General features: G+C 60.2%; 97 protein-coding genes and 7 pseudogenes (1 of these 104 running past the window's edge). 45 read left to right on the forward strand and 59 right to left on the reverse strand.

The annotated features are described in order from the left end of the window. The first annotated feature begins 201 nt into the window (after nucleotides 1-201). From KHY18_RS02025 to KHY18_RS02040, 4 genes are read left to right on the forward strand one after another with little or no spacing between them, the layout of a single operon-like run. The gene (locus KHY18_RS02025; RefSeq protein ID WP_213293750.1) at nucleotides 202-1,830 is read left to right on the forward strand and encodes an ABC transporter substrate-binding protein; all 1,629 of its coding nucleotides are present in this window, start codon (nucleotides 202-204) and stop codon (nucleotides 1,828-1,830) included. Between the two features lie 21 nt (nucleotides 1,831-1,851). Continuing rightward, the gene (locus KHY18_RS02030; protein ID WP_213293753.1) at nucleotides 1,852-2,802 is read left to right on the forward strand and encodes an ABC transporter permease; all 951 of its coding nucleotides are present in this window, start codon (nucleotides 1,852-1,854) and stop codon (nucleotides 2,800-2,802) included. After that, nucleotides 2,799-3,674, forward strand: a complete 876-nt coding sequence (locus tag KHY18_RS02035) for an ABC transporter permease (RefSeq protein WP_213293756.1) — start codon at nucleotides 2,799-2,801, stop codon at nucleotides 3,672-3,674. Before KHY18_RS02030 ends, KHY18_RS02035 begins: the two co-directional genes overlap by 4 nt. Continuing rightward, complete coding sequence (locus KHY18_RS02040; RefSeq protein WP_213293758.1) at nucleotides 3,671-5,278, forward strand: dipeptide ABC transporter ATP-binding protein; 1,608 nt, start codon at nucleotides 3,671-3,673, stop codon at nucleotides 5,276-5,278. Before KHY18_RS02035 ends, KHY18_RS02040 begins: the two co-directional genes overlap by 4 nt. On the opposite strand, the gene KHY18_RS02045 is transcribed toward KHY18_RS02040, so the two are convergent. Beyond that, nucleotides 5,268-6,293: a LacI family DNA-binding transcriptional regulator gene (locus KHY18_RS02045; protein WP_213293760.1), complete on the reverse strand. Its 1,026-nt coding sequence runs from the start codon at nucleotides 6,291-6,293 to the stop codon at nucleotides 5,268-5,270. The two genes, KHY18_RS02040 and KHY18_RS02045, sit on opposite strands and share 11 nt — an antisense overlap. Nucleotides 6,294-6,529: 236 nt before the next feature. Between KHY18_RS02045 and KHY18_RS02050 the strand changes: the two genes are divergently transcribed. Then, nucleotides 6,530-7,483, forward strand: a complete 954-nt coding sequence (locus KHY18_RS02050) for a TauD/TfdA dioxygenase family protein (RefSeq protein WP_213293762.1) — start codon at nucleotides 6,530-6,532, stop codon at nucleotides 7,481-7,483. A 72-nt stretch (nucleotides 7,484-7,555) separates the two neighbouring features. Further along, nucleotides 7,556-8,779 (forward strand): acyl-CoA dehydrogenase family protein, encoded by a 1,224-nt coding sequence (locus KHY18_RS02055; protein ID WP_213293764.1) that lies wholly within the window; start codon nucleotides 7,556-7,558, stop codon nucleotides 8,777-8,779. Nucleotides 8,780-8,792: 13 nt separating this feature from the next. On the opposite strand, the gene KHY18_RS02060 is transcribed toward KHY18_RS02055, so the two are convergent. Next, complete coding sequence (locus KHY18_RS02060; protein WP_502768098.1) at nucleotides 8,793-8,927, reverse strand: zinc ribbon domain-containing protein; 135 nt, start codon at nucleotides 8,925-8,927, stop codon at nucleotides 8,793-8,795. A 207-nt stretch (nucleotides 8,928-9,134) separates the two neighbouring features. After that, nucleotides 9,135-9,311 (reverse strand): hypothetical protein, encoded by a 177-nt coding sequence (locus KHY18_RS02065; RefSeq protein ID WP_213293766.1) that lies wholly within the window; start codon nucleotides 9,309-9,311, stop codon nucleotides 9,135-9,137. Between the two features lie 573 nt (nucleotides 9,312-9,884). Between KHY18_RS02065 and KHY18_RS02070 the strand changes: the two genes are divergently transcribed. Further along, nucleotides 9,885-10,910, forward strand: coding sequence for a LysR family transcriptional regulator (locus KHY18_RS02070; protein WP_213293768.1), 1,026 nt, complete (start codon nucleotides 9,885-9,887; stop codon nucleotides 10,908-10,910). Here KHY18_RS02070 and KHY18_RS02075 read toward each other — a convergent pair. The 6 genes from KHY18_RS02075 to KHY18_RS02100 all read right to left on the reverse strand — a co-directional run bounded on the left by KHY18_RS02075 (nucleotide 10,801) and on the right by KHY18_RS02100 (nucleotide 17,165). Beyond that, nucleotides 10,801-11,319, reverse strand: a complete 519-nt coding sequence (locus KHY18_RS02075) for a GAF domain-containing protein (RefSeq protein ID WP_213293771.1) — start codon at nucleotides 11,317-11,319, stop codon at nucleotides 10,801-10,803. The genes KHY18_RS02070 and KHY18_RS02075 overlap by 110 nt on opposite strands. Nucleotides 11,320-11,326: 7 nt before the next feature. Beyond that, nucleotides 11,327-12,313 carry a Bug family tripartite tricarboxylate transporter substrate binding protein gene (locus tag KHY18_RS02080; protein ID WP_213293774.1) on the reverse strand — a complete coding sequence of 329 codons (987 nt, stop codon included), beginning with the start codon at nucleotides 12,311-12,313 and terminating at the stop codon, nucleotides 11,327-11,329. Between the two features lie 6 nt (nucleotides 12,314-12,319). Continuing rightward, the gene (locus KHY18_RS02085) at nucleotides 12,320-13,309 is read right to left on the reverse strand and encodes a Bug family tripartite tricarboxylate transporter substrate binding protein (RefSeq protein WP_213293777.1); all 990 of its coding nucleotides are present in this window, start codon (nucleotides 13,307-13,309) and stop codon (nucleotides 12,320-12,322) included. Nucleotides 13,310-13,358: 49 nt separating this feature from the next. Then, nucleotides 13,359-15,194, reverse strand: coding sequence for a CocE/NonD family hydrolase (locus KHY18_RS02090; protein ID WP_213293780.1), 1,836 nt, complete (start codon nucleotides 15,192-15,194; stop codon nucleotides 13,359-13,361). A 418-nt stretch (nucleotides 15,195-15,612) separates the two neighbouring features. Further along, complete coding sequence (locus KHY18_RS02095; RefSeq protein ID WP_213293783.1) at nucleotides 15,613-16,491, reverse strand: NAD(P)-dependent oxidoreductase; 879 nt, start codon at nucleotides 16,489-16,491, stop codon at nucleotides 15,613-15,615. A 56-nt stretch (nucleotides 16,492-16,547) separates the two neighbouring features. Further along, nucleotides 16,548-17,165 carry a TetR/AcrR family transcriptional regulator gene (locus KHY18_RS02100; RefSeq protein ID WP_213293785.1) on the reverse strand — a complete coding sequence of 206 codons (618 nt, stop codon included), beginning with the start codon at nucleotides 17,163-17,165 and terminating at the stop codon, nucleotides 16,548-16,550. A gap of 1,390 nt (nucleotides 17,166-18,555) precedes the next feature. On the opposite strand from KHY18_RS02100, the gene KHY18_RS02105 reads away from it, so the two are divergent. The 4 genes from KHY18_RS02105 to KHY18_RS02120 all read left to right on the forward strand — a co-directional run bounded on the left by KHY18_RS02105 (nucleotide 18,556) and on the right by KHY18_RS02120 (nucleotide 21,997). Beyond that, complete coding sequence (locus KHY18_RS02105) at nucleotides 18,556-18,993, forward strand: lysozyme inhibitor LprI family protein (RefSeq protein WP_213293788.1); 438 nt, start codon at nucleotides 18,556-18,558, stop codon at nucleotides 18,991-18,993. 197 nt (nucleotides 18,994-19,190) lie between these two features. Continuing rightward, nucleotides 19,191-20,117, forward strand: coding sequence for a zinc dependent phospholipase C family protein (locus tag KHY18_RS02110; protein ID WP_213293791.1), 927 nt, complete (start codon nucleotides 19,191-19,193; stop codon nucleotides 20,115-20,117). Beyond that, nucleotides 20,114-20,527, forward strand: a complete 414-nt coding sequence (locus tag KHY18_RS02115) for a hypothetical protein (RefSeq protein WP_213293793.1) — start codon at nucleotides 20,114-20,116, stop codon at nucleotides 20,525-20,527. The genes KHY18_RS02110 and KHY18_RS02115 overlap by 4 nt, the downstream gene beginning before the upstream one ends. A 21-nt stretch (nucleotides 20,528-20,548) precedes the next feature. Next, complete coding sequence (locus KHY18_RS02120) at nucleotides 20,549-21,997, forward strand: T6SS phospholipase effector Tle1-like catalytic domain-containing protein (RefSeq protein ID WP_213293796.1); 1,449 nt, start codon at nucleotides 20,549-20,551, stop codon at nucleotides 21,995-21,997. A 225-nt stretch (nucleotides 21,998-22,222) separates the two neighbouring features. Here the strand turns inward: KHY18_RS02120 and KHY18_RS26930 are convergent, their stop codons facing one another. From KHY18_RS26930 to KHY18_RS02130, 3 genes are all read right to left on the reverse strand, one after another. Then, complete coding sequence (locus tag KHY18_RS26930) at nucleotides 22,223-22,528, reverse strand: integrase core domain-containing protein (protein WP_349630232.1); 306 nt, start codon at nucleotides 22,526-22,528, stop codon at nucleotides 22,223-22,225. Between the two features lie 33 nt (nucleotides 22,529-22,561). Next, nucleotides 22,562-22,951, reverse strand: coding sequence for a DDE-type integrase/transposase/recombinase (locus KHY18_RS27335; RefSeq protein ID WP_349630233.1), 390 nt, complete (start codon nucleotides 22,949-22,951; stop codon nucleotides 22,562-22,564). 90 nt (nucleotides 22,952-23,041) lie between these two features. Continuing rightward, nucleotides 23,042-23,350, reverse strand: a complete 309-nt coding sequence (locus KHY18_RS02130; RefSeq protein WP_213293798.1) for a DUF1153 domain-containing protein — start codon at nucleotides 23,348-23,350, stop codon at nucleotides 23,042-23,044. 714 nt (nucleotides 23,351-24,064) lie between these two features. Between KHY18_RS02130 and KHY18_RS02135 the strand changes: the two genes are divergently transcribed. The 4 genes and pseudogenes from KHY18_RS02135 to KHY18_RS02150 form a co-directional block, all read left to right on the forward strand. Continuing rightward, nucleotides 24,065-25,102: an AAA family ATPase gene (locus KHY18_RS02135; protein ID WP_249728848.1), complete on the forward strand. Its 1,038-nt coding sequence runs from the start codon at nucleotides 24,065-24,067 to the stop codon at nucleotides 25,100-25,102. Beyond that, nucleotides 25,017-27,641 carry a S8 family peptidase gene (locus tag KHY18_RS02140; RefSeq protein ID WP_213293800.1) on the forward strand — a complete coding sequence of 875 codons (2,625 nt, stop codon included), beginning with the start codon at nucleotides 25,017-25,019 and terminating at the stop codon, nucleotides 27,639-27,641. The genes KHY18_RS02135 and KHY18_RS02140 overlap by 86 nt, the downstream gene beginning before the upstream one ends. A 1-nt stretch (nucleotide 27,642) precedes the next feature. Next, nucleotides 27,643-28,527, forward strand: a complete 885-nt coding sequence (locus tag KHY18_RS02145) for a hypothetical protein (RefSeq protein ID WP_213293802.1) — start codon at nucleotides 27,643-27,645, stop codon at nucleotides 28,525-28,527. Between the two features lie 325 nt (nucleotides 28,528-28,852). Next, nucleotides 28,853-29,077: pseudogene (locus KHY18_RS02150) on the forward strand (transposase); the annotation flags it as partial. Between the two features lie 167 nt (nucleotides 29,078-29,244). Here KHY18_RS02150 and KHY18_RS02155 read toward each other — a convergent pair. Both KHY18_RS02155 and KHY18_RS02160 read right to left on the reverse strand, forming a co-directional pair. After that, the gene (locus KHY18_RS02155) at nucleotides 29,245-30,690 is read right to left on the reverse strand and encodes a hypothetical protein (RefSeq protein ID WP_213293804.1); all 1,446 of its coding nucleotides are present in this window, start codon (nucleotides 30,688-30,690) and stop codon (nucleotides 29,245-29,247) included. Nucleotides 30,691-31,065: 375 nt separating this feature from the next. After that, on the reverse strand, nucleotides 31,066-31,968 hold the full coding sequence (locus KHY18_RS02160) for a LysR substrate-binding domain-containing protein (RefSeq protein ID WP_213293806.1): 903 nt from the start codon (nucleotides 31,966-31,968) through the stop codon (nucleotides 31,066-31,068). Between the two features lie 276 nt (nucleotides 31,969-32,244). Here KHY18_RS02160 and KHY18_RS02165 point away from each other — a divergent pair, with 276 nt between their 5' ends. From KHY18_RS02165 to KHY18_RS02180, 4 genes and pseudogenes are all read left to right on the forward strand, one after another. Further along, entirely contained in the window at nucleotides 32,245-33,114 is an 870-nt protein-coding gene (locus tag KHY18_RS02165; protein ID WP_349630234.1) for a tripartite tricarboxylate transporter substrate-binding protein, read from the forward strand. 19 nt (nucleotides 33,115-33,133) lie between these two features. Continuing rightward, entirely contained in the window at nucleotides 33,134-34,297 is a 1,164-nt protein-coding gene (locus KHY18_RS02170) for a trans-sulfuration enzyme family protein (RefSeq protein WP_249728849.1), read from the forward strand. Nucleotides 34,298-34,324: 27 nt separating this feature from the next. Continuing rightward, nucleotides 34,325-34,717, forward strand: a complete 393-nt coding sequence (locus KHY18_RS27395; RefSeq protein ID WP_213293808.1) for a helix-turn-helix domain-containing protein — start codon at nucleotides 34,325-34,327, stop codon at nucleotides 34,715-34,717. 225 nt (nucleotides 34,718-34,942) lie between these two features. Then, nucleotides 34,943-35,630, forward strand: a pseudogene (locus KHY18_RS02180) (dihydrodipicolinate reductase C-terminal domain-containing protein). A gap of 251 nt (nucleotides 35,631-35,881) precedes the next feature. Here the strand turns inward: KHY18_RS02180 and KHY18_RS02185 are convergent. From KHY18_RS02185 to KHY18_RS02240, 12 genes are all read right to left on the reverse strand, one after another. Next, the gene (locus tag KHY18_RS02185; protein WP_213293811.1) at nucleotides 35,882-36,607 is read right to left on the reverse strand and encodes a substrate-binding domain-containing protein; all 726 of its coding nucleotides are present in this window, start codon (nucleotides 36,605-36,607) and stop codon (nucleotides 35,882-35,884) included. A gap of 33 nt (nucleotides 36,608-36,640) precedes the next feature. After that, nucleotides 36,641-38,266 carry a sigma-54 interaction domain-containing protein gene (locus KHY18_RS02190; protein WP_249728850.1) on the reverse strand — a complete coding sequence of 542 codons (1,626 nt, stop codon included), beginning with the start codon at nucleotides 38,264-38,266 and terminating at the stop codon, nucleotides 36,641-36,643. 75 nt (nucleotides 38,267-38,341) lie between these two features. Next, nucleotides 38,342-39,232, reverse strand: coding sequence for an MBL fold metallo-hydrolase (locus KHY18_RS02195; protein ID WP_213293813.1), 891 nt, complete (start codon nucleotides 39,230-39,232; stop codon nucleotides 38,342-38,344). A 60-nt stretch (nucleotides 39,233-39,292) separates the two neighbouring features. Then, entirely contained in the window at nucleotides 39,293-39,952 is a 660-nt protein-coding gene (locus tag KHY18_RS02200; RefSeq protein ID WP_213293815.1) for a type IV pili methyl-accepting chemotaxis transducer N-terminal domain-containing protein, read from the reverse strand. Between the two features lie 17 nt (nucleotides 39,953-39,969). Beyond that, a complete protein-coding gene (cynS, locus tag KHY18_RS02205; protein ID WP_213293817.1) occupies nucleotides 39,970-40,413 on the reverse strand; it encodes a cyanase in 444 nt (147 codons plus the stop codon). A gap of 37 nt (nucleotides 40,414-40,450) precedes the next feature. Next, complete coding sequence (locus KHY18_RS02210; RefSeq protein ID WP_213293819.1) at nucleotides 40,451-41,380, reverse strand: ABC transporter ATP-binding protein; 930 nt, start codon at nucleotides 41,378-41,380, stop codon at nucleotides 40,451-40,453. Beyond that, a complete protein-coding gene (ntrB, locus tag KHY18_RS02215; RefSeq protein WP_213293821.1) occupies nucleotides 41,370-42,242 on the reverse strand; it encodes a nitrate ABC transporter permease in 873 nt (290 codons plus the stop codon). Before ntrB ends, KHY18_RS02210 begins: the two co-directional genes overlap by 11 nt. Before the next feature lie 3 nt (nucleotides 42,243-42,245). Beyond that, the gene (locus tag KHY18_RS02220; protein WP_213293823.1) at nucleotides 42,246-43,643 is read right to left on the reverse strand and encodes a CmpA/NrtA family ABC transporter substrate-binding protein; all 1,398 of its coding nucleotides are present in this window, start codon (nucleotides 43,641-43,643) and stop codon (nucleotides 42,246-42,248) included. Nucleotides 43,644-43,688: 45 nt separating this feature from the next. After that, entirely contained in the window at nucleotides 43,689-44,936 is a 1,248-nt protein-coding gene (locus KHY18_RS02225; protein WP_213293825.1) for an FAD-dependent oxidoreductase, read from the reverse strand. After that, entirely contained in the window at nucleotides 44,933-46,081 is a 1,149-nt protein-coding gene (locus tag KHY18_RS02230) for an acyl-CoA dehydrogenase family protein (protein WP_249728851.1), read from the reverse strand. The genes KHY18_RS02225 and KHY18_RS02230 overlap by 4 nt, the downstream gene beginning before the upstream one ends. 22 nt (nucleotides 46,082-46,103) lie before the next feature. Then, a complete protein-coding gene (locus KHY18_RS02235; protein WP_213293828.1) occupies nucleotides 46,104-46,673 on the reverse strand; it encodes an OsmC family protein in 570 nt (189 codons plus the stop codon). Between the two features lie 380 nt (nucleotides 46,674-47,053). Continuing rightward, nucleotides 47,054-47,470 (reverse strand): winged helix-turn-helix transcriptional regulator, encoded by a 417-nt coding sequence (locus KHY18_RS02240; RefSeq protein ID WP_213293830.1) that lies wholly within the window; start codon nucleotides 47,468-47,470, stop codon nucleotides 47,054-47,056. A 94-nt stretch (nucleotides 47,471-47,564) separates the two neighbouring features. Here KHY18_RS02240 and KHY18_RS02245 point away from each other — a divergent pair, with 94 nt between their 5' ends. Continuing rightward, nucleotides 47,565-48,425: an SDR family oxidoreductase gene (locus KHY18_RS02245; RefSeq protein ID WP_213293832.1), complete on the forward strand. Its 861-nt coding sequence runs from the start codon at nucleotides 47,565-47,567 to the stop codon at nucleotides 48,423-48,425. Nucleotides 48,426-48,553: 128 nt separating this feature from the next. Continuing rightward, nucleotides 48,554-48,825, forward strand: a pseudogene (locus KHY18_RS26940) (IS3-like element ISBvi3 family transposase); the annotation flags it as partial. 184 nt (nucleotides 48,826-49,009) lie between these two features. Here the strand turns inward: KHY18_RS26940 and KHY18_RS27340 are convergent. Further along, a complete protein-coding gene (locus tag KHY18_RS27340; protein WP_213293833.1) occupies nucleotides 49,010-49,972 on the reverse strand; it encodes a GlxA family transcriptional regulator in 963 nt (320 codons plus the stop codon). Between the two features lie 117 nt (nucleotides 49,973-50,089). On the opposite strand from KHY18_RS27340, the gene KHY18_RS02255 reads away from it, so the two are divergent. The 10 genes from KHY18_RS02255 to KHY18_RS02300 all read left to right on the forward strand — a co-directional run bounded on the left by KHY18_RS02255 (nucleotide 50,090) and on the right by KHY18_RS02300 (nucleotide 61,065). Further along, the gene (locus KHY18_RS02255) at nucleotides 50,090-50,977 is read left to right on the forward strand and encodes an MBL fold metallo-hydrolase (RefSeq protein WP_213293835.1); all 888 of its coding nucleotides are present in this window, start codon (nucleotides 50,090-50,092) and stop codon (nucleotides 50,975-50,977) included. A gap of 174 nt (nucleotides 50,978-51,151) precedes the next feature. Then, complete coding sequence (locus tag KHY18_RS02260; RefSeq protein WP_213294014.1) at nucleotides 51,152-51,511, forward strand: DUF2946 domain-containing protein; 360 nt, start codon at nucleotides 51,152-51,154, stop codon at nucleotides 51,509-51,511. A 259-nt stretch (nucleotides 51,512-51,770) separates the two neighbouring features. Then, complete coding sequence (locus KHY18_RS02265) at nucleotides 51,771-53,960, forward strand: TonB-dependent siderophore receptor (protein WP_213293837.1); 2,190 nt, start codon at nucleotides 51,771-51,773, stop codon at nucleotides 53,958-53,960. 9 nt (nucleotides 53,961-53,969) lie between these two features. After that, on the forward strand, nucleotides 53,970-54,809 hold the full coding sequence (locus tag KHY18_RS02270; protein WP_249728852.1) for a DJ-1/PfpI family protein: 840 nt from the start codon (nucleotides 53,970-53,972) through the stop codon (nucleotides 54,807-54,809). A gap of 151 nt (nucleotides 54,810-54,960) precedes the next feature. Beyond that, nucleotides 54,961-57,030: a TonB-dependent receptor family protein gene (locus KHY18_RS02275; protein WP_213293839.1), complete on the forward strand. Its 2,070-nt coding sequence runs from the start codon at nucleotides 54,961-54,963 to the stop codon at nucleotides 57,028-57,030. 17 nt (nucleotides 57,031-57,047) lie between these two features. Then, nucleotides 57,048-57,653 carry an SCO family protein gene (locus KHY18_RS02280; protein WP_213293841.1) on the forward strand — a complete coding sequence of 202 codons (606 nt, stop codon included), beginning with the start codon at nucleotides 57,048-57,050 and terminating at the stop codon, nucleotides 57,651-57,653. Between the two features lie 21 nt (nucleotides 57,654-57,674). Then, entirely contained in the window at nucleotides 57,675-58,136 is a 462-nt protein-coding gene (locus KHY18_RS02285; RefSeq protein WP_213293844.1) for a copper chaperone PCu(A)C, read from the forward strand. An 11-nt stretch (nucleotides 58,137-58,147) separates the two neighbouring features. After that, nucleotides 58,148-60,211 (forward strand): TonB-dependent receptor, encoded by a 2,064-nt coding sequence (locus tag KHY18_RS02290; protein ID WP_213293846.1) that lies wholly within the window; start codon nucleotides 58,148-58,150, stop codon nucleotides 60,209-60,211. 140 nt (nucleotides 60,212-60,351) lie between these two features. After that, nucleotides 60,352-60,666, forward strand: a complete 315-nt coding sequence (locus tag KHY18_RS02295; RefSeq protein ID WP_213293849.1) for a c-type cytochrome — start codon at nucleotides 60,352-60,354, stop codon at nucleotides 60,664-60,666. Nucleotides 60,667-60,906: 240 nt separating this feature from the next. Continuing rightward, the gene (locus KHY18_RS02300; RefSeq protein WP_213293851.1) at nucleotides 60,907-61,065 is read left to right on the forward strand and encodes a hypothetical protein; all 159 of its coding nucleotides are present in this window, start codon (nucleotides 60,907-60,909) and stop codon (nucleotides 61,063-61,065) included. A 126-nt stretch (nucleotides 61,066-61,191) separates the two neighbouring features. Here KHY18_RS02300 and KHY18_RS02305 read toward each other — a convergent pair whose 3' ends face one another. The 4 genes from KHY18_RS02305 to KHY18_RS02320 all read right to left on the reverse strand — a co-directional run bounded on the left by KHY18_RS02305 (nucleotide 61,192) and on the right by KHY18_RS02320 (nucleotide 63,083). Beyond that, the gene (locus KHY18_RS02305; protein WP_213293853.1) at nucleotides 61,192-61,569 is read right to left on the reverse strand and encodes a hypothetical protein; all 378 of its coding nucleotides are present in this window, start codon (nucleotides 61,567-61,569) and stop codon (nucleotides 61,192-61,194) included. Between the two features lie 14 nt (nucleotides 61,570-61,583). Then, nucleotides 61,584-62,237, reverse strand: a complete 654-nt coding sequence (locus KHY18_RS02310) for a DJ-1/PfpI family protein (protein WP_213293855.1) — start codon at nucleotides 62,235-62,237, stop codon at nucleotides 61,584-61,586. A gap of 82 nt (nucleotides 62,238-62,319) precedes the next feature. Then, on the reverse strand, nucleotides 62,320-62,754 hold the full coding sequence (locus KHY18_RS02315; RefSeq protein WP_213293857.1) for a CopD family protein: 435 nt from the start codon (nucleotides 62,752-62,754) through the stop codon (nucleotides 62,320-62,322). Beyond that, nucleotides 62,751-63,083 carry a DUF3817 domain-containing protein gene (locus KHY18_RS02320; protein ID WP_213293859.1) on the reverse strand — a complete coding sequence of 111 codons (333 nt, stop codon included), beginning with the start codon at nucleotides 63,081-63,083 and terminating at the stop codon, nucleotides 62,751-62,753. The genes KHY18_RS02315 and KHY18_RS02320 overlap by 4 nt, the downstream gene beginning before the upstream one ends. Before the next feature lie 122 nt (nucleotides 63,084-63,205). Here KHY18_RS02320 and KHY18_RS02325 point away from each other — a divergent pair, with 122 nt between their 5' ends. After that, on the forward strand, nucleotides 63,206-64,168 hold the full coding sequence (locus KHY18_RS02325; RefSeq protein ID WP_213293861.1) for a GlxA family transcriptional regulator: 963 nt from the start codon (nucleotides 63,206-63,208) through the stop codon (nucleotides 64,166-64,168). Between the two features lie 74 nt (nucleotides 64,169-64,242). On the opposite strand, the gene KHY18_RS02330 is transcribed toward KHY18_RS02325, so the two are convergent. The 8 genes from KHY18_RS02330 to KHY18_RS02360 all read right to left on the reverse strand — a co-directional run bounded on the left by KHY18_RS02330 (nucleotide 64,243) and on the right by KHY18_RS02360 (nucleotide 69,389). Next, nucleotides 64,243-65,214 carry a sensor histidine kinase gene (locus tag KHY18_RS02330; protein WP_249728853.1) on the reverse strand — a complete coding sequence of 324 codons (972 nt, stop codon included), beginning with the start codon at nucleotides 65,212-65,214 and terminating at the stop codon, nucleotides 64,243-64,245. After that, nucleotides 65,166-65,522, reverse strand: coding sequence for a hypothetical protein (locus KHY18_RS26945; RefSeq protein ID WP_249728854.1), 357 nt, complete (start codon nucleotides 65,520-65,522; stop codon nucleotides 65,166-65,168). Before KHY18_RS26945 ends, KHY18_RS02330 begins: the two co-directional genes overlap by 49 nt. A gap of 74 nt (nucleotides 65,523-65,596) precedes the next feature. Beyond that, nucleotides 65,597-66,289: a response regulator transcription factor gene (locus tag KHY18_RS02335; protein WP_213293863.1), complete on the reverse strand. Its 693-nt coding sequence runs from the start codon at nucleotides 66,287-66,289 to the stop codon at nucleotides 65,597-65,599. Between the two features lie 10 nt (nucleotides 66,290-66,299). After that, complete coding sequence (locus tag KHY18_RS02340) at nucleotides 66,300-66,620, reverse strand: hypothetical protein (RefSeq protein WP_349630235.1); 321 nt, start codon at nucleotides 66,618-66,620, stop codon at nucleotides 66,300-66,302. Beyond that, the gene (locus KHY18_RS02345; RefSeq protein WP_213293865.1) at nucleotides 66,613-67,083 is read right to left on the reverse strand and encodes a Spy/CpxP family protein refolding chaperone; all 471 of its coding nucleotides are present in this window, start codon (nucleotides 67,081-67,083) and stop codon (nucleotides 66,613-66,615) included. Before KHY18_RS02345 ends, KHY18_RS02340 begins: the two co-directional genes overlap by 8 nt. Nucleotides 67,084-67,474: 391 nt before the next feature. Continuing rightward, nucleotides 67,475-67,801, reverse strand: a complete 327-nt coding sequence (locus KHY18_RS02350) for a DUF4148 domain-containing protein (RefSeq protein ID WP_213293868.1) — start codon at nucleotides 67,799-67,801, stop codon at nucleotides 67,475-67,477. Nucleotide 67,802: 1 nt separating this feature from the next. Beyond that, nucleotides 67,803-68,408: a cytochrome b gene (locus tag KHY18_RS02355; protein WP_213293871.1), complete on the reverse strand. Its 606-nt coding sequence runs from the start codon at nucleotides 68,406-68,408 to the stop codon at nucleotides 67,803-67,805. Between the two features lie 171 nt (nucleotides 68,409-68,579). After that, on the reverse strand, nucleotides 68,580-69,389 hold the full coding sequence (locus tag KHY18_RS02360; RefSeq protein WP_213293873.1) for a DJ-1/PfpI family protein: 810 nt from the start codon (nucleotides 69,387-69,389) through the stop codon (nucleotides 68,580-68,582). 11 nt (nucleotides 69,390-69,400) lie between these two features. Between KHY18_RS02360 and KHY18_RS02365 the strand changes: the two genes are divergently transcribed. Continuing rightward, a complete protein-coding gene (locus KHY18_RS02365; RefSeq protein WP_283771269.1) occupies nucleotides 69,401-70,357 on the forward strand; it encodes a GlxA family transcriptional regulator in 957 nt (318 codons plus the stop codon). Nucleotides 70,358-70,777: 420 nt separating this feature from the next. Here the strand turns inward: KHY18_RS02365 and KHY18_RS02370 are convergent. Both KHY18_RS02370 and KHY18_RS02375 read right to left on the reverse strand, forming a co-directional pair. After that, nucleotides 70,778-71,005 (reverse strand): annotated as a pseudogene (locus KHY18_RS02370) (Y-family DNA polymerase); the annotation flags it as partial. A gap of 2 nt (nucleotides 71,006-71,007) precedes the next feature. Continuing rightward, nucleotides 71,008-71,397, reverse strand: coding sequence for a LexA family protein (locus KHY18_RS02375; RefSeq protein ID WP_249728855.1), 390 nt, complete (start codon nucleotides 71,395-71,397; stop codon nucleotides 71,008-71,010). A 95-nt stretch (nucleotides 71,398-71,492) separates the two neighbouring features. Between KHY18_RS02375 and KHY18_RS02380 the strand changes: the two genes are divergently transcribed. The 3 genes from KHY18_RS02380 (at nucleotide 71,493) to KHY18_RS02390 (ending at nucleotide 74,593) form a co-directional block, all read left to right on the forward strand. Then, nucleotides 71,493-72,146 (forward strand): SOS response-associated peptidase, encoded by a 654-nt coding sequence (locus KHY18_RS02380; protein ID WP_213293879.1) that lies wholly within the window; start codon nucleotides 71,493-71,495, stop codon nucleotides 72,144-72,146. Nucleotides 72,147-72,749: 603 nt separating this feature from the next. After that, on the forward strand, nucleotides 72,750-73,577 hold the full coding sequence (locus KHY18_RS02385) for a DUF932 domain-containing protein (protein WP_213293881.1): 828 nt from the start codon (nucleotides 72,750-72,752) through the stop codon (nucleotides 73,575-73,577). 269 nt (nucleotides 73,578-73,846) lie between these two features. Then, nucleotides 73,847-74,593, forward strand: a complete 747-nt coding sequence (locus tag KHY18_RS02390) for a helix-turn-helix transcriptional regulator (RefSeq protein WP_213293884.1) — start codon at nucleotides 73,847-73,849, stop codon at nucleotides 74,591-74,593. Here KHY18_RS02390 and KHY18_RS02395 read toward each other — a convergent pair. From KHY18_RS02395 to KHY18_RS02410, 4 genes are all read right to left on the reverse strand, one after another. Next, complete coding sequence (locus tag KHY18_RS02395) at nucleotides 74,582-75,172, reverse strand: thiamine phosphate synthase (RefSeq protein ID WP_213293887.1); 591 nt, start codon at nucleotides 75,170-75,172, stop codon at nucleotides 74,582-74,584. The genes KHY18_RS02390 and KHY18_RS02395 overlap by 12 nt on opposite strands. 78 nt (nucleotides 75,173-75,250) lie before the next feature. Further along, nucleotides 75,251-75,643: a hypothetical protein gene (locus tag KHY18_RS02400; protein WP_213293890.1), complete on the reverse strand. Its 393-nt coding sequence runs from the start codon at nucleotides 75,641-75,643 to the stop codon at nucleotides 75,251-75,253. Beyond that, complete coding sequence (stbB, locus tag KHY18_RS02405; protein WP_213293893.1) at nucleotides 75,633-76,361, reverse strand: StbB family protein; 729 nt, start codon at nucleotides 76,359-76,361, stop codon at nucleotides 75,633-75,635. Before stbB ends, KHY18_RS02400 begins: the two co-directional genes overlap by 11 nt. Next, nucleotides 76,358-76,798, reverse strand: coding sequence for a conjugal transfer protein TraD (locus KHY18_RS02410; protein WP_213293896.1), 441 nt, complete (start codon nucleotides 76,796-76,798; stop codon nucleotides 76,358-76,360). The genes stbB and KHY18_RS02410 overlap by 4 nt, the downstream gene beginning before the upstream one ends. A gap of 369 nt (nucleotides 76,799-77,167) precedes the next feature. On the opposite strand from KHY18_RS02410, the gene KHY18_RS02415 reads away from it, so the two are divergent. From KHY18_RS02415 to mobF, 3 genes are read left to right on the forward strand one after another with little or no spacing between them, the layout of a single operon-like run. Beyond that, entirely contained in the window at nucleotides 77,168-77,566 is a 399-nt protein-coding gene (locus tag KHY18_RS02415) for a conjugal transfer protein TraA (protein WP_213293899.1), read from the forward strand. Nucleotides 77,567-77,612: 46 nt separating this feature from the next. Beyond that, nucleotides 77,613-79,172 carry a type IV secretion system DNA-binding domain-containing protein gene (locus KHY18_RS02420; protein WP_213293902.1) on the forward strand — a complete coding sequence of 520 codons (1,560 nt, stop codon included), beginning with the start codon at nucleotides 77,613-77,615 and terminating at the stop codon, nucleotides 79,170-79,172. Between the two features lie 12 nt (nucleotides 79,173-79,184). Further along, nucleotides 79,185-82,064 (forward strand): MobF family relaxase, encoded by a 2,880-nt coding sequence (gene mobF, locus KHY18_RS02425; protein WP_213293905.1) that lies wholly within the window; start codon nucleotides 79,185-79,187, stop codon nucleotides 82,062-82,064. Between the two features lie 740 nt (nucleotides 82,065-82,804). Here mobF and KHY18_RS02430 read toward each other — a convergent pair. From KHY18_RS02430 to KHY18_RS02485, 12 genes are all read right to left on the reverse strand, one after another. Further along, nucleotides 82,805-83,392, reverse strand: coding sequence for a hypothetical protein (locus KHY18_RS02430; protein WP_213293908.1), 588 nt, complete (start codon nucleotides 83,390-83,392; stop codon nucleotides 82,805-82,807). Nucleotides 83,393-83,424: 32 nt separating this feature from the next. Then, complete coding sequence (locus KHY18_RS02435) at nucleotides 83,425-84,297, reverse strand: lytic transglycosylase domain-containing protein (protein ID WP_213293911.1); 873 nt, start codon at nucleotides 84,295-84,297, stop codon at nucleotides 83,425-83,427. Continuing rightward, entirely contained in the window at nucleotides 84,284-85,306 is a 1,023-nt protein-coding gene (gene virB11 / locus KHY18_RS02440) for a P-type DNA transfer ATPase VirB11 (RefSeq protein WP_213293913.1), read from the reverse strand. Before virB11 ends, KHY18_RS02435 begins: the two co-directional genes overlap by 14 nt. 10 nt (nucleotides 85,307-85,316) lie before the next feature. Then, nucleotides 85,317-86,504, reverse strand: a complete 1,188-nt coding sequence (locus KHY18_RS02445) for a TraB/TrbI/VirB10 family type IV secretion system protein (protein ID WP_213293915.1) — start codon at nucleotides 86,502-86,504, stop codon at nucleotides 85,317-85,319. A gap of 1 nt (nucleotide 86,505) precedes the next feature. Then, a complete protein-coding gene (gene virB9, locus KHY18_RS02450) occupies nucleotides 86,506-87,282 on the reverse strand; it encodes a P-type conjugative transfer protein VirB9 (protein ID WP_213293917.1) in 777 nt (258 codons plus the stop codon). A gap of 24 nt (nucleotides 87,283-87,306) precedes the next feature. Further along, nucleotides 87,307-87,975 (reverse strand): VirB8 family type IV secretion system protein, encoded by a 669-nt coding sequence (locus tag KHY18_RS02455; RefSeq protein ID WP_213293919.1) that lies wholly within the window; start codon nucleotides 87,973-87,975, stop codon nucleotides 87,307-87,309. Beyond that, nucleotides 87,972-88,832 carry a TrbL/VirB6 family protein gene (locus KHY18_RS02460; RefSeq protein ID WP_213293920.1) on the reverse strand — a complete coding sequence of 287 codons (861 nt, stop codon included), beginning with the start codon at nucleotides 88,830-88,832 and terminating at the stop codon, nucleotides 87,972-87,974. Before KHY18_RS02460 ends, KHY18_RS02455 begins: the two co-directional genes overlap by 4 nt. Nucleotides 88,833-88,834: 2 nt before the next feature. Next, entirely contained in the window at nucleotides 88,835-89,218 is a 384-nt protein-coding gene (locus tag KHY18_RS02465; protein ID WP_213293922.1) for a hypothetical protein, read from the reverse strand. A 245-nt stretch (nucleotides 89,219-89,463) separates the two neighbouring features. Next, a complete protein-coding gene (locus KHY18_RS02470) occupies nucleotides 89,464-90,126 on the reverse strand; it encodes a TrbJ/VirB5 family protein (protein ID WP_349630236.1) in 663 nt (220 codons plus the stop codon). A 53-nt stretch (nucleotides 90,127-90,179) separates the two neighbouring features. Next, nucleotides 90,180-92,837: a VirB4 family type IV secretion/conjugal transfer ATPase gene (locus tag KHY18_RS02475; protein WP_213293925.1), complete on the reverse strand. Its 2,658-nt coding sequence runs from the start codon at nucleotides 92,835-92,837 to the stop codon at nucleotides 90,180-90,182. Further along, the gene (locus KHY18_RS02480) at nucleotides 92,824-93,123 is read right to left on the reverse strand and encodes a VirB3 family type IV secretion system protein (RefSeq protein ID WP_213293927.1); all 300 of its coding nucleotides are present in this window, start codon (nucleotides 93,121-93,123) and stop codon (nucleotides 92,824-92,826) included. Before KHY18_RS02480 ends, KHY18_RS02475 begins: the two co-directional genes overlap by 14 nt. Further along, nucleotides 93,120-93,494, reverse strand: a complete 375-nt coding sequence (locus KHY18_RS02485) for a TrbC/VirB2 family protein (protein ID WP_249728856.1) — start codon at nucleotides 93,492-93,494, stop codon at nucleotides 93,120-93,122. Before KHY18_RS02485 ends, KHY18_RS02480 begins: the two co-directional genes overlap by 4 nt. A gap of 603 nt (nucleotides 93,495-94,097) precedes the next feature. Here KHY18_RS02485 and KHY18_RS02490 point away from each other — a divergent pair. The 4 genes and pseudogenes from KHY18_RS02490 to KHY18_RS02505 all read left to right on the forward strand — a co-directional run. Further along, complete coding sequence (locus KHY18_RS02490) at nucleotides 94,098-95,171, forward strand: PDDEXK nuclease domain-containing protein (RefSeq protein ID WP_213293929.1); 1,074 nt, start codon at nucleotides 94,098-94,100, stop codon at nucleotides 95,169-95,171. A gap of 372 nt (nucleotides 95,172-95,543) precedes the next feature. Continuing rightward, nucleotides 95,544-102,176, forward strand: a complete 6,633-nt coding sequence (locus KHY18_RS02495) for a DUF3320 domain-containing protein (protein ID WP_213293931.1) — start codon at nucleotides 95,544-95,546, stop codon at nucleotides 102,174-102,176. 139 nt (nucleotides 102,177-102,315) lie between these two features. Beyond that, entirely contained in the window at nucleotides 102,316-103,344 is a 1,029-nt protein-coding gene (locus KHY18_RS02500) for a hypothetical protein (RefSeq protein WP_213293933.1), read from the forward strand. A 414-nt stretch (nucleotides 103,345-103,758) separates the two neighbouring features. After that, nucleotides 103,759-103,902, forward strand: a pseudogene (locus KHY18_RS02505) (transposase); the annotation flags it as partial. Between the two features lie 238 nt (nucleotides 103,903-104,140). Here KHY18_RS02505 and KHY18_RS02510 read toward each other — a convergent pair. Then, a pseudogene (locus KHY18_RS02510) lies at nucleotides 104,141-105,224 on the reverse strand (IS3 family transposase). A gap of 614 nt (nucleotides 105,225-105,838) precedes the next feature. On the opposite strand from KHY18_RS02510, the gene KHY18_RS02515 reads away from it, so the two are divergent. Both KHY18_RS02515 and KHY18_RS02520 read left to right on the forward strand, forming a co-directional pair. Next, nucleotides 105,839-113,566 (forward strand): ExeM/NucH family extracellular endonuclease, encoded by a 7,728-nt coding sequence (locus KHY18_RS02515; protein ID WP_213293935.1) that lies wholly within the window; start codon nucleotides 105,839-105,841, stop codon nucleotides 113,564-113,566. A 393-nt stretch (nucleotides 113,567-113,959) separates the two neighbouring features. Next, a pseudogene (locus tag KHY18_RS02520) lies at nucleotides 113,960-114,133 on the forward strand (phosphoenolpyruvate carboxylase); the annotation flags it as partial. A 106-nt stretch (nucleotides 114,134-114,239) separates the two neighbouring features. Here the strand turns inward: KHY18_RS02520 and KHY18_RS02525 are convergent. Continuing rightward, a protein-coding gene (locus KHY18_RS02525) for a type II toxin-antitoxin system HipA family toxin (protein ID WP_213293937.1) crosses the window boundary here: on the reverse strand, nucleotides 114,240-115,343 show its 3' portion. 207 nt of this gene lie beyond the right edge of the window; 1,104 of the gene's 1,311 nt are visible here — the last part of the coding sequence; its start codon lies beyond the right edge, outside the window; it ends in the stop codon at nucleotides 114,240-114,242.

The raw sequence follows: 115,343 nt of genomic DNA on the forward strand, positions 1-115,343 counted from the left end.
TGCAGCCATTCGTCTATCGCCGCACTGGCCTGCCCAAAGCCCAGGGACGCGGCTTGCAGTTCGTCAAAAAAATTCATATTCATATGCGAAAAGGTAGTAACAGGTGCTTTCTATATAAATAATACTGTGATTTTTTGAAATTGATACGAATAAATTTCTCAGATGACGACCGCTCACCACCCATCACCCCTGGCCTTCCCCATGACCAAAAGGTCCATGCTGACGCTCGGCGCCACCCTGCTGACGCTGGCATTGACCGCCTGCTCGGAGAAGCCTTCCACGCCTGCCGCGACCGCAGCGCCGGCCGCGGCTTCGAACGAACCCGTGCGCGGCGGCCAGCTGGTGGTGGCGATCCGGGCCGAGCCCGCGCAGCTCAACCCGCTGGTCGACCAGGGCTCGGGCGCGCACTCGGTGCGCCCGGCGCTCGACTCGCTGGTCTGGGACAACGGCGACGGCACCTATGAGCCCTGGCTGGCAGCGCGCTGGGAAATCTCCGACGACGCTTCGTCCTATGTGTTCCATCTGCGCAAGGACGTGAAATTCCACGACGGCACGCCGCTGAACGCCGCGGCCGTCAAGGCCAACTTCGACTACGTGCTCGACCCGGCCAACAAGTCGACCGGCTCCACCGCCAAGCTCAAGCCCGTGGCCACCGTGGTCGACGAGTACACGCTCTCGGTCAAGCTGGGCACGCCCGAATCGAGCTTTCTGACGCTGATCGCCGCGCCCTACTTCGGCATCCTGTCCAAGGACCAGTTGGAAAAGGACCCCAAGTCGCTGGCCACCAAGCTCATAGGCACGGGCCCGTTCAAGTTCGACAACTGGGTCAAGGGCCAGAGCCTGACCTATGTGCGCAACGACGACTACCACTGGGCGCCGGCCAAGTTCCACCAGGGCACGGCCTACCTCGACAGCGTCAAGTACGTGTTCCTGGCCGAAGACCAGACGCGCTACAACGCGCTGGCCACCAAGGAAGCGCATGTCGTCGACTACATTCCGCCCGAGTACGCCAAGCAGACCAAGGCCAATGCCGATTACCAGACCCAGGAGTTCCTGCTGCCCGGCGTGGGCTACAGCCTGCACCTGAACACGCGCAAGGCGCCGTTCGACCAGCTCGAAGTGCGCCAGGCGCTGCTGCACGGCCTCAACCGCGCGGAGATCGTCGCCAGCGCCACGTTCGGCGCCTATCCGGTGCAGGAATACCTGGCCAGCACCACGCCCGACTTCGCCAAGGACCTGAAGAACAAGATCGCCTACGAGCCCGAGCGCGCCGCCGGCCTGCTCGACAAGGCCGGCTGGACCGAGCGCGATGCCGAAGGCTTTCGCGTCAAGGGCGGCCAGCGCCTGAGCTCCTTCATTCCCTACGCCGACAACGACCAGCTCGCCCAGCGCACGCTGGAGCAGGTGCAGATCGACGCACGCAAGCTGGGCTTCGAGATCAAGCTGCAGCCGGTGACGGACCTGGCCGAGCGGCTGTACAACGGCAACTACGGCCTGCTGGGCTCGTTCCAGTCGGAAGCCACGGGCATGCAGCTGTGGCGCCTGTACGGCAGCGACAACATCAGCGACGGCGGCACCGTGGGTTCGAACGCTTCGTACCTGCGCATTCCCGAACTCGATGCGGTGCTGGCCAAGGCGCGCGCATCGGGCCAGGCCGCGGACCGCGCCAAGTTCTATGCCGAAGCGCAAGAAATCCTGCCCAACTATGCGCCTTCGGTGCCGCTGTACTCTCGCGCCCGCCTGGTCGCCATCCAGAAGAACGTGCACGGCGTGGCCTGGGACAATGCCTGGCCCCAGCCCTACCTGTTCGACACCTGGATTGGCAAGTAATTGGCGCGCGCAACGCTCTCCATGGACGCGCGCGTTCTTCGCATCGCACGGCGCGTGGCGCTCAGCGCCCTCACCGTGCTGGGCGCCATCACCGCCGCGTTCTTCGCGCTGCGGCTGGTGCCCATAGATCCGGCCTTCGTGATCGCGGGCGCGGGCAGCGACGCGGTGGCGATCACGCCCGAAGTGCTGCAGGCCATTCGCACGGAGTACCACCTCGACCAGCCCTTGCCGCTGCAGTACCTGCTGTACCTGTCGCGCCTGGTGCAGGGCGATCTGGGCATGTCCTATATCCAGGAGCAGCCCGTGCTGCAGCTGATTGCCGAACAGGCGCGGCCCACGCTGGCCCTGGCCGCGCTGGCCAGCACGCTGGCCGTGCTGCTGTCGCTGGCCGCGGGCCTGCTCACCGCGGGCCGCAGGCGCGCCGGCGCGCTGGCCGGCATGGTCGAGCTGGTGCTGGCCTCGACGCCCGTGTTCTGGATTGGCTTTCTGCTGATGCTGCTGTTCTCGGTCTGGTGGCAGGTCTTTCCGCTGCTCGACAAGGGCGATCTGCGCAGCCTCATCCTGCCCGCCTTGACGCTCGCCCTGCCCATGGCCGCGCCGCTGGCCCAGGTGCTGCGCCGGTCATTGGAAGACGTGCTCGAGCAGCCGTTCATCATGACCGCCCGGGCCCGTGGCCTGTCGGTGCTGGCCGTGAAGCTGCGCCACGCGCTGCGCCATGCGCTCGTGCCCTATCTCACCATGCTGGGCTTTTCGTTCGGCGCGCTGCTGGGCGGCGCGGCGATCACCGAAACCCTGTTCGGCCGCCCGGGTCTGGGCCGGCTGCTGGTCAACGCCGTGACGCGCCAGGACATGCCGCTGGTGCTGGGCCTGGTCACCGTGAGCACGCTGGCCTTTGTCATCGTCAACCTGCTGATTGACTTCGCCTACCTCCTTGTCGACCACCGGCTCAAGTCGGTCCTGCCTCCCGCATGAACTCCTCCCTTTCCCTGAGCGCCGAGGCGCTCGCCCAAGCGCCTGCGCCGCGAAAATGGCGCCGACCGCGCGCGGCGTCGGTGCTTGCCGCGCTGAGCCTGGTCATCTTCGCCCTGCTCTTCATCGCCGCGCTGTGGCCGTCCCTGCTCGCTCCCGGCGACCCGCTGGCCGCCGACCGTTCGCAGATCCTGCAGGCGCCGTCGTGGCAGCACCCGCTGGGCACGGACCAGATCGGGCGCGATGTCTACACGCGCATCGTGCACGGCGCGCGCCCCTCGATCTTTCTGGGCATAGGTGCCGTGGCCATCTCGCTGGTGGTCGGCACCGTGCTGGGACTGCTGGCCGGGCTGACGAAACGCATCGTGCCCACGCTGGTGATGCGCGTCACTGACATAGGCGCGGCCTTTCCCGAACTGCTGCTCGCGGTGTTCATCGTCTCGCTGTTCGGCAGCGGCGTGTTCAACGCCACCATCGCCATCGGCATCGCGGGCATTCCTTACTACACGCGCATCGTGCGCGCCGAGACGCTGCGCGTGCGCGGCTCGGTCTATGTCGAGGCCGCGCGTTCGCTGGGCCTTGAAGGCCTGCCGCTGATACTGCGCCATATCGTGCCGAACGCGCTGCGCCCGCTGGTGGTGATCGCCACCATAGGCCTGGGCAGCGCGACGCTGGCCGGCGCGGCGCTGAGCTTTCTGGGCCTGGGCAATCCGCCGCCTTCGCCCGAATGGGGTGCGATGCTGACCAATGCACGCAACTTCCTGCTCATGGGCTGGTGGGCCGCGGTGTTCCCCGGCTTTGCAATCACCTTGTTCGTGATGAGCACCAGCATTTTGGGCCGCTGGCTGCAGCAGCGCTCGGAGGGCCGCCTATGAGCGCGCCGCTGATACGCGTGCGCGACCTGCAGGTCGCGTTCGACGATGGCGTCACGCGCCACTGCGCGGTCTCGGGCGTGAGCTTCGATCTGGAGCCGGGCCAGTGCGTGGCGCTGGTGGGCGAATCGGGCTCGGGCAAGAGCGTGACCGCGCGCAGCCTGCTGGGCCTGAATGCGCCCACGGCCCAGATCACGGCCCAGGCCTTGCAGCTCGAAGGCCGCGACCTGCTGCGCCTGGGCGAGCGCCAGTGGCGCGCGATACGCGGCCGCTCCATAGGCTATATCCTGCAGGACGCGCTGGTCTCGCTGGACCCGCTGCGCACCATAGGCCAGGAACTGGAAGAAGCGATACGCGCCACGGGCTCGGCCCACCGCGGCGCCGCCTTGCGCGCCCATGGCGTCGATCTGCTGGGCCAGGCGCAGATGCCCGAGGCCGCATCGCGCTACGACGACTACCCCGCCCAGCTGTCGGGCGGTCTGCGCCAGCGCGCCTTGATCGCCACGGCCATCGCCGGCCACCCGCCGGTGCTGATCGCCGACGAGCCCACGACCGCGCTCGATGTGTCGGTGCAAAAGGAGATTCTGGCGCTGTTCGCCAGCCTCAAGCGCCGCGGCATCGCGCTGATACTGATCAGCCACGACCTGGGCGTGGTGTCGCGCCTGGCCGACCAGGTGCTGGTGCTGCAACGCGGCCAGGTCGTTGAAAGCGGCAGCACGGCCCAGGTGCTGGGCCGTCCGGCCCATGCCTATACGCGCAGCCTGCTCGATGCGATTCCGCACTTCGACCGCGGCAGCGCGCCGGCTGCGGCCGTCGCACAGCAAGATGCGCCCGTGATCCTGCGCGCCATAGGCCTGTCCAAGCGCTTTGCGGCGCAGTCGGCCAGCGGCACCGACCGTGATGCGCTCAAGCAGGTGAGCATAGAGCTGCAGCGCGGCCGCACGCTGGGCCTGGTCGGTGAATCGGGTTCGGGCAAGACCACGCTGGCGCGCATCATCGCCGGGCTTGAGACCGCCACGCAAGGCCGCGTGGACGCCAGCGCACTGCCGCCCGCGCCCGCGCCCAGCCGCGCCCGGCCCATACAGTTCGTGCACCAGGATCCGCTGAGCGCTTTCGACCCGCGCTACACCGTGGGCAAGACCCTGGGCGAAGCGCTGTGGATGCGCTTTGGCCGCGAAGACGCGCAGCGCCAGCGCCAGCGCATCGACGACTGGCTGCGGCGCGTGGGGCTGGACCCGGCGCTGGCCGCGCGCCGGCCCCTGTCGCTGTCCGGCGGCCAGCGCCAGCGCGTGGCCATTGCGCGCGCGCTCGCGGTGCAGCCGCAGATCGTGGTGCTCGATGAACCGGTGTCGGCGCTCGATGTCTCGGTGCAAAAGCAGATTCTGGCGCTGATCGCCTCGCTGCAGCGCGAAACCGGCGTGGCATTCCTGTTCATCTCGCACGACCTGGGCGTGATCCAGCAGGTGAGCCACCAAGTGGCCGTGCTCAGGCATGGCGAGCTGCGCGAATACGGCCCGGCAGATGCGGTGCTCACCCAGCCGCAGGACGCCTATACCCGCCAGTTGATCGACGCCGTGCCCACGCTGAGCGCGCAGGCTACGGCGTAGTCGGCAGCGTGCGCGTGGAGCCGCGCACTATCAGTTCGGGCTGCGGCAGCGTCTCGGGCGCTCCCTCATCGCGGGTCATGAGCAAGGCCGCAGCTCGCCCTATGGCGGCGGCGCTCTGGCCCACCGTGGTCAGCCCGGGCGACAGCAGTTCGGAAAACATGGCGTTGTCATAACCCACGACCGACATGTCGCCCGGCACGCCGATGCCGCGCTGCGCCAGGCCTTTCATCACGCCCAGCGCGAGCATGTCGTTGGCACAGAACACCGCCGTCGGCGCGCAATCGAGCACCAGCAACTGCGCCACGCTGGCCAGCCCTTCTTCGACTGTCATGGACTGCATGTTGATTTCGCGCACCTGCGTTTGCGCGACGCTTGCACAGGCCGCGCGAAAGCCGCTGGAGCGGCTGGCGCACCAGGACAGCTGCAGCGAGCCGTTGACGATGGCCACGTTGCGGTGCCCTCTTTCGAGCAGATGGCGCGCCGCGATGGCCGCGCCCGCCGCATGGTCCAGGCTCATCGACGGAAACTCGCCCTGCGGGTCGTCGCGGTCCAGCAGCACCACCTTGATGCCCCGGTCCTGCAGCCGCCGCAGTGTGGGCAGGTTGGCGTGCGTGGGCGCGATCAGGATGCCGCGCACCCCTTGCGAAGCGAACGACTCGAGAATCTGGCGCTCGGTCGCCGCGTCTTCGTTGGAGCTGCCTATGATCAGCGGAATCAGCCCCGGCGCGGTCACGGCCTCCACGCCCTTGATCACCGCGCCCCAGAACGGGTTGGCCACGTCGAGCACGACCATGCCGATTGCATGCCCTATGCCCGACTTCAGGGCGCGCGCCGAACTGTTCACGCTATAGCCCGAGGCCATCATGATGCGCTCGATCTTGGCGCGCGTCTTCGCGGCCACGAGGTGCGGGCGATTGAGGGCATTGGACACCGTGGCCTGCGACACGCCGACCAGCCGCGCGATGTCCTTGGATGTCAGAGGCTTGAGCCCGCCGGGCTCGGGTGCGTCGATCAAAAGGCAGGTTCTCCGTGGTTGAACGTCCAAGTCTAATCGCGCCATGCCGTCCCGCACCGGCGGGCCGCTTGCGCTGCGAAAAACATAGCATCCAATGCAAAGCACTGCGCGGCGCGCTCAGAAGACTTTCGCATGAGCAAACATGGTTTCATTCGTTGACCGGGGCCGGGGGCGATTCAAGAATCAGGGGGCTGCGGCCTTGCCGCCTTGAACGTCCAACGCCACTCAAAGGTCCCATGAGCAACCACTCCTCATCCATAGACACCCGCTTCGGCAACCTCCAGATCCGTCGCGTTGCCGGCAACATCGGCGGCGAAGTGCAGAACATCCAGTTGTCGGCGCAGTTGCCGCAGACCACCATCGACGATCTGAACGCCGCGCTGGTCGCGCACAAGGTGTTGTTCTTCCGCGGCCAGTCGCACCTGGACGACGCCGAGCACCAGGCCTTCGGCGCGCGCTTCGGCCGCACCGTGGCCCACCCCACGGTGCCCGCGCCCAACGGCACCAAGCTGTTCGAACTCGACGCCTCCAAGGGCGGCGGGCGCGCGGACTCCTGGCACACCGACGTGACCTTTGTCGACGCGTTTCCCAAGATTTCCATTCTGCGCGGCGTGACCATTCCGGCCTATGGCGGCGACACCGTCTGGGCCAATACCGCGCTGGCCTACGAGCGCCTGCCGCAGCAAATCAAGAACCTGGCCGACCAGCTGTGGGCCGTGCACAGCAACGACTACGACTACGGCGCCGACCGCGTGGACATTGCGGCCGACCGCCTGAGCCACCACCGCGAAGTCTTTGTCTCGGCGGTGTTCGAAGCCGAGCATCCCGTGGTGCATGTGCACCCGGTCTCGGGCGAGCGCTCGCTGCTGCTGGGGCATTTCGTCAAGAAGCTGATCGGCCTGTCGACCACCGAGTCCACGCGCCTTTTCGAGCTGCTGCAAAACCGCGTCACGCGCCTGGAGAACACCGTGCGCTGGAACTGGCAGCAGGACGACGTGGTCATCTGGGACAACCGCGCCACCCAGCACTTCGCCGTCAACGACTACGGCGACCAGGCCCGCCTGGTGCGCCGTGTGACCGTGCACGGCGAAGTCGCGGTGGCCGTCGATGGCCAGCGCAGCCGCACGCGCCGCCGCCCCGACGCGACCAATGACGCGCAGATCGACCAGATCATTTCCAGCACGGCCTGATGCCTGCGCCCGGCCAGTCGGCATGCCGCCGCTGGCTGCATGTTCGAGATAATTTCTGCAGGTAAGCCACGCGTGAATCAGCCAGCATTTCCACAACAGTCAGACGTATACGCTTGCGCTTTCAAGACGGATGAAACCAACCCCTTTGTCGCGCGCGCCATCGCCCTCAAGCCGCTGCTGGCCAAGGACGCGGTGGAACGCGACAAGGCCGGCGGCACACCCGCAGACCAGCTCCAACTGCTCAAGGACCACGACCTGCTGACGCTGCTGGTTCCTGAAGAGCACGGCGGCAAGGGCCAGAACTGGGCCACGGTGCTGCGCGTGGTGCGCGAAATCGCCCAGGCCGATGCCTCCCTGGCCCATCTGCTGGGCTATCACACCGGCGCGCAAAGCACGGCGCGCATCCGCGGTTCGGCCGAGCAGGCCGCGGCGCTCTACCAGGCTTCGGTCCAAGGCAACTGGTTCTGGGCCAACAACGACAATGCGCGCGCCGGCAGCCTGACGGCCGTACAGCACGGCGACCACTGGATACTCAACGGCAGCAAGCCCTTCACCTCGGGCAGCCACCTCGCGGACTACCTGAGCCTGACCTGGACCGACCCGGCGACGCAGCAGACCGTGATCGCCACCATCCCGGCCACGCGCCAAGGCTGGCGCCCGCTGCACGACTGGGACGCGTTCGGCCAGCGGCAGACCGGCAGCGGCACCTGCGTCTACGAGAACGTGCGCGTGGAAGCCAGCGAAGTGCTGCAGCCCGGGGGCGATCCCAGGCAGCCGTTTCGCACCGTCACGCCCTTCATCCAGCAAAGCGTTCTGCTCAATGTCTTTCTGGGCAGCGCCCAAGGCGCGCTGCTGGCCGCGCGCGACTACACGCTGCACGAAAGCCGGCCCAGCACGCATTCGGGCGTGGCCCGGCATATCGACGATCCCTGGGTCAAACGCGTCTACGGCGACCTCTACACCAAGACGCTGGCCGCCACGGCGATGGCCGATGTGGCCTTGCTCGCCATGGACCGCGCCTGGGAGCGCGGCCCGGCCCTCACGCGCGCCGAGCGCGACGCCGCGGCGATTCCCCTGGCCGCCGCGAATGCCTTTGTCGGCAATGTCGCGCTCGAAGTCACCAGCCGCATCCTCGAAGTGATGGGCGCGCGCGCCACCGCCAGCCACTACGGCTTCGATCGCTACTGGCGCAATGTGCGCACCCACACCTTGCACAACCCCGAGGAATACAAGACGCGCAATGTGGGCCACTGGTTTCTGACGGGCGATGCACCGGAGCCCAGCGGGATTCATTGACATCCTCCCTGTCCTAAAGGACGGGGATTCCTACTGCTAGACGGCAATGTCCTGCCGCGAGAATGTTCTTGGCTGCATTTGTGTCCCGGTCGTGTACCGCCCCGCACTCGTTGCACGTCCATTCTCTTATTCCGAGTCCTGCTCTCAATCCAGCGCGATCAGCGATAGCGACACCGCGGTCTCGGCCGTGTAGCGGCCATATGGCACAAACGCTGCTCGCAGCGCTCCATGCCTGGAATCGTCTGAGCGCCGTCGTCGATCAGTGGCGCCGCACGCGAGCGCTGACGGGCGCATGTTCGCGGCAAGGCATGCCCGTCGCGATGAATGACGCCGTCTTTTCCGGCCGGTGAAGACGTTATTTTTCCGGGTTTTCTTTCACCCACTTGCCCACAGCCTCCTTCAAGGCCTGGCGGTACGCAGTCGGACGCGATGGATCATTCATCTGCTCACGATAGAAACCGACGTCCTTGGGGCTCTTCACGAGGGCCCTGAGAACGGCTTCTTTGATCAACGCCAATGCCGCCCGATTCATACAGCAGCCTTCCTCAAATCAAGAGCAGCCATGCGCAATGGAGCCCTGGCCACGCGATAGTTTCGCTCTGTCCACGGTCGCGAAGCCTTGGCTTGGAGACGGTGCTCTGGGCCCATCATCACGATGGATGCAGTTTCGCTCATGAACGCATTGATGCAAACGAAGGCTATCGGTTTCTCGGACCGATTTGTCTTTTTTTGCAATTGGCTGGCTCAGCCGTATCCGCCTTGTGACTGGCCGTCTCAAAGCGCTGACTTGCCAGGTACGCCACATAGACGATGCAAATCTGGGAGCTTTGCGCCGGCGAATGCGTTGACCACCGAAGAAGCCACGCCCAACCGCATGCGCCGTATCGCAGGCGAGTGGGTGCAGACCCAGACCATGTTCTTTGATAAAGACCGTCAAAAAGGGCGGCCTGCGACCCACTGCCCGCAAGCGAGCAGGCTTCAAGGGTGATTTGACACAGCAAAATGGAGCCAGCGTCTCAGACATGACGCATCCGCTGCATCTGCGCCCGAAGTGGGCACCTTTACAATGGCGCTCAGCTCGCGTGACGTCAAGGCGCAAAGAATCATGGATATCCGGCATCTCAAGTACTTCGTGAAGGTCGTCGAACTCAAGACCATCACGGCGGCGGCCGAGGCCTTGTTCATCGCCCAGCCCTCGCTGAGCCAGCACATGGCCAACCTCGAGGCCGAGCTGGGCGTGAAGTTGCTCGAACGCAGCGTCCACGGCACACGCGCGACGAACACCGGCGAGTTGCTGTACCGCCATGCCAAGATGATCCTGCGCCAATTCGACGATGCCCAATCGGCGATACGCAGCGAAAGCGAGGCCCCATCGGGCCGGGTCGCCATAGGCCTGCCCACCAGCACCTCGCGCATCGTCGCAGCGCCCCTGCTGGAGCGCATTCGAGAGCGCTATCCACTGATTGAACTCGAATTGATCGAAGCCTCGAGCGGCGATCTCGTGGCCCAGGTTGCCTCGGATCGGCTGGCACTCGCCGTGACCATGAATGCGCGCGCCGATTCGCGCCTGCGCATAGAGCCCGTTCTGGAAGAAGAGCTGTTCGTTGTTGTGGCGGCCACAGATCAGACAGCGGACGTCTTGAGTGTCGATGCGCTGGCAGCGTTGCCCCTGTTGTTGCCCACCCATCCCAACTCCGTGCGGGTGGCGATGGAGCGGCTGTTCAATGAGCGTCATCTGCGCTTCCAGTTGGTGGCGGAGACCAGCGCCGTTGAAATCCTGATCCTTGCGGTCGAGCGCGGCCTGGGCGCGACGATACTGCCCACGTCGGCCTTTGCGCTCGCACAGCAGCACGGCCGCGTGCGGGGCGTGCCCCTTGTGGACCGGCCGCTACTGCGCGAACTGTCGCTGAGCCTGTCGGTCTCCGCCGCGCGCAGCCCCGCAGTGCAATGCGTGCGCGAGACCTTGCTGCGCGTGATCCAGGACGAAATCGCCCAGGGCCGGTGGCTGGGCGTGCGCCTGCTCAGCGACGCAGAACAGCGGCCAGAAAGGCCGGCAAAGCCAGGTGTGCCCAGGCCTCGATCAGCGGCAGGTCGTGCTGCGCGTAATGCCTCTCGGCGTGCAGAAGATTGACGGTACCCAGCACCTGCGCACCCCAGCGCACCGGCATGTTGACGATGCTTTCACAGCCCATGGCCAGCAATTTCTCGTGGTCGGGGAAGTTCTCGACAATGTCCTGACGCGTATGGCCCAGGAACGGTTCGCCGCTGGCCAGCACCTGGCGCATGCGCGGCGCCTGGCCCAAGGTCTTGCGCCCACCTATCGGGTATTGGTCGGGCCGGCTGCTATAGGCCCGCTGCGACTCGCCCTGGTCGTGAAAATAGACCAGCACCGTCATCAGCCGGTGTCCGGGCGCGCGCGCCAGGCCCTGCTCCACCGCCTGGAACAATGCCAGCGCGGGATCGCTGCTGCGCAGCGCCGCGGCGAGCAGCGGCAGGGCCTGGGCGCCGGCGCTCTGTACCCTGTCATGAGTGGAGTCCATCACCACCTCAGTCCGGCTTGATGCCCGATTGCTCGACCACCTTCTTCCAGCGCGTGATCTCGCTGCGGATCAATGCGGTGAACTCCGCGGGCGTGCTGGCGATGGCCGGCCCGCCTTGCGACTCTAGCGTGGCGCGCATCTTGTCGCTGCGCAGCACGGCGCGGAAGTCCTGGCTCAGGCGCTCGAGCACGGCGGGCGGCGTGCCGGCAGGCGCGAACAGCCCGTACCAACCCAGCACTTCAAAGCCCGGGTAACCCTGCTCGGCCACGGTAGGCACATCGGGCAGCAGCGGCGAGCGCTTGAGACTGGTGATGCCCAGCGCCTTGAGGCGCCCGCCCTTGATCTGCGGCAGCGACGACAGCACCACATCGAGCATCAGATCGGTATGCCCGCCCGAGACGTCGTTGAGCGCCGGCCCCGAACCCTTGTACGGAATATGGTTCATGGTGATGCCCGCGGCCGTCATCAGCTGCTCGGTGGCGAGGTGGTTGGAGCTGCCCGAGCCGCTGGAGCCGTAGGTCAGTGAACCCGGCTTCTCCTTCGCCAGCTTGACCAGATCGGCCACGTTCCTGACGCCCGCCAGCCGCGCGTTGGTCGGACTGGCGACGATCAGATTGGGAATGGCGGTGATCTCGGTGATCGCCGCGAAGTCCTTGAGCGGGTCATAAGGCAGCTTGGGGTACAGCCCCACGGCCGTGGCATGCGAACTGATCGTGCCCAGCAGCAGCGTATAGCCGTCGGCCGGCGCCTTGGCGACGAAGTCCGCGCCTATGGTGCTGCCCGCGCCGGGCTTGTTCTCCACGACGAAGGGCTGGCCGGTGCGTACCGTCATCTCCTGCGCGATCTGGCGCGCGACGAGATCGGTCGAGCCGCCCGCGGAGAACGGCACGATGAGCTTGACGGTTTTTGCCGGATACGGGACTTGCGCCTGCACGACCGATGCCAGGCCAGCAAGGGCGAGCGCAAGCGCTGAAACAAAGAAACGCTTGTTCATGATGGTTTACTCGACGCGGATGTTGTTCTTGCGAATGAAGTCGCTCCAGTACGCGAGATCGGCACTGGCCCGCTGGCGGATTTCCGCGTCGCCGCCCTGCAGCGCGGGCAGCGAAAGCTCGGCCAGGCGCGTCTTGACCGCGGGGTCGGTCATGACCTGCTGCAAGGCCTTGTTGAAGATGGCGACGATCTTAGTGTCCATTCCCGCGGGGCCGACGATCGCATACCAGCCCGGCATCGCCGGCACGTTCAGCCCGGCTTCCTTGATCGTGGGCACCTGGGGCCACTGCGGCACACGCGTCTCGCCCAAAACGGCCAGCGCGTTCACTTTGCCGGCCTGGACCTGGGGCAGTGCCGGGCCGACCACACTCACCATGGCGTCGACTTCGCCCGACAGCACGGCCGTCAGCGCCGCCGCCGAGCCGCGGTAAGGCACATGCATGAGCTTCACGCCGGCGATCGAAGCAATCAGCTCCATGGCAATGTGCGTGGAGTTGCCGATGCCGGCACTGCCGAACGTCAGCGTGCCGCCATTCTTGCGCGCCTGTTCGATGAACTGCGCCAGGGTCTTGATGCCGCTCTTGTTGCTGGTGACCAGCGCGAACGGCGTATCGGCCACGGGCGCGATGTAGGTGAAGTCCTTGGCGGGGTTGTACGGCAGGTCCTTGTAGAGCGCCGGGTTGAACGCCATCTGCGACACGCCTGCCAGCCCGAGGGTGTAGCCGTCGGGCGCCGCCTTGGCCACGCCGCTGAGCGCCACCAGGCCATTGGCGGCGGGATTGTTTTCCACCACAACGGGATGGCCCAGACCGCGCGCCAGACGGTCGCTGAGCAGGCGCGCCAGCACATCGGAGCCCGAGCCCGGGCCTTGCGGCACGACGAGCTTGACGGCGCGGGTGGGCCAGGCGTCCTGGGCCATGGCCTGCGAGAAGGGAGCGAGGCCTGCGCCAGCCAGCGCAAGGGTGGCCAGCAGACCACGGCGAGAAAGTGTCAACATGGGAATACCTTTGAAGCGTAGCAATCGTTGTACGGTGTCGGGCCGTGGTTCAAGCCAGGGCCTTGCGCAGCGGAAACTCGAACCAGCTCGTCTGCGGGCCGCGCAGAATGTTCAGCATTGGCGGGCGGCCGTGCGGCACCTGCGGCGCGTGACCGGCATCGCTGCCCGTCATGGAGATGCGTATGCGGCTGCCCGGTGCGAAAGTCCACGAAACCGGGAGCAACGCAAAAGTCATGCCGGCCGGCTCGCCCGGGGTCAGCAGGCGGGCCGAGGCGCGGTCATAGGCATTGACCGGCCAGCTGGCCACATAGTCTGGCGAGTGCTTCAGGCCTTCGCGGTGCAGGGCACGCAGCGCGCCTTCCGTGACATAGCGGCACTGGCCGTCTGCCAGCACTTCCGTCACATAGGCGTAGACCGCGGCGTCCGTCTCCGACGAGGTGAACTGCAGATTCGCCACCACGTGGCCGGTCAGCTCGGCGGCCGCGTCCAGCGGTGCGCTGTCGTAGTGCAGCATGGCCGCCTGGCGCTGGGTCCAATCCGGGTAATAGCTTTCAACGGCCATCGCGCCCAGACGTTCGAGCCGCGTCTGGCTGCCCGAAGAAACCGTGAAGTCGACCTGGTAGGCGTCACTGCCGGCGCTTTCCTCTGCCTGTTTCAGCAGCCGACCGTTCGCCGCGAGATAGAAACGCTGGGTCTGCTCCACGGGCGGCCAGCTCGGCGCCGCCTGCCATTTCTCGTCGTGGATGGTGAAATAGTGCACCGGCGCCTCGTTCTGCAAGCCAGTGTCGACGCCGCGCAGGTGGTGGTCGAAAAAGCGCAGCACTTCGGCGAGCAGCGGAAAATCGGAGCCGGTACGTTCGCGCCAGGGCGACACATTGCTGCGCGCGCCATGGTCCCAGGGACCGAGCAGCAGGCGGTGCTGGTGCTTGGGCAGCGTGAGGAAGCGCGTGATCGCCGAGTTGCTGTAGCCCGCGCCGTCGTACCAGCCCGAGATGGAATACACGGCCACGCTTTCCGGGATGTCGCGCGCATAGTAGCCGGGGCTGCAGATGTCGAGCGTGAGCTCTGGGTCGTGCAGCGCCGCATCGTGCTGGAACGGCACTTCGCGCGCCAGGTCGTTGAGCCGGCAGTTGCTGCGGTGCTGGTGCAGCGCCTGGGCCAGCAGTGCGCCGCCGGCGTCGTCATCGACCGGTTGCGGGCCCGCGAACTTGGGGTTGCCGTAGTAGGCGAACTTGGCGAGCGCGGGGCGATCGTCCTGGTCCAGCGCCACCATCAGCTCGTCGTAGCGCCCGGTCCAGATCGTCGACAGCATGCCGCCCACGTAGAGCTGATCGGTATAGATGTCCGTCACGGCGAACAGCGGCGCGATCGCCTTGACCGCGGGATGCCGGGTGCTGGCCAGAAACACGGCGGCCGCGCCAAGATAGGAAATACCTGTGGCACCGATGCTGCCGTTGCTCCAGTCCTGCTGAACAATCCACTCGGCAATCTCGTAATAGTCGTCGCGCTCCTTGGGCGAGCGCAGCGCGTCGCGCGTGCCGAAGCTCGCGCCTGTGCCGCGCACGTCGACCACGACCACCGCATAGCCGTGCGGCACGAAGAAGTCGCGGTAGCGGCCGCAGTTGGGGCTGTCTTCCTCGGCCGCGTCGGTGGTCACAAAGCGGCGGTAGTACGGCGTGAAGATCGCGATCGCCGGCACGCGTGCGGGCGCGGCGCCATTGCGCGGCACGGGCAGGTACACATCGACGGCAATGCGGCAACCGTCGCGCATGGTGACGTAGACCGAGAAAGGCCGCGCGGGAAGATCATAGGCCGGCGTACTCTTTGCGAGGTATTCCGTCGGGCTGACGGCCCAGGCGCCAGGCGTATTGTCGAGATCGGACATGTTGGGTGCGGTCTTCCGTGTAGGTTTGATGACAGCACCGATTCTTGGTTTTTACCTTCCGCTGGAAAAATACGAAATATGCATCACTCCATAGGTTGATCCTATGTAAGGGGGTGCAGGTATGGCAGACTTTGTGCGCAGGGCGATCCGAAGGGCTTGCGGGGCTTGCAGCAGGCTGCTGCGCTGCCGTCGCCTGCTGCCAACGCGGTGGGCAGCGCACGATCAAAAGCTGATCCCGGTTAAGAGCAGTCCGCTCTCCGCCGACCAAGGGGCAAGAGCCTCTGACCGGCACCTGACAATGAACAGCGATCGCTGGAGCGTGGTCAGCTTCACGCCCGTTTGCTGGGCCTGCCTTGGCAATGCATCGGAAATGCCGGCATCATCTCCGTCGGTGCGGCTTGCGCATGGACGTGCTTCGTCATGCCTGCCCGGCACGCCGTGCGGACGCGCGCGACAGCGCGGCCCAGTCCAGATGCCCCTCGCCATGTGCGAGGCTTTCGATGTGGGCATCGCGCAGCGCACTGACCAGCGACAGCGGCACGTGGGCCTGCTCGGCCGCTTCCAGCGCCAGGCGCACGTCCTTGAGACCGAGCGCCAGCTTGAAACCGGCCGGCTCGAAGCATTCGTCGGCAATGGCCTGGCCGTAGCCCTTGTAAACGGGCGCGGCAAACACGGTGGACGTGACCAGTTCGAGGAAGCCGGCCTTGTCCATGCCATGCCCCTGTACCAGCGCGGCGGCTTCGCCCATCGTACCGATGGCGCTGGCGATCATGAAGTTCACTGCCAGCTTGGCGGCATTGGCCTGCTCGGGACGTTCGCCCAGGTGCCAGGTCTTCTGGCCGAGCACGTCCAGCAGCGGCTGCACGACAGCCAGTGCCTTGGGATCGCCTGCGGCCAGAATGTTGAGCTGTCCCGCTTCGGCCACATTCACCCGGCCCAGCACCGGCGCGGCGACGTAACCCACGCCCCGCGCCTCGTGCAGCAGCGTCAGTTCGGCCGCCAAGGCCACCGACACCGTGGCCATGTTGACGTGGATCGCACCCGGCTTGAGTACGTGCAATGCCTGGGAATCCAGCACCGCGGCGCGTGTGGCGGCATCGTCGGCGAGCATTGAGATCAGCACGTCCACATCGGCGGCGGCCTCGTTGGGCGTCGCCGCCACCTGAGCGCCCAGCGCCGACAGCCGTGCAGCCGGTGCGGGCGAGCGGTTCCAGCCGCACACCGCGTGGCCGGCCTTGAGCAGATTGGCGGCCATCGGCAGGCCCATTGTGCCGAGGCCAAGAAAAGCGATCTTCATGAGTTTTTTCCTTGATTTAAACGGAATCAATCGTTTCCTAAATTGGCAAAAAAATATCAGGCCAGCGTCTTGAGTGCGGTCTCCACCACGGCCTGCATCTGCTCGCGGCTGCGCCCGGTCTTGCCGACCACGCGCATGCCTTGCGTCAGGCACAACAGCATCCGCGCCGTGGCTTCGGCATCGACATGCGCCATGATCGAGCCATCTGCCTGCCCCTGACGGATCAAGTCGGCCAGCATGGCCTCGTTGCAGGCCAGTGCGTCGGCGACGTGATCGGCCACGAGTTTGGCGAACGTCGAAAGTTCCACCGCACTGGCAACGACCAGACAGCCTTGCCGTCCTATCGCACCGTGGGCCGATTCGGCATAGAAGGCCAGCGCTGCATGCAGGCGCTCCAGGCCCGTGTTGCCGTCGTCGATGGCACGGCGTAGCTTCTGTGTCCGTTGTGCACGGTAACGATCGAACGCTGCCAGAAAAAGCGATTGCTTGTCCTTGAACGCCTTGTAGATGCTGCCCTGGGCCAGTCGCATGGCACGGGTCAGATCGGTGATCGACGCGCCGACATAGCCGCGCTCGCTGAACACGCGCACCGCTTGGTCGAGCGCCTTGTCGGCGTCGAACTCACGAGGGCGGCCCCGGCTGCGCGGAAGCGATGAGGAAGATTGGGTAACCATGTTGGTTATTATATGGAATCGCTCGTTTCCTAATATAGCAGTTGTTCAGGGGTTTGGGCGAGGGGAAAACGCTGCGCAAGAGGGATGCAGCTCTGAAACGCCCGGCACCGCGGCTGCAATCTGCTGTCCTACTCGCTGCGTGATAACCGGCCGCAGCGGCACCACGCTGAATCCCTTGCCATCATCCAGCGTCACTTAGAGCCCGCCGGCAACGGCCGAACGAGCGCAAGTCGACGGACCTGTGCTGCATCTGGGCTAGGCAAGACGGTTGGGCATCGCTGGCTTGATCATCGACTGCCATTTGCGTGAGTTGTTGGCCTGGCCCCTGTAGCGCACAAGCCGGACCATCATGACCGCCAGCCCGCTGAAGCAGGCCCTCATCGCCCGATTCGGAACGCTTGAGAACTGTGCCCGAGCCGCTCCTGCTGCGGTCGGACGATGGCCTGGTGTTCACCTGCCGCCATTACAAGGCCTTGGTCAGGATCTACGGATTGCGCCAAGAGTTCATCACCCCAGCACTGCTCGCAGCAAAACGGCATGGCTGAACCCGTGATCCGAGCGCTGAAGGAGCAATGCATGCATTGACACAACTTCGAGAGTCTGCAGAACGCCAGCCGGGTCGTCGGTGACTGGATTGGCTTTTACGGCCACCCGCGCCCACGCCAGACGCTCACTCTCTCAGCGCGCGGAGCCCTCTCCTTTTCAGTCACTCTTTCAAAACCCACGAATTAAATGGAACGCACCACAATGAGAGATATGATGCGTCAATAAATGAAAATTAAATAGAATGAAGCAGAAAGAGGCGGGGAAAGTGGCTGCCCGGGCCAAGGGCAAAGCGGACTCATTAGCTGCTGGTAGAGGATAACCGGCGTCGCTGTCAGCCGATGCCCAGCTCAGGCACAGCTTAATCCAGGGAGTACAAGTGCTTATACGACAGTAAGCGCAAGCATACAACAACACTTGCGCCATCGCCGTGCGCATCCAGGCGCTAGGCAGTGCGAACAATGCGCTCGAGGGGAGGTTTTGTGGGAAAGACACAGCCAGCCACATGGCTACCAAACGCTGCTTATCGTGAGTTATATCGCGGCCCTACCCGCGTGGACGGTTTCGAGCCCCGACACCGCGGTAGGCAAACCGTCGGCCAGCCGCGCCGTCCATTGACTGGCTGCTGACGCGTAAATTCAGTTTGGGCGCCTCCGCCAGCCAGGCAATGGCTTTTAGTGAAGCCACATGCAACTCGATCCTGCGGGCGCGGGGATCAAGTAACGGATGCACATGGGACCACTGTGCTCACGCCGATCAGATCCGCACCTGTTAAAAAACTGTGTTTTCATCCATACTCTTACCATACACGAGGATCGTCCCGTGTTCGCCTGAGAGGACAAATATCATGATTGCCGCGAAACAGAAAAATGGAATGGCTAAACGAGCCGTGGTAACCGCGTTCATTGCGGCATGCTGTGCTGGAAGCGCGATGGCGGCTGCCGCTTCCCAGACTGACCAATTTTCCGATATTGACTGCGCCAAAGACCAAGAGTCCACGTTGGGTATGAAAGTCTGTGCCGGACGTGAACTCGAAAAAACTGAAAAAGAACTGAAGGCTCAAAAGCAAAAAATGCTGCAAACTGCCGACAAGGACATGCGCAAGTCAATGACGAAGTGGTTCAAGGCCGGTGATGCTTATGCGCAGGCAACCTGTGAAGTGGAAGGACAGCGCTATGCAGGAGGCAGCATGCAAGGGCTGGTGATCGGCGTCTGCCTGAATAACGAATATGGTCGTCAGCTCAAGCAACTGAAAGACCTGGAGAATCGACCCGAGGGAGGTTAATCCGCGCGCGCGAGTCCGCCCAATGGGGCGGTTTTCATTTGTCGGGCTTTGTTTTGCATGTGGCAGAGCGTCGGTGGCGCCTGCAATTTCCAAACAGCCGCTGCCATCAGCTTTTGGAACGCCAGGCGCGTGCAGTCTGATTCAGCCAAAACCCGTCTCTCTACCCTCAATTCGTCTACATTTCACAGGAATTTTGTATGCCTGGTGCCTATTCCCATCTCTGTGTGGTGAACGACGCGCAAAAACGTGCGTCATCTGCCGGCCTCAGGGATGAAACCCTTGCGAGCCTTGGGCTGTATCTGCGTTTCGTCGAGCTCGGAGCGGTAAGCCCCGACTATCCCTACCTCGTACTGGACAAGGGCCAGAAGGCCTGGGCCGATGCGATGCACTACACGCGCAATGCAACGCTGCTTCGCGCAGGCGTCAAGGCAGTCAAGGAGCTCGCGCCGGAGCACCAGGAGCGCGCCACGGCGTGGTTGCTGGGGTTTGCTGCGCACATGACTGCGGATATGACGATTCATCCGACGGTAGAACTCAGAGTCGGCCCCTATATTGGCAATGAATCCGAACACCGGCGCTGCGAAATGCACCAGGACGCACTCATCTTCCCCAGGGTAATGAACGTGGGTGAAACGGGACTGTCAGATCATCTGAAGTCAGGTATCGCCAGATGCCATGCGCCGGAATCTGAAGATGCCATCGACACCGTCGTTGAAGAGGTGTGGCTGAAGATGTTCGAGACAGCGTATGCCGATTCGGCTCTGGATGCGCCTCAGCCCAGCTCATGGCACAAAGGATTTCGCACGGTTCTGTCCGTGATGGCGAAAACAAACCATCTCTTCCCCGTCTCGAGACATGTCAGCACCAAGCTCAATCTTGCGTACCCCAGAGAAGAAGACATTGATCCGAGCTACGTCCTTCAGCTGCCAACCCCAGAAGGGGCGATGGACTACCTCGATATTTACGAAAAAGCTGTTTTGAACGTGCTGGCCGTGTGGAAAGGCCTTGATGACGCATTAATTGACGGACGCTCGGATGCGCTTGATCGTCTGGAAGACTGGAACCTGGACACGGGTCGCAGCGTCCAGACCGGCCGCCTCGTTTTCTGGAAGGAAACGGCATGAAGCTCTCGATGACCTGTCTCTCCTTGGTGGCCGCGGTGCTTGCCAGCGGCTGTGCCCTGCCACCCAACGAGCGGGAGATGAACAGCCTGGGCTCCGCCTTGACCAAACTCTCTGCCGCCGTCGACGCGACGGCGCGGTACAAGCGCTCGGCGGACACGCTGGACGAAGACCAGTTGCTGCGCACATCCACGGCGCACGACCCAGGGCTGCTCAAGCCGTTCGAGCAACAAAAGATTCAAATCCTTCGGGCTGAACGCGACACGGCCGTACTGGTGTGCGATGCAAAGACGGCGCAGCCTTTGCTGGAGGACGCGGGTTGTACGCCGCAACTGGATGCACATCGCTGGCGTGACTCAGCACAAGGAAGCTGCGAGTTTTCGCTGGATTTGAAAAAAATCTGTTCCCGTTGATTGCATTCGCAGGAGAGTGAGATGGCCAAGAACATCGTGATTTTTTCCGACGGAACCGGTCAGGCGGGCGGCCTGAAGCCAGACCAGAACCTGAGCAACATCTATAAGCTGTTCCGCGCCTGCCGGACAGGCTGCGAAAGCCCGATCAATCCCGATGTGCAAATTTCTGCATACGATGCCGGTCTCGGCACAGAGAATGATGAAGGCAAGATTCCGTTCAGGCCCATTCAGAAGTTCAAGAAACTGTGGAGCGGAGCCACCGGAACAGGACTGAGCCATAACATCGTTGACTGCTACGAGTCCATTCTCAAACATTACGAACCAGGCGATCGGATCTTTCTCTTCGGATTCAGCCGTGGGGCCTACACCGCAAGATGCGTGGGCGGTGTGTTGTCCTTGTGCGGTGTACCAACCCAAAATAGAGATGGAGCCCCCCTGCCCCGCTTCGGCAACGCCTTGAGAAAAATCGCCGAAGAGGCCGTACAACAGGTGTACGAACATGGCTCAGGAAGCGACAAGGTCGAACGGAAGGAGGAGCGACTCGAGAAAGCCCGCCGGTTCAGGGCCAAGTATGCGAGCAACAATGAAGAAAATCAGGCCAACGTGGTGCCTTACTTCATTGGAGTTTTCGATACCGTGGCAGCGTTGGGAGCCCCTGGCCCCAGGCGCATTTTAATGATGGGCGGGCTCATCACGTTTGTTGCCTTCATGGTCGCTCTAGCAGCGGGGATCCTGGCTTTGACTCCTTGGTTTGCGTTTTGGCAGACGTTTGCAATCCTCGCAGCCCTGGTGGCCATTGTACAAGCCGTCAGCGGCTTCAAAGCCCATTTCAAATCTATACGTGACTACCCGAGAACGGGAAATTGGAGATTTCATTTCACTGCGTGGCGCTTTCGTTTCTATGATCTTTCGCTCAATCCAAGAGTCAGATATGCACGGCACGCTCTGGCAATTGATGAGACTCGCTCCGACTTCAAACGCGTCCCGTGGGCGAATGTGGGCGAGTGGCCAGACCGCGCCGGTGAACCAGAGTGGCTGCAGCAGGTCTGGTTTGCCGGTAACCATTCCGATATCGGCGGAAGTTATGCTGAAGACGAGTCGCGCCTATCAGATATCGCCTTGGACTGGATGGTGGAGCAGGCCAGAAGCCTGCCTCATCCACTGATCGTTGATTCGGACCGACTGCATCTTTTTCCAGACGGTCGCGGCATGCAACACTGTGAGATTGAGAGCATGCGTGACGCGTACCCGGCGTGGTGGCCGGCCTCAATGCGCTGGACCTGGACGCAGGAGGTTCGCAAAATCCATGAGGATGCAGTTTTGCACCATAGCGTCAGGCACCGCTTTGAAACGCTGGATGGCATCTCGGTGTATGGAAATAAAACACCGTACCGCCCGACCAATTTGTGCACGCATGTGCAGATGAAAAACTTCTATCCGGCCAAAATATCCATCAATGAAAGGCTGTAAATCACGCTCTTTAAGAAATGTGCGTCGCAAACAAGCGTGAGAAGAAAGATGCAAAAATAGCAGCAGCATTGATAACGACCAGGTCCGCCCATGGCGAGCTTTGAACTAGTACATCTCACCATCGCCGACATACTCTGTCCGTACGAGCGGTGATGTATGCGGGTCAAAGTTGCTGCCTGCAGCAGGGCAAGGTGGTCTGTATTGACCCAGCAGTTTCTGCACAGGTCAGGCCGCTAATGCAAACGCCTCAGCGGGTGTCTTCATCTTTAGCGACTGGTGCAGGCGCTGGTGGTTATAAAAGCCAATCCAGTCACCAATGAGCCGACTGGCGTGCTGCAGGCTCTCGAAGCGGTGCCGGTGCACGCATTGCTGCTTGAGCGTTCGGATCACGCGTTCAACCATGCCATTTTGTTGCGGGCAATGCGGCATGATGAATTCTTGGAGCAGCCCGTAGCTTCTGACCAGGGCCTTGTAATGGCGGCTGGTGAACACCAGTCCATCGTCGGAGCGCAGCAGGAATGGCTCGGGCACAGCGCCCAGCGTTCCGAACCGGGCAATGAGGGCCTACTCCAAAGCGCTGGCGGCCGTGGTGGCTCGCCCTGTGTGAGACAGGTGCCAACCCAACAGTTCACGTGTATGACAGTCAATGACCAAGGCCAACGATGCCCAGCCATCTCGCCCTGCCCAGATGCGACACAGATCCGTCGACCAGCGCTCGTTGGGTTCCCTGGCCACCGATGGCAAGGCCTGGATGCGAGGTCGCATGCCAATCGCCCGCTTACGCACCCGCCAGCCCCGGATCTGGAAGATACGCTGCACGGTGTTCTTGTTGAACCCCAGCAGATGCGCCACCGTCCGGTAGCCGAACGAGGGGTTCTCTTCGATCATTGCCTTGATAGGCTGGGCAAACTGCGCCGCCACCTTGGGCTTGGATTTCACCGCTTGGTAGTACACGGTGCGCCGGGGTACTTCAAAACCAGCGACACAGTTGGCTCAGGCTGGCCGCCACTTCATCACTGAGCAAGCCTTGCTGCACGCGAAGGATCATTTCCCTTCCTCGTCCAGCAAGGCTTGCAGCTTTTTTTGAGCCCGCAGCTCCAGCATGGCTTCACCATAGGCCTGCTGCAGTTCCCGCAACTGTCGCTCGTACTGCTCGCGCACATCCTCGGGCTTGGCCCGTAAGGCGTTCTCCATGCCTCGCTTGCCCTCTTCCGTCCAGCCTTCGACGTCGAAGGGCGATAGGTCATATGCACGGCTGGCTTCGGCCACAGTCGTCTTACCTTGAATGATCTCCAGCACCAGCGCGCTCTTACGCTTTGCCGTCCACCGTTTGATCTCGTCTTCTGCCTTCATCTTTCAGGTACTTTTTCCAAGTTTGGACCTGTGCAGGTTTTCACTGGGTCAATACAAATGAACGCAGACAGCATGCGAGTCCATGAGTCTAGGGTTAAGTAGCCACATTGCCAGATAGGAGACGTACTTGATCGTTATCAAGCAGATGTTGCGTTTTGCTTTACGCAACACCAAATGACGAAAATGATGCGTTTCTGTTGCGCTATTTTTGCCTAGCGCTACATAGAACTTTACTCACTTCCATAAAGCAACAGTAATGTTGCGGTTTAAGAGCTTTACATCTATGATCGACAGGCTAACTGCCTTACGTCTGCTCTATGCCCAAGACTGCTTCCCTACCCGATCTGCAAGAACTGGTACGCATCCATTTGCGTGCGACAAGTGCGTGTGAATTAGGTCGGGTGGCTAACCTGCATCGCTCGACTATCTTGCGTTTTTGTGAGACTGGCCGCGCCACTTCCAGAACAGCCAGCAAGCTAAGCACAGTTCTAGCAAGACAGACAGCGGCTCACCTAGAAGGAGTCGGGGTACCCGCTAAGATGTTCGCGCATGAGAAGCCGCAAACTACACATGACTTGCAGACACTCCGGTCTATGCTGCAAGCGCTCATCGCCTTAATTGATGGACAAGGAAGTGCGGTCACTAACATGACATCCAGCACAGATGCTCCCGCGCGTGAGACATCAGGCCATCAAACATACGGAAGGTAAGGCCATGGGAGCAACAAATCTTCGCCCAGATCAGCGCAAATCACTCCAACGAACCCTGGACGTGCTGATGGAAAGCCGACGCAGCAGTCGACCTGCTATAGAGTCGGTCGAGCAAAGATCGCTTTTAGACCAGCTCGAACCAGCTCAGGCTAATTTTTCTCTGCCACCTCAAATCGCCGACTTAGTGTTTCAAATGCCTGTTCGAAGGCGGTTATCTGACTTGGTTCTCGCTACTGAAACCCTAGATGAAATTCAAGAGTTACTCTATGAGTACTCCCAGGTAGGTAAGCTACGGAATCATTCTCTAGATCCAAGGCATACAGTTCTTCTCGTCGGGCCGCCAGGTAACGGAAAAACAAGCCTCGTAGAGGTTCTTGCAAGTGAGCTCTCGCTACCACTGCTTGCAGTTCGTTATGACGCGATCGTTGACAGCTACCTGGGAGAGACATCTACCCGGATTAGGATGCTCATAGATTTCGCCACACGCACGCCTTGTGTTCTCTTTTTCGACGAGTTTGATGCGATTGGAAAAGAGCGAAGCGACAATCAGGAGACAGGGGAGATCAAGCGCGTTGTAAGTTCATTGCTCATGCAAATGGACCGTCTTCCGAGTCATGCGATCATTGCTTGTGCAACCAACCATCCGGAGATGCTGGATCGAGCGGTGTGGCGCCGGTTTCAGGTACGGCTGGAAGTTTTTGCGCCTGGAAGGCAAGAGCTGAAAACGTGGTACGAAAAGTTCATGGACTCATTGGGAAACAGGTCCGCTTTATCGTTTGAGAAATTTGCAAGAGCAATGTCCGGTAGGAGCATGGCTGAAATTGAGCAATTTATGCTTGATGTGAAAAGAAAGCTGGTGCTTTTTGGAGATAGACTGGATGCTTTACAGGCAGTTGAGCAAGTCTTAAAAAGGATGCGGAACCAGCCTGGCATAACTGTGCCCGATGAGGAGACAAATGCGCGACTATCCAGTGGTTCGAGTCAGCCGCGAGCCCGCAAAACTAGAAAGATTGCCGGCAAAGCGCCGCCCGATCTTCCCTAAAAAACTACCATATTCGGTACAGTTAGAACGTCTTGGAAGAACTTTTGAAGCGGCGACGCAGTCGTTAGTCGACTTCACTCAAAATGCAAAAATTGCGGCTGACCCGCGTGCAGTCATCCCTGAGCGTGCCTTAGTTTTAGAAATCATCGGTCCTGTTGACAAGTTTGACCAAGCGGTGCAAGCGCTTGGTCTAGAGTGGCTCGGTAGCATGTATCCCAACTCATCCGAAACTGTAAATGAGCAGGATGAAGATGACGAATCTGATTCGGAAGACGAGTCAGTTCCTAGCGCAAAACTTTTTTATTTGACAATGCCTAGTGAGAAAGGTTTGCGCACCCTTCTCGCTGCATGGAATCGTTTTACCTCCAACAAAGCCGCCTCTACATCAGAAGAAACACGCTTGTGGAATATTTTCGGATATTTGTCAGATTTTCGAACGTGGTCTGTTAAAGATAGGATAGACCCCTCGCTGGCAAAGTACGTAGTTTCACTCCTTCAATCTAGGCCAGATGAAATGGTGACGGTCGAAGTTGATCTTTGGTACCGAAGCGAGCGGGAACGTCGAGATCAGGCGCTAGGTAAGCTTCGCGCTCTGGCAAATGAGTTCGATGGAGATTTCGCAGACTTTATCGAAATCCCGGAAATTCACTATCAGGGTGTTCTATTGAGAATCCCCGGCAGTGTTGCACTGCAAATGATTAATGGGGAAGGTGGATTAGCTAGGCTGGATGACATCATGAGAGTCCGGCCGCAAAGCGCATTTGACGGTGCTGAAATGGGAGCACTTTTGAATGCTCCTAGTCTTACTAAAACCTCCTTACCGAATACCAATACACAATGTTTTGCTGCGATTCTTGACGGATATCCTGTTACACAACATGAAGCGTTAAAGGATCGCATAGTTGTTCATGAAGTCGATGTAACCGCAGCTCAGGTACCAGTTGCTGAGCGTAGACATGGTACGGCAATGGCATCGCTCATTGTGCATGGAGATCTCTCGACCTCCTCAGAACCTTTGGATTCGCGGGTTGCTATTATCCCAGTGCTAACAGGGGGAGCACAAAATGAAGGCATGCCACGGGGTTTACTGGCCATAGGTGTTATTTACCGAGCGCTGAAATCATTAGTCAACGAGCGAGGTCAGAACACATCTCCTTTGTCGAGAGTGGTTATAGTTAACCATTCAATATGTGATACATATGCGCCCTTCGTTCGCATGAGCTCACCCTGGGCCAGTTTAATAGACTATTACAGCCATCACCACCAAATGTTATTTGTGGTCAGTGCTGGAAATATCAAAGCGCCGATACCGGTGATCGGCGTCGGAAATCCGCAAGAATTGCTGGACATGAGCCCTCAGGATCGAGATGCTTTACTTATCAATAGTTTTCGCGAATCTAGTGGTACTCGTGGACTTCTATGTCCTGCAGAAACCATAAACAGCTTGAGTGTTGGAGCACTTCATAATGATGGAGGTGGGTTAGGGCCCATCACCGAAATTGATCCATTTCAAGGTCTAGAGATGATCTCTTTAGGGTCAGCATTAGGTTTGGGGCTTAATCGTAGCGTTAAGCCGGAACTTACCGCTAATGGAGGAAGAGCAGCTTTGGGAGTCTCCGTTGATTCATTGGGAAAAGTGCAGGTGCATTCTAGTCCTTCGAAGAGCATGGGACACCGAGTTGCCCGTCCCGGGTTAGCTGGTGAGTCTGATCGCTACGGATTGTCAATGGGTACTAGCGATGCAGCTGCGCTTACAACTCGTTCGGCCGTTCAGATTGCATCAATTTTAGAGAACGTTTTTCAGAAAGATAATGAACGCTGGAGCGAGCGTCCCACGAGAGCAGCAATTCTTAAGGCAATGCTGGTTCATAGCGCTCGGTGGGGTCGTGTGGGAAAAATGTTTTTTGATCTTATTAAAGATCCAAATGATCATCATCGTCGTGCATCGGAGAAAAACCAAACCACGCGCTTTGTTGGTTTTGGAAAACCCGACCCTGATTTTGTTATGAATGGCGATCAAAATCGTATTACATTAATTGCAGATGATCTTATCAAAGGCAATGAACGCCATATATATAAGTTACCGATTCCTAAACATATGCTCCGCACAAGGGATCTTCGGTCAATAACTTTTACGCTTGCATGGACGACCCCAATTCTTGTGTCGTCAGTAGACTATCGTGCAATAACACTCAAACTTGTTGATGCACGTGGCGAACAAAAATTCTGGAAGGGCGTCAAACGTGGTTTTGTCCAAGATCAACCCGTACAAACCACAATGGAACGAGGTACAGTCGCGCACCTTCAATTAACCGGGAAGACTCTGTGGCAATATGGTAGAGCATCAGATGCTCAATTGGAAATTGCTGTTCAAGCCATATGCAAGCACGAATCAAATAAAAATGTTTCGGCGCCTTATGCACTAGCGATAACTATGGAAGTAGCGCAATCAATCAACACATCCGTATATGCAGAGATCCGTGATCACGTTCAAGCTCGACAACAACAGCGAACGAGAAACTCAGCCAGGAGAAACTGAAATGTTTGAATTTACCAAGGCAAAGTCTTTGGGAGCATTACCTACTCAAGCCGTAGGAGATTACTTGCTCTCAATTGACGACATCAATGGATCCAGGCAGTTTATGGATGGAGATGTTTCTGCCCAGGGAATTTTTGGATATAATCAGGCATATTTGCCTTGCGGCATGCTTGTTGGATTTATAGAACCAGTTACCAGCCCGCAGAAAACGCTTGAAATTGTTTCCGCATCAGAAATCAGTGCAGATCTTAGGCTACAAGGAAGTAGAATAAAGCTCACGCTAGACCGGTTTTATGTTGAATCGTACCCAGGAACTGGAGAGCACACAATTTTATGTGAATTCAACGGGAAAAATCAGGTACTTCCGGAGAATGAAGAGCTAAAATTTGCAACGAAATTTTCAGCAAATGATAAATCTGCAGCGGCAGTGATGAATGCACCCATTTTCTTAGGATTGACTGTTGCCAATGATGGGATTTCTTTTGAAGGCCGCACGATAAACATCGAAAGCAAAGGTAGCGAAGCCATACTTGCAGCACTTGAAACTCCAGTTTTCAAAGCAGGCCTTTCCTTAATAAGTACTGCGCAGCCCGCCTTAAAGCAACTTGTTAGCTTGGCTGCCGCCTCAATTAAAAATATTGAAAGCTCCAAGAAAAATAAGCAAGTGCATCATTTCAATCTAGGACTTGATTTTAGCGATCGAGTAACTTCAGCCAGACTGCGCTTGGGAACTTATATTATTATTCAAACTGATTCAGCTTCGTGGGATTGGACTCAATTTGAATGGCAGCGTGATGCCATGCTTCTCCGCGATGTAAGGAAAACTCATGCTGAATCCATAGGGTTCAACTACCTAGCCATCGGTGTAAGTAATTTCGAGAGCTAAATTTAGTACGAAGCCTTAGAAGAATCCAAGGTAGACCCATGGCTGGCGCACGTCCACTACCCGCCCGACCACCATCAGACGGCGTTCTGTACGCATGACCACCCCCTCGGCGTGGACAAGCTGGGCCTGATCTTGATGGATGGCCAGCGGCCCCAGCGCAATGTGAACAACGACGAACGTGATGGGATTTCGGACGCAACCTTCCCTGCCTCCAAGCAGCCGCCAAGCTGCTGGCGCATACGCCGCAGAGGCTGCACAGTCACTGACCTGCCCGCTTCTGGCCCTATCAACGTAAAGTTAGCGAAGTCCATCAACCAGGAGAATGATGGATAGGCAAAAGAGCAGATTCACTGAAGAGCAGAGCATTGGCTTCCTCAAGCAAGCGGAGGCCGGGATGCCCATCAAGGAGCTGTGCTGCCAAGGCGGTTTCAGCGATGCAACGTTCTACAAGTGGCGGGCCAAGTTCGGCGGCATGCAGGCCACGGATGCCAAGAGGCTGCGGGAGCTTGAATCCGAGAACTCCAAGCTCAAACGCTTGCTGGCCGAGGCCCAGACCGCTGCTGTTGAGACTGAACTCACACTATTGAACCAGAGCGGAAGTTCGAAAGGCTGGGTGTTGTTGACGTAATGCGGCCGTTGAAAAGCCATATTGGCAAAGCCATAACTGGCTAGCGTATGCTTACTTCAGCTACTCACTTTCCACCAGTGATTGCGGTACTAACTCTGATGGTGCACTCGTCGCATCCAATCGCCCTGCGGCGCCGCCGAGTAGCTCTCGCTCTTCTTGCGGCGCGCATAGTGAACAAGTGCCCCGTTTGCCGTAACCGAGAAGACGTCGCGATTGAATCCGTCGTCGTCAGCTTGACCATCATCAATCGACTTGCTCAGGAGGCCGAGCTTGACTAAATCGCGGATCCACTTGGAGAAGGTCGTTTGCTCGAAGGCAACGGTGCTGTTGCTGTTGAAAGAGTTGTAATCACCGACACCGAAGGTGCCGTTGAATTGACGGCTCATAGCGATGTCCAAAACCGCCCACGCCTTTTCTGAAATGCGGCTTTGGAGTGCTTGATATTTATCGTACGTAGCTTTGTGAAGCCACTTCTCGAACCTAGCACGCTTCTCCCTGGAACTCAGAGGCTGGCGCGTGTTGCCACAGTATTCGCAGAACGCGTCAGCAAGACTCAGCAAGTCACGCAAGTTCGAGTTGACGAGTAAGTACAAGTCCTTGAGATCGTCAATCTCGATCGGGAGGTCAGTCTCCGCCTTTTCAGGATTCGTTGAAAACTCTGTAAGACGAGCTTTGATGAGTTCTGTCAGCGAAGAAGAGTGAATGTTCGAAACTTCGAGCGGCGCACTGAGGAAGGCCGTCAACCGGGGCGACGATGCGAGGCTGTGAATCACCCCATTAGCGCCGCAGAATACCCAGCGCAAGCCGTTGACATTGAATAATTTGTCGCGAAGCGCCTCAAGCATGCGACGTGCGGCCGCTCCCGTTTCGAGCAGCTCGACGTTGTCGATGATGCAGACGACACCGCCATTGCCTTGAACGGCAAAGATTTCGTCGAGCCACCGGCGTACGAGCGTTTCGAAACCGCTCTGAGAAAATCCAGCCGACTGATTGACTTGGGACGATTCCGACAAGCCGCCAGACGCCGACACACTCGCCAAACCGGCAAGTCCAACAGAGAGTCCTCCGCCGGCCTGCCCGTTCAAATGCTGAACGACGGGCGAGTTGAGCCAAGCGTCCAACTGCGGCAGGGACAGTCCTTCGGGAAGGTCGAAGTGGGACAGGTTCGATGCGAACTTAAGCAACGTCTGCGCCACGCCCTGAAAGACTTCCTGGCAGAACTGATCAACGTTTCCATCCTTCTTGAGCTGGTAAGAGGTCAGTGAGGGAATGAGGAGCTGGGGCGTCTCGCCAGCAAGATAGGCCGTGAAGCACTTGTACGCGGCGACGTTCACCAGGCTTGTCTTGCCGACGCCAACATGGCCGTCCAAGCAGGTAATTTTTCCGTGCTTATGAAGTCGCTGCGCAACGGTCTGAATGTCTTCGTCTCGCCCTACCATCAATCGCTCGCCCTGAGCGTCTGGGCGAAGTGCAAAGACGCCAAACGGGTTCTCGACAAACCCGATAGCGGCATAGATATCTAGAAACTTCACCATTCCCTCTCCCCTTAGACGTGATTCGCCGCTGAAACACACTTGAAAGCTTACTCACGGGTTGCGCAGGGGAAGTTGTCAAAACCCGACCATACGGCATAGCGTCACTTTAGCGGCGATGGGTCACCCGAAAGCGACTTCTGGTCACATAGGTCCGCTCCTTGCCGATTGTGCCTCATGGGCGCAGCTGCTACTGGCTGATTGCAGCCGCTGAAGGCATTTTGCCAGATGATTCCCCGGAAAAATGCGTAGCTCAGCGACTTGAGCTGCGCTCAAATAAGTAACGATAAGGTCCCCTCATCGTCACTTTAAGATTTCCCACCTCATAGGAACAATGACAAAAAATGTCATTTCATTACAAAACCTGATAGATAGAAATCAGTTCACCAGGCGCTCGGCGCGCGCATTGCGCGCTTCAAACAGGCACGACGACAGATCACGCACGATACGTGACTTAGGCAGGTCGGGCCGAAAGATCAGCAGGGTACGGAAATGCACGGCGGCCGAGAACGGCCGGAAAACCACGCCGCGCGCGGCGTAGCCGTCAGCCGCATACGGGTTCACCAAGCCCACGCCCAGCCCTTCCATCGCCAGCGCGCAGACCGTGGACGAGTTGGGCGTCTCGGCGATCACCCGGGGCCGCACATTGCTGGCCTGAAAGACTTTCTCCAGCTTGTGGCGCACCGTGTCTTCGGGCGACAGGGCAATGAACGGTTCGTCGGCCAGGTCTTCGGGCGTGATCACCTGACGCTCGCAAAGCCTGTGGCCCACGGGCATGGCGCACACGGCCTTGGGCGTGGCGAACAGCTGGTGCTCCAGGCCCGACACATCGATCTCGTCCGCCGCCAGCCCCACGTCGAAGCGGCTGCCCATCACCAGCTCGCGCACCGTCGACGACGCCCCGACCTGCAGGGTCACGGCGATCGATGGATGCTGGGCGCGAAACAGCCGCAGCGCATGCGGCACCAGCGTCGAGCCCATGGCCGCGAGGCTGGCCATGCGGATGTCTCCCGTGCCGAAGTCGCGGATGCGCGCGGCGCTCACGCGCAGCCGGTCCAAACCCTGGAAGGTGTGCTCGACATCGCGAAAGAACAACTGCCCTTCGGCCGTGGGCACGAGGCGGCCACGGATGCGATCGAAAAGCTGAAAGCCCGTGGTTTTCTCCAGCTCCAGGATGCTGCGACTGATCGCCGGCTGGGTGATCTGCAGCAAGTCCGCAGCGCGTGAGGCCGAGCCCGTGATCATCACCGCCCGGAAAGACTCGACTTGGCGAAAATTCATAACCAGCCTATAAGTTTTGAACATGGATGACCGCAGTTCGGTCATTGATTGTAATTGGTGGCCATTTTAGAGTCTCTACTTGGCTTCCAGATAAACGCCTGCCGTTGATCTGGCTTCGTATGGCACAGCAATAGGCATTGGTGCAATCAAATGAACTACTCTCTCAATCGTCGAAATGCGTTGGTTGGTATGGGCGGCGCGGCCATGGGCGCACTCGCGCCTTTTGGTAAATCATGGGCAGATTCCATTTACCCTGGCCGGCCCATCAAGTTGATCGTGCCCTGGTCGGCAGGCGGCAGCACCGACGTGCTGGCCCGGGCGGTGGGCCAGAACCTGACCGATGTGCTGGGCAAGCCCGTGGTGGTCGACAACCGCCCCGGGGCATCGGGCCGATTGGGAATTGACGCCATGGCCAAGTCGCCGGCGGATGGCTACACCGCGGCCGTGATCGAGCTGGCCCACGCCATCGCACCGTCGGTGTTCCAGCGCGTGTCGTACGACATCATGAACGACACCGCCGCGATTTCGCTGCTGGGCGACTCCCCGCTGGTGCTGTTTGTGGGCGCGCAGAAATACAAGTCGGGGCAGTTCTCCAGCTTCCTGGCCGATGCGCGTAGGGCCGCGGACCCGTTCACCATCGCCACCAGCGGCAACGGCAGCATCAGCCACCTCGCGGCCGGTCTGATCGCCAAGGAAACCAGGGTTCCTCTGGACCTGATTCCGTACAAGGGTTCGGCACCCGCCCTCACCGATGTGGCGGCCGGCATCGTGCTGGGCCACTTCTGCACGCTGGCCAGTGCCAGCAGCCTGCTGGCCGCGGGCAAGATCGTGCCGCTGATGGTCACAGGCAGCCGCCGCATTCCCCAACTGCCCAATACGCCTTGTGCCAACGAGCTGCGCCTGGCCAGCATGGACTTCGGCCAGTGGTGGGCGCTGGTTGTGCCCGCGAGAACGCCTGCGCCCATCGTCGATACGCTGTACAAGGCCACGGCCGCATCGCTGGCCGACAAGCGCGTGCAAGCCCGTATCTCCAGCCTGGCGATCAACCTGCAAAGCAAGGCACCCGACGACACCATGGCCTTTGTGCGCGCCGAAGCCACGAAGTGGGCCAAGGTGGTCGCCGACCTTGGCATCAAGCCTGAATAAAGCCCCGACAGGAATCCAGATGACAGAGAAAGCGCCCATCGTGGGCCCCCGAATGAACGATTTTCGCAGCCTCTCGCCCGCCGTCTGGCGGGCCTCCACCGTGCTTTTCGACAACATTGCCGACTTCACATCGCGCAAGGAGCGCGTGTACGACGGCTACACCTATGGCGTGACCGGAACCCCGACGACGCGCGCGCTGGAAGAGCGCATCGCCCAGCTGGAAGGCGCGCGCTTTTGCGTGACCGCGCCGTCCGGCCAGGCCGCGCTGTGCCAGGTCGGTCTGGCGCTGTTGAGCGCTGGCGACCATGTGTTGATCGCCGATTCCGCCTATGGACCGCTGCGCACTTTCGCGCAGGATTATTTGCAGCGCTTCGGCGTGCAGTGCGAGACCTACGACCCGTGCGCGGGCGCGGAGATTGCGCAGTTGATCCAGCCCCACACCAAACTCATCTTCATGGAGTCGCCTGGCTCGCTGACGATGGAGATGCAGGACATTCCAGCCATCGTGCAGGCCGCCAAGGCCGCCGGCGTGCTGACCGTGCTCGACAACAGCTGGGCATCGCCGCTGGGTTTCCAAGGCGTGGTGGCCGGCGTCGACATCGTGGTCGAAGCCGCGTCGAAATGGTTCGGCGGACACTCCGACTTGCTGCTGGGCAGCATTGCAACCGATAGCCGTGCGCTCTATGAGAAGTTCCGCACGGCGCAAAGCGTACTAGGCCAGGCTGTGAGCCCGGATGATTGCTTTCTCGCGCTGCGCGGTTTGGATACCTTTGCGCTGCGCTACACCCACCAGTGCGCCTCGGCCTTGGCCGTCGCCGAGCTGCTCGCCTGCCATGCATCGGTGACCAGCGTACTGTTCCCGCCGCACCCCGGCGACCACGGCCACGCGCGCTGGGCGGCCTCGTTCCAGGGCGGGGGCAGCGTGCTGTCCTTCGTGCCGGCGTTCCAGTCTGGCGCGCAGATGCATCGCTTCTTCGAAGCGCTGCAGGTGTTCCAGATTGGCGCCAGCTGGGGCGGCGTGCATAGCCTTGCAGCTTACTACCCGGGCACCGAGCAGGCGAAGAGAAAGCATTGCCAGGTCATTGGCGGCATTGTGCGCCTGGCTATCGGCTTGGAGCCAGTGGAGAAACTCGCACTGGATCTTAAGCAGGCGTTGCAAAACGCCATCCTGCGGACAGACTAGTCCGGTGGGCCTGCAGCGCGCCAACTCTTGCTGCGCGATGCCGGTCAGCTCGGTGAGCCTCAGCGCGTCCACCGGCGTGAAGTCGATGGGCCAACACGCGTTTCTGGGAAATGCCTGCTCGGCACTGTCCTTTCGGGCCATCATGAGACCGGCAGCTTTCAGCGCGCCGGTCAGCGTGCGCGACTGACGCCGTCAGCGGTGACCAAGGTCATCCGCAAGCGGGAGGACGAGTTCGGCGCTCAGTGGCCGGGGGTGCAAGAAGCTTGCAGAGCAACAGGCCTTCGCCTCAGGCACGCCACGGGCAGCGTCCTTAGCACTTGTAATTGCTTGGATGCGCAACTGCTGGCGTTCCACACGGGTCCCTTGGGACTGACCCACCCACTTCCGGCTGATCCGAGCCTTTCACGGTCCAAGGCTTGAACAGCAGCAGCCAGCCCAAAAGCTTCAACGCTGCCTGTCCTGAAACGCCGTTTCACCAGGACCGGCGGTTTGATTGTGCGGTTCTCTTAGTGCCGGCTCAAAGACCCCAAGGTCCGTTTCTGCATGCCAAGACCGGCTCATAGCGACCCCAATGAGAAGTTCACTCTATGGCTTTCACGATACGATGGAGGGCAAAAATCGTAGTCGAACGGGTAAATTTAATCAATGCAAGTCTTTGTCGCCGGTACCGGAAAACTTAGTTCAGAGTTGTTGAAATCACTCAGTTCCACCCAAGGACAAACAATTTCACCTTGGCAAGGTGAGCCCGCCTCGAGTGAACGAAGCATAGTTGTTCATGCAGGCTCGGGCCGAGAACTCCAGACAATATCCAATTTTTGTGCCCGCACATCCTCGGTACTCATTGAACTATCCACATGAACTATCCACAGGTTCGGCGATTGAATCCCTTGGTGTCTGCTTTCCCATTGTGCTCTGCCCGAACACCAATATCCTGATGCTGAAATTTATGCATATGTTGGAATCCTCAGGCAGCTTGTTCAGTGGCTATGATTTGCAGCTAACCGAATCCCACCAAGCATCTAAAAAGTCTGTCCCAGGCACCGCTGTCGCTATTGCCAACGCATTGCGCATTCCCATAGACGAGATTGCATCAGTTCGTGATCCAGCAATTCAAAAAGGCGAGCTCAAAATTCGCGAAGAGCATCTGGCTCGACATGCCTTCCATCGAATCAGAATTAATGACAGTTCTTGCCAAATAGAGATGGAATCGAGAGTCGTTGGCGACTCGCCTTATGCTAGCGGCGTACAGCAGATCATAGCTGCCGTGACTGAGCGAAAGCTACTAAATCGGGCCTACTCGATTACCGAGTTCATCGAGAAGCGTTGGCTCTGAACACCGTCAAGCATAAACTTCTGACGACCGCTTACGGCCGTGGATTCGACCGGACAATGCAGCCCATTTCTTTTTGCTCTCTCCTAAAGTATCGACACAAATCAGATGGAAAGATTGAGGCCTTCCCGCGGTTTGCTGGACGGCTTGCCTAGCCCTTTAGCGCTGATGTAACGTCTCACCCATAGCACCGAACGGTGCATCTCGCCTTCAGATGCTGACCCAAATCGGCTGGTTGCAAGGTGCAGGTATTCTCAGCGTACGGGCTTTTGTGCGTAGCGCTGTTCCACTGACTGAATGGTCGAAGTCGCGGCGAAGTTGCAGTGTTCCTTGGCTATATTGGCGACCGCGCCTGCCAGTGCGTGGCCAATCGCACGGCGATAGATGGCGAAGTACTCGACGTCGGGCAACTCGGGCTCCACCTTGAGCCGTACCAGTTGCTTGCGTTTGAGCTCGGGCGTGTAGTAACCGACGGGCAGCTGTGCGACCGCAATGCCGGTGCGCGCCATCTCGCCCAGCACCGCGAAGCCATCGGCCTGCACCAGGTTGCGCAGCGGAAAGCCGGCGCGCGTGAACCACGCACTTTGCAGCTGGGCGTGGATGTTGTCCGGAAATTGGCTGGCGATCGGGTATTCCGACAGCTCTTCCACCGAAAGCACATGCCGCGGTATTCCCATCTTGGGGCTGGCCATCCATGCGCGCTCCAGCGTGCGCAGGGGGACGGCGTCAACAATCCGGCCCCACAAAGACCCGAGAAGCAAGGCGACGTCGTATTTGCCCCGATTCATCTCATCGAGGATCACACAGCGGTTGCGCACTTCCACTTCGAGACGCAATCGGGGATAGGCGCAGCGTAGCGCTTGGCTCAGATCGGCCAGCCAGGTCATCGCAATCAGCTCCGTGACGCCCAGTCGAAACGTACTTTCGAACTCCTGGGGTTCACCCAGGTCTTCGAGCAGCCGTCTGGCCTGGTCAAGCATCTGTTCTGCGCCTGCGGCCTGATCCGGCATTTGTCATCGCTGATTGAGCCGCTTCCAACGGTACGCGAACTGCCTGAGCGTCAGACCCAGTGACTGGGCCGCACGCGTCTGGTTGCCGCCGTGGAGGTCCATGGCCTTGCGCAGCTCGGTTTCGTCGTGCGAATTGCGTGGCTGGTAATCTCTGATCAGCGGCACGCGCGCCATTGCTGGCCTGTGGAGCATGTCCTGTTTTCCACGCTGGGCTGCCGGTTTGGCATCGGGCAGCCAGGCGGCCAATTCCTTGCGCGAAACCGTTGACTGATCCGTCAAAAGCACGGTCCGCTCAATGACATTAGCCAGCTCCCGAATGTTGCCCGGCCAGGCCTGCTCCTCCAAAGCCTCCAGCGCCTGCGCCGTGAAATGCACGTTGCGCTGGTTCTGCTGATTGGTCTTGTTGAGGAAATGCATGGCCAGCGGCCGAATATCCTCGCGCCGCTCTGACAGCGACGGCAGCCGGATCGGGATCACATTCAGGCGATAGAACAAATCCTGGCGAAAGCGCCCTTGCTCCACTTCGACGGCCAGGTCTCTGTTTGTCGCCGCGACCACGCGAACACTGATGGCCATTTCCTTTTTTGCACCCAGCCGAACGATGACTCCCTCCTGGAGCGTGCGCAGCAGCTTGGCTTGCATCGCCAGCGGCATTTCTCCGATCTCATCGAGGAAGATGCTTCCTTGATGGGCCTGCTCGAACCAGCCGGCGCGGGAGGTCGAGGCACCACTGAATGCCCCCTTCTCGTAGCCAAAAAGTTCAGACTCGAACAGCGTATCGGGTATGGCCGCGCAGTTCACCTTGATGAACGGACCATCATGCCGGTCACTGCCCAGGTGCAGCGCCCGGGCGAACAATTCCTTTCCCGTACCGGATTCGCCCAACAGCAGCACGCTGGCCGAGGCCCTGGATACCCGCTCTAGCTCTTGCAGCGCCCGCAGCAAGCTGGGCGAGCGTCCGATGATCCCGTAGCGCGCCGTCGCCGATTCGAGCGCCTTGCTCAACATTTCGTTCTTGCTCTGCAGCGCCTGCGTTTGCGCCGCCACCAGTTGGCGCAGTTGGAGTATCTGCCCGGCGAGTGTCGCCAGAAGCCGCAGCACGGCGACATCCTCGCTGATCGCACGATTGCGCCTACGTATCCGGTGCGCCGCCAACACGCCTACCGTTTTGCGCGCGAGCTCGATAGGCACGGCAATGAAGGCCACCGTCTCGGGGGGCAACTGGGAGCGCTGCACCGACCGCGAAAGAAAGCGCGGGTCGGCGTCGATGTCCTGCACGATGATCGCTTGGCCTGTCGCCAGCACCGCACCGGTGATGCCTTCGCCGACGGCATACCTGCCGCAAGCGATCTCGGCCTTTGTCAGACCATAGGCGTAGCGGATGGATGCCCCTTCATCGAAAGCAAGCGGCCGGCCCATGCCGTCGTCCAACGCGTCCAGCAGCACGATACGGCCTCGATTGAGCCCCAGCAGCTCCGACATCAAATGCAGCATTTCCCGGAAGACCATGTCCGGTGCAAGACTCTTGCCGACGAGGCGCATGACCTCGCCCAGCAGCAGCTGCTCCTGCTCCCGCCAGGTCGGCTCATCGCGGCTGGTTGCGCCGGTGTATTCGGGTCCTTGCGCCATCACTGGCTCCCTGCTCAAAGGTCGGCCGCGATGCGGCGGGAGTGCAAAAAACCATGCACCAGGATGGTGGGCAAGCTACCAGACATTGAGGGGAATCTTCAGGTAGCGCACGCCGTTCGCCTCGGGAGGCGGCAGCTCGCCCGCCTGCATGTTCACCTGGATGGCAGCAAGGATCAACGCCGGCATGTCCAGCGAGGCATCGCGGCGTTCTCGCAGCGCAACAAATTGCGCTTCGGAAATCGAATCTCGCAAATGGATGTTCGAGCGCCGCTGTTCGGCGACCGTGCTTTGAAAGCATGGCGAGCGCCCGGCGGGTGGGTAGTCGTGGCACAGCAGCAAGACGGTTTCGGGCGGCAATTGCAGCAGACGCTGGACCGATCGGTAAAGGGTTTGTGCATTGCCGCCCGGGAAGTCGCAGCGCGCGCTGCCGACATCGGGCATGAAGAGTGTGTCGCCGACGAATGCGATCGGGAACTTGCCATCGCCGCTGTCAACGACATAGGCCATGTCGGCTGGTGTGTGGCCCGGTACAGGCAGTGCCTGCAAGCGCAGCGGACCGACAAAAAATGACTCGTCCGCCTCGAAAAGATGGCCGAACTGAGAACCGTCGAGCCGGACTTCGGGCGCAAGATGGAAGATCTTCTGAAATGCGCCCTGGACCTGCCGAATGCCAACCCCCATGGCAATGGTGCCGCCCAGCAGGCGCTGTATGTACGCTGCCGCGGACAGATGGTCCGCATGGGCATGGGTTTCCAGCAGCCACTGCAGCCGCAGTCCATGCGCCCGCACAAAAGCCACGACGGCATCGGCCGATCGGGTATGGGTCCTACCCGCCCGCGGCTCGAAGTCAAGCACCGAGTCGATGATCGCGCACTCGCTGCCCTCTGCTGAATACAGCACATAGGTGAAGGTCGAGGTGGCGGCATCGAAGAAGGCCTCGACGAGGGGCTTGACGCAGAGCTTCATACAGCGACGGCTGCGTCGGCGCAAACAAGGTAGATATTGCCGTGCTGCATACAGGTGCGCTCAGTGCAATTCACGCACGATACCCATGGCTTGCACCGAAAGCTCGTCGACCTGCTGCGTGATGCGGATCAGCACCTGCGCCACCACGTTGAATTCCCGCCCATGGTCACCGGCCCGCGCGGCCATCACCCGGGCATTGAAGCTGACAACCTGGGCTTCGCGCGCGACCCGCTGGATGGAGCTGACGACATCGGCAAGATGCTTTCTCACGTCGGCCGTGCGCGACGCGGCGACGGCGTCGAACACGGCGGTGGCTTGATTCAAGGCCGCAAGAACGGCATCGTTGCGCTCGACCACGGCCGCGATGTGCTCGGCTGCAGCATCGGCGCGCGTGAGTATGGCGGCCAGGGTGGCCTTCATGGCCAGCTGAAAATCCCGGATGGTACCCGCCACGCCGTTCGCACCATGGTAGATGTCACGAATCGCCTTGGCCCGGACATCGTCCTTGGCTCCCTGGACTTGCACATTCTCCAGCTGCTTCTGACTGCTGGAGAAAAGCGCCAGAGACTCCTTGGCCGCCTGGTGCTGGGCCTTGTCGCCATTCGCGGCCAGCAGTGCCTGCAATAGCAGGCGCTGCGACAGCATGCGCTGGCGCGCGGCCAGATTCACCAGCGACATGCTGGCCTGTACATGCGCACCTTCGGCTGCATTGAGCACCATCGAGTCCACTCCTGAATTCAGTATTGCTTGTAGGGCAGAAACTTGCCGCTCATGACGATGCGTACACGGTCGCCGTTGGGATCGTTCTCGCGCTGCAGGTCCATCTTGAAGTCGATGGCGCTCATGATGCCGTCGCCAAACTCCTCGTGGATCAGCTCCTTGAAGGTGGTGCCGTACACGTTCACCATTTCATAGAACCGATAGATGAGCGGATCGGTGGGCACGGCCGTGGGCAGCGAGCCTTTGTAGGGGGTGACGGTCAGCCACTTGGCGTCTTCCGCGGAAAGCCCGAATATCTCCGCCAGGATGGCGGCGTGGGGCTTGCTCAGCGTCATCTGGCCCAGGCAGGCGGAAGTGACCCACTCCTTGCTGAGGCCGACCTTGGCGGCGACTTCCGACCACTTCAGCTCCTTGGCAACTTTGGCGGCGATGATCTTTTCGGTGACTTCGAGACGGCTCATGGGACTTCCTTTAGGTGAGAGGTAAAAATCGCGGGGTTCAGACGACGCGCTGCAGATGTACAGGGGCCGCTGCAGGCGGCTCTATGACTCGGTCATTCGAGGCGCTGACTGTGTCCAGGCCGGGACGCACAAACGGCGGCGTGGTCGGCCCACGTCCTTTGGACAAATCCCTGGAGCGCGCCACAAGGAAATCGACCAGATGGTTGCGAATCCCGTAGTACTGCGGATCACGGTGAAGCGTTGCGCGCTGGCGGTCTTGAGGCAGGGTATTGACCACGATTTCGGCAATCCGGGCCTGCGGACCATTGCTCATCAGCAATATCTTGTCGGCCAGCAAAATGGCTTCATCGACATCGTGCGTGATCATGAAAACCGTCTGGCGGGTCTCGCGGCAGATGCGCAGCAACTCGTCCTGGATGGTGCCCCGCGTCAAGGCATCAAGCGCGCCAAAGGGCTCGTCGAGCAACAGCATCTTGGGCTCGATGGCAAAGGCGCGGGCAATCCCGACGCGCTGTTTCATGCCGCCGGACAAGGCCGACGGCAGCTTGTCGATCGCATGCTTGAGCCCCACCAGATCGACGTACTTCTCCACATGCTCCTTGATCTGGGAGGCGCTCCATTGCGGCCACTTGCTGCGCACTGCGAAGGCAATGTTCTTGCGCACCGTCAGCCAGGGCATCAGGGCATGCCCTTGGAAAACCACGCCGCGTTCCAGGCTGGGGCCCGAGATCTCGCGGCCGTTCATGATGACCACACCACCGCTGGCCGTCTCCAAGCCCGCCAGCACGTTGAGAATGGTCGTCTTGCCGCAGCCGGAATGGCCCACAATGCAGGCAAATTCGCCCTTGGCCAGGTCGAAGTTGACACTGTCGAAGACGGGCTCTGCACCCGCAACATAGGTCTTGCTCAGACCTTCGACGCGGAGAAAGGCTTGCGCCTTTGCCAGCTTTTGTTCCTCAGTCTGCATACGTCACCGCCTTCTGCGCCTTGGCAAACCCCATGTCGAGGGCCATGCCCACCAGGCCGATCACAAGAATCGCGAAAATCACGTTGGTGAGCGAGAGGTTGTTCCACTCGTTCCATACGAAGTAGCCAATCCCAGTTCCGCCGACCAGCATCTCGGCGGCGACGATGACCAGCCAGGCAATCCCCATGCTGATGCGCATGCCGGTGAGAATGGTCGGCGCCGCAGCGGGAAGGATGACCTGCAGCGCCTTGCGCATGGGACGCACCTCCAGCGTACTGGCCACGTTTAGCCACTCGCGGCGCACGCCGGCCACGCCGAAAGCGGTGTTGGTCAGCATCGGCCAGATGGAACAGATGAGAATCACGAAGATGCCGGAAAGCGATGAATCCTTGATGGTGTAGAGAGCAATCGGCATCCATGCGAGGGGCGAAATCGGTTTGAGCACCTGGATGAACGGGTCCAGCGCACGGTAGGCCAGCGGACTCATGCCGATGAGAAATCCCAACGGAATGGCGATCAGCGCGGCGAGCGAAAAGCCCAGCGCGACCCGGGCCAGCGAGTAGGCGACCTGTATGCCTATGCCCTTGTCGTTGGGCCCGTTGTCGTAGAAAGGGTTCGCCAGTTGCCGGGCAATGGTGTTGCCCATGTCGGCCAGGGTCGGGAACGAGGATTTGGCCGAGGTGCTGGCGCCGCTGGCGGAATCCTTGCCCATCAGCTGGGCGTACTCGCGCTGCTCGGCTGTCAGCTCGGGCTGGACTGCCTTGGTCGGCAGCGTGGCGACATGCCATAGGAGCAGGATGGCCAGCAGCAGCAGCAAGGACAGCAGGCCGGCCTGAAGCCGGAGTTTCTTGGAAGAGGACATGGCTCAGACCTTCCTGATGGCAAAACTGTCCGCGTAGGCCTGTGCCCTGGCCGGATCAAACGTCTTGCCCATGATTTCGTACTTGGGATAGGCGCCGCCCTCGCCGACCGGCTGGCCCAGCTCGCGCATGGTCTTTCTGGCGTCCGTGAGGCGAAACACCTTTTCCGCGATCTGCTTGTAGTCGACGTCGCCTTTGATGTAGCCCCAGCGCTTCATCTGCGTGAGCATCCACACCGCCATGCCTTGCCACGGCATGGGATCGAAATCGACGCGGGCGGGGACGTTGATGATGTTGCCCAGGCCATCGGCGAACTTGCCGGTCAGCACCTGCCTGACGACTGCTTCCGGTTGATTGAGATACGCCTGCGGGGCGATCACCTTGGCAATCAGCTCGCGGTTCGTGGACTGGCGCGCCATGGCGGCGGAAGTCAGCACGGCGCGGTACAGCGCCGCGAAGGTGTTGGGATTCTTCTGGATGAATTCCGTCGAGGTGCCGAAGGCACAGCAAGGGTGGCCGTTCCAGATGTCACGCGTCAGGATGTGGATGAAGCCGACTTCCTCCACCACTGCGCGCTGGTTGAACGGATCCGGGCCGAGGAAGCCGTCGATATTGCCGGCACGCAGGTTCGCCACCATCTCTGCGGGTGGCACCACGCGCAGCTGCACATCACGGTCCGGGTCCAGGCCGGACTCGGCCAGGTAGTAGCGCAACAGGAAGTTGTGCATCGAGTACTCGAACGGAATGGCAAACTTGAACCCCTTCCAGTTCTTGGGATCGCGATTGTTCTTGTGTTTGAGCGCCAGCGTGATCGCCTGACCGTTGACGTTCTGAATGGTGGCTACTTCCATGGGCTGCGCATTCGAGCCCAGTCCCATCGATATCGCCAGCGGCATGGGCGACAGGAAGTGCGAGGCGTCGTACTCGCGGTTGAGCATCTTGTCGCGCACCAGCGCCCAGCCGGCCGTCTTCACCAGCGAGACGTCCAGTCCCTGCTTGGCATAAAAACCCAGGGGCTCGGCCATGATCAGCGGGGTGGCGCAGGTGATTGGAATGAAGCCGACCTTGAGGCTCTTCTTCTCGAGCGCGCCACGCTCCTGGGCCATGGCCTGCAGGCTGGCCAGAGGGAGCACGCTGGAAATGGCCGCCATGGCCGTGCCCTTGCCGACAGCCCGCAGAAAGCGGCGCCTGGCGTCGTCCTGCGGGAACAGGGCCTTGACCAGACTGGCTTCGATGAATTGGTTGGAGTAGTCCTCGAACTGCGCGGTCTGGCTTCGGCGGATCAGTTCCTGGGCGGCGACCGCGGCCTGGGCAGTTTCATGCGCGTCCTGTGATGAATGTCGTCCACACGCACAGTTCATCATGAGCGGTTTATTGGCGTCGTACGGGTCGAAGTAGCTCATAGACACTTTCATCAGGAGTGGTTCGCAAAGAGATGAATGCAGGGGTCAAACCGTGAAGCCGCGCGAGGCGGTCTTCACACGAATCACGGGACGGCAATGGGTATAAGCAATGGGCATGCCACCGGTGAGCTTGGCCGCGATGACGCGTGCCTGGCGCGCTATGGGTTCGATGTAGCGCATGGCCTGTCCGTCGATGCTGATGCAGTCGCCAAGCGCATGAATGTTCGAGACACTGGTACGCAGATCTGCGGCTTGCACTGCAATGCCGTTGTTCCATTGCAGTCCCGCGCTCAGCGCCAGGCGGCTCGGTGTCTGCAGACCTGTCGCCGCCAGCACATGGTCCACGCACAAGCGGACTCCGCTTTCCGTGACCACCGTCAGCTGCTCGCCACTTTTGCGCACGGACTTGATGCGCGTCCCGCCGATGAACTCCATGGCCAAGGGTGACCAGGCTTCAAGCAGCTGTGTGGAGGCGCTCGGCGCTAAAAGGTGGGCCAGCGGCCTGTCCGCCATGTCTATGAGCACCATATGGTGTCCGGCCAGGGCCAGGTCATTGGCCAGCTCGCACCCCACCAGACCCGCACCGGCAACAACGATGCGCTGCGGCCGCTCGGACACGGCTTGCCGGAACTTCGCGTAGCAGCCCAGGTCATTGATGGCCCAGCACAGCTGGGATGGCAGGGCTGGATCGGGACGAGGAGACGCGCCATGGGCGAGCACCAGCTGCCGATATGCGAGAGTCCCACGCGTGGTGCGCAGGGAGCTGGTTCCCGGGCAAACGCTGATCGCATGGGTTTCCGCCAGCAAGCGCACGCCCCAATTTTGTGCAGCCTGCGCTCCCGTCTGCTTCACCAGCGCAGGCAAGCCAATGGCCTTCGCCAGGGCGACGGAAAGCAAGGGCTTGTCGTAAAGGTCACCGCTGCACCGGGTCACCAGGGTAATGGGGATTCCGGCGTCCTGCTCGCGCACGGCCCGCACCATCTGCCAGCCAGCAGCCCCGGCCCCCACGATGACGATGCCGGCATCCTTGGGGCGTCGCGCCACGGGGGCCGCGCAGACAGCTTGCTCGACGCGCGCCGTCACCACGTAAGGCTCGAAATCGGCCTTGGTGACACCGCACAACGGGCACTCCCAGTCATCCGGGATATCGTCGAAACGGGTGCCGGGTGCCAGACCGCTGTCGACATCCCCTGCGGCCTCGTCGTAGACCAGGCCGCAGGCACGGCAGATGTACTGGCGAAACTCCATGGCGATGGCATCCGGCGCGGCGGGAAACAAGGTCACCGCGCTCATGACGGCATCACCGGATTGCTGAGCTTGGCCATCTCGCGGCGCAGATGCTTGAGCGCAGGGGTGACGATGGCGACGAAATGGGACTCGCGCACGCGGCGCTGCACCGAAGACGACAGCAAATACCCGCGCGCGCCCTGATGCAGCAGGGCCGACTGCGCCGAACGCAGCGCCAGTTCCGAGGCATGTGCGCGTACGTCGAGCACATCCAGCAAGGGCACTGCCTCGCCGGCACTGAGGATACGCGCGAGCGCGAAGGTGCGCAGCGTCAGCGTGTCGAGCTCGGACTGGAGTTCGGAAGGACGGTCGTCCAGGAACTGGTTGACATGGCCCAGCTGCTGCTCGACATCCCACATCGTGTCGATCGCGCCTTGCGTGACGCCCAGGCCCATGCCGACTTGCAGCAGGATGAAACTCGCACGGACCTTGTCCAGAAACGGCCGCACCGGGTCGGCAATCAGGCGCTCGGCACCCACGAAGAAGCCCGTGAAACGAACCCCCCAGGTGCCGGTTCCTTCCATGCCGGCAAACGACGGGCATTCCCGCAACTCGATCGCCGGGTCATCGCAGGGCACCATGAACATGATTTCATGCGCGGGAACGTCGGAATCGATGACGGTGGCTGCAGCGCCAAAGTAATGGCCGCTTCCGAGGTTGCTCACCCATGGAAGAGTGCCGCTCACCACATAGCCGTCGGCCACCTTCCGGGCCTTGAGCAGCATCTGCTCGATGCCCGTCATGGCCTTCATGGGGTTGCTCAGGGCCGTACCACCCAAGGCGTCGCCAGCAACGTGGCGCTCGAGCGCCTGACCTATCAGCGCGGGGTTGCCGCTTTGCTCCATATACAGGGTGCAGGCGGCCTGACACCACACCATGAACCCGGTGGCACCGCAAACACGCGACACTTCAGCCACCGCCTGGATCGCCGCGACGAAATCGGGATTGCCGTCAAGTGAGGTCTGCGCGCGATAGGCGCCGGCCTGGCCCAGGGCGCGCATGATGGCGTCCGGATAGGTGCCCGCGCGATCGATTTCATCGACCATCGCCATCAGCGGCCCGCGGGCAATCGCACGCACGGCCTCTAGCATCGTTTCGCTGCCCGTAAGGGTTTCGGCGCCGGCCTGCGCCCTCTGGAGTACTGCTGACATGGCTGGTGTCCTCCGCTGCTGTTCAAGCCAGATCGATGGCGAATGCGACGGGGTTGCGCAGCGTGTTGGCCACGGGCGAATACCTGTTGGCGTGGTGAACGATCTCGTCCAGCACTTCGCGCGGCGCATCACCTTCAATGAGGACCTTCACGCGGATCTGCTGAAAGCCCATTTCCAGGGGCTGCTTGAGCGCCCCACCCGCGCCCCAGGCCGCCGGATTGCCGATGTCACCTTCCAGAAAAATCTCCAGTTTGGAGAGCTTCACATTGCGGTGGGTGGCGACCGCCGTGATGCCTACGCACAGGCAGCCACCGAGACCGGAAAGCACGATTTCGCCGGGGGCGGGTGCGGTGTCCTGACCGAAGAGATGAGGCGGCTCGTCCACGACGACCGGCGTATGGTCGCCGACATAGCTCAGGGTGCGAAACTTGCCATCGACGACCGTGTGGACCTTGTTGGTGCCACGCGAAGCGGGGTTGTTGCGGCCCTTCTCGGCGAAGGCTTCCAGGCCATTGCGATCGATGGCGCGAAGAAAGGTCTTTACCGACGACTGGGATGTTTCAGCAGCGCGTGCGGGTGTGGCAAGGGTCATTGATTGCTCCGTTGGTTAGGGGGTGACCCCTTCCTTATTGCAATCCCCGTGCCATGCCGAAAATTCCCTCAGCACCTACGGCAAGTACATGTTTTTAAAACACTTTTTTAAAAAATCCATGGAATTGCGGCTTCGGATTTTGACGAACCGCCAACAATTTGTCGTACTCAATGTAGACAATTTGTCCAGGTCACGAACGGATTCGTTGCACCCGGCCGTATCACACGGCACCGAGCGGGCAAGGCGCAGTGGCTCAATACGCGCTGAACCAGATATGTGCCGTCCCGCGACACCGCCGAAGGCCCGAGTGGCGCGGCATTGCGCTGGAGGTGTGGGCGGGAGTTCTGGCCATGTCCCCTTCCACGCGCCAAGAACACAAGCTATTGCGCTGGGCTTTTGGCGAGCTGACTGAAAGGACAAAGGGAGGCAGTCGGGGATACGCCAGGCTCCGCATGGCCTTGGCTGGCTTCTTCCACGACAGTTTCAGGCGGTAGTGCATCCCCCCACTTTCCCATCGCTTCGAGCACCTCGCGCAGCCCCTGCCCAAGCGGGGTGAGTTGGTACACGACCCGGGGCGGAGTCTCGGCATAGGCCGTGCGTGTGACCAGCCCGTTGCGTTCAAAGCCCTTGAGCCGGTGCGTCAATGTATGCGCGCTGATCCCTGGCAACGCGTCTTTGAGCTGTGTGAACCGCAGTGGGCCGTGCAGCAGTTCGCGCACGATCAGCGTGGCCCAAGGCCCATCGAGGATGGTCAGGAATCGTGCCACGCCGCAGCACGCCGTCGTTTTCTGTTTCATCAGCAAGTATCCCATTAGTGCATTTGACGTAACTGATGCGAATCTTAGAACATTAATACTTCATAAACAGCACTAATGAAGGAGCCCTGCTCTCATGACCTATGTAATCCACGGCGCCACAGGCGCACAGGGCGGCCCATTGCTGGCGCGCCTGACCCAGTCTGGCCAGCGCGCAGTTGCCGCAGTGCGCAGCCCCGCGGCGATCCGAGATGTACCGGCGGTGGCGGTTGACCTGGCTTCGGTGGATTCACTGGCAGACGCCTACCAAAGCGCCAACGGCATTTTTGTCCATCTTCCAGTGGTCGCAGAGGCCGACCGCCTGATCTACGCCCGCAACATCGCCCAGGCTGTGGCACGCGCCAGGCCCGCACGGGTGGTTGTTTCCACCAGCGGCTGGGTGGTGGACGAGCCCGACTCGCCCCTGCAAAACCCAGCTGACAGCGCGATTGCGACGTTGATTCGCGAAGTGCAGCAAACGGGAGTCTCGCTCGCGGTGGTTGCACCACGCCTGTTTCTCGAGAATCTGCTGAACCCCGTCGTCCTGGGACCGGTGAAGTCCGAAGGCATTCTTCGCTATCCCCTGCGCCCCGATTTCCCAGTGTCCTGGACCTCCCATCTGGACGTCGCCGAGGCGGCTGAACGCCTGCTGCTCAACAGGTCCGTGACCGGCCTGGTGGGTGTGGGCCAGTCGCCAGGCTTGACCGGCATGGACCTGGCGCAGGCTTTTGCACGCTATCTCGGCCAGCCGGTGGCGTTCAGCAGCGTGACACCTGAAGTCTTCGGCGAGATGATCGCCCCCTTGTTTGGTGCGGGCGCGGCCGCCGGCGTCGTGGCGGGTTATCAGGCGCAGGCCCTCGCTGACGCGAATGCGATCAGCGAGGCCACGAGCGCACAGCATCTGCTGGGCCTGCCACCTCGGACCCTGCAACAGTGGCTGACTGAGATGTCGTGCTGACCCAGCAGACCGGGGGTGTCTGACACGGTCCAGAGTGTGGCCGCAGCCCGTTGTAGTGGTCAATGAATGGCTGCAGCGCAGCCTGTCTTTGCTCCGCGCTTTGACAGGCTCGGGCGAAGGCGGCTGTGCGGGTGTGGTTGGTGTCCCGCACGGGCTACTGTCAGTGGCACGTGCGGCCGCTCAACCACAAGCGCCGTCGAGCGCGACTTTGAATGCGCGGGTGGCGACTATCCATCGTGACAGCCGAAGAAGCTACTGGCGGCCTAGGATCGTGCACCCGCTTCGCCAGCAGGGCCAGTGCGTGAGCGCCGAGCGTATTTGTCGAAGTCTCAGGCGACAGGGCCTGCGCCGGGTCTATCGGCGCGCAGATGTGGTGACCACCGATTCGGCCCACCGGATGCGAAGCTGGTCTGCACGCCGTTGAGATCGGCCTGCTGGCAACGCAAGCACTGTTCTGGGCTGATCGTTTAAAGGTACAACCGCCTGCGAATTCACGCTGCAAACGGACACCTGTCGCTGGTGACAAGAGAGCGCAGCCTCTTGACTGCATGACTTGATATACGTGGAGACGAGGCAGTGTCACATCATTCACTTTTGCGCCCAAAGGTTCTACGCCATTCGCTGGGACTGACCTGATTTTTGCTCTTGAAATGTTGGCGCAGAGAGGTTGGTGTCTTGAAACCCACCAGATCCGCGATGGACTCCACCGGCAGCGTCGTGCTTTCCAGCAATTCCCGCGTACGCTGCAACCGTTCGTTGATCAGCCACTCCATGAAGGTCATGCCCGTGGCCTTGCTGAAATGCCGCGTGAACGTTCGGCGACTCATGGCCGCGCGTTGCGCCAGCGCATCCACTGAATGCGTCTCTTTCAGGTGCTGACGCAGGTAGTCCATCATCTGGTTGATACGGGCGTCTTGCGTGCTGGGGGCAACGGGCTGCTCGATGAACTGCGCCTGCCCGCCTTCGCGGTGGGGCGGCACCACCATCATCCGGGCCACTTTATTGGCCGTTTTCTGGCCATGGAACTTGCGCACGATGTAGAGGCAGCAATCCAATCCCGCCCCTGTACCTGCAGAAGTGATCAGGCCGTCGTCGTCCACATACAGCGCATTCATGTCCAGCTGCACTTGCGGAAAACGCAGCTTGAAATCCTGCTCCGCCATCCAATGCGTGGAGGCACGCTTGCCATCCAGCAAGCCGGCATAGGCCAGCGCATACGCGCCGTAGCACAGGCCCACCACATGGGCGCCTCGCTGGCGTGCCTGGCGCAACGCTGCCACCAACTGGGGCTCTGGACTTTCATTCAGATCGTGCCAACCGGGAACCACCACGATGTCCGCCTTGGCCAGCCACTCCAGCCCACCATCGGGTTGCACCAGCAGCGCTCTCTCGGCCGCCAGCGCCGTTCCGCTGGACGTGACGATCTTCAAATCGAACAGCGCATGCTCCGGCAATTGGGCACTGAAGATCATGTATGGCACGCCGAAATGAAACGGGCTGAACCGCGGGTAGGTGACGAGGGCGACGAGGGGAAGTGACTTTGACACGGTATTGCAGCGCGAAGTGGCCCAAATGTTTCGATTAATGACTTTCGGGTCAATTCTACAAAAATGGCTGCCGCACGAAGATAGAGGCTTCTACATATTCAACCCAGGTGGTTAACCATGCACTCGATAAAAACCTTTACTCCCTTGTTGGTCTCGCTGGCGCTTGGCGGCTTCGCGGCCAGCGCCTGGTCGGCCCCCGAAACGGCCTCTACCCCCTCGGTCACGGTGCAGCAGATCCGCAATGCAACGGTCAAAATCGACTTTTCCGGCACCACCTTCCTGGTCGATCCCATGCTGTCGGCGAAAGGGGCGTTTCCGGGCTTTCCCGCAACCTACCGCAGTGAACTGAGGAATCCTCTGGTCGACCTGCCGTTTTCAGCCCAGGATGTGCTCGATAGCGTGGAAGCAGTGATCGTGACCCACACACACACCGATCATTGGGACGAAGCTGCGCAAAAAGCGATTCCCAAGAACCTGCCGGTCTTCACGCAGAACGAAGCGGACGCCAAGACCATTCGCAGCCAAGGTTTCAAGGATGTACGCGTGCTCAAAGGCTCCACCACCTTCAAAGGCGTAAAACTGAGCAAGACAGGCGGTCAGCACGGCAGTGATTTGTGGTTTGCAGACCCTGGCCGCGCCGAGGCGATGGGCCCCGTCATGGGCGTCGTGTTTTCGGCTCCCAAGGGCAAGACGGTGTACGTCGCGGGCGACACCGTGTGGCGCCCCGAAGTGGATCAGGCGCTCAAGCAATACAAGCCGGACGTGGTGATTCTCAACACCGGCAGCGCGCTGATGAGCGGTTTTGAAGAGCACCCCATCATCATGGGCAAGCAGGACACGTTGCAAGCCACGAAGGCCGTGCCCAACGCCGCCATCGTGGCCGTGCATATGGATTCCGTAAACCATATGTCGCTGAGCCGCAAGGAGCTGCGTGAATTCGTGCAGGCCCAGAAAATCGAGAACAGCGTGATGATTCCCGCCGATGGGGAAACCTTGAAGTTCTGATTTTTCAACGCGGATGGTTTTCACCGTGATCGTTGACGGTGGAGCTCCATCTGCGTCGAGCGCCCAACAGCGACAGGTCAACCTCTGTCCGGCGGGCGCTCTAAACATTTCTGTATCTTCAGAAATTTCATAAAGTTCTGCGTCAGCCAGTGGATGCAGGCCATAATGGAAACCATGCACGCCCTGCGCACATCGTCCACACTGGCCCGCCTTGTCCTGGCGTGGTTTGTGTTGACCATGGGCGTTGCCATGGCCTCGCCAATCGTTGCTCCAAAGACGATGGAGATGATTTGTTCAGGCTCGGGCTTGATGCAGCTCATCGAGATGAATCAGGACGGGGAAGTCGTGCCGGCGGGGCAGCATACGCTGGACTGCGCGATGTGCCTCCCAGTGTTCCTGCCCTCCGCTTCCATGACCGCGCACGTGAGCCAGCCACAGCCGCTGGCCCACGCCTTGACCCCCATGCAGGCGGCGCACATTGCCGCCCTGGTCGGCGCGCCTCTGCCGCCGCGCGGCCCGCCCGCACTTTCCTGACATCTGCATCTGACCGCTGAAGCGCCAGCGGACTGGAAGCGTGCTTCCGTGCGCCCCCAGCTCCCTGCCAGCCATCGGCACCGCACTCATTTCCGGCCGGCTACGGCTGCTAGACGCCGCTGGCATGCCCAGCGGCAATGACTGCGCTCCTACCGACCCGGTTTCGCTGCGGCTGAGATGGCCGCGCCCAAAGCTGCCGAGGTCCACCCTCCCGTGTGTTCCAGATTCATCCAAACTGTCCTCCGAGGCAGGCACCGCCATGCAACGTCGCCCCCCACTGCCCCATGCCGTGTTGGCAGCAGCTTGTCTGCTCCTGCTGACAAGCGCCACCGCCGCGCAAGAAGCCGCCCGCTCAGCCAGCGCCGTATCGGCGCCGCAAACACTGCCTCCGGTCACGGTTCTGGCCACGCCCATCGACTACGCTGCACCCGAGAGCCGCACCGCCACCCGCAGCGATACGCCGTTGCTGCAAACCCCGCAGAGCGTACAGGTGGTGCCGCGCGCGGTGCTCGAAGACCAGAACGCGCTGACGCTGACCGAGGCCGTGCGCAATGTCGCCGGCGTGCAGTATGACTTCGGCTTCAATGGTTCGATGCAGCCGCTGCTCATACTGCGCGGCTTTCCCAATACGTCGATGACGGCCATGGGTCCGATGTCGGGCATCTCCAGCTACTACCTGGATGGATCCAAGGTGACGGGTGTGCCCGTCAATATGGCCAATGTGCAGTCGGTCGAAGTGGTCAAGGGTCCGTCCAGCGTGCTGTATGGGCGCTCGGAACCAGGTGGCTTGGTCAATGTGGTCACCAAGCCGATCTCCAGCGTGTCCGAGCTGGGTTTTGAGCAGACCATAGGTCAGCGCGGCCTCTCGAGGACCGCCATCAAGGCCTCGGGAAGCCTCAATGCCGACAGGACACTGCGCGGCCGCGTGGCAGCCTCGTACTACACCGCCGACTCCGTGCGCGATTTCGTCGAGGATCGCCTGGGCGCCTTTACCGGGAGCCTGGCCTGGGTGCCGGATGCGCGCACCAACGTCACGGCCACGCTGGACTATTCGGACAACCGTTACCGCACGGACATGGGTATCCCCGCCATCGGCAACCGGCCGCTGGACCTGCCCTGGTCACGCCAGTACAACGACTCGCCTTATCTGTCCAGCGCCAAGACGACCAGCCTCAAGCTGGATGCGTCGCACCAGCTCAATGACACCTGGCAGGTCAAGGGCCAGCTGCTGAGCCTGCGCAGCGACACCTCCGAGATGGACATCTACACCTACCGCGGCGACTACGGCCTGGGCATGACGTCCGACCAGACCTGCCCGGGCACCGGCGACCCGCTGTGCCGCTACTACTTCGGCGTCCGGCCCGATGGCCGCTACCAGCTGGATCAATTGAATGTGGACCTGGCGGGCAAGTTCCAGACGGGCCGCATCGGCCATACGGTGCTGGTCGGGTTCGACACCTACCGCACCAAAAAGACCGGTGCGACCTACATGCAGCAGCTGTCGTCGGCCGATGTCTACCATCCGTCCCTGGGCAGCACGCCCGGGCTGGACCCCATGGCCATGCCACAGGACTACGATGACTACAGCCGCTGGACCAGCGTCTATCTGCAGGACCAGATCGCGCTGGGCAATGGCGTGTTTTTCACGGGCGCGCTGCGCCATGACCGCACCAGCGCAGTGTTCGGCGTACCGGGCATGGCGCCCAACGAGAAGTCGTTCACCACACCCCGCCTGGGCGCCGTGTGGCAGTTCGCACCTAACCAGTCCGTATATGCGCAATATCAGGACGCGGTCGGTGCCAACAACGGCCGCGACACGGTCACCGGTGCGGCGCTGGCCGCCGAACGCGCCCGGCAGATCGAAGTGGGCCACAAGATCGAACTGTTCGACGGCAAGCTCAGCTCCACCGTGGCGTTGTTCGAGTTGACCAAGCGCAACCGCGGAGCATCGGTGCCCGACCCCTTGTCGCCGCCGACCTTCACCAACGTCGTCACCATTGGCAAGGCCGTCTCGCGTGGTGTGGAATGGGATGTCTCGGGTCAAGTCACGAAAAAGCTGTCACTGATCGGCTCCTACGCCTACACCCATACCGAAGTGAAGCGAGACCCCATCTACCAGGGCCATGAACTCGCCAATGTGGCGCGGCATACCGCGAGCCTGTGGGCGCGCTACGCGCTGGACAGCCAATGGACCGTGGGCGGCGGGGTTTTTGCCCAGGGTCGGCGCCAGGGCGACGCCGGCAACACCTTTCAGATGCCGGGCTATGCGCGCTTGGACGCCATGCTGGCCTACCGCTTCGGGCTGGGCTCGGGCAAGGCCTCGCTGCAGCTCAACCTGGACAATGTCTTCGATCGCAAGTACTACACCGGCAGCCATCAGTTCGTGCAGGACTGGATCAAGCTCGGCAACCCACGCACGGCCAAGCTCACGCTGCGCGTGGACTATTGAGGCGCGGCGATGACCAACGAACGTCGCAATTTCCTGCGCGCCGCCACAGCCGCGCTGGCCGCCTCCCCCTGGCTGGCACGCGCCAGCCAGGGCACCTCGACGCCCGTGACCGTGGAACATGACATCAGCGCCATGCCGGCGTCGTGGACCGGCAAGGAGCAGATCGGCATGCTGCTCTACCCCGGCATGACCGCGCTGGACTTCGTCGGGCCGCAGTACATGTTTGCCGGCCTGATGGGCGCAACAGTGCATCACGTCGCCAAAACCATGGAACCGGTGGTAAGCGACAGCCGGCTCGCGCTCATGCCAACGGCCACCCTGGCCGAGTGCCCACGCGATCTGGACATTCTCTTTGTGCCTGGTGGAGGCGCCGGCACCATCGCCGCAATGCAGGACGCCGAGCTGCTGGCTTTTCTGGCGGACCGGGGCCCGCGCGCCAAGCTTGTCACCAGTGTCTGCACCGGATCGCTGGTGCTCGGCGCGGCCGGGCTGTTGCAAGGATACAAAGCCACGTCCCATTGGGCCACGCGATCGCTTTTGACCGACGTGGGCGCCATTCCCGTGGAGGGGCGCGTGGTCCACGACCGCAACCGCATCACCGGTGCGGGCGTGAGCGCGGGCTTGGACATGGGGCTGACCATCGTCGGCCTGCTGCGCGATGCGGTCTATGCGCAATCCATGCAGTTGCTGGCCGAGTACGCGCCCGAGCCGCCGTTCAACGCGGGTACGCCGCGCACCGCGCCGCCGGCCGTCACCGCCATGCTCACCGAGATGTTCAAGGACTTCGACCCGCAAGCCCGCGCCGCGCTGGCGGCAGCCAGGGGTGCCAAAGCTCCCTCTGGCCGCTAGCGGTGTCGGATTGCTCACCTGCGCAAGCCTCAACCGGATGCCGCCTGCGGCAGGCCATCCTTGCCCTGTTTCCTGCCATAAAACTTCAATGAATTCGAGCCCAATTCCATCCATTCCGTTGCCTTTGGCTGGCGCGCTCCGGTGCGCCGGCATGCAGTCAAGCCGCGCGCTCACGCCAGGGAAAAACGCCCTGAACAAGTGGTCGGCAGGCATGGCCGGACTGCTTGCCGCGACTGCGGCCACGGCCCAGATCCCTGCGCCCCCTCACACGCTTGAGTCGGTGGAAGTTCGCGCGTCCCGTTCCTCCGATGCCCAGGCGGCCGCGGCGCTGAACATGGCGCGCGAAGAGCTCGCGCGGCGCGCCGGCGCTACGGCCGTCATCGACGCGAAAAGCTATGCCGATGGCCGCGCCGCCACCTCCGTCGATGCCCTGGCCTATGCGCCGGGCGTGCTGGCCCAAACGCGCCATGGCCAGGAAGCGCGGCTGTCCATCCGTGGCTCGGGCATACAGCGCGGCTTTCTGATGCGCGGCATCCAGCTCTACCAGGACGGCATCCCGCTCAACCACACCGACGGTGCTGCGGACTTTCAATCGATCGACCCGGTGGCCACAAGCCACATCGAGGTGTGGCGCGGTGCCAATGCGCTGGAGTACGGCGCCAACGGTCTGGGGGGTGCGGTGAACTTCGTATCGCCCACCGGGCTGACCGCACCCGCGGCCGAGGCGCGGGTTCAGACCGGCTCCTTCGGCCAGCGCCAGGCCCACGCCAACCTGGCCGGGCAGGGTGAGACCGTCGATGGTTTTCTCAGCCTGAGCCGCAGCGAGCAGGGTGGCTGGCGAGAACAATCCGGCTACCGCACACAGCGTCTCTCGGGCAACGTGGGCATTCGGCTTTCAGAAAGCCTCGAGCTGCGTGGTTTCGCTTCGTACATCGACTCCACCTTGCAGATGCCCGGAAGCCTGAGCCGGGCGGCGCTGCATGCCAACCCGCGCCAGGCCGCGCCCAACTATGTCTCTCAGCAGGCAACCAACGACTTCACGCAGACGCGCGCGGCACTGCGCCTGACCTGGCAGCCGAGTGCAGATGTGCGTTGGACAAATTCACTGCATACCGCCGACCGCGACCGCTTTCATGCGATGACATTCGGCATTCTGGAGCAAGGCATGCGTGATAGCGGATTCGACTCTCGCTTGGCCGTGGAGTTCGGATCCGCCACGTTGACGCGTCGCCTCGTCGCCGGCCTGTCGATCAGTCATTTGTCAGGCGATGAATGGCGCCATGCCAACGTTGGCGGCAGCGCGGGAGCGGCCACCGGGCGCACAGCGCTCCAGGCCCGGCAGAACACGGCCTACGCCGAATACACCCACGGCCTGGACGCGCACTGGGCCCTGCAGGCAGGGCTCCAGGCGGTGGAGGCCAGACGCACGCAGGACAACCGATTGAACCCTGCGACCAGCTACGACGCGCGCTTCAGCGGCACGTCGCCCAAGCTGGGCGTGCTCTACACGATTTCGCCGAATTCGCAGTGGTTTGCCAACGTCAGCGGCAGCTACGAGGCACCGCCTTTTGGCGAACTGGTCTACAGCAACACCCGCCCTCTGGCCAGCGCGCAGGGAGCGACGACCATCGAGGCCGGTTGGCGTGGCCAAGGCGAGCGCTGGACCTGGGATGCGGCGGTCTATCGCTCCCAGGTGCGCCGCGAGTTGCTGTCGCTCACCGACGCCAGCGGCGCGGCGCTGGGCACGCTCAACGCCAACCGCACCTTGCACCAGGGCCTGGAGCTTTCGGCCAGCGGCCGTCTGTGGCCCGCCTGGCAAGTGCGCGGCCAGTATCTGTACAACGATTTCCGTTTCGACGGCGACAGCGTGTATGGGAACCGTCGACTCGCCGGCATTGCGCCCCATCTGCTGCGCGCGCAACTGCAATGGCAGGCCACGCCACGGATCAGGATTTCTCCCGGCATTGAGTGGCAGCCCGCGCGTACCTGGGTCGATCACGCCAACACCGTTGCCGCCGATGGCTTCGCGCTGCTGAATCTCACCGTGAGCGGCGATCTCGGATCGGGCTGGAGCTGGTTTGTCGAAGGTCGCAACCTCGGCAATCGTGACTACGTCGCCACCACCGCGGTACAGGCCAACGCCCGCGGCCAGGACGGTGCCTATTACTTTCCGGGCGATGGCCGCTCGGTCTACGCCGGCCTGACCTGGCGCACGCCTTAAACCACAGGAACTTCCGCATGAACGCCATGTTTTCCCGACGCAGCTTGCTGGCTGCAACCGCCGCCAGCGCCCTCTCCTTGACCGCATGCGACAGAAAGACGCGTGTCACCTACAAAGGCATAGACCTCACCGGAGCCACCTACGCCACGGATTTCCAGCTCACCGATCCGCAGGGCAAGGAGCGCCGGCTCGCCGACTTTCGCGGCAAGGCCGTGCTGGTCTTCTTTGGCTTTACCCAATGCCCGGACGTTTGCCCGACGGCCTTGGCCCGGGCCGCCGAAGTCAAGCGCCTGTTGGGCGCCGATGGAGAGCGCTTCCAGACGCTGTTCATCACCATTGATCCCGAACGCGACACGCCCGAAGTGCTGCAGGCCTACACCGCGGCCTTCGATGAAAGCTTCATCGGCCTGTACGGCGATCTGCCGCGCACGCAGCAGACCGCCAACGACTTCAAGGTTTTCTACAAGAAAGTGCCTACGGGCGCCTCCTACACCATGGACCACAGCTCGCTGAGCTATGTCTACGACCCGCAGGGCCGGTTGCGACTCGCACTGCGCCATGAGCAATCCCCCGAGGACTACGCGCAAGACCTGCGCAAGCTTCTCCATTCCACCCCAACCTAAACCTTTCTCAAGGAGCACAGCATGCAATTCGCCCGACTTTCCACCGCCCTCGCCGCTTCGCTGCTGGCCATGTCCGCCCAGGCCCAGGTCACCGTCAAGGACGCCTGGGTGCGCGCCACCGTGCCGCAGCAAAAGGCCACCGGCGCCTTCATGCAGATCCAGGCGGCGCAGGACAGCAAACTGATTTCGGCCAGCTCGCCGCTCACGCCCCATGTCGAAGTGCATGAGATGAGTATGCAGGGCGACGTGATGAAGATGCGCCAAGTGGCTGACATCGCACTGCCGGCGGGCAAGACCGTGGAACTCAAGCCAGGGGGCTACCACGTGATGCTGCTGGACCTCAAGCAGCAGGTGAAGGAAGGCGCCAGCGTGCCGCTCACTCTGGTCATCGAAAACAAGGATGGCAAGCGCGAGTCGATCGAAGTCAAAGCGCCGGTGCGCGCCCTCAATACCAGCAGCCATGCAGGCGGCCACAAGCACTGAAATTGCACGTGATGAAAGTTACTTCAGAGATTCATTTTCATGCCCTGCGCGCGCCATTGGCCGCCGCTGTGCTGCTGGCCACAACCGCCCTGGCACATGCCCAAACTGATCCGGCCGACGCGACAGGCGACTCCGCGCTGACGCTGGGCAGCGTCACCATCAGCGGCAAGGCGGCCGGCCCGCTCTCGGCCCGCAGCGTGTTCAGCTCGGTCGACATCCTGGGCGCCAGCCTGTTGCAGGACCAGCATGTCGACTACAGCTGGGAACTGCTCACGCGTGCGCCCGGAGTGCAGGTGACCCAGTTCAAGCAAGGCACCGACGCCGGGCGTTTTTCCTTTCGCGGCTTTAACGGTGAGGGGCGCGTCAACGCCGTCAAGCTGCTGATCGACGGCATTCCAAGCAATGACAATGCGGGAGGCATGCCGTTCCTGGACGCCGTGTTTCCGCTGGATATCGAGGCCATCGAGATCGTGCGTGGCACCAACGATCCGCGTTACGGCCTGCACAATATCGCCGGCAATGCCAACGTGCTCACGCGCACCGGCGGCAACGAAGGGCGTTCCAGTCTGACCATGGGCAGCTTTGGTACCAAGGAAGTGCAGGTCGCCAAGGGCATAGAGAGCGGCAACTGGAGCCAGAACTACTTTCTGGCCTGGCGCGACTCCGACGGTTATCGCGACCATGCTGATGCGAAGAAGCTTGCCTTGTCGGGCAAGTGGTTCTACACCAGCGACGACGCACGCTGGCGCGCCGGCTTGAGCGCACGCTACTACCGCAACAAGGCGCTGGAGTCGGGCTACCTCTCGCGTGAGGAAGCGATCAACGCGCCGCGCAGCTCACCGACCTATGCCGCCGCCGACCGAGGCGAACGTGAAACGCTTCAGCTCAGCACCCACCTGGATGCCGAGCTGACGCCGGATCTGTCGTGGTCCGCCAAGCTTTACACCAACCAGTATGAAAACCAGCGCTGGGTGCGTTTCTCGGCGGCAGGCGTGCAACAGGAGCGCTATAGCGACGAGCGCCAGCATGGAGCCATCAGCACGCTCACCTGGCGGCCCAAGGTCAGCTGGGCGCACGATTTCACGCTGGAAGGCGGGGTCGATGCGCAGTGGCAGGACAATCTGGGCCAACGCTACCGCAGCACCCAGCGCGTGCGTACCTCCCAGTTCCGCGATTGGGATTTCGACCTCGACACCCAGGGCGCTTATCTGCAGGCCGTGATCCGGCCCGTATCTGCCCTGAAGATCGTGCCCGCGCTGCGCGTCGACAAGGTGGGCGGCAGTTTCGTGGACCGCTTGACCGGATTGCGCTCCGAGGTGCATGACTATGGGCTGATCAAGCAACCCAAGATCAGTGTGGCCTATACGCTGACGCCGCAAGCCAGCGTCTATATCAACTGGGGTCGCACTTTCCAGATCGGCACGGGTATCGACGCTTACCGCACGCAGACACGCAACCTCGAGCCCTCGATCAACGATGGCTGGGAGACCGGCGTCAAGTTCAGTCCTTTGCCATGGCTGGACGCACGGGTGGCGTATTGGGAGCAACGCGCCTCGGGCGAGGTCGCTCGCGTGCTCGGCGTGGATGGATTGCCCGACCCCGGTGGCCTGGGCAATGTGGGCCAGACACTGCGCAAGGGCTTCGACCTGCAACTCAATGCCCGGCCGGTTGCCGGCACCACCGCCTGGGTAGCCTACTCCCACCAGCAGGCACGCATCACGGAGCCCGATCCCAGCGCCCCCGCAACGCGCGGCAAGCAGATCGAGAACGTACCGCGTTACCTGGTATCGGCGGGCGTGGACTGGCAGAGCACGCCGCAACTCAAGCTCTCGGCCTGGGCCAACGCCCAGGGCGACTATTACCTGGAGCGCAGCAACGTCCAGCCCAAGGCCGGCAAATATGCCTTGCTCAACCTGGGGGCCACTTACAAGGTATCGCCCACGGTTGATGTCAGCCTGCAGGTGAAGAATGTCACCAATCGCAAGCATGTCTATGCCTGGCATGACAGCGGCTCTTCGGGCTATTCGCCAGGTGATGGACGCGGAATGTATGCCAGCTTGAACGCACGCTTTTGATTGCCTGATCCCCGCTGGAAAACCTGCGTCCATGCCCCACGCCCAGGCGCCCATCGATCGCCGGCACCCCGCGGCTCGATGGCCTTGCGCGGGAGGGCTTGGGCCTTTCATTCCCCGCAAATACCCGGAAGAAATCCACTATGAAATATCTACTGCGCCTGCTCTTGCCAGCAGTGACCGCCGCCCTCACTGCGTTTCCCGCCGCAGCCGACCCAGCGCTTGCCACCGCCAAAAGCTGCATGGCCTGTCATGGCATAGACAGGAAGTTGGTCGGTCCGTCATTCAAGGACGTGGCTCGCCGATATGCGGGCAACAAAGACGCCCATTCCCTGCTGGTCACCAAGATCATGAAAGGCAGTAGCGGGGCATGGGGGCCTGTGCCGATGCCGCCAAATACCCGGGTCAGTGAGGCGGAGGCCAAGAAGCTCTCGGCTTGGATGATGTCGCTCAAGTAGGCACTTGAAACGGCGCTGTTGCGCAACTATCGCAGGCTGGATCTTTCCTGCCCAATCAAAATATTGATCCATTCGCGCAGAGCTGCCGACATGTTTCTCCGACTTGCAAGGTTCGGTCAACAGTGCCAAGGCTGGGGGCATTGTGAATCTTTTGGGAGTTCCACCAAAGGAGACGATAAATGCGGGGATCCTTCTTAACACCAGCTCGATCATTCGCGCAATGATGGTGGGTTCACTGAGATGCTCGAATCTTTCAACGCATTTGCTACTACCAATAAATCAGAGCCAATCATTCACCGTGTTTGTGAATTTGAACATGCCCAGCATGCACTCGCTGCACGCGCAAAAGGAAATCATCCGGGCAAGATCGTGATAACCGTCTCAGGCATCGATGCCTGACCGCTGACTCAGAGAAAATTGGGTATCGCCGACGACCCACTAGCTTTCGATCAAAAATCCACCAGCTACAGCAAAGGGATTAAAAATCAACACCAGGCCACAGCCTGATATTTTCACAATGATCACCTAAAAATCAAAGGGCGGCGGCGAATAGCTATTACTCGGAAGGGGGCGCCAAGTTAAATTGCGCCTCCCAAACACTTTCACTTTAGGGAAAATACCTGGCTTGCAAATTCCCGACACCTCGCTCTCCAGGAACAACAACTCAAAATCAATGCGCATGGGAAAAGGCTTTTTTATATGCTGATGCCAACTTGCGGAATTGCCTTGCACAGAAAAATCACGCAACCCTACCGTTTCACTCCCCTGCGTTGCAGTACCTCGATAACAATTATCCTCCAGAGCTACGTCAATCCTCACGCGCTGTTCACCCGTAGGAGCGGCAAGCGTAAGATGCCATACGCCGACTATGTGCGAATTTTGATCGAAATTTCTTTCGGTCATGTTATTTTCCTCATTTACTTTCGCCATGCAACGCCGCGCCTCTCATATTCCATCAACTTCTCGATGGACAGAGCGATATCGCTGCCGAGAAATCGTTCAACCAGATAAATTCCGACATCAAGGCCCGAAGTGACGCCGCCACCGGAGATCAAATCACCGTCATCGACTACCCGCGCGTCAATGACATTAACACCCATCGCTTCCAGCATTGGCAGCGCTATGTGATGCGTTACTGCGTTGCGCCCCTGTATCAAACCGGTCATACCGAGTATCAGTGAGCCGCCACAAACCGTCGCAACGGTCACCTCATGCCTAACCATCGCCTCTTCAAGCAATACGGCCAACTCGCCAGTTGCAGCACGGCCCAGAATCGCTGGAATACTATTGGGCCCATCGATTTCCTCGTATTCCCCAAGAGCTCCTGGCACCACAATCAGGTCTGCCATGCTTGGATTTAATTGAGCTGTCGCTTCAATCAACAACCCATTCTCCGGATTTTTAAGTGCTCCAGCTCGCACAAGGCCAGGCCCTTGCGCTGAGACAAATTCTATAGAGATGCTGGCCCCATCCTTCTTGGCAGCCAGCGAAGCGCCTGCCTCCAACACCTCATATGGCGCTATGACATCTAGCATGTCGAACCCATCGAAAAGCACGATTTGAATTAGCATTTATTGATCTTTATTCCATCCGAACCATCATATTTAGATATATCCACGCGAACACATCTGCTCTCAACATCAATCGATGTTTTCAAATAAATTGAGGCTTGATAACCACCAATACCGCTATCAGCAAAAAAGCGCTGATGCAAATGAGCGGGCTGTGCGCCTTCCAGCCAGATTTGATGGTTTCGCCATCCCGCATCCGGCGTCGAATAGTTCCGGCAAGCACCCCATGCAAGGCCGACAGACAGAACACAACGATCAGTTTTGTGTTGAGCCAGCCGGCACCAAGCCAATCACCCGAGCTCGCAAGACAAAGCCCGAGCACCCATGTAGCGACCATGCAAGGAACGGTGATTCGGCCATCCCATTGCAGTAGCGCCTGAGCGAGTCTGCGTTCTTGCGGCGCCATCACGCCCCTCACAGGCAGCCAAGCGCTTACCGCCGCGCAGAGTGCTATAAGACCGCCCGACCATGTGATGGCAAGACCCACATGGAAGGCTTTAAGCCATAAATAGATCATGGCCGACCCGATACCGGCTGATCGCTGACCGCCTGTGATCGGGCTTCAAGCCATTTCCAGATGACGAACCCGCCAAAAGGGATGGATGCAGCGAGAGCCAATGTCCATGCGACTGCCGGAGTCAGCTCCCGCGCAGTCGCCAGTCGAACCAGGTTCCAACAGTAAATCAAGAACACGATACCGTGCACCGGGCCCACCATGGAAACCACCCAACTCATCCCGGCAAGATGTTTCAGTGGTACGGCGATCAGCAGGAGAACCAGCAAGGTGCTGGCTTCAAGAAAGCACAAGACTCGCAGTGCGTGGTCGGTAGGAAGGGCTGTGTTCATGGCAGAGGTGCAGGTGATTGAGCGCAATTTTTGTCCTAAAGCACACCCAGGAAAAGTGGCTTGATTGACAATGATCGACTGTTTTCAGCCAATCCCATGCCAGGGATCAAGAAAAGAATTTCATGTCCAACTCCCTTCACCATGTCGTCGTGCTCGCATTGCCCAATGTGATCGCGTTTGACCTAACGATCGCTACCGAGGTGTTCGGCCGAGCAAGCCACGCCAACCAGGAACCCTGTTACCAGTTAAGTGTTTGCAGCGAAGAAGCGCAAATTGATACCGGCGCGTTCTCGATGCGTTTCAATCACGGCCTCGAGCAGCTGGCATTGGCCCAAACCATCATCGTGCCAGGTACGGAGCCGGCAAGCCTGAAGGCGTCACCGCGGGTTCTCGCGGCGCTCAGGGCGGCACAAACCCAAGGTGCGCGCATCGCATCCATATGCTCTGGCGCATTTGTGCTGGCACAGGCTGGACTGCTCGATGGCCGGCGCGCTACTACGCACTGGTTGGCGGCCACCAGGCTTGCGGAGTTGTATCCGCAAGTTCAGGTGGATGCCGCCGTACTGTTTGTCGACGAGGGTCAGATCCTCACGTCGGCTGGAGCGGCGGCGGGTATCGACTTATGCCTGCACATGGTGCGCGCGGATTTCGGCGCCTCGGCGGCGGCCAGGGTGGCGCGCCTGTCCGTTGTGCCTCTTCAACGCGATGGCGGGCAAGCGCAGTTCATCGAAGTGCTCGACAGCTCATCGAACGAGAGCTTGCAACCGGTCATGACCTGGGCGCTGAGTCGACTGCATCACCCTCTCACGCTGGAAATGCTGGCGAATCAGGCGCGCAGCAGTCCTCGAACGTTGAGCCGCCGCTTTCAGCATGAAGTCGGAACTTCACCCGCTCAGTGGCTGATTCGCGCACGTGTGCAGCGCGCGCAAGAACTGCTGGAGCGCAGCAACATGCATATAGAGCAGATAGTCTCGAATGTCGGTTTGGGATCGGCAGCCAATTTCCGCGCCCAGTTCAGTCGGCTGGTGGGTGTCAGTCCGAGCCAGTACAGGCGCAATTTCGGCAATCGAATCGTTGCTGGTTGATCCGCTGCGCAACTGTCTTTGCCCGCAACCGCACGGAGATGACGGCCAGAGGCCGCTGACCATGGCGGCCGCGCTCAGGTCAAAGGCAGGGTGACGATGGCGCGCAAGCCGGGCTGGGCCTTGCCCAGCACCAACCTACCGCCATGCGCCTGGGCCACCAACCGGCATAGATACAAGCCCAGCCCCACGCCGCCGGTGCTGCGCTCGCGGGCTGGGTCGGCGCGGTGGAAAGGCTCCACCAAGCGGTCAATCTGGTCCTCAGGCACGTTTGTGCCAAAGTCTCGCACCTCGATCTCCAACCCCGCCGGCGCCTGCCGCAGGTGCAGCTGGGGGGCGGGCTTGCCTCGCCCGCCATAGCGCAATGCATTGTCCAGCAGGTTGCGAAACAGCAGCCGCAAGCGCGTCGCATCAATCAACACCGGCGGCAGGCCAGCATCGAATTGCAAGTCGATGGCAGGGCACTCGGGATGGCATGCTTTCATCTCCTGGACCACAGTACAGGCCAGAGCAGCCAGGTCGGTCGGCTCTTTGTGCAACGCGGTGTCGCGCCCCGCCAGCCGTTCGCTTTCCAGCAGATCAGTGATGAGACGGGCCATCTCTGCCAGATCTCGCAGCAAGGCATCGCGCTGGGGCTGCACCGCTTGCGTTGCCGGCAGCAGCTCGGTATGCAGGCGCGCGCGGGTCAGCGGGCTGCGCAACTCATGGCTGATGGCCAGCAACAGCGCACGCTTGGCTTCCAGCATCTGGTGGATGTCCTGCTCCATGGTGTTGATCATGGCGGCCAACTGGCCCAGTTCGTCGGGGCGCAGCGCATGGCGCACGGGAATAGACGCGCCGAAATCGCCCGCGCCAAACCGCAGGGCACCCTGGCGGATATCGTCCAGCGGACGCAGCAGGCGGCGTACATACCAGTACGCCAGCGCCGTCAAAAAAAGCAGGCCGCCAAGAGTGAACCATACCGCGCGCGAGCGCTGAGCATCGTCCACCACGGCACGGTTCAAGGCAAATTCGATCGTATGGCCATCAGCCGTCTGCTTGCGCAGCAACTCGGTGCGCTCTTCGTCCCATGGTGGCCGCCCACCAGCCAGCGCTCCATAAGACCATTCCTGGAATGCGATGTCCACTGCACCTGCGGACCCTCAATGCGCATCATGATGGGCAATCTCTGCACAATGGCCTGTGCTCGCTCCACGCTCGGTGGACTGCCAATCTCGGTCAGCAGCCGGTCCACATAGTCGGCGAGCAAGGGCCGCGCGGCGTCACTCCAGCCCACCGAAAAGGCACTCTGCATACCGCCGATGAAGGTAACCGTCATCGCCAGCGCCAGTACCAGAAACAGCAGCACCAGGCGCAAGTGGATGGATCGCCGCACCGCCTGGCGCGCGCGGCGATGCCACGGACCTGAGACGGGTCGTTGGTGTACCCGACTCAAGCGACGCTCCGCCGTAGCGCCAGCGAGTATCCCGCGTTGCGCAGCGTCTTGATGCAGTCCAGCGGCTGGAGCTTCTTGCGCAACCGGCTCACCACGATGTCCACCGCACGCGTGTAGAGATCGGCCTCGCGGCCACGCAGGTGATTGAGAATGTCGTCACGGCTGAATACACGGCCGGGCTCACGCACCAGCAGCAACAGCAACTCAAACTCGGTGCCCGTCAGTTCCAGCGCCGTACCCTGGCGCTGAACGCTGCGCCGCACTGAATCGATCAGCAGGCCCTCGAAGCACAGCGATGCCGCATCGGCCACCGATGCGCCCGATGCCGGGCGAAGGCGGCGCAGCACCGTCTGCATTCGCGTGACAAGCTCCCGCGGCTCAAAGGGCTTGGGCAGATAGTCGTCCGCGCCCAGTTCGAGTCCGACCACGCGGTCCATTACATCTCCGCGCGCCGTGAGCATGATGATGGGCAGATCGCTTTCGCGTCGGATCGTGCGACATAACTCGAAGCCGTCCATCTCCGGCAGCATCACGTCCAGGATTGCCGCATCGAATCCATCCGCCCGCAGCAGCAACAGACCATCGCTGGGCCGCAGTGCCTGCAACAAGTCGAGTTCAAAGCGCAGGAAATAGGTGGCCAGTGGCGGACCCAGTTGGTCGTCGTCATCGATGAGCAGAATGCGTTGCATGCACGGATTCTCACACTGCTTGTATCCAGGTCCGCTGTTCATGGCGCAGGATGAGGCGGCGCACCCGGCGCTTCGCCTCCACGGCCAGAGCGTCGAAACGGTCGGCAGCCGCCATTACTTCGGGCAGCGCGACCGCTGCACTGGCCGGCCGCCTCGCCAGCAAGCGCAGGGCGTGGTCCCTATCAAACAGCGATCCCCAAACAAGCGACATCCATTCCTCGTGCGGCGTGTCGAAACCGGCCAACATCAGTGCGCCATGGGCCCGGGCACTGCGCGCCAGGTCGCGCGTCGCTGCCCGGCCGCAAGAAGGTTTCTTTATGGGTTCAGCCACGTTGGAACCATGCACGACGGCGCTGCATGACATCGCGCACCTGTTGCTGTTGCACCGGCCCCAGGCTGTTGTAGAAATCGGCCATGGCCGCGACTACGGCAGGCGAATGTGACTGCACAGCGCGCATCTTTTCATCGATCAAAGTCTGCGCAGACGCGCTGTCGAATGTCTCCCCGGACACCAATGCTTGGATTTGGGCACGCGGATCCATCGCCTGCGAGCCTACAAGCGCGGCACGCTGCGACTGCAACGCGTTTGCCAGTGCCTGGAGTTTGAGTTGCTGCGGGCCATCCAGATTCAGCTTGCTGGTGATGCGGTTCACCATTTTTTCGCGCATCTCCGCCATCGGCTCCGGAAACATTGGGCCGCGGTGGTGGGAAGCACTGGAGCAGGCCGACAGGCTGCCGGCCAGAAGAGAGGCAAAAAAGATGCCCAAGAGGGTTTTACGGGTCCAAGCATTCATCACACATCCTTTTCAGTCATACAGAAGATGCATTGATGGTGCGCGCGCTCCCTGACCCATGGGTCTCACCGAGGTTTCGCTTCCTATCGTTTTGTTTCAGCCGATAAGAATGCACCCACAAAAGGGATGCCAAGCATCTTTAAGACTTGTGTGCATGCCTTCCTGCGCTGGCTGAATCGTCTCGACGTCGCCACGCAACGTGGATCCGTGGAGGGACTGCCCCCCGCAGCAGCCCCGTTCCAGCTTCACACCCAAGTGAACTCAGACCTCTGAGTCCGGCCCCCAGCCTGTGGCAGGCATGACTGGTTGTCCTGGGCTCGACCGCAAATCTCCATTTTTCTGAGTGGCGCCAGCCGCTCTGAACGAGTCTTATCAAGGTTGGCGCTGCCCGTTAATTCTTCAACGCTTTTTGAATTTCGACTTGAAATTCCTCGCCACTGCGAAGTCGAAGATATTCCTGGTATGCCGCCCGATATTCTTCGCTCTCATAGGGCAAATAACGTGACCGAATTTCATATCGGTCAAGGCCAGCGCGTTGCCAGACCGCGAGGTCTGCTCTCACTTCCGCACGAGACAACGGAGCATTTCGATTATGAGAGATAGGTTCCTGCGATTGCGCAGACACCGACAGGGAGCTGGCAAGCAACAGTGAGACGGTAAATATTTGCACAGAACGTGATTTTCCAGCGGAAGCTACCAATGGATTGGTTTGTAACATGCTATGACTCTTTTGTGGTTTCATTGATTTTACGGAAGGGAAGCATTCGAAGAAGAACCTCGTCATGGCGCACGGCATGGTGGTAAAGCGCGGCAAAAACATGCAATCCAACCACGGACCAACCCACCCATTTCCCCAGGAAGTGATGAACCACATCCATGGGAACTTCGAATTCCTGCCAGCTAACACCCCAGATACGACTGATCAATGCAAAACTGGAACTGCTGTTGAACCCTTGAACAGAGAACAGTCCAAAATTAGTGTCGGCGCCGGTTCCAAGGTAACCCGTGAGTGGCATCGCAATCAAAAGTCCATAAAGAAGAAAATGTGCCCAATGAGCGAGGCGGTGTTCCCACGCGGAGCCAGCGGGATCGGCTGGCCGGATATTCAGCATCCTCCATATCATTCTTGGAATGATCAGCACCCCGGCAATGATTCCTAGCGCCCAGTGAACATTGAGGAAAGGCAGCGATTCGGGCTTGGTATCGTCCATGAACCAGATCACGTAGTAGACAATGATATAAGCACCTATGAATGTGCCAGCAGTAGTCCAGTGCAATAATTTTGCAATGGAACCATAATTACTTGATGTGTTAAATATTGTCATTATTTTCAATCGGCTCGATCAAAAATCCAAAAAGCTTTTTATTGAAAACAAGCATGGAAGCCATTTGCAATCGCTATACCCATGAAGACTTCATCTTCATTTAATGCCATGACTTGGCTACAATTTAAAACCATAAAATATGAAAATAAATCACGACTCCTGAATCAAGAATCAAACCAGCCAAGAACTATTTTTGTAACTATCGACTGCCAACTCTCCACACCGTGAGAAATAAGGCTTACCTAACTGCATTACCTGTTGGGTCAACTCAGCGCCTGCCAATGCAGCTGAACCCACCCCGTACACCGGTTGCGGATGATATTCCACATTGAGCTCCATTAATTTTGCTGTGTGCACATCAAAAATCTTCGCTAAAAGCACCAGGCCCGCTTCAAAGCCCCCGGTCGCGGGACCAGCAGTCAGCAAGCGCCCATCTTCGACAACTCCACCACCTTCGATCACCTCACAGCCAAAATCTGAAAGCCTGTCGACGCACTGCAAATTGGTGGTTGCCCGCTTGCCGACCAGAAGTCCGGCAGCACCAAAAAGCAGAACACCTGCGCATATCCCGACAAGATATGGGGAATTCGATGCCTGCCGGCGAACAAACCTGAGCGTTTCCGGGTCAGAATAGACCTCAAGACCCATGGCACCAACAGCAAGTACATCGAGGGGCGGACAATCGGCATAACGGGTGGTCGCCGCCACCGGGAGACCGCCCCAGGCTGTCACTACTTCACACGATTTGCCAACATGTATCAAATTGACATTGTCGCAAAATCCGAATATTGACTGTATTCCGACGATATCCATCAATAGAACTCCAGGCTCGATAATAATTCCCACATTGATTTTTCGATTAGAGTTCTGCATTGATCTAGTGCTTTGATAAAAATATTCCACCAGAATAGCATCATGACTCAGCTCGCAAGTGACAAATTTCTGATCATTGTTGCCAATCTTGAAATCCGAAGTCGCCAAAAGGCCTCCACATGATATTAAAAAAATTGATACATATATTGGCCTATGACGGGATGAGCATGCTTGATTTCTCAGGACCATTCGATGTATTTCTGACTGCAAATAACTTAAGCAGCAAAGGCGAAGAACCTTACATCATCGAAGTGCTATCCATTGGCGGGAGTGTTGAAATATCACCAGGCTTTACTTTAAGGACTGCGCTTTTCGAGAGGACGACAGCAGTTCCTCATACACTGATCATTCCTGGCGGCCCAGATACAAACTCGCTTACTGACCAGTCCGATCTTATTGGACTGATCAACCTACAGGGAGTTCATGCGCGACGCTTGGCAGCAATCTGCAGTGGCGCATTTGCCCTCGCCGCGGCGGGACTTCTCGAAGGCCGGCGGGCAACCACGCACTGGTCCTTCTTTGATGAGTTGCAAAATCGATTTCCCAACGTTAATTTGCAGCGTGGTCCGATATTTGTTCAGGACGAAACAGTTTGGACATCCGCAGGACTGACCGCTGGAATTGACCTGGCATTGGCACTCGTCGAGCAGGATTTGGGGGAAACCTCCGCCATGAAAATCGCCAAAAATCTGGTCATGTCGATGAAACGCCCTGCGGATCAACAGCAATCGAGCGAGCTATTGAGTTTTCAGTCACGCAGTGGAAAATTCTCAGATTTGCATGCGTGGATTTTTCAGAATTTGTCGGCAGATCTATCAGTATCTTCCTTGGCTTCACGGATGAACATGAGCAGCAGGACTTTCATTCGCCACTACTCTGCAGAAATGCATCAGACTCCGGCCAAAGGAGTGGAACTGTTGAAGCTATCGGCCGCACGCCACCATCTGGAGCACAGCTCTTACTCCATTGCAAAAATCGCATTCCTATGCGGTTTTTCCAATGAAGCAACATTTATCCGTAGATTTTCATTGGCTTTTGACATGCCCCCAGGACGCTGGCGCTCAGAATGTTGTTAGAATTTAAAATCAATGTATTTGATTATTATCATTATTTTTCTTATTCAGAATTTAATGAAGGAATTTAACTTTACATCAAACATCTACTTTAAAATTCAATACTAATAATTCGCTCTCAATATCTCGAATTCGATGCCTAGGTCAACACGAGACTGACCCATGCACGCTTCTGTTCTCCTATAACTTAGCGTTGTATGAAACCTCACACCTCAGATTCACACCAGCGAAGGTCGGGCAATTTTGGACATTTCGACGTCATTGAAGGCGTCAGTTCACGCATCGCCTCCGGTTGCGTGGATCCGCCGGCGAATGCGGACCAATCTGTCGTCACGCACGGAGACTGGATGAACGCGCCGCTCACCCGCACTGCCCGGAAAAGTATTTGCGGGGGGATTACCCATGCATGAGTCTTTACTGGGTTAGCTCAAAATTGGCCGATAGGCAGACCAGCCCAGCTGCTTGCTCCAGGTGGCGAAATTCGAAGTACGGCTGGCCCATCTTGATACCCAGAGCCTTTGCCTCGTCCGAGCGTGCGATCGCGCAGCCATCGTTGTTCGACAGCACCACAACCGGAAGGCCGCGCAGCGAAGGGCGAAACGCCCTCTCGCACGATACGTAGAAGTTGTTCCCGTCGATCAGTGCGAACATGGCTACTTCGCAAAACGCTTCACGCAGGCTGTGACGACGCCCCAGACCTCAAGGGACTGGCCTTCCTTGGGGACGATGTCGGAATAGGTCCGATTACCGGCCTTTAGACGAAAAGTGCCGTTGACCTGGTGCAGCGCTTTGACCGTGAACTCGTTGTTAAGGATCGCGACGACGATGCAGCCATGGCGAGCTTCAAGCGCACGGTCGACAATGATCAAATCGCCTTCGTCAATGCCGTACTCCTTCATCGAGAAGCCCGCCACTCGCAGTAAATAAGTGGCCTGTGGGTGCTGCACCAGTAGCTCGGCGATGTCCAGACGCGTGCACTGGAAGTCTCCGGCAGGTGAAGGGAATCCAGCGCGTACAGAGCAATCTGCCAAAGGCAAAGCCATGGGCGATGTCACCATCCGCATGGGTTGGTTGGCAAGAATATTTATGCTGTACATTTGTACAGTATACTTCCGATCAAACGACTTACCATGACCACATGTGCAACGTTTACCGACCACCGGGCCCGATCGATGTCTCGCTCCACTTTCGCGTCAATACGCGCGAGCGTTCGTGGCCGGGAATGGTGCACCCGCGCACGCCCGGCCCGTTCATTCGGCGCGCCGTCGATGACTCGGGCTACAGCCGCGAGTTGGTCGTCGGTCAATGGGCACTGATTCCTCCTTGGGCCAAGGAGTCCAAGCTCAAGTACAGCACCAACAATGCGCGCTCGGAAGAGCTCGCAGAAAAAGCCAGCTACAAGGACGCCTGGGCAAGAGGCCAACGTTGCATCATTCCCGCCGCCGACTTCGACGAGCCGAACTGGGAAAGCGGCAAGAACGTGTGGTGGCGTTTCCAGCGCGCTGACGGCCTGCCTTGGGCGCTGGCAGGGCTGTGGAACACTTGGGTAGATCGCGCCACCGGCGAGGTCCACGAGAGCTACACCATGCTCACGATCAATGCCGATGCGCACCCGCTGATGAATCGCATGCACAAGCCCAATCCCAAGCTACCAGCGAACCAGCAGGACAAGCGCAGCGTTATTCCGATCGAGATGGCCGATGTAGACCAGTGGCTGGCGGGTACGGTCACACAAGCATCGGCATTGCTGCAGCTTGCGCCCGTCGACATATTCAAAGCAGGACCCGTTTGATCGCGTAAGCATCCCGGCGTTCCGCCGTCGGGCTCTCGGGCTTCGCCCCGCGCCGCGTGACGCGTCGCGGCCATTCGGCTTTGATCCCTGATGCCTTCGGCCGGCGATGCCGGCCTGCGCGCTGCGCTTGCCTCCAGGGGATCGTCTTACAGACCATCCCCGCCGCACGCTGCTTGGCGCCCCTGCAATACCTCCGACCAGGCTACGCCTGATCGGCCAGATGCCCATAGTCAGGCGTGTCTCCGCACGCGCAGGCGCTTGCCGCGCGGCGTTGATTCGGCGCAGCGCCCTGGCCCGTAGGCCGCTGGCCGTCTTTCCCAAGTTCATCGCCTTGTCCGCGACCGTAGCCAGCGGTGCCAGGCCGTCAAGGCGCGCAGGGCCGAGTCCTCGCCTTCGGCTGCGGGCCGCACCAACCCTGCGCTTGCCTCCTTGACGGCCCGTCACTCGCTGGCTTCGGTTTCCGCGGGCGATGAACTCAGGAAAGACGGCGGCATACAGGACCGGCCCAGGTCGCTGCGCCGAACCAACCAAAGCCACAACGGGCTCCGAATCTTGGAATCCGGTCAGCTTTGGAACCACAGCAGCCAATTTTGGAGAAATACTATGCAACTCGCATCCCGCTTCGCTTCTAACACTCCCATACTGCGCAGCGAGCATCCGCTGTCCGATGCGCAAATCCGCGATGTGGCCCCGTCGATCTTTGCCGAGGACAAGCACGCCAGCCGCTCCGCACGCTACAGCTACATCGAGACCGGTGCGGTCCTGTCGGAACTGCGCAAGCAAGGATTTGAGCCCTTCATGGCGTGCCAGACACGCGTGCGCGATGAAGGCAAACGCGAGCACACCAAGCACATGCTGCGGCTGCGCCATGTGGACCAGATCAATGGCGCCGAGGCCAACGAGATCATTCTGCTCAACTCGCACGATGGCAGCAGCAGCTACCAGATGCTCGCCGGCATGTTCCGTTTCGTCTGCAACAACGGACTGGTGTGCGGCGACGTCCTGGAGGACATCCGCATTCCCCACAAGGGCGACGTGATCAACCAGGTCGTAGAGGGAGCCTATGCGGTGCGGGAAGGATTCCAGTTGGTGCGCGAGCACCGCGATGCAATGCGCGCCGTCACGCTGAGCCCGGGAGAGGCGCAGGTGTTTGCCCAGGCGGCGCTGTCGCTCAAGTACGAGAGCGTTGCGACGCCTGCGCCGATCACGCCCGCACAACTGCTGGCGCCACGCCGCCATGAAGATGATAGGCCCGACCTGTGGAGCGCCTACAACCGCGTGCAGGAGAACCTGACGCAAGGCGGCTTGCAGGGGCGCGCGGCCAACGGGCGCCGCCACAGCACGCGTCCCATCCACGGCATTGCACAGAACGTGCACATCAACCGCGCCTTGTGGATGCTCGCCGAAGGCATGAAGCAACTCAAGGGCTGATCGGTTGAATTTGCGCGGGGGCCATGCCTCCGCGCTGGATGCCGTGGAGGCGGGATGTCCGAGGAGGACAACACAAAGGGCCTTAGTCCACTGGCCATTTAATAGTGCGAAACATTTACTTTGGGAAAACCCATAGTTTCAAGCCCGATACATTCCATCCATAAGAATATGGATATTCATCCATATTGCATCCGAAACCGATTTAGACTGTCGATCGATTTTTTATCGGAGTGGAGCAGAAACCCTCCATAGAACAGAGGGCTAGATCAATGGAAAGCCAAAATTTTTCACCAGAGATAAAAAATATATGCAAGCCGTTTCTTGAGAAATTCGACCTCAATGCATTTTCTTACTCGCGCGTATTCAACGACGGATCTCGCAGCGAGTTGTGGACCGACGCTGCGGCTTTGGAGCACACCTTCCACAAGGCACGGTATATCGTGGGCGCCTATACACCGCAATACTTCAAAAGCGATGAAAGGTACTCATTCCTGAAGTACAAGATCGAGACCTATCCGGAAGGCCTTAAAAAGAGATACAAAAATCAGCTCATCGATCAGCGTGAATATTTCAACCACGACCATTGCTTCTTAATTATCAAGCACAACGAGGAATTCTGCGAATATTTCATATTTTATGCGCCTGTCTGCAATGAAATGGCAACCAACCACTACGTGAACAACATTGACGAACTAGAGGCTTTCTGCAAATATTTCGTTCATTCAGCCGAGAAAATTATCACAGTCTCCGATCAGCATAGAATATTGACAACAGAAATATTCACGGCCAGGAAATTTCAGGATCAAAAAGCCATTGCAAAGAAAATGACCCCACGCGAGCACCAGGTAGCAAGGCTGTTGATCACAGGAGCCACCATCAAGGACGTAGCTATCGAACTGAAAATTTCCCCGCGCACAGTGGAAAGCCATGTGGAACGGTTGAAAATAGAATATGGCTGCACCAGAAAATCCATGCTGATCAAGGAACTCTATCTCTGCAGGCACTCATTGAACTGAAGGTGTTTTACACCATGTCGCAGAGATGGCGGCAATGCCCCAGGCGCCATTCCTTTTTGCGTCCTCGAGAAGATCAGGGCGCATCCCGCCCAGCGCAAAAATAGGCACCCGCGTTCCAGCAACAAGCGCCTTGAAACGCTCCCAGCCCATGGGAATGGCTTCCGGATGGGTCTTGGTCGCAAAGACCGGGGACAAGGTGATGAAGTCCACGCCGATGTTTTCCGCTTGTGCGATCTGGGCCGCATCATGACAGGCTGCAGAAACCAGCCAGTGGCTGGGCGCAGGTCGTTTCTTGCAGGACATCAGCATCTGGCTGTCCAGGTGCACGCCATCACAGCCGACTTCCAACGCCATCACCGGGGGACCGTTGAATACGAGCCGCGCGCCATGGGCACGGCAGATAGCCAGCGCCAACTTGGCGACCTGCAAGAGATCGCTCTGCGGCAGCACCTTGGCTCTGAACTGGACAAGTCTGATGCCCGAAGCCAGTGTGGCGCTCAGCTCGCCCAGAAACTGTTCGCAGTGGGGTGGATCAGCCGGCTCTGGCGTGATTTGGCAAATCGTCGGAATGGTAGGCATGGTCGTTCTGCGTCCCACTTGTTTCCCTTGGATGGTGGTGAGCGGGTGCTGACACTCTCCAGCCGCAAGACCGCGCGATCAGGCGCCGCCCAGCCGGGCACCGACGAATCCGCCTAGCGCACCCGCAGCAAACGCAATGCCAAGCAGCAGTACGACGAAACGCCGGGTTCGGTACTCCAATGCGGTTTTGTGTGCAGCCCACTGAACCGTCTGTGCTCCCAGCTGGTTGCCGATTTGCGCCGCAGCGTACCGGCCCGCCTCTATCAATTTCTCGGCGTCCTTTTCCATCACCGATTCGAAATTGAGCTTGAATGCCAGAAAAGCCTTGCCGGCGGCATCGGTGGTCGCCTTGTCGATTTTTCCGGCCAGCGTCTCATCGACCTGCTCCAGCCTGCGCGCAAGAACATCGACGTCCTGCAGCAGTTCGGCCATCAATGCTTCGCGCGCAGAGGTGGCATTGCTATTTCCCATTGCGCTCACCCTGCGTGAACAATGCCTGGTAGACATCGTCGAGGTTCTTCTGCGCCGACTTTGCGAGTCGCTGCGCAGAGATCATGCTGACCGCATGCGCCTTGGCATCTTCATCACCGGCCTCACGCAGCATGGTGCGGTAGTCCGTGGTGTCAGCCACTATGTCGGAAACGCTCTTCTGGAATGCGAGCAGTCGCTCGAAAATGTCGTTTCGGAACACCACGGCGTTCGGCTTCAGCGTGAAGCACTTCTTGTCCGCATGCAGCCCGAATATCGTGCTGAACAGCCGCGAAACGTCGCTGGCATCTTCCAGCTCGACCTTGTTGAAAACCACGCGGATCTTGTGCGCGGGCACGCCCAGTGCGGCCAGGGTCTCGATGGTATTGGCGCTGTCGATCTGCTGCTTTTTCTCGCTGACGACGGGCACGACAAAGCAGTCGAACTCCTCATGCGATCCGTCGAACTGGCCCATCTGCTTGATAAACTCTTCAACGTTCGAAGCGCCGACGTCGACGATCGCCGAATCCAGCAACATCAACTCTTCCTGTAAATCACCAAAGTCCTTTGCCTTGAGAACTTCTGCATGGCCATCATGCAAAGCACCTGTATTGACGGTCTCCACCCTGAATTTCTGTGCGGCCATGCGAGGAGCAAGCAGGTTATCCACCAAGGTGGTTTTTCCGGGATTTCCGCTGAAGTTTATAACGGCTACTTTCACATTGCCCCCCTTCTATTCTTCCTTGCCAATCGCTCATAACGCGCCAGCTTTTCAGCCTGCTCCGAGGGGCTTGGTTTCATCAATCGGTCAATGCTTTGCATCGATATCGGCGCGTGTGATTCGAAGTTATCCGTTGAATCCAGCTTCGACGTTTCACAAATATCTCGCTGTGAAAAATAGTTACCGGAAACGGATTGTCTATATGAGGCATTTTGCTGAACTGTAGGCCGCTCTTTTTTTCGGTAGCGATAGATATACGTCTTGAACGTCTGAAACGTCAGTTCAAAACCAGCATTCACAAGAACCTTGTGAATTTCCCCAAGCTGCACGCCCGCTGCCAGCTTCTCCTCGATGCCCGGCATCACTTGGCGCAGTTTTGCGGCCATTGAGGTCGGTTCCATGCGACTTATTGCAAGTTTTACGGTTTGATTCATCATGGCCTTCCGTGGCTACGGAACTCTACGCCATCTGAAAGATTTTGGTCCTAATAGTCCCTTTAACGATGTTGTTATGCGCCATTCTGTCCTCTATTTGTTCGATGAATGTCCTCTATCTGTTCTCTTCCTCCGACGCCCTTCGGGCTATATATCTTCCACGCCCTTGAGACGTTGATATTTTTGTCCTTAACAGGCCAAAAATCTCAATACACAATACGCACCTCCCCGCCGGGAGGATACTCCTGGGAAGATCCTGCCTTTTCATCCTCTTTGCGTGTAAGACGCGCAATAGGATTTCTCTAGAAAATGGCCGGAAGCCCGCATGAACACAAGATTCCTGTCTATAGAAAATCCTATAGGAGTGAAACGATGAAAAGTGGTGGCAGCTCCATTCCAGTTTGGTACGTGGAGGAGGACCGACGCAGGGTCGAAGAGGCGTGCGCGCTGGCAGGCTATCGGCACCTGTCGAAGTACATTCGCGACAAGTCCCTTGGACGTGACGCTCGTGAGGAGCCTCACCGTGATCGCCTTCAAACATGGGCCGACCACCAGGACCTGGTCCATCGCCTGGGCGAAATCGAGCGCGCCCAACGACAGGCCCACGCACTTCTGGCCATGCTGTTGTTTCTGCTGCAAAAGAGAGCCACGGCGGCGGAGACCCGCGAGTTGCTGCTCGCGTGTGAATCGGCACGAACGCAGAGCGACATCCTTGCCGCGTCGGTGCCCGAGTTGGCAAGCATCCTGACCCGTTTCACCCAGGATTGCTGAGGGCGCGGACCCATAAGCCACAAGGACTCCGAGGAGGACAAACACGATGCAGAAACACGAGGTCGAAAATACCAGCCTGCTTCTTGCGGTCAGCCTGCCGCTTACGGGCTGGCTGACCGGCACTTATGCGGGTGGTGTGCCGCTGTCACCGCTGCCGCAAGCGCTCACCGCAGCCATCAACGCCACGCTGAGCAATCCCTTCATCCTTGGAGGTGTCATCGCTGGGCTGGGTTTGGCCGCGGGCGCGGCCTATCTGCTCCATGAGTTTGGTGACGATGGATTTCGGGGGGCAGCGTATCGCCGCTGGATGCGCGGCGCGCGCATCGACAACTGGCATAGGGTCAAGAGCAGCGTCGACACCGCGAACCGGCGCACGAATCAACAACGCCGCGCCACGCGGAAAGTCTCGTCGAACTTGCCGCCCATCATGATTGGTCCGATGCCCATGCCGTTGCATCTCGAGAACCGCAACACGCTGGTGTGTGCATCGATAGGCGCGGGCAAGTCGGTGGCCATGGAAAGCATGATCTTCTCGGCCGTGAAACGGCGCGACAAGATGGCGGTGATCGATCCGAACGGGACTTTCTACTCCAAGTTCAGCTTCCCTGGCGACACCATTCTCAACCCGTTTGACCGTCGGTCGTCGGGCTGGACGCTGTTCAACGAGATCAAGGGCATGCACGACTTCGACCGCATGGCCAAAAGCGTGATCCCGCCCCAGGTGGACCCCAGCGACGAGCAGTGGTGTGCGTACACGCGCGATGTGCTGGCCGACACCATGCGCAAGCTGCTCGAAACCGGCCAGCCCGACCAAGACCTGCTGGTCAACCTGCTGGTGCGCGAGGATGGCGAAGTCATACGCAGCTTTCTCGTCAACACCGACTCCCAGGGCTACTTCCGCGAGAATGCCGAAAAGGCCATCGCGTCCATCCAGTTCATGATGAACAAGTACGTGCGGCCGCTGCGTTTCATGACCCGGGGCGATTTCTCACTGCACCAATGGGTGCATGACCCGCACGCGGGCAACCTGTTCATCACCTGGCGCGAAGACATGCGGGCCGTGCAGCGGCCGCTGGTCGCGACCTGGATAGACACCATCTGCGCGACCATCCTCAGCATTCCCGATGACGGGCAAGGCTTGTCGCGCCGGTTGTGGCTGTTCCTCGACGAGCTGGAGTCGCTCGGCAAGCTCGAATCGTTCGTGCCCGCAGCGACCAAGGGTCGCAAGCATGGCCTGCGCATGGCGGCGTCGATCCAGGACTGGGCGCAGCTTGACGAGACCTATGGCAAGGACGCGGCCAAGACCTTGCTCAGTTGCTTTCGTAATTACCTGATCTTTGGCGCGTCGAATGCGCTCAATGCCGACAAGGCCAGCGAAGTGCTGGGCAAACAGCATGTCGAACGCGTGCAGATCACGCTCAATGCGGGCGGACGCAGCCGCCAGGTCGTGGCCAGCGCGCCGGAGCCCGTGGTGCTGGATTCGGAGATCTCGAACCTCAAGGACCTGGAAGGCTACGTGATGTTCGCAGAAGACTTCCCCATCGCGAAGATCAAACTGCCCTACGCGGCCTACCCGCTGCGGGCTGCGCCGCTTGATGTCCGGTGATGGGGGCAGTACATGCTCAACATCACCTCGATCCGCGGCAGCAACCAGTACGCGGCCGCGCATTATTTCGCGGCAGCGGACGACTACTACACCAAGGAACACAGCGGCGAATGGCAAGGCCAGGGCGCGCAGGCGCTGGGCCTGACGGGTCCGGTCCAGCAGGGGCAGTTCGCGCGGCTGCTCAATGGCCAGTTGCCAAACGGAGTGTGCATAGCCAAGACATTCGATCCGGTCGACAACAAGAAACGCATGGGTCTGGACCTTACGTTCTCTGCACCGAAGTCGGTCTCCATGCAGGCCCTGGTCGCTGGCGACCTGCAGGTCACGGCAGCACATGACCTGGCCGTGACGCGCGCGCTGGAACAGGTCGAGCAGTTGGCCGAGGCGCGCAAGAAGGTGCAGGGGAAAAGTTTTCGCGAGCGCACGGCCAACATGGTGATCGCCAAATTCCGCCATGAAATGAGCCGCGCCAAGGACCCGCAGCTGCATACACACGCGGTCATTCTCAACATGACGCAGCGTGCCGATGGCGCATGGCGGGCGCTTTCCAATGAGAGCATCTTCCATGTGCAGCACGAGGTGGATGCGCTCTACAAGGCCGAGCTCGCCAAAGGCCTGCAGGCGCTGGGCTATGCCATACGCCTGGTCGACGACAAAGGCAACTTCGAGCTCGCGCACATCAGCCGCGACCAGATAGAGGCCTTCTCGGCGCGCAGCCGCGTCATCGAGGAAGCGCTGGCAGACGAAGGCAAGACCCGGGCCACAGCGACCACGCTCGAAAAGCAGGTCATTGCACTGGCCACGCGCCCGAGCAAGAACGAGTCGGACCGCGCTGTCGTAAAGCAATATTGGCTCGAGAAAAGCCTGGCGCTGGGCATAGACTACGGCCTGCACGCGCAGTTGGACGGCCGTGCGCTTGGCAACGGTGCCAGCGGCCGCGACCGCATTGCGGCCCAGTGCCTTCCTGCAGGTCTCACACCGGCGCAAGCCGTGGTGCAGTACGCGATCAACCATCTGACCGAGCGCGAAGCCGTGGTGCGCGAGACCATGCTTACCGCCACGGCGCTGCGCCGCGCGGTCGGGCTCGCCAGCCCGCACGAAGTCCATGCCGAAATCCGGCGCCTGGTCGCCCAGGGAGCGCTGATAGAGGCCCGGCCCGTGTATCGCATGGCCGATCGCAGTGATGGACCCGCGCTGTCGGCCGCCGGCTGGAAAAGCCATCTGCAAGAGCGCAAGGCATGGTCCAGTAATCAGGCCCAGCAGTACGTGCGCCTGGCCATTCGCCAGGGCGCGCTGGTGCGCACGGAAAAACGCTATACGACGCAAAAGGCCCTGGCCCGCGAAAAAGCCATTCTGGCCATCGAAGTCGCGGGGCGCGCTGCCGTCGCGCCGCTTCTCGACGCCACCGCAGTCGATGCAGCGCTGCGCGCCTCCAACCTGAACGCCGGCCAGCGTTTGGCCGTGGAAACCATCGTGCGTTCCACGAATCGCTTCGTGGGCATCCAGGGCGATGCAGGGACCGGAAAGACCTATACGCTGAACCAGGCCGTGGCGCTCATCCATCAAGCCGCGGGCGCCGGCTATCGCACCGTGGCACTCGCGCCGTATGGCAACCAGGTCAAGGCGCTGAAAAACGAGGGGCTAGAAGCACACACGCTTGCGAGCTTTCTGCGCAGCAAGGACAAGCCCATCGATGAACGAACCATTCTTGTGCTCGACGAATCCGGCGTGGTCGGCGCGCGCCAGATGGCCCAGGTCATGCGTATCGTCGAGAACACCGGCGCGCGCATGGTGCTGCTGGGCGACACCAAGCAGACCGAAGCCATCGAGGCGGGAAAGCCGTTTGCGCAACTGCAGCGCAACGGCATGCAGACCACGCGCATACGCGCAATCCAGCGCCAGATCGACCCCGCACTCAAAGCCGCCGTGGAGCTGGCCGCCGACGGCTGGGTCGTGCCATCGCTGGCACATCTCAAACATGTAGAGGAGCTGAAAGTGCCAAGCGAGAGGCACCAGGCCATCGTCAGCGACTACGTCCGTCTCTGCGGGCCAGAGCGCCTTGAAACGCTGATTGTGGCCGGCACCAATCAGGCCCGACGCGAGATCAACCACATGGTGCGCGAGTCGCTGGGCCTGGCTGGCAAGGGACGAGAATTCGAGACGCTGACCCGCGTCGATATGACGCAGGCCCAGCGGCGCTTTGCACCGAGCTATGTGCCCGGCGTAGTCATCCAGCCCGAAAAAGACTACCTCCAGGCAGGCCTGCTGCGTGGCGAGACCTACCGGGTCAAGGAGGCCCTGCCCGGCAACGCCTTGGAGCTGCAAAGGCCAGACGGCAGCACCACCATCATCAACCCACGCAAGTTGACTCAGCTCAGCGTCTACCAACTCGAACGCACGGAACTCTCGATAGGTGACACGGTGCGCATCAACCGCAACGATCCAGGGCGAGACCTCACCAACGGCGACCGGATGCGCATTGCCAGCGTCATCGGCGGAGTGGTCAAGCTCGAGTCGGTGGAACAGAGCGATGGCCGGCCGGAACGAACGCTTGAGTTACTGGCTAGCAAGCCGCTTCATCTCGAGCACGCCTACGCTTCCACCGTCCACAGTTCACAGGGCTTGACCAATGATCGCGCGCTGATCTCCCTCGACACCAAGAGCCGTACCACGTCAACGAATCTCTACTACGTGGCCATCAGCCGCGCGCGCCATGAAGCGCGGGTCTATACGAACTCTCTCCAGGAACTGCCAGCGGCGATTGCACGGCGCTTTGACAAGAGTACGGCGCTGGAGATTCATTGTGAGCGGCATCCGATCCAGCACAGAGCCCCTATGGCGCCCAAAAGTGCGTCTGACGGCAGGCAGTTGTTACCGCGATCCGCGCTTTGAGCTGCAAACCGCTTAGTGGGCCGAGCGTATCAGCGAGCTGTGACGCACTGCGTGAGCATGCGTTGGGTCGTTCGGTTGCGGCGGGGCCTAGCATTTTTAGGCCTTCGCGGTGATTAGCATGGCCCCCAGTGCCGACGTTGCTGCTGCTCATTGAAAGCTTCATTGAATTGATGTGGCCCCCGACGCCCCCCACTGTGACTCAGTGACCAATGCACCCAAGCAGTTCTATGCGCGCCGAAACCCCACTCTGCTGAACTGCTACGACGAGGTAAGGTGCGCCATCAGATGGATGGCGGAATTCCAAGAGCTGAAGATGGCGCATTTTCATCCTGCAGGCCTGATGGGAGCTTCGAAGATCCCTTGTTAATAGACAAAACTGCTTTGGGCCATCCCGTGAGAATTCCGAGCCGACCCTTTTGCAATTGTCCTCGACGGCGAGTCCAATGTCTGCTGCGCAGCGAGGCTGTGTGATAACTCACTGGGAGCCCGCACGAGTCACACACAGGTTGTAGATTTTTCGGTTTATGCGATTTGACGCCGTTTGAAAGAATTCAAGGCGATGTTGGAGCCCTTTGGGGGCTTTATATCGGGGGCTGCGGCGACCGCAAAGGCCGCCTATGCACCCAACAACTGCATTGCTCTCTTGGTCTCCTCAAAGCCCAAGATGCTGAGAACGCGTTTGAAGTTGTATGCCAGCACGTTCAGGCTCATCTCGGTTGCGACGCGCTGGATACCTCGAGTCACCAACGCACGCGTAGCCGCCATACGTGATCGGTGAAAACATCGATACCGTGCGGACTCTGCGGAAGCAGCCATGTCACTTGGTCAAACACGCTTACGGTATATCCGTCTTCATGGCTCCCCAAGGAGAACGCACCGATCAACTTTCCAACGCAAGCGCGTGGCCCCATAGTCTCGGCATCGCGATGGAGTGGCTCGGAAACCTGCGGCTGTCCCTTGACCGTGTATCGCGAGACATCTGCCAGCTCCTGCGGCCTGCTGCGAACCACACGTCGCTGACCTTGCACGACATGGGAGCCAGGCACAGCGGGCTGCAAGGCCGCCGGGCAGGGATCATAGGGATCGAAAACCACCCGGGCATGGCTCGATCCATCATTGCCATCCGCCAGATCGCAGCTCGGAAATGGCCGGCCTTTGCGCAGGTCGCGATACAGCTGGTCGATGGGCTGCACGCACTCGGCCACGCCCTTGGGTCCGCCGTTCGACGCGGGGTTGGCAAGGCATAGCAGCACCTGACAACCGTACTCGGAGGCTTGAACGGATGAGACAGTGCTCAGGATGAGCAGCAGGGCCAACGACTTCTTCATGGCATTTCTCCTGAGGTGGCGCCTGGCGCCGATCAGTGGATGAACTGGACAAAAGGCGCATCCTTGCGATCGCTTTGCGCATGCGATTGAGGTGGTGGCGGAGCTGGAGTGGGGGGTAGTGCATCGCGGGTACTGCCAAGCCTCAGCTTGGTGGCCGGCTCTTTTTCCCGCTCGGCAGATGGCTGCGCGGCTGAATGCTCGACTTGCAGGCTCTCCGCGAAAATCACCCAGTGGGAAGGTATTGATGCTGACCTCTTGGCATCGGCTGGCGGCATATCCGCGGCACGCACAGGCACTGCGCTATCGGCTTTTTGTGGCTGAATGGCGGGCACGACCGGGATGGGCAGCGCCTGGCTGTTGGCATTGCCGACGACCTTCTGCACATAGCTTGGCTGGCCCGCTTTGTCCGCGCGAAAGCCGCGTGTGAAATTGCCCGAATAGTAGCAACTGAACGCCGCTCGCAAGGCGCTTTGCGCATCCCCCATCCGCTTCTGTGCGCGAAGAAAACAGTCTTGCAGAATGGCACCGCCAAGCTTGAGATTGCGGCATGGCTGGAACACGGTTTCGTAAGTCTCACCGTATGGCGACAGGTTATGGCGATTGACCTGGCCCAGACCCATTGAAAAATTGAAGCCCTGCCGCTCGAGCGCGCGCGCAGTGGCGACGGCTTCCGCGAGGCTGCGCGGCTGGCGCACGAGCGTGCCGCCGACGATGCCGATTGCGTAGGGATTCCATGACGATTCGGTGCTGACCACGGCCTTGAGCGTTGCGGGATGGATGCCCGGTGCGCACTCGGCCGCCAGCTTCTCAAACGACAGCGGCTGCGCAGGCGGATGGGGTTCGGCCAGCGGTGCAAGTGTGGTGAGCAGCCCCGCTAGGACGGTGACAGCGCTACGCACCCGCATAGAGAATTTCCGAAACGTAGCGGCCTTCGCGCTCGGTGTATTTCCACTGCACCACTACGTCGATGCGCCGTTTGACGCGCTCGATGACCTGCTCACGCGTCATCGAAGTGTGGCCATCCATCAACTCGCCAAAACGGTCATACATCTCGGAGGGGGAATCGGTATGTATCGTGGTCAGCGTGCCCTTGTGGCCGGTGTTGAGCAGACCCAGAAACTCGACAGCTTCGGGGCCGCGGACTTCGCCCATGATCACGCGGTCCGGGGTCAGTCGCATGCATGAGCGCAGCAGCGTCGCGGGGGTCACTGCGGTCTGCCCCGCGGCCTGGTGCCGGGCATAGGAAAGCCGCACGCAGTTCGGCTGCGCGGGCTCGATCTCGCGCGCGTCCTCGATCGTGACGATGCGCTCATGCGCAGGGATCTCCTGGACCAAAGCGTTGAGGCAGGTGGTCTTGCCGCAATAGGTGCCCGCGGAAATGGCGATGTTCTTGCGAGCCAGAACAGCCGCGCGCAGGAACTCGGCCCATTGGCCAGCATGGTAGAGCTGCAGCAAACGCGCGTCCGAACAAGGCCCATTGTCGACGTCACCATTGACGAAGCGGAACGCCCCTTGCTGGCTGTACATGGGCAGCGTCATCTTGACTAGCGACTGCTTGCGGATGGTCATCGCAATAGTCCTCTCGGGCACCACGGGCGGAAGGATCATTTCTGTGCGGTAGGTGCCGCGCTCGAAATCGGGAATGCCGTCCTCGAGGTTTACCGGAATCTCGGCCGAAAGAATCGGCATCGCCCGATCGACCTCCAGGCTCTTGAATGAAGCCGTGACTTCGGCCAGCGAAGACAGCAGCGAGTAGGTTAAGGCTGGCACGTCCCTTTGCTCTGCATAGTACACATCCCTTTTTCTGAGCCATAGCTCTCCTGGCCGGTTGATCTGGATCTCGGTGACCTGCTGGTCATCGAGATAGTCCGTCAGCAACGACAGCTTGGCGCGGAACGAGGCAATCTGCGACATGGCTAGGCCATCACTGGAGGAACTCCACCGCATCCATGCGCTGCGCCGCGGCGATTTCTTGGTGGTAGACGGGGCTGAAATCGAGGTCCTTGTTGGCGTAGATGCGCACCCGCGCGCCGGCTGGCACGGTGATCGTCGGCGGGATGCCGAGGAAAGGCTGCAGCGCCGACTGTGCGCTTTGCGCCGCCGCCTGCTGCACCGATTGCCGGTAGGCTGCCGCCGAGTTGTACTGATCGCCCGAACTCACGCCCACAATCGACGCGCCGGCGCCGATGATCGACAGCAGCGCGGACATCCCGAAGATCTGCGCGAAGTGCGTATCCACGCTGCCGCCCATGCCGGCCGTTCCCAGTTGGTCCGCGCCCGCGCTGTCCAGCGTCACCTGCACGCCGTCCGGACGGCGCACCGTGTTCCAGATGACGAACAGCCGGTCCTGGCCCTTGCGCACCTGGGCGCTGTACAGGCCACAAATGCGAGAACCCCAGGGTATCAGCCGGTGGCGCTCCTGCGCGCCGTAGATGTCGCGCTGCACGGTCCCGCACACCATGCCGGGCAAGTCCGAAGTGGCCCGCGGTTCCAACACGGCTTCGATTAACTTGCCCTGCAGGATCTTGTACGGCAAGTGGTCGATCTGCTGGGCCTGGCTGACCGTCACGCCCTGGCCCGACACCGCGCGCGCAAAACGCGAATTGGCATCCTGTGCGCCGCGCTCGGCACCCACACCGCCCAGCGCGCCCGATGCGGCTTGCACCGGGCCGGCTTCTGCGAGCGGCGGTGTCGCCGCGCTGTCCTGACTGTTGGGCGCCATGATGGCCGACTTCATGCGTGCCTCGAGCATGCGCCGCTGTTGTTCGAGGCGCTGCAGCTCCATCTGCTCGCGCTGGGCGCGCGTCGGATCGTCGGCGGGCTGCACGGGTGTGGGAGCTGGTGCAGCCGTTCTTTCCTGTCCCTGGTCCTTGAGTTTGGGAACCGGCTTGCGCTCGGGGATGCTCAGATTGGCGGCAGGCTTCACGGGATCGCCGTCGCCATGCCGCAGGTACCAGACAGCGCCAAGCACGACCGCCGTGACAGCCGCAATTGCAATACCGCTCACTTTCCTCTTGCGGCCGTCGGCGAGCAGCGATCGGTGGGTCTGCTGCTCCCATTCGCGCACGGCCGCTTCGCGCTCGTCCAGCGAGGGATTGGCGGGAGTCGACATGTCAGTTACCCCCTGCCCTGTGCGTTTCTGCCTGACCCGCAGGGCGGTACGGATTGGCGTTGTTCTGCACGCAGAGATGGGCCTTGCCATTGCGCAGCGTGAACAGGCTGGCCGTACGCTCGACCACGAGATACTGCCCCTCGCGCCGGGTGTTGACGATGGATTCGGTGCCATCCGAACTCACCGTGTAAACAGACGGGATCTCCGCGTCCGGTTCGAACGCGAAATAGGTGAACTGCCCGTCATCGAACACACGGTTCAATGCAATGGCGGTTTTATTGCCCGACGTGCCGTAATCCACATTTCGCCGGACCTGATCGGACACCTTTGGCGGCTGCTGCGTATCGCCCGCACGGTCGGGCACGGTGATACCGGCGCTCGGATAGACGAAGCGCACCAGAAACGTCATCGGTGCCGACTTTTTCGAACTGGTGAGCGTGAAGTAGTAGGTGCGCTTGTCGGTGATCACCGTCAGGTTGGTTGCCGCATTCGGCTCCACGGGCTTGAGAAACAGCCGATTCTGATAAGGCACGGTCTGCCAGGCAATCGAGTCGCCCAAGGTCACCACCTTGACCTTCTCGTCCTGGGCGAACTCGACCGAAGTCTGATAGCCGTAGGTGCCGACGATTTCGTAGACTTGGTTGGCGTCGTAGAGTACCTGCTTCACGCGCGCATCGGTCGCCATGGAGCGCGGCGTCTTGGACGCATGCGCGGGCACCAGCGACATCAACACACCGACAGAAAGTGCACAAGCCAGGGGATAGTTTCTCAACTGCATGTTCTGCTTTCCACGTCGCGCCGGCTATTTGCGGCTGAGTTCCTGGTCCTTGCGATAAGCCGTCGTCGCGTACCCGAGGGCGTTTTCCCACCGGTCTCCGAGGGCCAGGGGTTTGAACGTGAAGGTGCTCTGGACGAGCGCGGTGTAGTAGTCGGTCTTCGGGGGACTGCCCGGCTTTTCTGTAATCGACTGGAAGGACACCTGGTAGGCATCCTTGCCAAGGGAGGTGATGCCTGTGATCCGGGGATAGCGGCGGCCGCCGACTCCGAGCTGGTAATACGGGTTGTCCGGGTTATCGGCGCTGGTTTCCCTGTCGTAGAACGCGGCCACGGCCTGGGTGGAATGCAATCGGCAGAGATCCGCAAAGCGCTGGCGCCAATCCGGATCGAAAGTATTGCAGTACATAATGAAGTCGTACACTTGGCTTTGCACGAATGCGTCCTGCGCGGCGATCGCCTCCGGGCTGACCACTTGCTGCTTGACCACATGGCCGTTGGCATCGATCACCGACACCACGGGGATCACCGTGTGAATCTGAGCCAGCACAGCCACTGCGCTTGCCAGGCCGCCCAGCGCAAGCAGCAGCAGCGCGATCAGCAGGTAGGCGCGGTTGCGCTCTTGCTTGAGCTTGTTGGAGCCCTGCGCCGCTTGCATACCGCGGTCGCCAAGGAAGGTGCGCGCGCCGGCGGTCATTTGGCGGCGCCTTTGGTCATCACCATACGAGCGACCATCATCAGCACACCGGAGGACGCCGCCGCACCACCGGAAAGCGCCGACGCCCAACCTCGGACGCATAGCATGAATAGAATCATCACGCCTTCCACAAGGACGAGCTGGGCGGTTTGTGCACTGCCCGGCAGACTGTTTGCATCTGCCATCTGGCCTGCGGTATCAATGGCATCACCAAATGCAAGAAAGCCGAAACGCACGATGGCAATGACCAAGATGTACATGAAGCAGAACATGAGCATCTGGCTGACCCAGTTCATGAACCACTGCCGCGTTTCAGGAAACATCAGAAAGCCGAGAAACAGCGGACAGAGGACCATCGTGATGGCGAGGCCGAACTTGGCGATCGTCATGTAAGCCAAGGCAAGGACAAGCAAGATAGAGTTCACGATGAATAGCACCAAGCCATCAAGAACCAGTGATATTTGATAAATTCCAGCGGAACGAAGCCCAATGGAGACGTCATCCACGTTTTTCCACAATGCATCAAGCATCTGGGCCGTAGGCCGACCTGCCATGACTGTTGCTGCCGCACCTTCCATGAACGACGCGAATCCGCCGTAAATCACCTGGGCGAAACCACTCCAACTGAGGGTCGCAAAGACCGCCACGGTCATGACGCATTTGGCAAGAATGTCTTTCCACTGCACTGGCGCGTAACCTGCATAGACCTTGTAGCCAAAAATCGCCCAATAGAGCACCGCGGCGAAATAAAGCGGCGTCAAAACCGCTTCGGCAATGGCCGGGTAGGTCTGCGATAAAAAGGCATTGGTGACGCCATCCGCTGCGCCGACCATCCCTTGAAGCGTAATGTCTGCCATGGCTATCGATCCGCCATAACCTCGCGCCAGCGAACCTGAACACCAGGAGCCAGCACATCCTCACGACTGATGTCTTGCTGCGCGTAAATCGCCACGCGCTTACGTATTTCGCTCACACAGATCCAATAGTTTCGAGCCTTAGGATCTGCCTTCTCAAAAACGATCTCTCCGCATCTGAGCGGATAGGATGGAACCCACATGTGAAATTGCCCGGGATTTGCCTTCATGAGTGGATTTCGCACCTCCGAATTGAATGATGGTATTTCCAACTCGCCAAGGTGAGGCAACATTACTCTGGTCTCTTTTTCAGGTGATGAGTAATAGGCGACGCCACCGATAACAATTATTACTGCAAAGCTAGAGATGAGTACCCAGATACTACGCATGGCCTGCTCCTTGACTACTAGATCCTAGCGACTCGAAGTTACAAGCACACGGCGATCTATCGAAAATGTTCGAAGAACTCGCACAGCCCGATATCATCGACGAAAATAACAAGACAAGAAACACGCGCCATCCCTTACGTATTACTTTCAGCACCAGCCAAAGCATGAAAAGCGAAGGCAAAAATTCAAGAACCTTCATAGTTGAAACTCCTTAATATATGGCGATTCCTTAGTTTCCCCGGAGATTAAGGCGTGGTACGCCGGAAGTACTTTTGCGTGGCTGCCGTTGCCTGGTTCTGCTGATTCAGCATGTTGGCCTGTAAGTTAATATTCACAGCATTAAGCTTGGCGATTGCGCTTTGCATCATTCCATTTTCCGCAGAAATTCGGTTTTGCAAATCCTGCGCATCCTTGATGTTTTGCGTGCCATCGATCACTTGGCTCAATCGGGACAAATTGGAGAGATGCGTTTGCACTTGAGAATAGAGAACGTCTCCGCCCGAAAGCGCGGCTCTTACGGAATCTGTGCTCAATTTGTAAGTGGCAGCGCTTTGCGCATTAGACGTTGTAAACAAATCCGGCGGTAAGGTATCGATCAGTTTTTCATAAGAAGCCTGCTTTGAAGCGAATTCTCCATTGCGTTGCTTATTGACCACCTCTTGCCACGAACCGGGCACCACTGCCGCGGCTCCCAGAGAATCGCTCAAACCCATTTGACCACGGCCATAGCTCCCTGTGATCGCGGCGTATTGTTCCTTGAGCGCCTTGTACTGTTCCTGCAATTGCCGGAATTGCTGTTGCATCTGCATCAGCTGCGTCGCATCGAACGTTGGAATACCTCCAGCGGACGCAGAGAACATTGCACCGATGGAAAACACCGCGGCAATGCTCGAGAAAGACTTTTTCACGATTCATCTCCTTCGAGGTTTCTGATAATCATCGATTCATCAAGCGATGATCTTCACTGAAGATTGTGCGTATTCGCCGCTGTTGAGCGTTCCATGAAAACCGGAACCCAGTGCTCGGGCTGATGAGTGCCCAGCTCGCAAATGATTTCCTCCATAAGTGCAACCCCCTTGTCATTAGAGGAAAGAACAGGAATGAACTCACGCATTCTGGAAATGTCGAATCTTGCCCTGATGGACTCATTTCCACGCCGAATCAAGAAAGTGCGATTCTCTATTGGCTCGTCGCGCACGAATTCAAATTCGGCAGGGGTAAGACCTAGTGCTTCCACATAATCAGCATTCCGGGCTTCGCCGTTGGGGAGAAATATCTTAGTGGCAGTCTGCTTTTGGATCGAGTCGGTTTCGCTGTAAAGGTATTTTGCATCCGGAGTGACGAACACCAGCAGACCGTTCTTTCGGCGAATCTGCATAATGTAACTGTCGATTTTTTCCCGCCAATAAGCGTGCTTTACCAGGTTCTGGCCTTCTTCCAATACCAGAATGAAAGGTTCACCATTCATCGACTGCTCGATGCGGTGGAATGGATAGCTCAGCACCACGGCCAGCTCGGGGCGGGCCACGCCATCCTTGATGAGTTGCCGCATCTCGAAGCAGTGGTGGCGGCAACGTCCAAGATCAATATTGTCACTCTCGTTATCGAACACACCCGCGTTTGCGCCTTCATGGCCATGGGCGCCGTGCCATACCCGCATGTCCTTGGCCAGTTCCCCTTGGCCAAAGCGCCACGCCACATTGCGCAAACGTCTGTCCGCATACGGCAGCTCATAGTTCTCGTGCACCGCGCCGTTGAAGCGTTCCATGTCGTCAGCGGTGAGCTTTCCGCCATAGCATGTGCGCATCAGCACCATCAATTCAACTAGGTAGGCGCGATTTTCTGCAGTGTCGGGCAGCTTCATGGGATTCCAGCCGGTTGAACCCTGCACTGTCAGCACCGTGTGCTGACCACCCATGGCACACATGAATACTTTCGCGCCTTCGCGGTTGTCGAACCAGAACACCCGCGGATTGGCCTTGTCGGCCATGGCAATCAATGCCGCAAGTAAGGTGGTTTTACCGCCCCCTGTGTCGGCAGCAATTGCAGTATGGCCAGCGACCATCCCTTCCATTTCTCGGTGGAAATTGAAGTAGTAGGCGGTGCCGCTTTCCGTTTCAAACGGCATGATGGCCGGGCCCCATAAATTGCCGTCGATCTTCCCTATTGCGTAATTGTGTAGCGATGCGAATCCGGCAAAATTTCCGGACTTTATTTTCCCGCGCCGGCCCATAAAATGCTGTGCCTGGCCAGGCAGTTGCGCCCAGAAGAATGTCTCAACTGCGCACCATTCGCGCACGGGCTTAACGCCTAGGTTGACAAAGGATTTTTTAAGCAGACTGACTGCGCTGTCCAAATTTTTCACTGTCTGCCGTCTGCTATCGATGGGATCTTTCGCTTTCGTTTCCTCGATCACATGTACCAACATCGTCAGATGGTGCAGTCCATTGACCGATCGACCGCGTGTAAGATCTTGCAGGCCTTGGGTTATCTCATCCTTGTCTTCCTGTGCTATTCCCTGATGGTCATTGACGATAATACGCCTGCGCTCCTGCAGCATGTCCTGCTCTGCGCTGATTCGGTCCGTGAAGAAGAACGACTGTGTAATGATGAATTCAACCGGTTGCTTGAGAAAATCATCCAGCATTCGCGAAGAAGTACGCGCCGGCCACTCCGCCATGCTCAATATTGCACCCGCACGCCGGCCGCTCAGATTATGGACAGCCAGCGTATTGCCAAAAATATTGAAGTCAAGATATGAGACCGCCAGTGTTTTATCGAGGGGCAGTTCTGTCAGCGGCACACGCTCGTCTTCCAAGTTGATCAGATAGTGCAGGAAACCACCAATCTCGGTATAGTCCTCGCCAAGATAGTCCAGAACTTCTTCTCGGGTATATCCATCTTTATGACCGATGATCTTCTGGAATTCATGCCAACTCATATCAAAGCATTCAATGGAATGCCGCGCTTCTGCAGCGCTCATGGTTTCCGTGTCGATTTTTGGCCGACGCCGGACGCAAAGTTTGCGGGCACCATAATCTGACAAAGTGTGCACTACGAGACTCGCGGCTTCATTCAGTTCTGTGGCCTTCTTATCGAATGACGCAAGCTCCTCTTGAGTAAGCTTGGTACCCGATATGCATGAAAATAAGCGATCCAATACACCAGGTGCACCTTGCCTGAATCGGTTGACCACAATGGAAATGTAAATTTCATTGACATAGAACGACTTTTGTCGATGGCACTCACGCCATGCCTGATTGAAGCGATTGGCAAACCATGCTTGGCATTCGCCTGCGGGATATCTATTAACCTTTCGACGAATCAGGTGAACATATACGCCTCTGTCGCTGTTGGCGATGGAGCGCAGCACCGTATTTCTCCGACGCTCGAACTGCTTAATTTGATCGAATGTCAATGAATCAAAGAACAAACCATCAAGCTTTATGACTTGTAGCAGCCCGTTATCCTTGGTAACCACTGACTCATCATCGTAGTGCACAGTATAGGGAATCATGTCGCTCAAGCTCATTTCCTTGGCATCGATATCGGAACCTTCAGGCACCGGCATCTTCAGTGACATGTCGAACTTCTCTTTCAAAAAATTAGTGAGGCGCATAGCGTCGGCACCTCCATAAACGTCTATTGGGACATGTTTTCAAATGGAAGGCAGCTGCGGCGATGTCAAAGAGATAAACATCTTTCAGGCAGACCAGATAGCTGATTAGCAGAAAGACCGGGATCAATGCGGCAGCCCACAGCGATCGCGTGATCAAGGCGATCATTCCAGGGCAATAAACGCTCACGGCAATGCTCGTCAAGGTCAACCCACCGACCATAGTTGGCCTGGTCATCGCAGCGACAAGCGCATCTCCGTCATCATGAAACAGATCAGCGGCCATCATTGGATGACACCTGCAGATCTTGCTTTCAGGTCAGAGACGATATTCGGTGCAAAGAATACAAGGCCAATACCCAACCCCCAACCACCCAATTGCATCAGGTCGATGCGACCGGTTTTCCAACGGTAACCTTGGATCGCCAGAGTGATGATGCCGATGTAGTAGCCCCATTCATAGATAAGCAGCTGTGTGATTGACTTAAGAAATGCCGTGATCCCGCCGAACGAGCCTCCAACGTTTTGTGCATGCGCCAACTGCGGCAGGATGAGAACAAAAACTACCGCAAAATTGACTGCCAACTGGAGGGCTACACCCAGTAGGTCAAGCATCTGCGGTTTAGCTGAACTTTTTTCATAAGGTTGTTTAGCATTCATTGATACAGCCTCAAAATTAGCTGAGCCATTCGCGAGGAATCCATCGCCCTATCAGGATTTCTTCGAACTAGCGATTGAGATTCCACGCAACTACCGCAGGAGAAAATATCTGCAGCGCACGTATCTTCCAAGGGGGCAAATGCAAAAACAACCGTAAAAAACACGGATGCCATGAACATTGAAGTAGCTAGATACTCAAGAGCGCTATAGAGGGAAGCATTGTGAATAACTGGAACGGCCCCCTGAATTGACCTGCCCCCTTCTGTGCGCTGGCTGACAGGATTTGGGGCTGCGAAACGCCCTCGGAAGCTCCTCGGGCAGACCTATCAGAACGCGTCTTGAATTGGAGTCAATCCCTAAGGCGATGCCAGCGCCTACGGCTGCGGCGAATCACAGCTACTTGCTCTCGGCCATCATCTGGGCGGCTACCTCTGTCAGCCCTTCGCGGCCCGACATACCGCACTGGTGTATCGCCGCCCCTGAAGAGCGCGCTTGCGCAGTGGCACAATCCTCGGCTGACTGCGCGTCAGCCCAGCACCCTCCCCTCATATCCGACAGATACGCCGGCCCGAAGCACAGGCAAAAATAGAGGAGCTCACTTCCATGGGCATCGACACAAATCCACAGCTTGCGCCGGAAGACTATGCCGACTGGCTGGCCAAACTCAAAGGCCAGATTGCGCAGGCCAGGCAACGCGCGGCGCTGGCCATCAACGCTGAGCTGGTGCAACTCTATGCGCGCATTGGGCGAGACATTTTGCAACGCCAGCAGGCCCAGGGCTGGGGCGCCAAGGTAATCGAGCGGCTGGCGCGTGACCTCAAGGAGGCATTTCCAGATATGCGCGGTTGGTCCTCCAGCAACCTCAAGTACATGCGGTTTTTTGCCCAGCATTGCCCGGACGGTCAATTTGGTCAGCAGCCTGCTGACCAATTGCCTTGGTTCCATATTGTCACCTTGCTGACGCAGTTGGACAGCATGCAGGATCGCGCTTGGTACGCCACGCAGACGCTGCAGCACGGCTGGTCGCGCACCACGCTCGCTGTGCACATCAAAAACCGCCTGCATCTGCGCCAGGGCGCAGCGGTCACGAACTTCGAGGCCCGCTTGCCAGCGCCCGCGTCGGCGCTGGCTCTCGAAACGCTCAAAGATCCGTATCTGTTCGACTTTCTCGGTTTGGGCGATGATGCGCAGGAGCGCGAGATCGAAAACGGGCTGATTCGCCATATCACACGCTTCCTGCTGGAGTTGGGGGCCGGATTTGCTTTCGTGGGCCGACAGTTTCGGCTGGAGGTGGGTGGCGACGAGTTTTTTATCGACCTGCTGTTCTATCACACGCGCCTGAAATGCTATGTGGTGGTGGAGCTCAAGGCCACGGCCTTCAGGCCCGAACACGCGGGCCAACTCAACTTTTACCTCGCAGCAGTGGATGCCCAGGTCAAAGCCGAGGATGACAAACCCACCATAGGCTTACTTCTGTGCAAACAGCAAAATCGGCTGGTGGCGGAATATGCGCTCTCGGGAATCGACAAGCCCATAGGAGTAGCCGAATACCAGTTGCTGCGCGACCTCCCCGATGCGCTGGAACAGAGTCTGCCCAGCATTGCCGATATCGAAGCAGAACTGGCCGGTGATTTCGAGACGTTGCAAGCACCAGAAGAGCCAAACTTTCCACAATGAGTGGTTCCGATGCGTATTTCGGCCAACGTCAACGTGCATCTCGGTCGTGGTGATCGACGCCAATGAGGACGTTGGCCAAGGTAGTTTCGGTATCGTGACCGCCCGTTTCGATAGACGTAACGGGCGGTCCCAAGGCCAGTGCTGTGTAAGGGGTGAACTCTAGAGCCTGCAGCCCGGGTTCAGATCAAAGCTCAGGCTACCTAAAGGCATGCGTCCGGTATTTCATCTTTATGCGGAACAGACCGTGGCCTTGCCGCCGGCGCGGACCAAATTGGAGTCCGAAGCCCTGATTAATATCAAGTGGCGGTAATATTACAAATGGAAATAACCGCGAGTGATGCGTGTTATGACATGGACACTACAGGGAATTCCATGGACGATACAACACGGGAAGTTTCGGTGGCCGTAGCCGAACTGAAGATCGATGCTACCCTGATCGCCAAGTTGAACTTGGCCGACTTTCAGAATGCCATACCGTTGATTCGGGATCTCTGGCTGATCAACGAGACCGGCAAGACGCACGAGCAGGTGGAGTTGCTCCTGACCTCCAGCCCACCGTTTCTCAAGCCGCGCGCCTGGCACATAGACACGCTGGCGGCCGGCTCACGTCTTGCGATCCGCGATCTGGATCTGACCCTGGATGGCGGATTGCTGGCACGTCTCACCGAAGCCGAAACCGCCACAGTATCTCTCGCCCTGCGGTGCGCGGGCTCGGATCCTGCTGCCCCGGCCCTCGCACAACGTGACATCCAACTGGAGCTACTGCCACGCAACCAGTGGGGCGGGCTGTCGCATTTGCCTGATTTGGTGGCAGCCTTCGTACAGCCGAACGATCCGGCCGTGGACAGGCTGCTGAAGCGTACTGCGGAGGTTCTGCGGCAAAACCATCGCAACCCCGCATTGGATGGCTATGCTGGCGGTGCCAAACGCGCCTGGGAACTGGCGTCGGCGATCTGGGGCGCCACCGCCGGCATGCAGCTGGACTATGCGCTTCCGCCCGCCAGTTTCGAACAATCGGGTCAGAAGGTTCGCAGCCCCAGCCAAATTGAATCCTCCGGCCTGGGCACATGTTTCGACCTTGCCCTGCTGTTTTGCGCCGCGCTCGAGCAGGCAGGCTTGAATCCGATGCTGATCTTCACCGAGGGCCATGCCTTCGCTGGAGTGTGGCTGCAGCCAGAGGAGTTCTCGACGACGGTCGTCGACGATGTCACCGCCTTGCGCAAGCGCCTGAGGCTCAAGGAGCTGGTGCTGTTCGAAACCACACTGATCACGCAGCGCCCGACGGTTCCTTTCAGTTACGCCACGGAGCGCGGAGCCCAGCAGGTGGACGAAAATCTCGACGCCACATTCCGCCTGGCGGTGGACATCCGGCGTGCCCGGATGCAGCGCATAAAACCCTTGGCCAGCGCAGAGACGGCAGCGGCTGTGTCCATAGACGCGCCGACCACGTCTGGCGCGACCGTGATGGAGGACGCACCAGACCTGCCCGACAGCCCACCGGCCAATGCAGATGACATCAGCCAACTCGATCCCCGGAACCGGCTGCTGCGCTGGCAACGCAAGCTGCTGGACCTGTCTCTGCGCAACAATCTGCTGAATTTCAAGAGCGGCAAGAAGGCGCTCAAGCTGGAAGCGCCGGACGCAGGAGCGCTGGAAGACCTGCTGGCCAGTGGCCAGCCGCTGAAGCTGCTGTCACGCCCGGACCTGATGGACGGCGCCGATCCACGCAATCAGGCCATATACGAGGCGCGCGAGCGGGAGAATGTGCGCCGAGCCCACGCGCTCGGTGCGCTGCAACGGCGCGAGATCTTTGTCGGCGTCGCCGAATCCGAGCTCGATATGCGCCTCACCGACCTGTTTCGCGGCGCGCGCACGACCTTGCAGGAAGGGGGCGCCAACACCCTCTATCTCGCCTTGGGCTTTCTCTCGTGGACACGTGAGGACCGCGACGGCCAGCGCTACCGTGCCCCCTTGATCCTGGTGCCGGTCAGTCTGCAGCGCAAGAGTGCACGCTCCGGTTTCACGCTCACTTTGCACGACGATGAGCCGCGTTTCAATCCCACCTTGATCGAAATGCTGCGCCAGGACTTCGAGCTGAATCTGGGGACGCTCGAGGGCGAATTGCCGCGGGACGAGGCCGGCCTGGATGTCGCAGCAGTGTGGAAAACCGTGGGCCACGCCATCAAGGACATCAAAGGCTGGGAAGTGACCGAGGAGGTGGTGCTGTCCATGTTCTCGTTTGCCAAGTACCTGATGTGGAAGGACCTGGCTCAGCGCAGCGAGCAACTGCGCGAAAACGCCGTGGTGCGCCATCTGCTGGACACGCCGCGCGATGCCTATCCACCGGGTGCTCCGTTCCCGCAGGTGCGTGAGCTGGACCAGCATTTTGGCCCCGCACAGGTGTTCTGCCCCCTGCCCGCGGATTCCTCTCAACTGTCGGCCGTGCTGGCTGCTTCGCAGGGCAAGGATTTCGTGCTGATCGGCCCACCCGGAACCGGCAAGAGCCAGACCATCGCCAATCTGATCGCCCAGTCCCTGGCCCAGGGTCGGCGCGTGCTGTTCGTGTCGGAGAAAATCGCGGCGCTCGACGTCGTATACCGGCGCCTGCGGGAAATCGGACTGGGAGAGTTCTGTCTCGAATTGCACTCAAGCAAGGCACGCAAGCTCGACGTGCTGGCACAGCTGCAATCGGCTTGGTCCAGCAGCGGCCAGGCCGACGCAGAACAGTGGCGTGCCGAAGCCGAGAAGCTCCAACGGCTGCGTGATGCGCTGAACATCTATGTCGAACGTCTTCACCTGCGGCGCCGCAACGGCCTGAGCCTGTTTGCGGCCATGGGCACGGTCAGTGCGGGACGCGACATCGCCCGCCTGGATCTGGTATGGCCTTCGCCCGACCACCACGATGATGCCGGCATGGAGCAGTTGCGCAATGCCGTTGACCGGCTGGAAGTCAATGCCCAGGCCATCGGGCATGCCGCACTGGTGCAGCACCCCTTGGCGTTGGTCGGCCAGGGCGATTGGTCACCGACCTGGCAGCAGCAACTGGTCGCCACGGCGCGCGACGTGCTGCCCGCAGCCCAGACAACAGTCGATTCCGCCCAGGCACTTGTCGAGGCCATTGGCTTGCCCTCTTCCGCCTTGACGCCCGAAACCTGCGAGGCGTTACTGCTTCTGGCCCGGCGCCTGCCATCGGCCGCCGGCCACGACTGGCGTTTTGTGCTGCGTCCCGACGCGCGCACTCTGTGCCAGCGCCTTGCGCAAGGCGCAGTGCTCAAGCGCCGGCATGCCGAACTGAACGCGCAGCTTTCCACGCCATGGCCGATGGCGGTCTCGCTGGCCTGCGACAAGGCGCTGGCCGCGCTCACAGAACATCGGCAAACCCGACTGCAACTGGGCGCGCCCTGGCCGGCGGCGGTCATCGAGCAAATCAACCAGGGATTGGAGCTGCTGTCGCAGCTTGCCGAACAGCACGCACAGCTATCGGTCAGCTACGGACCTCAGGTTGAACAACTCGATGTCGCCCTGTTGCAGCAGGCATGGACGCAGGCAGAGCAGGCGTTCTGGCCTAACTCCTGGCTTGGCAAGCGCAAGGTCACGGCCCAACTGGCCAGCGCGATTCCCGCTGGGTCGGAACCCGATATCGACGCCGATCTGCGGCGGTGGAACGCCATCCGTGCTCTGCGCCAACAAATCCAGAACCTTGCTCCCGCCCCCGAGTGCAAGGACGTGTGGGCCGGGTTGGACACGCAAGCGGAAAAGGTGCGCACCGCTCTGCGCTGGCAAAGCGCATTGGTTGCGGTGCATGACGACCGTGCCTGGGAAGACAACGGTTTCGACATCATCGCCAGCGGCGAATGCGGAGCTGCCATGCAGGCCGATCTGCAAAAAGCACGGCGGTTGCTCCAGCTCGATCAGGAGATCGCGGCCCACGCTGGACTGGCGGCGCTTACCGATGGCTTGTGGGCCGGCCATGGCACCCAGCTCGAGGCGCTGCGCGCCGCCTTGGACTTCCTTGCCGACTGGCGCAGCCATATCCTGCAAGGCTGCCTGGCGCAGCGCCACAGCATGGTCGAGCAAGGCCTGTGTGGTCCCACGCTGGCACGTGATCTCCAGACTTTCCAGCAGCGTACGCAAACCGAGGTTGAGCTGTCCGCCCTGGACGATTTGCGCGAATCCACCGATGGCTTGTGGAAAGGCCTGGCCACCCCACTTCAAGACCTTGAAGCGGCCTGCCAGCTGCGCGAGGACCTGGCTGCGGTGATGGCCCGTCTGGCCTCCACTCCCGAACAGATTTCTGCCTGCAAGGGGCCGTTGCACGTGCTGCTGGGCGACGCCAATGCACTGTTGGAGCCAGGAGGACGGATCACACTTGCTGGCGACCGCTACCTGGCGAGCTGGGAGCAGTTGCTTCCCCGACGTGAGGCGCTGGCAACCACCGGGCATTTTGCCGAGGAGGCCCAAGCGCGGTGGCAGTCGCTGTCACTTGACGACCTTATCGCACACAGCCAGTCCGTCGTGCGCGCCGAGCACAGCCTGCGCAGCTGGTGCGCCTGGCGCCAGGCACGCGGCGAGGCACTGGCGCTGGGCCTGGCCCCAGTCGTCCAGGGCCTGGAGCAAGGCCAGGTCGGACCTGGCGAGACGCGGCAGGCCTTCGAAACCAACTACGCGCGCTGGTGGCTCAACGCGGTCGTCGATCATGAGCCGGTCATTCGCGGCTTTGTCAGCGCCGAACACGAACAGCGCATCCGCGATTTCCGCGCACTCGACGACCGCTTCACCGTGCTCACCCGCGACTGGCTGCGCGCCCGGCTGTGCGCCGACCTTCCTTCGCAAGACAACGTGAGCCGCAACTCCGAGTGGGGACTGCTGCGGCACGAGATGGGCAAGAAACGCGCGCACCTTCCACTGCGTGACTTGATGAGCAAGATCCCCGAAGCGCTCACCAAGCTCACCCCCTGTCTGCTGATGAGCCCGCTGTCCATCGCCCAGTATCTGCAGGCCGGCGCCAACGCCTTCGACCTGGTGATCTTCGACGAAGCCTCGCAGATACCGGTCTGGGACGCCATTGGCGCCATCGCTCGTGGCCGCCAGGTGGTCATGGTCGGCGATCCCAAGCAGCTGCCGCCGACCTCGTTCTTCGACCGCGCCGAGTCGGGACTGGACGACGAAGACGTGGAAGCCGATCTGGAAAGCATTCTCGACGAGTGCATAGGCGCCAACCTGCCGACACGCAATCTGAACTGGCACTACCGCTCCCGCCACGAAAGCCTGATCGCTTTCTCCAACCACGCTTACTACGATGGCGAGCTGGTCACCTTCCCGTCTCCCGTCACCGACGATCGCGCCGTGAGCCTGGAGGTGGTGTCGGGCACATACCAGAAGGGAGGCGCGCGCACCAACCCGGCAGAGGCCAAGGCCTTGGTCGCCGAGGTGGTGTCTCGCCTGACCGCGCCCGGATTCCGCGAAAGCGGGTTCACCATCGGCGTCGTGACGTTCAACGCTGAACAGCAAAAACTGATCGAGGATCTGTTCGACGACGCCAGGCGCAAGGACCCTCGACTGGAGCCCTACTTCGACGATGCCGAACTTGAGCCGCTGTTTGTCAAAAACCTGGAAAGTGTCCAGGGTGACGAGCGCGATCTCATCTTCTTTTCCCTGACCTACGGCCCGGACGTCGCGGGTCAGCTGGCCATGAACTTCGGCCCGCTCAATCGCCAGGGCGGCGAGCGCCGACTCAATGTGGCGATCACACGGGCGCGCCAGGAACTGCGCGTGTTTGCCAGCTTCCGCGCGGAGCAAATGGATCTGGCGCGTACCCAGGCCATCGGCGTGCGCGATTTGAAGCATTTCATGGAATTCGCCGAACGGGGTGCCCGCGCACTTGCGGAAGCCAACCGCGGCAGCCTGGGAGGCTTCGATAGCCCTTTCGAGCAGGCCGTGGCTACAGCATTGAGCCAACGCGGCTGGCGCGTTCAGTCACAGATCGGCGCTTCTTCGTTCCGTGTCGACCTGGGCATTGTCGATCCCGACGCGCCGGGCCGTTACCTGGCCGGCGTGGAGTGCGATGGCGCCACCTATCACCGCAGTGCCACGGCACGTGACCGCGACAAGCTACGCGAACAGGTGCTGCGCGGGCTGGGCTGGGACATCGTGCGGATCTGGTCTACGGACTGGTGGGTCGATCCCGTTGGCACCCTGGACAGGGTGGATGCGCGGCTGCAGGCATTGCTCATAGCGCAGCGTGCGCGGCGTGCCGAACAAGCCGAACGCGAGGCCGAGGCCGAACGCCAAGCACAAGCAGCGATCGCGCAAGCCAGCGCATCGGGGATGGCGCCGCAACGGATAACGGAGGTGCCGCTCCCAGGCATGGAAGCGGGTGCCGCCGAAGCTCCGGCTGAAACCGCCTTGCCGCAAGAAATCTTTGCCAGGCAGGTCCCGGCAACACCCTTAGCCTTCGAGGCGGTGAATGCTACGCCTTTGTCCGTTGCAACCTACCAGGCCACAAGCCCTGCCGAAATGGTCGCAGGCGCCGATCCTGATCGCTTCTACGACAGCGATTACAACCATGTTCTGTCGGCCATGATTGCCCATGTCATCGACCATGAAGGGCCGGTTCTCGATGCCTTGCTGGCACGCCGCATTGCCCGCGCACATGGTTGGTTGCGTACCGGTGCCCGCATCCGGGAGCGTGTGTTTGAACTCGCACGGGAGCGCTACCGCACGACGGAAGAAGAGGTTGGCAAGTTCTATTGGCCTGGCCATCTTGATCCCACCACGAAGTCTCCTTTCCGCGCACCTGGCGACGAAGACAGCGTACGTGCGGTGGACGAAATCAGCATTTCTGAATTGCTATCGTTGGCGGGAAGTGTGATCTCACAGGGCGTACAGGGCGAAGCCGTCTATCAGTCCATGGCGCGAAAGCTCGGACTGCAACAGTTGCGGGCAGCCAGTCGGGCGCGACTGGAAGTTGCAGTGCGCGGCCTGCCAAGCGCAGATTCCGCATAAGACCGTCGTTGATCACGCTGACTTGTTACAGCCGGCAGCGAACCCACAGCACACCAGTACCATGCCACCTCAAAATACACGTGGACGACCCAAACCGGTGGCGTTCAGTGGCCTGTTTCTGCCCTCATACGAATGGGAGATGAAGATCGAGGGGGTCCCAGTTCATGAAATGGAAGATACGGCTGGGGAGCGTGGCACGTTGTTCAGGTATCTGCGCCGTCAAGATGCTTCGCCCCGCCGCATCGCCGAGCTGGCCATCAGCAGCCTGCTCGCCCTCGCCAAAACCAATTCCAAGGTGGCAATCCATCTGGATGCTTTCGAAGCAGTGGCAAAGTCTGACGCGCCGTTGACGGACGAAGTTGCCGACCGTCTTGCCGCGAAATTGCCAGGTTATTGGGGTTGTTTCCTGGCCGGGGTACGACGCAATCCGGCACGCTCGCTCCTTTTCATCTCGACCTACGTCGAGATCGAGCAAGCATCCGTTGTAGCCAATGCAGCTTTTGCATCAGGCGACTACGGTGCCACCGCAGAAATCGTGAGAGCCGACCCAACCCTGCAAATTTTCTGGTGTGAGGAAAGTCTGCAGCGGCTGGCGTCGGCACAAGATCTGAGGCAGACCCTGTCAGCCCGTTTGCACGCATGGGTCCAGTTGCAGCTTTGTGTCATAGCCCAAGCATCCATTTTCGAAGCAGATGCCGCGCAGGCACTCACGCTGTGCGGTGCCGCCGAGAAACTCCTGGATGGCACGCGGATATCGCCCGGCGTCCAGTGGCTGAAAATGGCCAAGCAGTTGACTGGTGCATCAAGTCTCGCCAATCTGCGCGAGCAGCTTCTGCGGGATGGGACAGCCCATGACAGCCTGCCCAGCGAAGCCACCATCAAACGCTGGAGCCGAGGAGCAGTCTTTCCCCAACAGACCCCGGCCTTGCAAGTTTTTGTCAAGCGAATTGCTGAACGTTCGCATATCCGAGATCCCTCAGTTTCAGCGGACCAAGCCTATGCAGCGCTGGCGCACATGTATCGTATTGCCAATCGACTTCAGCACACTCATTGGTTCGCGTTGCAGATTCTGAAAGATCCAGATGATTCGATCACGCGAGATTTTGCGGCATGGCACGCGCATCACCTTGCCGCCGATTGCACGGCGTGTGACGTCAACTACGGCTAACGGGAATCGCCGGGCCCCCTGGGCGGATTGTTACTTCTGCGTTTTCCTGAAACGCCCTTTCCAGGACCTGCAGGCCAACCACCGTCGTTGCCCGGTCCCAAGCCCTTTCCTCTGCCTGGACGTGGCGGCGGTGAATTAGCGGGGATGTTGGAACTGGTTTTTTTTGCAGCTTGAGCGGACTTCATGAATGTTCTCCGGAACACGGCAACAGCGCCGTGAAATCAATTCTCAGATGCAAGGCTGGTTTCCACGGGATCACATTTTTGGCAACTCATGCCAGATCTTTGACAATTCAAAATCAAGCAAATTGAATCAGATTGGGTATCGAGTAGGCAATGTGGTTTAAGCGACGTCCCCCCAGATTTAAGTAGCAGAGGCACTTGAAGTCCAATCCCAAACGACAGGAGATTGGACGTGAAAAAGCGATTTAGCGAACAACAGATCATTGGTTTCCTGAGGAAAGCTGAATCAGGGCTGCCGGTGGCAGAGTTGTGCCGAAGGCATAGCTTCTCGGAAGCCAGCTACTACCTGTGGCGCAGCAAGTTTGGCGCCACATCAAGGCATCGGTGCGCCTGCGCGATGGATGATGCAAACACCATTGTCTGCGCCGGTGTAACCCAGCCCGGTAAGCAACGCACCTCGGCGATCTTGCAACAGGGGCTCGTCTTCAACCACCAGAACGGGCAAGGGCAACAGGAAATCAGCTGAAACAGAAGCAGGCACGGAACGGCGTTGGTTCTCAAAATAATCTTGTCGCCTATCGTAATAAATGCGGCGCTGAATCGCCCCGAATTTCCTAGACACTTTTGAGCAGTTGGGAATGGCGTCGTTCGAACTCTACCGGAGAAGTATCTCCGGCATTGACGTGGCGCCGCTTTGGGTTATAGAACATCTCGATGTAGTTGAAGACATCAGTCTTGGCATCGATGCGCGTCGAATAGATCTGGCGGCGGATGCGTTCGCGCTTGAGCAACTGGAAGAAGCTCTCGGCCACGGCGTTGTCGTAGCAGTTGCCGCGACGGCTCATGCTGGAGATCAGCTTGTGGTCGCGTAGGAAGTCCTGCCAGTCATGCCCAGTGAACTGACTGCCCTGATCCGAATGCACCACGACTGGCGGCTTAGGTCGACGACGCCACAAGGCCAGCATCAGTGCATCAAGTACCAGGCTGGTATCGATGCTGGACCAGCCGACCACCTGACGCGAGAACAGATCGACCAACACGGCCAGGTACAGCCAGCCCTCATGGGTGCGGATGTAGGTGATATCGGTCACCCAGGATTGATTGGGCTCAGCCACGGTGCACTGGCGCTGCAGGTGGTTGGGCGCGACGACCGCAGGCTTGCCACCACGCATGCCAGGGCGACGGCGATAGCCGGTCTGCGAGCGCAGTCCTTCGAGGTTGGCAATCGGGCCACGCGGTGCTTGCCGCAGATCTTGCCCAGATCGTGCATGTCCAGCGTGAGCTTGCGGTAGCCGTACACGCCGCCGCTCTCCAGCCACGCGTACTTGAGCAGGCCCAGCAGCCGTTGATCGTCCTGGGCACGTGGGCTCATCGGATCGGCCTTCCAAGCGTAGCAGCAGCTGGGGTGCACCGTCATGACCTTGCACATGCTGCGCACGCTGTGCTCGTGTTCATGCCGCTCGATAAATGCGTACTTCACCCGGACTGCTTGGCTTGAGCTCGGCCTTCAATGGGCGCATCTCGTCAGCTTGCGAGCCCTGTGCTTGGCGCTGGTCAGGCGACATCTGCCTGACCTTGATCCATTGATACAGGCTGTGCTGGCTCACGCCGAGCCTGGCCGATACGTCGGCCACCTTGTGGCCTCGTTCGGTGATCTGCTTGGGTCTTGAACTCTTCTGCGTATCTCTGTTTAGTCATGACACCTCCTATTGGCCCTCAGGTTTGAGGCTCAGAGGTGTCTAGAAAACCCGGGGCGATTCATTCGCGCGTGTAACCAATTTGTAGTCATATTTTCACACTCCCTCCTTACGCTCGTGAGCTTTCCGGACCGAACTTCGGTTGCCGCCATCAGGCCTCCCGTTGGACGACCGGTCACTCCATCTGAATAGCGAGGGTCCAGCGTGTCAATCAGCCTTACTTCCTCTTCTCTGTCTTACAGCCAGAACTTTGATTTGCTCACCACCGCTGGAGCATGGATGAATGACAGCACCATCACCGGCTGGAGTCTGTTCAGGTCAATGGCTACGGCTACTCAACCCATTACGTATTCGGTCGCCGATGGTAGTTCCAACAGTGGCGGCTACTTCAGCTTCGGTTCGAAGGACGCAGCGGATCGTGCACTAGGTAGCGTGGCATCTACCAACAAGAATGCCTGGGGCGACGGTACTAGTTCGCCTGTCGCTGGAAGTGAAGTCGGATACATCGCTTTTTCTGCGACAAACGACACCGGAACCAAGATTGGAAGTGTAGCTATTACCTTCAATGGCGAGCAGTGGCGTGACGGGGGTAATCCGACCCAAGCAGCGCAAACGATGAAGCTGCAATATGGTTTCGGCGCCACTTTCTCTGATGTCGACGATTGGATCACGCCGGGCAGCTCGTTTGACTGGACGTCCCCCGTACATGCCACTACCGCTTCGTCTGGCAGCAACCTACTCGATGGCAACGCCGCCGGGCGGGTGATGGGTGTAGGTGGCACCCTGGCTCTCGATTGGGCCATCGGTCAGACTTTCTGGATACGTTGGGTTGAGAAGGATGATGCCGGAAGCGATCACGGCCTTGCCATCGACGACTTCAGCCTTACTGCCACGCTGGCAGGCCCGAGCGGCCCTGAGCTCGCGTACTCGGGTTCACTCAACGAGTCTGCAGCTTTCGACGGCACGATCGCCACAGGCGAAGCTATCCGCATCGCACTCAGTCTCGACACTTTCACTGGCAACGATGGTGACGTACTCGACGCCACAGTCAGCAACCTTCCGACTGGCCTTGTCGGCACCGTCGTGCGCACCAGCGCCACGACGGCCGAACTGCGCGTGACAGGCACGGTTTCTGCAAACGCCCATGACGATGACGCCAGCTTCACGGTGACCTTCGCCGATACCGCCTTCACGGGCGGTTCGGCTGCGGCCGTCGCCCATGCCACGCAGGCGGGCCTGTGGATCGACTTCGCCGCCCCCGGCGTTGCCAACAGCACCCAGACCTTCAAGCCCCACGGCCAGGGCTCCGACGCCTCCACCGCCATCGCGCTCGATGCCAACTGGATGGTCGTCGGTGATGACGAGGCCAACGTGCTGCGCGTGTACAACCGCGTCGGCGGCGATGCCGTCAAGGAATGGAGCTATGAGGACGCAGCCACCGGCATCGGCTTCGGCGGCGAGCTCGACCTCGAAGGTGGCACGCGCATCGGCGACATCTACTACTTCACCGGCTCCAGCAGCAACAGCAAGAGTGGCGCGGACGATCCGAACCGCGAGAAGATCTTCTCGGTCCGCATCACCGGAACGGGCGCCGAGACCGAGTTCACCGGTATCGACACGCTCGCCAGCCTCGAGCAGAAGCTCGTTGACTGGGATGCGGCCAACAGCAACCGCTTTGGCTTCTCTGCGTCGTCCAGCGCCAGCGGCGGCGCGCCCGAGAAGGTGTCCGGCTTCTCCATCGAAGGCCTGACCGCCAAGGCCGGCGATGCCAACACGCTGCTGCTGGGCTTGCGTGCGCCACAGACCAGTACCGTGACGCGCGACAAGGCGCTGGTCGCCGAGCTGAAGCTAGGCACGGATGGATCGCTCCACGACGCCACGGTTGGCGAGGCCTGGGAGCTCAACCTGGGCGGGCGCGGCATCCGCTCCATCGAGCTGGTCGATGGCATCTACTACATCCTCGCTGGCCCGGCCGGCGCGGCAACCGCTGAAGTGGCCAACGACTTCCGCCTGTTCACCTGGGACGGCTCGACCGACGGCAGCACCCAGGCCACCGGACTCGTCGAGCTCGCCATCGAGGGCGCCACGCTCGATGCCCTGCGCGATGGGACCGGCGGCAGCTTCGAGAGCATCGTCGACGTGGTCACCATCGACGGCGCCACCTACGTGCAACTGCTTCAGGACAACGGCGATACCGTGTGGCCCGGCCAAACCCAGGTATCGAAGGACTTGGCCGACGAGCTGCAGCAGTTCCAGGGTAACTGGGTGAAGATCAGCGGCGCAGTCACCGATGCCGCGGGCCCGGTGCTGGCCGGCAGCAGCCCGGCGGACGGCGCCGGCACGGCATCGACCTCGGGCAATATCGTCCTGCGCTTCGACGAGGGCGTGAAGGTCGGCTCGGGCAACTTCTTCATCTACCAGGTGGGCAACGACGTCACCCCGGTGGAGACCATCGAGGCGGTTTCCAGCCAGGTCACGGTCGCCTACAACACGGTCACCATCGATCCATCCGCCGCCTTGAAGGCCAACACGGGGTACTACGTCAAGGCCGATGCAGGCACCGTGGTCGACCACTACGGCAACAGCTGGAGTGGCATCGCCGATGCGACGACGCTGGACTTCACGACGGCGCAGATTCCGTTGTTGATCACCGAGATCAACTCCAGCGCGGCTGGCGGTGACTACTTCGAGCTGTACAACTACGGCGCCAGTGACATCGACCTGGCCAACTGGACCTGGAAGAACATCAATGACGACGGCAAGGTGGCGACCTTCGGCAATACCGTCATCAAGGCCGGTGCCAAGCTGGTGGTGCTGACCAAGAACGGCGGCACGGATGTAACCCAGTTCAAGTCTGCCTGGGGGCTGGATGCCAGCGTTGACGTGGTGGCTGTGGGTGACAAGGGGCTGGGCCAGAACGAAGGCGTGGCGCTGTTCGATGCCAGCGGTGCGGGCGTGGCCGGCATCAACTACGGAACGACGGATCCTGGGAAGCTAGGTTTCGCGGTGGCGCCGTTGAAGCAAGCGGATGCCACGCAGTCCCAGGGCGGGCACGCCGGTGCATCGGTCGCTGCTGGCACCGGGGCATCTGCCGTCTGGGACGGAATCTCCGTGACCGATCCGACCTATACGGCAGCGGTCAGCATGGTCGATGGCGCCAAGGCGCAGGCCGGCAATGCGGCCAGCATCGGCTCCCCTGGCTCCGTACCCAAGCCCGCCGTGTTGATCACCGAGATCAACTCCAATGCCACCGGTGGCGACTTCTTCGAGCTCTACAACTACGGCACGACCACGATCGATCTGACCGGCTGGAAGGTGATCGACAGCGCTGCCAAGCAGCAGACCGCCGCCCTGCTGCCCGATGGAACGATGCTGGCGGCTGGCGCCAAGCTCATCGTGCTGGCAGATGGCGACAACGTCGCGACGTTCCGCGAGAAGTGGAACAACCTGCCCGAGTCAGTCCAGGTCGTGTCGGTCAAGGCCGCCGGCCTGGGCAAGGGCGACGCGGTCGTGGTGTTCGATGCCAACCACCAGGTCGTGGCGGCGGTGAACTACGGCGCTGGTTCCATCTCTGCCAGCGATGGGACGCAGGTCGCCGGTATCGGCACCGCAAGCGCCCATGCGGGTGCAGCGGTCGGTGGCGGCAGCGATGGAACGTCCCTGGTGTGGGATGGCCTGTCGACCGCCACGCCCACCTACAAGGCCGCAGAGGTAGGCCATAAAGGCGCCTATGCGCAGGCCAACGCTGGCGGCAACATCGGCTCTCCCGGCCTGACCGAAACGCCCCCGGGCGCACCAGCCAGCTACCTCCAGCAGTTCAACGATGCCGCGGGCTTTGCCGATTTCAAGGTCTTCAGCAAGGATGCGAACACCGCCTCGAATGTCGACTGGCGGCTGAACAACGGCGTGGCTGAGATCAACGGCTACAACAGCACGGTGCCGGCGGACGACTGGCTGATCTCTAAGGCGTTCAACCTGAACGCCACGTCGACGGAGTTCCTGAGCTTCACCACGGCCACGCAGTACAGCGATGGCGGACTGCCCCGCTCCGATGACCAGCTCAAGCTGTTCTACTCGGTTGACTACACCGGCACGGGCAATCCCTCCGCGGCAACCTGGACCGAACTTTCCTTCGCCCACGCCAGCACGGCCACGGCAACCCCGTCGGGCCTGATCGACCTGTCGGATGTTGGCGCAGCGAATGTGCACTTCGCGTTCCAGTACCAGTCCTCGGGTTCCGCCGCGAACAAGAGCGCCGCGCTGTGGCGTGTCGACGATTTCAAGCTCGAGAGCTACAGCACGCCCGTCGTCTCCATCGCTGCCGCCGACGCCATCAAGCTCGAAGGCAGCAACGCAACCACGGCATTCACCTTCACGGTGACGCGCGCAGGCGCCGACCTGCCGGCCGAAACGGTGGGCTGGGCGGTGGCGGGCTCCGGCAGCGGTGCCGCAGCTGCAGATGATTTCGCTGGTGGCATCCTGCCAACAGGCTCCGTCAGCTTTGCTGCAGGTGAGAAGACGGCGACCATCACCGTCGATGTGGTTGCCGATACGGTCAAGGAGGATGCCGAGGACTTCACCGTCACGCTGCTCACGCCCAGCGCCGGCAGCGTGGTCATCGGTGATGGCAAGGCCCAGGGCACGATCCGCAACGACGACGGTATCGATATCACGAAGATCAGCGCCATCCAGGGCAGCGGCGAGGCGTCGACCCTGGTGGACAGCGACGTGGTCATCCAGGGCATCGTGACTGGCTGGGCGCCGAGCCTCGATGGCTTCTATGTCCAGTCGATGGCTGCCGACTACGACACCGACAGCGCCACGTCCGAGGGCATCTTTGTCTATTACGGCGCCAACGTCATCAATGGCCTGGCCCAGGTCAGCGTCGGCGACAAGGTCACGCTCGGCGGCAAGGTCTCCGAGTTCAAGAGCCAGACCCAACTGAGCTACGACGCCGCCACCTACACCTACACGGTCGACACCGTGGCCGGCAAGCAGCCGTTGCCCGCGCCGGTGCAGATCCAACTGCCGGTGGCCAGCCTGGTGAACTGGGAGTCGGTCGAAGGCATGATCGTCGAGATCAGCTCGGCCACCGAGGGCGGCCAGCTTGTCGTGACCGACAACTACAACTACGGCCGTTATGGCCAGGCGGTGCTGACCTCGGACGAACTGCAGGTGCAGTACACCGAAACCCACGCGCCAAGCAAGGCGGGGCTCGACACCTACAACGCGCAGCTCAAGCTCGACCAGATCATCCTGGACGACGGCAACGGCGGCCAGAACCCGTCCACCGGCCTGGTGGGTCGTGACGGCCAGCCGCTCACAGCCGCCAATCCGCTGCGTGCCGGCGACCACACGGACAAGATCGTCGGCATCGTCGACCAGTTCGTCTGGTCCGCAAGCAGCGATTCGAGCAGTTCGTCGAATGCGCATCCGCAGCCCGCTGCGCACGAGACCAGCTACCGTATCCAGCCGGTGGTCGAGACGCCTGTGTTCACGGGCGCCCCGCGTCCCACGTCGGCCGATATTCCGTCGGACATCCAGAACGCCGAGATCAAGGTGGCCTCGGCGAACGTGCTGAACTTCTTCACCACGCTGGGCACGGCCAGCTTCCCCACGAACGGCGGTGGCACGATCGAGGCGCGCGGTGCCAGCAATGTGGCGGAGTACGAGCGCCAGCTCGACAAGATCGTCGCCAAGCTGCGCGGGCTCGATGCGGACGTGTATGGCCTGATGGAGATCCAGAACAACGGCTTCGAGACGGTCGCTGGCGATGCTTCCACCCACGGAGGCAAGAGCGCCATTCAGACGCTGATCGACGCGCTCAATGCCGAGGCCACCACGCAGGGCGAGGCGGCCGACTACACCTTCGTCAAGCAGGCCGATACCGGCAGCGATGCCATCACGGTGGCCATCATCTACCGCTCCAGCAAGGTCACGCCGGTGGGCGCTGCCGCCACCCCGGACACCGCGGTCTACGATGCCTTCGTCGGCACGACCTACGGCAACCGCATTCCGGTGGCGCAGACCTTCGCGTCGAATGAGGACGGAGAGAAGTTCACCCTGGTGGTGAACCACCTGAAGTCCAAGGGCTCGGGCACGCAGGCGCAAGGCACGGACGCCGGTGACGGCCAGGGCAGCAGCACCATCGCGCGCGAGCGGGCCGTGGAGCAGCTCAAGACCTGGTTGGCGACCCACCCCACGGGCTCCGACGATGCCGACGTGCTGATGGTGGGCGACTTCAACGCCTACAGCGGCGAGAAGGCGGTCAGCGACCTGACCAGCGACGGCTATGCCAAGGTGTCGCACGGCTATTCGTACTCGTTCGACGGACTCTGGGGCTCGCTCGACCATGCCTTCGCCAGCGATGCGCTGGATAAGAGCGGCCAGATCGCAGGCGTCTACGATTGGGGCATCAATGCCGAAGAGCCGGTCGTGCTGGACTACAACACGGACTTCAACAAGCCGTCCAACACCTATGCGGACGACGCCTACCGCGCCAGCGACCACAACCCTATCCTGGTGGGGCTGAATCTGGGAACCAAGCCGCCTTCGCCACCGTCGCCGCCCTCCCCTCCGACGCCCACCCCGCCCCCCACCACGCCTCCGGTGACCGAGCCGCCGGCTCCGGCACCGGTCACGGTCGGCAATGTGCGGGTGACCTCGGTGGTCCAGCCGGACGGCAGCGTGCTGGTGACTGTGCCCACGGTCTCGGGCGTGACCGGTGCGCCGGCGGCGTTGCCGCTGATCAATGGTGCCGACGGCCAACCCGCGCTGTCGGTCGGCCTGTCCAACGGCATCGGCCTATCGGCCCAGGGCCTGACCACACAGCAGGCCGGAGCAGCGGCGCAGGCCGATTTCAGCCAACGTCTGGCGAGCGTCGCAGTCGAGCCGACGGTGGCAGCCAACGCCAGTGCCTTCTTCGCGTCGCTCGGCGCTCAGGACACGGTCGTCGTGCAGGTACTCAAGCCCACGGTCAGCACCAACGCCAGTGGGCATCTGACCATCAGCGGCTCCGCCAGCGGGACGGCCAAGGAAGCCATCATCGTGGACGCGAGCGGCCTGCCTTCGGGCACCGTCATCCAGGCCGACAACGTCGACTTCATCGCCGTGGTCGGCGCTGTGCGCATCATTGGCGGCGCGGGACAGAACACGGCCGTAGGCGATGGCGCGGCCCAGTACATCGTGCTCGGCGCCGATGACGACATCATCCACGGCGGAGGCGGCAACGACACCGTGGGCAGCCGCGGCGGAGACGATCAGATCTACGGCGATGCGGGTAACGATATCGTATTTGGCGGCGCGGGCAATGACCTGCTGTCGGGCGGCAGCGGCAACGACAAGCTCAACGGCGGCACGGGCTTCGACGTGGCGCTGCAGGAGGGCAAGCGCAACGACTACTCGATCACCCTGGACGGCGCCGGCATCAAGCTGACCCATATCGCCAGCGGTGTCTCCGACTGGCTGGTCGATGTCGAGCAGGTGCGCTTCGATACGGGCCCCATCCTCACCGTGGCGCACAGCGCGGCCGAAGAAGCCGCGGCCTTCCTGTTCCAGCAATGGATGGGACGCGATCTGACGCAGTCCGAAGGCGCGGTGATACAGACGCTGGACGGCTTGAGCGCCTTGCAGGTAGCAGACCTGTTCGCCCAGGTGTTCCCGCAGCAAGCCGGAGGCAAGAGCGCGCAGCAGCTGCTCGAGGGAATGGAAGCCGCGGGCGCGATCCGCGTCGATGCAGTGCGCGAGACCACGTTCGTCGGCGATGCCGGCGACAACACCATCACGCCAACGCTGGGCCTGGCCTGGTCGGTCGACGGCGGCGCGGGAACCGACACCCTCTTCTTCCCCGCCACCCTGGCGGAAACCCATATCGAGGCGAGTGCCAACGGTTTCATGCTGCAGCGCATGACCGATGGCGCGATGCTGGAGCTGGTCAACGTGGAGCGCTTGACGTTCAGCGACACCCAGCTGGCGCTGGACCTCGATGGCCATGCGGGCCAGGCCGCCAAGCTGATAGGCGCGGTAGGCGGTGTGGCCTTGCTCGACAACCAGCCGCTGGTGGGTGAAGTGATTCGCGCGCTGGATGCGGGTGTCAGCGCGCAAAGCCTGGCGCAACTGGGCTTGCAAGTGCTGGGCGCGAAGACATCGCTTGAAGTCACTCAGCTGATCTGGAGCAACGTCGTGGGCAGCGCCGCGACGCCGGCCCAGCTGCAACCCTTCGTCGACATGATGGCCCAGGGCGTGACGGGCGGCGAACTGGCGGTGCTGGCCAGTAATCTGGACCTCAACACCACGCGCATCGATCTGGTGGGCCTGGCGGCCACGGGAATCGAGTTTGCCTGATAGTGAGACAACCGGGCAGGCGTGGACAACGCCTGCCCGCGTCACGATCTCTTCTATCTGCAAACTTTGTTTTGTGAAAACCGTGGGGTCGCAATGCAGCATTGCAGTCAGCACCATCCGCGCAGTGCTTGAAGTGCCGCCAGCCTCGTGAGTCGATGCAGCTGAGAAACACTCTACTCCCGGTGACATGGCGCCTGCAGATGTTGGCCTTAGTTTCCCGTCACCGAAAAATAGATATCAGGAGTGGATGCTGCAGTCTGCCATTGTTAAAAAAGTATGTGATCGATCAGCGGATTTGCGCCGGTCAGACAATCACTTTAGTGACGATAACGCACTCGTTATCTCTAGCGACTCGTACCGAACGGCATCTCTCGACTGTGGATTCAACTGGTCAATGCAGCGCTTGCGCGCTCGATAGGTCACAGCTTCCCCTATATCGACCGGCTGCACCATCTGCAGGTAGAACTGGTGCGCCGCTGGCGCGCGGGCCAGGACGATGACCGCGTGCAAACTGGCATCCATATATCGATCAACGGGATTGCAGCCGGACTTCGCAATACGGGTTGAACAAGCTGCGCAGATACGCCGGCAATGCATCGGGCGATGCTTGCGTTGGGCAGCGACCCGTGCCTGAAAGCCGGTTGCCAGATGCTTTTTCCATGGCATCCATCAATCAGGTATCTGGGCTCTCCAGGAACTTTCGTGCTTGACCTCGGGCTCCGTCGAATATGGCCGCAGCTAAATCCGGTTGCACGCTGGGGTGCAAGTTGGCATTCACCATTTCTATGGAAGCTTGCAGTCCTTCAACCATTGCAAGCATGGCTTCCCAAAGCCCGGCAATGCGGGTGAAATCAGCCAATGTTTTCCAGTGACGGCGCTGTATGTTCTGCAAATGATAGTGCCTGCTTTTCTCGCCTGGCATGGCCATGGCCATCTTGGCTTTTTGCCGTTCTATCTTTCCGTGCCCATGGCCAATAACCGGCCATGCCGACAGCACGTCATACAGCGGTGTGAGTTGATAGGCTCCACCAGGTTGGATAAAGATAGAGAAATTTTTTGCATGTCCATCAATGGCGGCCAGCAGCCAAAATGCCAGCTGTGCCATCACAAAACGAGCGCTGTCTGCAGCCGACTCTTGACTGCCCGCCAGAACTTGCAGGCAGTCGACAATGCCCGGCCCGCCATCGGCTTCATATTTTTTGCGACCCGCAACTCCTTTTGCTTGGCATAAGTCTTCTTGCGGGAGTCGTGCAATCCATCCTGCAGGGTTCCAGGCGCGATCGAATCGTTCAACACACAGCACCGTGTGCGGGCCGAATGTTGCGATCGTGCTGTTAGCCACAGGGAAGCCCATCGCAGCCAGCAGCTGATTGCACAGCCACTCGTTCTGCACGGACTGGGTAAAGTCAAGACCAGACCTTGGCACCATGCCAATCTGAGGTTTGAGTATGTGCGTGGTCGGTGTGGCGTCCAAAGGCAAAAACCACTGTCCGTCAACGCTCAAAAGCGCTGTTTTCTCTTGTGCGCCGGCGATCGACAAACGGAAATCTGCGTCATCTTCAAGGTTGCCAAAAGAATTTCCCAGGCTGGCCAAGTGTTCTGCAATATTTTCTTCGTCCAGTGGCTTACACCGCACTTGGTCGAAGCCCGTAGGCTGCTCGCCCTCTGGCATGAGCTGCACCGCACCCACACAGTCACGGCCAATGGCTTGCAGCAAAGAAAATGCGTCCCCGCCACGTACGCCGAAACGCTGATGAATGCGTTTGCGTATGTCGAC

This window comes from Acidovorax sp. CCYZU-2555, from assembly GCF_018413525.1.
Lineage (GTDB): Bacteria > Pseudomonadota > Gammaproteobacteria > Burkholderiales > Burkholderiaceae_C > Comamonas.

Coding starts and splice junctions, on each gene's coding strand:
- KHY18_RS02025 (WP_213293750.1), top strand. CDS start 202: ATGACCAAAAGGTCCATGCTGACGCTCGGCGCCACCCTGCTGACGCTG.
- KHY18_RS02030 (WP_213293753.1), top strand. CDS start 1,852: ATGGACGCGCGCGTTCTTCGCATCGCACGGCGCGTGGCGCTCAGCGCC.
- KHY18_RS02035 (WP_213293756.1), top strand. CDS start 2,799: ATGAACTCCTCCCTTTCCCTGAGCGCCGAGGCGCTCGCCCAAGCGCCT.
- KHY18_RS02040 (WP_213293758.1), top strand. CDS start 3,671: ATGAGCGCGCCGCTGATACGCGTGCGCGACCTGCAGGTCGCGTTCGAC.
- KHY18_RS02050 (WP_213293762.1), top strand. CDS start 6,530: ATGAGCAACCACTCCTCATCCATAGACACCCGCTTCGGCAACCTCCAG.
- KHY18_RS02065 (WP_213293766.1), bottom strand. CDS start 9,311: ATGAATCGGGCGGCATTGGCGTTGATCAAAGAAGCCGTTCTCAGGGCC.
- KHY18_RS02070 (WP_213293768.1), top strand. CDS start 9,885: ATGGATATCCGGCATCTCAAGTACTTCGTGAAGGTCGTCGAACTCAAG.
- KHY18_RS02075 (WP_213293771.1), bottom strand. CDS start 11,319: ATGGACTCCACTCATGACAGGGTACAGAGCGCCGGCGCCCAGGCCCTG.
- KHY18_RS02080 (WP_213293774.1), bottom strand. CDS start 12,313: ATGAACAAGCGTTTCTTTGTTTCAGCGCTTGCGCTCGCCCTTGCTGGC.
- KHY18_RS02085 (WP_213293777.1), bottom strand. CDS start 13,309: ATGTTGACACTTTCTCGCCGTGGTCTGCTGGCCACCCTTGCGCTGGCT.
- KHY18_RS02090 (WP_213293780.1), bottom strand. CDS start 15,194: ATGTCCGATCTCGACAATACGCCTGGCGCCTGGGCCGTCAGCCCGACG.
- KHY18_RS02095 (WP_213293783.1), bottom strand. CDS start 16,491: ATGAAGATCGCTTTTCTTGGCCTCGGCACAATGGGCCTGCCGATGGCC.
- KHY18_RS02100 (WP_213293785.1), bottom strand. CDS start 17,165: ATGGTTACCCAATCTTCCTCATCGCTTCCGCGCAGCCGGGGCCGCCCT.
- KHY18_RS02105 (WP_213293788.1), top strand. CDS start 18,556: ATGATTGCCGCGAAACAGAAAAATGGAATGGCTAAACGAGCCGTGGTA.
- KHY18_RS02110 (WP_213293791.1), top strand. CDS start 19,191: ATGCCTGGTGCCTATTCCCATCTCTGTGTGGTGAACGACGCGCAAAAA.
- KHY18_RS02115 (WP_213293793.1), top strand. CDS start 20,114: ATGAAGCTCTCGATGACCTGTCTCTCCTTGGTGGCCGCGGTGCTTGCC.
- KHY18_RS02120 (WP_213293796.1), top strand. CDS start 20,549: ATGGCCAAGAACATCGTGATTTTTTCCGACGGAACCGGTCAGGCGGGC.
- KHY18_RS02130 (WP_213293798.1), bottom strand. CDS start 23,350: ATGAAGGCAGAAGACGAGATCAAACGGTGGACGGCAAAGCGTAAGAGC.
- KHY18_RS02135 (WP_249728848.1), top strand. CDS start 24,065: ATGGGAGCAACAAATCTTCGCCCAGATCAGCGCAAATCACTCCAACGA.
- KHY18_RS02140 (WP_213293800.1), top strand. CDS start 25,017: ATGCGCGACTATCCAGTGGTTCGAGTCAGCCGCGAGCCCGCAAAACTA.
- KHY18_RS02145 (WP_213293802.1), top strand. CDS start 27,643: ATGTTTGAATTTACCAAGGCAAAGTCTTTGGGAGCATTACCTACTCAA.
- KHY18_RS02155 (WP_213293804.1), bottom strand. CDS start 30,690: ATGGTGAAGTTTCTAGATATCTATGCCGCTATCGGGTTTGTCGAGAAC.
- KHY18_RS02160 (WP_213293806.1), bottom strand. CDS start 31,968: ATGAATTTTCGCCAAGTCGAGTCTTTCCGGGCGGTGATGATCACGGGC.
- KHY18_RS02170 (WP_249728849.1), top strand. CDS start 33,134: ATGACAGAGAAAGCGCCCATCGTGGGCCCCCGAATGAACGATTTTCGC.
- KHY18_RS02185 (WP_213293811.1), bottom strand. CDS start 36,607: ATGCTTGACCAGGCCAGACGGCTGCTCGAAGACCTGGGTGAACCCCAG.
- KHY18_RS02190 (WP_249728850.1), bottom strand. CDS start 38,266: ATGGCGCAAGGACCCGAATACACCGGCGCAACCAGCCGCGATGAGCCG.
- KHY18_RS02195 (WP_213293813.1), bottom strand. CDS start 39,232: ATGAAGCTCTGCGTCAAGCCCCTCGTCGAGGCCTTCTTCGATGCCGCC.
- KHY18_RS02200 (WP_213293815.1), bottom strand. CDS start 39,952: ATGGTGCTCAATGCAGCCGAAGGTGCGCATGTACAGGCCAGCATGTCG.
- cynS (WP_213293817.1), bottom strand. CDS start 40,413: ATGAGCCGTCTCGAAGTCACCGAAAAGATCATCGCCGCCAAAGTTGCC.
- KHY18_RS02210 (WP_213293819.1), bottom strand. CDS start 41,380: ATGCAGACTGAGGAACAAAAGCTGGCAAAGGCGCAAGCCTTTCTCCGC.
- ntrB (WP_213293821.1), bottom strand. CDS start 42,242: ATGTCCTCTTCCAAGAAACTCCGGCTTCAGGCCGGCCTGCTGTCCTTG.
- KHY18_RS02220 (WP_213293823.1), bottom strand. CDS start 43,643: ATGAGCTACTTCGACCCGTACGACGCCAATAAACCGCTCATGATGAAC.
- KHY18_RS02225 (WP_213293825.1), bottom strand. CDS start 44,936: ATGAGCGCGGTGACCTTGTTTCCCGCCGCGCCGGATGCCATCGCCATG.
- KHY18_RS02230 (WP_249728851.1), bottom strand. CDS start 46,081: ATGTCAGCAGTACTCCAGAGGGCGCAGGCCGGCGCCGAAACCCTTACG.
- KHY18_RS02235 (WP_213293828.1), bottom strand. CDS start 46,673: ATGACCCTTGCCACACCCGCACGCGCTGCTGAAACATCCCAGTCGTCG.
- KHY18_RS02240 (WP_213293830.1), bottom strand. CDS start 47,470: ATGAAACAGAAAACGACGGCGTGCTGCGGCGTGGCACGATTCCTGACC.
- KHY18_RS02245 (WP_213293832.1), top strand. CDS start 47,565: ATGACCTATGTAATCCACGGCGCCACAGGCGCACAGGGCGGCCCATTG.
- KHY18_RS02255 (WP_213293835.1), top strand. CDS start 50,090: ATGCACTCGATAAAAACCTTTACTCCCTTGTTGGTCTCGCTGGCGCTT.
- KHY18_RS02260 (WP_213294014.1), top strand. CDS start 51,152: ATGCACGCCCTGCGCACATCGTCCACACTGGCCCGCCTTGTCCTGGCG.
- KHY18_RS02265 (WP_213293837.1), top strand. CDS start 51,771: ATGCAACGTCGCCCCCCACTGCCCCATGCCGTGTTGGCAGCAGCTTGT.
- KHY18_RS02270 (WP_249728852.1), top strand. CDS start 53,970: ATGACCAACGAACGTCGCAATTTCCTGCGCGCCGCCACAGCCGCGCTG.
- KHY18_RS02275 (WP_213293839.1), top strand. CDS start 54,961: ATGCAGTCAAGCCGCGCGCTCACGCCAGGGAAAAACGCCCTGAACAAG.
- KHY18_RS02280 (WP_213293841.1), top strand. CDS start 57,048: ATGAACGCCATGTTTTCCCGACGCAGCTTGCTGGCTGCAACCGCCGCC.
- KHY18_RS02285 (WP_213293844.1), top strand. CDS start 57,675: ATGCAATTCGCCCGACTTTCCACCGCCCTCGCCGCTTCGCTGCTGGCC.
- KHY18_RS02290 (WP_213293846.1), top strand. CDS start 58,148: ATGAAAGTTACTTCAGAGATTCATTTTCATGCCCTGCGCGCGCCATTG.
- KHY18_RS02295 (WP_213293849.1), top strand. CDS start 60,352: ATGAAATATCTACTGCGCCTGCTCTTGCCAGCAGTGACCGCCGCCCTC.
- KHY18_RS02300 (WP_213293851.1), top strand. CDS start 60,907: ATGCTCGAATCTTTCAACGCATTTGCTACTACCAATAAATCAGAGCCA.
- KHY18_RS02305 (WP_213293853.1), bottom strand. CDS start 61,569: ATGACCGAAAGAAATTTCGATCAAAATTCGCACATAGTCGGCGTATGG.
- KHY18_RS02310 (WP_213293855.1), bottom strand. CDS start 62,237: ATGCTAATTCAAATCGTGCTTTTCGATGGGTTCGACATGCTAGATGTC.
- KHY18_RS02315 (WP_213293857.1), bottom strand. CDS start 62,754: ATGATCTATTTATGGCTTAAAGCCTTCCATGTGGGTCTTGCCATCACA.
- KHY18_RS02320 (WP_213293859.1), bottom strand. CDS start 63,083: ATGAACACAGCCCTTCCTACCGACCACGCACTGCGAGTCTTGTGCTTT.
- KHY18_RS02325 (WP_213293861.1), top strand. CDS start 63,206: ATGTCCAACTCCCTTCACCATGTCGTCGTGCTCGCATTGCCCAATGTG.
- KHY18_RS02335 (WP_213293863.1), bottom strand. CDS start 66,289: ATGCAACGCATTCTGCTCATCGATGACGACGACCAACTGGGTCCGCCA.
- KHY18_RS02345 (WP_213293865.1), bottom strand. CDS start 67,083: ATGAATGCTTGGACCCGTAAAACCCTCTTGGGCATCTTTTTTGCCTCT.
- KHY18_RS02350 (WP_213293868.1), bottom strand. CDS start 67,801: ATGTTACAAACCAATCCATTGGTAGCTTCCGCTGGAAAATCACGTTCT.
- KHY18_RS02355 (WP_213293871.1), bottom strand. CDS start 68,408: ATGACAATATTTAACACATCAAGTAATTATGGTTCCATTGCAAAATTA.
- KHY18_RS02365 (WP_283771269.1), top strand. CDS start 69,401: ATGATATTAAAAAAATTGATACATATATTGGCCTATGACGGGATGAGC.
- KHY18_RS02375 (WP_249728855.1), bottom strand. CDS start 71,397: ATGGCTTTGCCTTTGGCAGATTGCTCTGTACGCGCTGGATTCCCTTCA.
- KHY18_RS02380 (WP_213293879.1), top strand. CDS start 71,493: ATGTGCAACGTTTACCGACCACCGGGCCCGATCGATGTCTCGCTCCAC.
- KHY18_RS02385 (WP_213293881.1), top strand. CDS start 72,750: ATGCAACTCGCATCCCGCTTCGCTTCTAACACTCCCATACTGCGCAGC.
- KHY18_RS02390 (WP_213293884.1), top strand. CDS start 73,847: ATGGAAAGCCAAAATTTTTCACCAGAGATAAAAAATATATGCAAGCCG.
- KHY18_RS02395 (WP_213293887.1), bottom strand. CDS start 75,172: ATGCCTACCATTCCGACGATTTGCCAAATCACGCCAGAGCCGGCTGAT.
- KHY18_RS02400 (WP_213293890.1), bottom strand. CDS start 75,643: ATGGGAAATAGCAATGCCACCTCTGCGCGCGAAGCATTGATGGCCGAA.
- KHY18_RS02410 (WP_213293896.1), bottom strand. CDS start 76,798: ATGATGAATCAAACCGTAAAACTTGCAATAAGTCGCATGGAACCGACC.
- KHY18_RS02415 (WP_213293899.1), top strand. CDS start 77,168: ATGAAAAGTGGTGGCAGCTCCATTCCAGTTTGGTACGTGGAGGAGGAC.
- KHY18_RS02420 (WP_213293902.1), top strand. CDS start 77,613: ATGCAGAAACACGAGGTCGAAAATACCAGCCTGCTTCTTGCGGTCAGC.
- mobF (WP_213293905.1), top strand. CDS start 79,185: ATGCTCAACATCACCTCGATCCGCGGCAGCAACCAGTACGCGGCCGCG.
- KHY18_RS02430 (WP_213293908.1), bottom strand. CDS start 83,392: ATGAAGAAGTCGTTGGCCCTGCTGCTCATCCTGAGCACTGTCTCATCC.
- KHY18_RS02435 (WP_213293911.1), bottom strand. CDS start 84,297: ATGCGGGTGCGTAGCGCTGTCACCGTCCTAGCGGGGCTGCTCACCACA.
- virB11 (WP_213293913.1), bottom strand. CDS start 85,306: ATGTCGCAGATTGCCTCGTTCCGCGCCAAGCTGTCGTTGCTGACGGAC.
- KHY18_RS02445 (WP_213293915.1), bottom strand. CDS start 86,504: ATGTCGACTCCCGCCAATCCCTCGCTGGACGAGCGCGAAGCGGCCGTG.
- virB9 (WP_213293917.1), bottom strand. CDS start 87,282: ATGCAGTTGAGAAACTATCCCCTGGCTTGTGCACTTTCTGTCGGTGTG.
- KHY18_RS02455 (WP_213293919.1), bottom strand. CDS start 87,975: ATGACCGCCGGCGCGCGCACCTTCCTTGGCGACCGCGGTATGCAAGCG.
- KHY18_RS02460 (WP_213293920.1), bottom strand. CDS start 88,832: ATGGCAGACATTACGCTTCAAGGGATGGTCGGCGCAGCGGATGGCGTC.
- KHY18_RS02465 (WP_213293922.1), bottom strand. CDS start 89,218: ATGCGTAGTATCTGGGTACTCATCTCTAGCTTTGCAGTAATAATTGTT.
- KHY18_RS02475 (WP_213293925.1), bottom strand. CDS start 92,837: ATGCGCCTCACTAATTTTTTGAAAGAGAAGTTCGACATGTCACTGAAG.
- KHY18_RS02480 (WP_213293927.1), bottom strand. CDS start 93,123: ATGATGGCCGCTGATCTGTTTCATGATGACGGAGATGCGCTTGTCGCT.
- KHY18_RS02485 (WP_249728856.1), bottom strand. CDS start 93,494: ATGAATGCTAAACAACCTTATGAAAAAAGTTCAGCTAAACCGCAGATG.
- KHY18_RS02490 (WP_213293929.1), top strand. CDS start 94,098: ATGGGCATCGACACAAATCCACAGCTTGCGCCGGAAGACTATGCCGAC.
- KHY18_RS02495 (WP_213293931.1), top strand. CDS start 95,544: ATGGACGATACAACACGGGAAGTTTCGGTGGCCGTAGCCGAACTGAAG.
- KHY18_RS02500 (WP_213293933.1), top strand. CDS start 102,316: ATGAAGATCGAGGGGGTCCCAGTTCATGAAATGGAAGATACGGCTGGG.
- KHY18_RS02515 (WP_213293935.1), top strand. CDS start 105,839: ATGAAGCTGCAATATGGTTTCGGCGCCACTTTCTCTGATGTCGACGAT.